General features: G+C 70.5%; 102 protein-coding genes, 1 tRNA gene, 1 other RNA gene and 1 pseudogene (2 of these 105 running past the window's edge). 57 read left to right on the top strand and 48 right to left on the bottom strand.

Annotated features, from left to right (window positions below; translation table 11 throughout):
• A protein-coding gene (locus ACQHII_RS33230) for a TerD family protein (protein ID WP_019067110.1) crosses the window boundary here: on the top strand, positions 1–236 show its final stretch. The gene continues 499 nt to the left of window position 1, outside the view; the window shows 236 of its 735 coding nt (coding positions 500–735); the start codon falls outside the window, past its left edge; the stop codon is at positions 234–236.
• 87 nt (positions 237–323) lie between these two features.
• On the opposite strand, the gene ACQHII_RS33235 is transcribed toward ACQHII_RS33230, so the two are convergent.
• A complete protein-coding gene (locus ACQHII_RS33235) occupies positions 324–1,127 on the bottom strand; it encodes a TerD family protein (RefSeq protein ID WP_427922729.1) in 804 nt (267 codons plus the stop codon).
• 175 nt (positions 1,128–1,302) lie between these two features.
• Between ACQHII_RS33235 and ACQHII_RS33240 the strand changes: the two genes are divergently transcribed.
• The 3 genes from ACQHII_RS33240 to ACQHII_RS33250 are packed head-to-tail and all read left to right on the top strand — an operon-like array spanning position 1,303 to position 5,848.
• Positions 1,303–2,469: an HpcH/HpaI aldolase/citrate lyase family protein gene (locus tag ACQHII_RS33240; protein WP_427922730.1), complete on the top strand. Its 1,167-nt coding sequence runs from the start codon at positions 1,303–1,305 to the stop codon at positions 2,467–2,469.
• 14 nt (positions 2,470–2,483) lie between these two features.
• The gene (locus ACQHII_RS33245) at positions 2,484–5,033 is read left to right on the top strand and encodes a phosphoribosyltransferase (RefSeq protein ID WP_427922731.1); all 2,550 of its coding nucleotides are present in this window, start codon (positions 2,484–2,486) and stop codon (positions 5,031–5,033) included.
• Complete coding sequence (locus ACQHII_RS33250; protein WP_427922732.1) at positions 5,033–5,848, top strand: HAD family hydrolase; 816 nt, start codon at positions 5,033–5,035, stop codon at positions 5,846–5,848. The genes ACQHII_RS33245 and ACQHII_RS33250 overlap by 1 nt, the downstream gene beginning before the upstream one ends.
• Positions 5,849–5,910: 62 nt before the next feature.
• On the opposite strand, the gene ACQHII_RS33255 is transcribed toward ACQHII_RS33250, so the two are convergent.
• Positions 5,911–6,123, bottom strand: a complete 213-nt coding sequence (locus ACQHII_RS33255) for an FmdB family zinc ribbon protein (RefSeq protein ID WP_078532374.1) — start codon at positions 6,121–6,123, stop codon at positions 5,911–5,913.
• Between the two features lie 298 nt (positions 6,124–6,421).
• On the opposite strand from ACQHII_RS33255, the gene ACQHII_RS33260 reads away from it, so the two are divergent.
• The 3 genes from ACQHII_RS33260 (at position 6,422) to ACQHII_RS33270 (ending at position 11,208) form a co-directional block, all read left to right on the top strand.
• A complete protein-coding gene (locus ACQHII_RS33260) occupies positions 6,422–8,608 on the top strand; it encodes a transglycosylase domain-containing protein (protein WP_427925467.1) in 2,187 nt (728 codons plus the stop codon).
• Positions 8,609–8,651: 43 nt separating this feature from the next.
• A complete protein-coding gene (locus tag ACQHII_RS33265) occupies positions 8,652–9,929 on the top strand; it encodes a hypothetical protein (protein ID WP_427922733.1) in 1,278 nt (425 codons plus the stop codon).
• A 109-nt stretch (positions 9,930–10,038) separates the two neighbouring features.
• Positions 10,039–11,208: an amidase domain-containing protein gene (locus tag ACQHII_RS33270; protein ID WP_427922734.1), complete on the top strand. Its 1,170-nt coding sequence runs from the start codon at positions 10,039–10,041 to the stop codon at positions 11,206–11,208.
• A gap of 29 nt (positions 11,209–11,237) precedes the next feature.
• On the opposite strand, the gene ACQHII_RS33275 is transcribed toward ACQHII_RS33270, so the two are convergent.
• Together ACQHII_RS33275 and ACQHII_RS33280 are read right to left on the bottom strand one after the other, a co-directional pair.
• The gene (locus ACQHII_RS33275; RefSeq protein ID WP_427922735.1) at positions 11,238–12,629 is read right to left on the bottom strand and encodes a hypothetical protein; all 1,392 of its coding nucleotides are present in this window, start codon (positions 12,627–12,629) and stop codon (positions 11,238–11,240) included.
• Positions 12,630–12,700: 71 nt separating this feature from the next.
• Positions 12,701–13,483: a DUF4097 family beta strand repeat-containing protein gene (locus tag ACQHII_RS33280; RefSeq protein WP_427922736.1), complete on the bottom strand. Its 783-nt coding sequence runs from the start codon at positions 13,481–13,483 to the stop codon at positions 12,701–12,703.
• A 176-nt stretch (positions 13,484–13,659) separates the two neighbouring features.
• Between ACQHII_RS33280 and ACQHII_RS33285 the strand changes: the two genes are divergently transcribed.
• Together ACQHII_RS33285 and ACQHII_RS33290 are read left to right on the top strand one after the other, a co-directional pair.
• Positions 13,660–13,734 (top strand) — tRNA-Val (locus tag ACQHII_RS33285).
• A 111-nt stretch (positions 13,735–13,845) separates the two neighbouring features.
• Positions 13,846–14,247, top strand: coding sequence for a hypothetical protein (locus ACQHII_RS33290; RefSeq protein ID WP_427922737.1), 402 nt, complete (start codon positions 13,846–13,848; stop codon positions 14,245–14,247).
• Between the two features lie 19 nt (positions 14,248–14,266).
• Here ACQHII_RS33290 and ACQHII_RS33295 read toward each other — a convergent pair whose 3' ends face one another.
• Together ACQHII_RS33295 and ACQHII_RS33300 are read right to left on the bottom strand one after the other, a co-directional pair.
• Entirely contained in the window at positions 14,267–14,662 is a 396-nt protein-coding gene (locus ACQHII_RS33295; protein WP_427922738.1) for a nuclear transport factor 2 family protein, read from the bottom strand.
• A 45-nt stretch (positions 14,663–14,707) separates the two neighbouring features.
• Complete coding sequence (locus tag ACQHII_RS33300) at positions 14,708–15,064, bottom strand: hypothetical protein (protein ID WP_427922739.1); 357 nt, start codon at positions 15,062–15,064, stop codon at positions 14,708–14,710.
• A 127-nt stretch (positions 15,065–15,191) separates the two neighbouring features.
• Here ACQHII_RS33300 and ACQHII_RS33305 point away from each other — a divergent pair, with 127 nt between their 5' ends.
• A complete protein-coding gene (locus ACQHII_RS33305) occupies positions 15,192–15,695 on the top strand; it encodes a GNAT family N-acetyltransferase (protein WP_427922740.1) in 504 nt (167 codons plus the stop codon).
• An 8-nt stretch (positions 15,696–15,703) separates the two neighbouring features.
• Here the strand turns inward: ACQHII_RS33305 and ACQHII_RS33310 are convergent, their stop codons facing one another.
• On the bottom strand, positions 15,704–16,609 hold the full coding sequence (locus ACQHII_RS33310) for a ketopantoate reductase family protein (RefSeq protein WP_427922741.1): 906 nt from the start codon (positions 16,607–16,609) through the stop codon (positions 15,704–15,706).
• A 65-nt stretch (positions 16,610–16,674) separates the two neighbouring features.
• On the opposite strand from ACQHII_RS33310, the gene ACQHII_RS33315 reads away from it, so the two are divergent.
• Complete coding sequence (locus ACQHII_RS33315; RefSeq protein WP_427922742.1) at positions 16,675–16,893, top strand: DUF2277 domain-containing protein; 219 nt, start codon at positions 16,675–16,677, stop codon at positions 16,891–16,893.
• A gap of 92 nt (positions 16,894–16,985) precedes the next feature.
• Here ACQHII_RS33315 and ACQHII_RS33320 read toward each other — a convergent pair whose 3' ends face one another.
• Positions 16,986–17,627 (bottom strand): DedA family protein, encoded by a 642-nt coding sequence (locus ACQHII_RS33320; RefSeq protein ID WP_427922743.1) that lies wholly within the window; start codon positions 17,625–17,627, stop codon positions 16,986–16,988.
• Between the two features lie 219 nt (positions 17,628–17,846).
• Here ACQHII_RS33320 and ACQHII_RS33325 point away from each other — a divergent pair, with 219 nt between their 5' ends.
• A complete protein-coding gene (locus tag ACQHII_RS33325) occupies positions 17,847–18,392 on the top strand; it encodes a superoxide dismutase family protein (protein WP_427922744.1) in 546 nt (181 codons plus the stop codon).
• On the opposite strand, the gene ACQHII_RS33330 is transcribed toward ACQHII_RS33325, so the two are convergent.
• From ACQHII_RS33330 to ACQHII_RS33340, 3 genes are all read right to left on the bottom strand, one after another.
• The gene (locus ACQHII_RS33330) at positions 18,364–20,289 is read right to left on the bottom strand and encodes an FAD/NAD(P)-binding protein (RefSeq protein ID WP_427922745.1); all 1,926 of its coding nucleotides are present in this window, start codon (positions 20,287–20,289) and stop codon (positions 18,364–18,366) included. The genes ACQHII_RS33325 and ACQHII_RS33330 overlap by 29 nt on opposite strands.
• A gap of 86 nt (positions 20,290–20,375) precedes the next feature.
• Positions 20,376–22,004 (bottom strand): alkaline phosphatase D family protein, encoded by a 1,629-nt coding sequence (locus ACQHII_RS33335; protein ID WP_427922746.1) that lies wholly within the window; start codon positions 22,002–22,004, stop codon positions 20,376–20,378.
• A gap of 83 nt (positions 22,005–22,087) precedes the next feature.
• A complete protein-coding gene (locus ACQHII_RS33340; RefSeq protein ID WP_427922747.1) occupies positions 22,088–22,732 on the bottom strand; it encodes an HNH endonuclease family protein in 645 nt (214 codons plus the stop codon).
• Between the two features lie 358 nt (positions 22,733–23,090).
• On the opposite strand from ACQHII_RS33340, the gene ACQHII_RS33345 reads away from it, so the two are divergent.
• Positions 23,091–23,672, top strand: a complete 582-nt coding sequence (locus ACQHII_RS33345) for a TMEM165/GDT1 family protein (RefSeq protein WP_427922748.1) — start codon at positions 23,091–23,093, stop codon at positions 23,670–23,672.
• 174 nt (positions 23,673–23,846) lie between these two features.
• Positions 23,847–24,503 (top strand): HAD-IA family hydrolase, encoded by a 657-nt coding sequence (locus ACQHII_RS33350; RefSeq protein ID WP_427922749.1) that lies wholly within the window; start codon positions 23,847–23,849, stop codon positions 24,501–24,503.
• Between the two features lie 17 nt (positions 24,504–24,520).
• Here the strand turns inward: ACQHII_RS33350 and ACQHII_RS33355 are convergent, their stop codons facing one another.
• Positions 24,521–25,480 (bottom strand): peptidoglycan-binding domain-containing protein, encoded by a 960-nt coding sequence (locus ACQHII_RS33355; RefSeq protein ID WP_427922750.1) that lies wholly within the window; start codon positions 25,478–25,480, stop codon positions 24,521–24,523.
• A 157-nt stretch (positions 25,481–25,637) separates the two neighbouring features.
• On the opposite strand from ACQHII_RS33355, the gene ACQHII_RS33360 reads away from it, so the two are divergent.
• Positions 25,638–27,719 (top strand): DHA2 family efflux MFS transporter permease subunit, encoded by a 2,082-nt coding sequence (locus ACQHII_RS33360; protein ID WP_427922751.1) that lies wholly within the window; start codon positions 25,638–25,640, stop codon positions 27,717–27,719.
• Between the two features lie 160 nt (positions 27,720–27,879).
• On the opposite strand, the gene ACQHII_RS33365 is transcribed toward ACQHII_RS33360, so the two are convergent.
• Positions 27,880–29,757 carry a subtype A tannase gene (locus ACQHII_RS33365; RefSeq protein ID WP_427922752.1) on the bottom strand — a complete coding sequence of 626 codons (1,878 nt, stop codon included), beginning with the start codon at positions 29,755–29,757 and terminating at the stop codon, positions 27,880–27,882.
• A gap of 174 nt (positions 29,758–29,931) precedes the next feature.
• Between ACQHII_RS33365 and ACQHII_RS33370 the strand changes: the two genes are divergently transcribed.
• The 4 genes from ACQHII_RS33370 (at position 29,932) to ACQHII_RS33385 (ending at position 32,357) form a co-directional block, all read left to right on the top strand.
• On the top strand, positions 29,932–30,651 hold the full coding sequence (locus tag ACQHII_RS33370; protein ID WP_427922753.1) for a helix-turn-helix transcriptional regulator: 720 nt from the start codon (positions 29,932–29,934) through the stop codon (positions 30,649–30,651).
• Between the two features lie 62 nt (positions 30,652–30,713).
• On the top strand, positions 30,714–31,103 hold the full coding sequence (locus ACQHII_RS33375) for a nuclear transport factor 2 family protein (protein WP_427922754.1): 390 nt from the start codon (positions 30,714–30,716) through the stop codon (positions 31,101–31,103).
• Between the two features lie 91 nt (positions 31,104–31,194).
• Positions 31,195–31,833 carry a hypothetical protein gene (locus tag ACQHII_RS33380; RefSeq protein ID WP_427922755.1) on the top strand — a complete coding sequence of 213 codons (639 nt, stop codon included), beginning with the start codon at positions 31,195–31,197 and terminating at the stop codon, positions 31,831–31,833.
• Between the two features lie 5 nt (positions 31,834–31,838).
• On the top strand, positions 31,839–32,357 hold the full coding sequence (locus ACQHII_RS33385; RefSeq protein WP_427922756.1) for a hypothetical protein: 519 nt from the start codon (positions 31,839–31,841) through the stop codon (positions 32,355–32,357).
• Here the strand turns inward: ACQHII_RS33385 and ACQHII_RS33390 are convergent.
• Complete coding sequence (locus ACQHII_RS33390) at positions 32,346–32,789, bottom strand: DUF1992 domain-containing protein (protein ID WP_427922757.1); 444 nt, start codon at positions 32,787–32,789, stop codon at positions 32,346–32,348. The two genes, ACQHII_RS33385 and ACQHII_RS33390, sit on opposite strands and share 12 nt — an antisense overlap.
• A gap of 82 nt (positions 32,790–32,871) precedes the next feature.
• Between ACQHII_RS33390 and ACQHII_RS33395 the strand changes: the two genes are divergently transcribed.
• Positions 32,872–33,264, top strand: coding sequence for a hypothetical protein (locus tag ACQHII_RS33395; RefSeq protein ID WP_427922758.1), 393 nt, complete (start codon positions 32,872–32,874; stop codon positions 33,262–33,264).
• 22 nt (positions 33,265–33,286) lie between these two features.
• On the opposite strand, the gene ACQHII_RS33400 is transcribed toward ACQHII_RS33395, so the two are convergent.
• Positions 33,287–33,958, bottom strand: a complete 672-nt coding sequence (locus ACQHII_RS33400; RefSeq protein WP_427922759.1) for an O-methyltransferase — start codon at positions 33,956–33,958, stop codon at positions 33,287–33,289.
• A gap of 277 nt (positions 33,959–34,235) precedes the next feature.
• Between ACQHII_RS33400 and ACQHII_RS33405 the strand changes: the two genes are divergently transcribed.
• Positions 34,236–36,284, top strand: coding sequence for a bifunctional glycosyltransferase 87/phosphatase PAP2 family protein (locus ACQHII_RS33405; RefSeq protein ID WP_427922760.1), 2,049 nt, complete (start codon positions 34,236–34,238; stop codon positions 36,282–36,284).
• Here the strand turns inward: ACQHII_RS33405 and ACQHII_RS33410 are convergent.
• Entirely contained in the window at positions 36,275–36,754 is a 480-nt protein-coding gene (locus tag ACQHII_RS33410; protein ID WP_427922761.1) for a hypothetical protein, read from the bottom strand. The genes ACQHII_RS33405 and ACQHII_RS33410 overlap by 10 nt on opposite strands.
• An 86-nt stretch (positions 36,755–36,840) precedes the next feature.
• Here ACQHII_RS33410 and ACQHII_RS33415 point away from each other — a divergent pair, with 86 nt between their 5' ends.
• Complete coding sequence (locus tag ACQHII_RS33415) at positions 36,841–37,671, top strand: hypothetical protein (protein ID WP_427922762.1); 831 nt, start codon at positions 36,841–36,843, stop codon at positions 37,669–37,671.
• Positions 37,672–37,681: 10 nt separating this feature from the next.
• Here ACQHII_RS33415 and ACQHII_RS33420 read toward each other — a convergent pair whose 3' ends face one another.
• Entirely contained in the window at positions 37,682–38,074 is a 393-nt protein-coding gene (locus ACQHII_RS33420) for an ATP-binding protein (RefSeq protein WP_427925468.1), read from the bottom strand.
• Between the two features lie 103 nt (positions 38,075–38,177).
• On the opposite strand from ACQHII_RS33420, the gene ACQHII_RS33425 reads away from it, so the two are divergent.
• Together ACQHII_RS33425 and ACQHII_RS33430 are read left to right on the top strand one after the other, a co-directional pair.
• Positions 38,178–39,032: a helix-turn-helix domain-containing protein gene (locus ACQHII_RS33425; protein WP_427922763.1), complete on the top strand. Its 855-nt coding sequence runs from the start codon at positions 38,178–38,180 to the stop codon at positions 39,030–39,032.
• The gene (locus tag ACQHII_RS33430) at positions 38,998–39,264 is read left to right on the top strand and encodes a DUF397 domain-containing protein (protein WP_427922764.1); all 267 of its coding nucleotides are present in this window, start codon (positions 38,998–39,000) and stop codon (positions 39,262–39,264) included. Before ACQHII_RS33425 ends, ACQHII_RS33430 begins: the two co-directional genes overlap by 35 nt.
• Here the strand turns inward: ACQHII_RS33430 and ACQHII_RS33435 are convergent.
• Positions 39,248–40,135, bottom strand: coding sequence for an SDR family oxidoreductase (locus tag ACQHII_RS33435; RefSeq protein ID WP_427922765.1), 888 nt, complete (start codon positions 40,133–40,135; stop codon positions 39,248–39,250). The two genes, ACQHII_RS33430 and ACQHII_RS33435, sit on opposite strands and share 17 nt — an antisense overlap.
• A gap of 139 nt (positions 40,136–40,274) precedes the next feature.
• Here ACQHII_RS33435 and ACQHII_RS33440 point away from each other — a divergent pair, with 139 nt between their 5' ends.
• Positions 40,275–41,174 carry a LysR family transcriptional regulator gene (locus tag ACQHII_RS33440; protein ID WP_427922766.1) on the top strand — a complete coding sequence of 300 codons (900 nt, stop codon included), beginning with the start codon at positions 40,275–40,277 and terminating at the stop codon, positions 41,172–41,174.
• Here ACQHII_RS33440 and ACQHII_RS33445 read toward each other — a convergent pair.
• Entirely contained in the window at positions 41,158–42,327 is a 1,170-nt protein-coding gene (locus ACQHII_RS33445) for a steroid 3-ketoacyl-CoA thiolase (RefSeq protein WP_200712966.1), read from the bottom strand. The genes ACQHII_RS33440 and ACQHII_RS33445 overlap by 17 nt on opposite strands.
• Before the next feature lie 229 nt (positions 42,328–42,556).
• Here ACQHII_RS33445 and ACQHII_RS33450 point away from each other — a divergent pair, with 229 nt between their 5' ends.
• Positions 42,557–43,792, top strand: a complete 1,236-nt coding sequence (locus ACQHII_RS33450; protein WP_427922767.1) for a cytochrome P450 — start codon at positions 42,557–42,559, stop codon at positions 43,790–43,792.
• An 84-nt stretch (positions 43,793–43,876) separates the two neighbouring features.
• Here the strand turns inward: ACQHII_RS33450 and ACQHII_RS33455 are convergent, their stop codons facing one another.
• Positions 43,877–44,308, bottom strand: a complete 432-nt coding sequence (locus ACQHII_RS33455) for a hypothetical protein (RefSeq protein WP_427922768.1) — start codon at positions 44,306–44,308, stop codon at positions 43,877–43,879.
• A gap of 111 nt (positions 44,309–44,419) precedes the next feature.
• Positions 44,420–45,436, bottom strand: a complete 1,017-nt coding sequence (locus tag ACQHII_RS33460; RefSeq protein WP_427922769.1) for a helix-turn-helix domain-containing protein — start codon at positions 45,434–45,436, stop codon at positions 44,420–44,422.
• 181 nt (positions 45,437–45,617) lie between these two features.
• On the opposite strand from ACQHII_RS33460, the gene ACQHII_RS33465 reads away from it, so the two are divergent.
• The gene (locus ACQHII_RS33465; protein WP_427922770.1) at positions 45,618–46,457 is read left to right on the top strand and encodes a helix-turn-helix domain-containing protein; all 840 of its coding nucleotides are present in this window, start codon (positions 45,618–45,620) and stop codon (positions 46,455–46,457) included.
• A 48-nt stretch (positions 46,458–46,505) separates the two neighbouring features.
• On the opposite strand, the gene ACQHII_RS33470 is transcribed toward ACQHII_RS33465, so the two are convergent.
• The 3 genes from ACQHII_RS33470 to ACQHII_RS33480 all read right to left on the bottom strand — a co-directional run bounded on the left by ACQHII_RS33470 (position 46,506) and on the right by ACQHII_RS33480 (position 48,349).
• Positions 46,506–47,090: a TerD family protein gene (locus ACQHII_RS33470; RefSeq protein ID WP_427922771.1), complete on the bottom strand. Its 585-nt coding sequence runs from the start codon at positions 47,088–47,090 to the stop codon at positions 46,506–46,508.
• A 67-nt stretch (positions 47,091–47,157) separates the two neighbouring features.
• Positions 47,158–47,862 (bottom strand): YoaK family protein, encoded by a 705-nt coding sequence (locus ACQHII_RS33475; protein WP_427922772.1) that lies wholly within the window; start codon positions 47,860–47,862, stop codon positions 47,158–47,160.
• A 70-nt stretch (positions 47,863–47,932) separates the two neighbouring features.
• Positions 47,933–48,349, bottom strand: a complete 417-nt coding sequence (locus ACQHII_RS33480; protein WP_019067160.1) for a transglycosylase SLT domain-containing protein — start codon at positions 48,347–48,349, stop codon at positions 47,933–47,935.
• A 362-nt stretch (positions 48,350–48,711) separates the two neighbouring features.
• Between ACQHII_RS33480 and ACQHII_RS33485 the strand changes: the two genes are divergently transcribed.
• Both ACQHII_RS33485 and ACQHII_RS33490 read left to right on the top strand, forming a co-directional pair.
• Positions 48,712–49,386 (top strand): phosphotransferase, encoded by a 675-nt coding sequence (locus tag ACQHII_RS33485; protein ID WP_427922773.1) that lies wholly within the window; start codon positions 48,712–48,714, stop codon positions 49,384–49,386.
• Between the two features lie 253 nt (positions 49,387–49,639).
• Positions 49,640–50,503, top strand: coding sequence for a glutamate ABC transporter substrate-binding protein (locus ACQHII_RS33490; protein ID WP_427922774.1), 864 nt, complete (start codon positions 49,640–49,642; stop codon positions 50,501–50,503).
• Here ACQHII_RS33490 and ACQHII_RS33495 read toward each other — a convergent pair.
• From ACQHII_RS33495 to ACQHII_RS33510, 4 genes are read right to left on the bottom strand one after another with little or no spacing between them, the layout of a single operon-like run.
• Positions 50,491–51,672, bottom strand: a complete 1,182-nt coding sequence (locus ACQHII_RS33495; RefSeq protein ID WP_427922775.1) for a hypothetical protein — start codon at positions 51,670–51,672, stop codon at positions 50,491–50,493. The two genes, ACQHII_RS33490 and ACQHII_RS33495, sit on opposite strands and share 13 nt — an antisense overlap.
• Before the next feature lie 35 nt (positions 51,673–51,707).
• The gene (locus tag ACQHII_RS33500) at positions 51,708–52,682 is read right to left on the bottom strand and encodes a CU044_5270 family protein (protein WP_427922776.1); all 975 of its coding nucleotides are present in this window, start codon (positions 52,680–52,682) and stop codon (positions 51,708–51,710) included.
• Entirely contained in the window at positions 52,679–53,341 is a 663-nt protein-coding gene (locus ACQHII_RS33505) for an RNA polymerase sigma factor (protein ID WP_427922777.1), read from the bottom strand. The genes ACQHII_RS33500 and ACQHII_RS33505 overlap by 4 nt, the downstream gene beginning before the upstream one ends.
• A 54-nt stretch (positions 53,342–53,395) precedes the next feature.
• The gene (locus ACQHII_RS33510) at positions 53,396–54,253 is read right to left on the bottom strand and encodes a helix-turn-helix domain-containing protein (RefSeq protein ID WP_427922778.1); all 858 of its coding nucleotides are present in this window, start codon (positions 54,251–54,253) and stop codon (positions 53,396–53,398) included.
• Between the two features lie 153 nt (positions 54,254–54,406).
• Here ACQHII_RS33510 and ACQHII_RS33515 point away from each other — a divergent pair, with 153 nt between their 5' ends.
• Positions 54,407–55,132 carry an alpha/beta hydrolase gene (locus tag ACQHII_RS33515; protein ID WP_427922779.1) on the top strand — a complete coding sequence of 242 codons (726 nt, stop codon included), beginning with the start codon at positions 54,407–54,409 and terminating at the stop codon, positions 55,130–55,132.
• 30 nt (positions 55,133–55,162) lie between these two features.
• Here ACQHII_RS33515 and ACQHII_RS33520 read toward each other — a convergent pair whose 3' ends face one another.
• Positions 55,163–56,203 (bottom strand): PP2C family protein-serine/threonine phosphatase, encoded by a 1,041-nt coding sequence (locus tag ACQHII_RS33520; protein WP_427925469.1) that lies wholly within the window; start codon positions 56,201–56,203, stop codon positions 55,163–55,165.
• 210 nt (positions 56,204–56,413) lie between these two features.
• Between ACQHII_RS33520 and ACQHII_RS33525 the strand changes: the two genes are divergently transcribed.
• Positions 56,414–59,008 (top strand): hypothetical protein, encoded by a 2,595-nt coding sequence (locus ACQHII_RS33525; RefSeq protein ID WP_427922780.1) that lies wholly within the window; start codon positions 56,414–56,416, stop codon positions 59,006–59,008.
• A gap of 8 nt (positions 59,009–59,016) precedes the next feature.
• On the opposite strand, the gene ACQHII_RS33530 is transcribed toward ACQHII_RS33525, so the two are convergent.
• Together ACQHII_RS33530 and ACQHII_RS33535 are read right to left on the bottom strand one after the other, a co-directional pair.
• Entirely contained in the window at positions 59,017–59,463 is a 447-nt protein-coding gene (locus ACQHII_RS33530; protein WP_427922781.1) for a nuclear transport factor 2 family protein, read from the bottom strand.
• Positions 59,464–59,505: 42 nt separating this feature from the next.
• Positions 59,506–60,540 (bottom strand): MBL fold metallo-hydrolase, encoded by a 1,035-nt coding sequence (locus ACQHII_RS33535; protein WP_427922782.1) that lies wholly within the window; start codon positions 60,538–60,540, stop codon positions 59,506–59,508.
• A 140-nt stretch (positions 60,541–60,680) separates the two neighbouring features.
• Between ACQHII_RS33535 and ACQHII_RS33540 the strand changes: the two genes are divergently transcribed.
• Together ACQHII_RS33540 and ACQHII_RS33545 are read left to right on the top strand one after the other, a co-directional pair.
• A complete protein-coding gene (locus tag ACQHII_RS33540) occupies positions 60,681–62,138 on the top strand; it encodes an aldehyde dehydrogenase (protein ID WP_427922783.1) in 1,458 nt (485 codons plus the stop codon).
• Between the two features lie 7 nt (positions 62,139–62,145).
• Positions 62,146–62,379 (top strand): ferredoxin, encoded by a 234-nt coding sequence (locus tag ACQHII_RS33545; RefSeq protein ID WP_403654284.1) that lies wholly within the window; start codon positions 62,146–62,148, stop codon positions 62,377–62,379.
• A gap of 24 nt (positions 62,380–62,403) precedes the next feature.
• Here ACQHII_RS33545 and ACQHII_RS33550 read toward each other — a convergent pair whose 3' ends face one another.
• Both ACQHII_RS33550 and ACQHII_RS33555 read right to left on the bottom strand, forming a co-directional pair.
• A complete protein-coding gene (locus ACQHII_RS33550) occupies positions 62,404–63,027 on the bottom strand; it encodes a maltokinase N-terminal cap-like domain-containing protein (protein ID WP_427922784.1) in 624 nt (207 codons plus the stop codon).
• A 7-nt stretch (positions 63,028–63,034) separates the two neighbouring features.
• Positions 63,035–63,661 carry a TetR family transcriptional regulator gene (locus ACQHII_RS33555; RefSeq protein WP_427922785.1) on the bottom strand — a complete coding sequence of 209 codons (627 nt, stop codon included), beginning with the start codon at positions 63,659–63,661 and terminating at the stop codon, positions 63,035–63,037.
• A gap of 222 nt (positions 63,662–63,883) precedes the next feature.
• Here ACQHII_RS33555 and ACQHII_RS33560 point away from each other — a divergent pair, with 222 nt between their 5' ends.
• Genes ACQHII_RS33560 through ACQHII_RS33570 form a run of 3 tightly spaced genes read left to right on the top strand, consistent with a single transcriptional unit; the run spans position 63,884 to position 67,145 of the window.
• Positions 63,884–65,353, top strand: coding sequence for a glycosyltransferase family 4 protein (locus ACQHII_RS33560; protein WP_427922786.1), 1,470 nt, complete (start codon positions 63,884–63,886; stop codon positions 65,351–65,353).
• Complete coding sequence (locus tag ACQHII_RS33565; protein WP_427922787.1) at positions 65,347–66,081, top strand: class I SAM-dependent methyltransferase; 735 nt, start codon at positions 65,347–65,349, stop codon at positions 66,079–66,081. Before ACQHII_RS33560 ends, ACQHII_RS33565 begins: the two co-directional genes overlap by 7 nt.
• Complete coding sequence (locus ACQHII_RS33570; protein WP_427922788.1) at positions 66,078–67,145, top strand: prenyltransferase; 1,068 nt, start codon at positions 66,078–66,080, stop codon at positions 67,143–67,145. Before ACQHII_RS33565 ends, ACQHII_RS33570 begins: the two co-directional genes overlap by 4 nt.
• A gap of 123 nt (positions 67,146–67,268) precedes the next feature.
• Here ACQHII_RS33570 and ACQHII_RS33575 read toward each other — a convergent pair whose 3' ends face one another.
• Entirely contained in the window at positions 67,269–67,559 is a 291-nt protein-coding gene (locus ACQHII_RS33575; protein ID WP_200716241.1) for a hypothetical protein, read from the bottom strand.
• A gap of 141 nt (positions 67,560–67,700) precedes the next feature.
• On the opposite strand from ACQHII_RS33575, the gene ACQHII_RS33580 reads away from it, so the two are divergent.
• Positions 67,701–68,270 carry a hypothetical protein gene (locus ACQHII_RS33580; protein ID WP_427922789.1) on the top strand — a complete coding sequence of 190 codons (570 nt, stop codon included), beginning with the start codon at positions 67,701–67,703 and terminating at the stop codon, positions 68,268–68,270.
• Between the two features lie 14 nt (positions 68,271–68,284).
• Here the strand turns inward: ACQHII_RS33580 and ACQHII_RS33585 are convergent, their stop codons facing one another.
• From ACQHII_RS33585 to ACQHII_RS33605, 5 genes are all read right to left on the bottom strand, one after another.
• On the bottom strand, positions 68,285–69,289 hold the full coding sequence (locus ACQHII_RS33585; RefSeq protein WP_427922790.1) for an LLM class F420-dependent oxidoreductase: 1,005 nt from the start codon (positions 69,287–69,289) through the stop codon (positions 68,285–68,287).
• A gap of 117 nt (positions 69,290–69,406) precedes the next feature.
• The gene (locus tag ACQHII_RS33590; protein WP_427922791.1) at positions 69,407–70,189 is read right to left on the bottom strand and encodes a hypothetical protein; all 783 of its coding nucleotides are present in this window, start codon (positions 70,187–70,189) and stop codon (positions 69,407–69,409) included.
• Between the two features lie 86 nt (positions 70,190–70,275).
• Positions 70,276–71,190, bottom strand: a complete 915-nt coding sequence (locus tag ACQHII_RS33595) for an N-acetylmuramoyl-L-alanine amidase (RefSeq protein WP_427922792.1) — start codon at positions 71,188–71,190, stop codon at positions 70,276–70,278.
• Between the two features lie 76 nt (positions 71,191–71,266).
• Positions 71,267–71,917, bottom strand: coding sequence for a class I SAM-dependent methyltransferase (locus ACQHII_RS33600; RefSeq protein WP_427922793.1), 651 nt, complete (start codon positions 71,915–71,917; stop codon positions 71,267–71,269).
• Between the two features lie 93 nt (positions 71,918–72,010).
• The gene (locus tag ACQHII_RS33605; protein WP_427922794.1) at positions 72,011–73,744 is read right to left on the bottom strand and encodes an MFS transporter; all 1,734 of its coding nucleotides are present in this window, start codon (positions 73,742–73,744) and stop codon (positions 72,011–72,013) included.
• Between the two features lie 194 nt (positions 73,745–73,938).
• On the opposite strand from ACQHII_RS33605, the gene ACQHII_RS33610 reads away from it, so the two are divergent.
• The 5 genes from ACQHII_RS33610 to ACQHII_RS33630 all read left to right on the top strand — a co-directional run bounded on the left by ACQHII_RS33610 (position 73,939) and on the right by ACQHII_RS33630 (position 79,164).
• Complete coding sequence (locus ACQHII_RS33610; protein ID WP_427922795.1) at positions 73,939–75,129, top strand: lipid-transfer protein; 1,191 nt, start codon at positions 73,939–73,941, stop codon at positions 75,127–75,129.
• Between the two features lie 64 nt (positions 75,130–75,193).
• Positions 75,194–76,744, top strand: coding sequence for an MFS transporter (locus tag ACQHII_RS33615; protein WP_427922796.1), 1,551 nt, complete (start codon positions 75,194–75,196; stop codon positions 76,742–76,744).
• 51 nt (positions 76,745–76,795) lie between these two features.
• Entirely contained in the window at positions 76,796–77,347 is a 552-nt protein-coding gene (locus ACQHII_RS33620) for a SigE family RNA polymerase sigma factor (protein WP_427922797.1), read from the top strand.
• The gene (locus ACQHII_RS33625) at positions 77,344–78,183 is read left to right on the top strand and encodes a hypothetical protein (RefSeq protein WP_427922798.1); all 840 of its coding nucleotides are present in this window, start codon (positions 77,344–77,346) and stop codon (positions 78,181–78,183) included. The genes ACQHII_RS33620 and ACQHII_RS33625 overlap by 4 nt, the downstream gene beginning before the upstream one ends.
• 225 nt (positions 78,184–78,408) lie before the next feature.
• Positions 78,409–79,164: a class I SAM-dependent methyltransferase gene (locus ACQHII_RS33630; protein WP_427922799.1), complete on the top strand. Its 756-nt coding sequence runs from the start codon at positions 78,409–78,411 to the stop codon at positions 79,162–79,164.
• A gap of 6 nt (positions 79,165–79,170) precedes the next feature.
• Here the strand turns inward: ACQHII_RS33630 and ACQHII_RS33635 are convergent, their stop codons facing one another.
• Positions 79,171–79,803 carry a response regulator gene (locus ACQHII_RS33635; RefSeq protein WP_427925470.1) on the bottom strand — a complete coding sequence of 211 codons (633 nt, stop codon included), beginning with the start codon at positions 79,801–79,803 and terminating at the stop codon, positions 79,171–79,173.
• A gap of 319 nt (positions 79,804–80,122) precedes the next feature.
• Between ACQHII_RS33635 and ACQHII_RS33640 the strand changes: the two genes are divergently transcribed.
• Entirely contained in the window at positions 80,123–81,685 is a 1,563-nt protein-coding gene (locus tag ACQHII_RS33640) for an alpha-L-arabinofuranosidase B (RefSeq protein ID WP_427922800.1), read from the top strand.
• Here the strand turns inward: ACQHII_RS33640 and ACQHII_RS33645 are convergent.
• From ACQHII_RS33645 to ACQHII_RS33655, 3 genes are all read right to left on the bottom strand, one after another.
• The gene (locus ACQHII_RS33645; RefSeq protein WP_427922801.1) at positions 81,663–82,949 is read right to left on the bottom strand and encodes a sensor histidine kinase; all 1,287 of its coding nucleotides are present in this window, start codon (positions 82,947–82,949) and stop codon (positions 81,663–81,665) included. The genes ACQHII_RS33640 and ACQHII_RS33645 overlap by 23 nt on opposite strands.
• Positions 82,950–82,966: 17 nt before the next feature.
• The gene (locus tag ACQHII_RS33650; protein ID WP_427922802.1) at positions 82,967–83,683 is read right to left on the bottom strand and encodes an ABC transporter permease; all 717 of its coding nucleotides are present in this window, start codon (positions 83,681–83,683) and stop codon (positions 82,967–82,969) included.
• A 61-nt stretch (positions 83,684–83,744) separates the two neighbouring features.
• The gene (locus ACQHII_RS33655; RefSeq protein WP_427922803.1) at positions 83,745–84,656 is read right to left on the bottom strand and encodes an ABC transporter ATP-binding protein; all 912 of its coding nucleotides are present in this window, start codon (positions 84,654–84,656) and stop codon (positions 83,745–83,747) included.
• 257 nt (positions 84,657–84,913) lie between these two features.
• On the opposite strand from ACQHII_RS33655, the gene ACQHII_RS33660 reads away from it, so the two are divergent.
• The 3 genes from ACQHII_RS33660 to ACQHII_RS33670 are packed head-to-tail and all read left to right on the top strand — an operon-like array spanning position 84,914 to position 87,868.
• On the top strand, positions 84,914–85,774 hold the full coding sequence (locus tag ACQHII_RS33660) for a MaoC/PaaZ C-terminal domain-containing protein (protein ID WP_427922804.1): 861 nt from the start codon (positions 84,914–84,916) through the stop codon (positions 85,772–85,774).
• A gap of 38 nt (positions 85,775–85,812) precedes the next feature.
• Entirely contained in the window at positions 85,813–86,889 is a 1,077-nt protein-coding gene (locus tag ACQHII_RS33665) for a Zn-dependent alcohol dehydrogenase (protein WP_427922805.1), read from the top strand.
• A 28-nt stretch (positions 86,890–86,917) separates the two neighbouring features.
• Positions 86,918–87,868 (top strand): 3-oxoacyl-ACP reductase, encoded by a 951-nt coding sequence (locus tag ACQHII_RS33670; RefSeq protein ID WP_427922806.1) that lies wholly within the window; start codon positions 86,918–86,920, stop codon positions 87,866–87,868.
• A 62-nt stretch (positions 87,869–87,930) separates the two neighbouring features.
• Here the strand turns inward: ACQHII_RS33670 and ACQHII_RS33675 are convergent, their stop codons facing one another.
• Positions 87,931–88,089: a hypothetical protein gene (locus ACQHII_RS33675; protein ID WP_427922807.1), complete on the bottom strand. Its 159-nt coding sequence runs from the start codon at positions 88,087–88,089 to the stop codon at positions 87,931–87,933.
• 125 nt (positions 88,090–88,214) lie between these two features.
• Positions 88,215–89,504, bottom strand: coding sequence for a hypothetical protein (locus ACQHII_RS33680; protein WP_427922808.1), 1,290 nt, complete (start codon positions 89,502–89,504; stop codon positions 88,215–88,217).
• Positions 89,505–89,701: 197 nt separating this feature from the next.
• Here ACQHII_RS33680 and ACQHII_RS33685 point away from each other — a divergent pair, with 197 nt between their 5' ends.
• The 3 genes from ACQHII_RS33685 to ACQHII_RS33695 are packed head-to-tail and all read left to right on the top strand — an operon-like array spanning position 89,702 to position 92,499.
• Positions 89,702–90,589 carry a Nif3-like dinuclear metal center hexameric protein gene (locus ACQHII_RS33685; protein WP_427922809.1) on the top strand — a complete coding sequence of 296 codons (888 nt, stop codon included), beginning with the start codon at positions 89,702–89,704 and terminating at the stop codon, positions 90,587–90,589.
• The gene (locus tag ACQHII_RS33690; RefSeq protein ID WP_427925471.1) at positions 90,586–91,329 is read left to right on the top strand and encodes a zinc ribbon domain-containing protein; all 744 of its coding nucleotides are present in this window, start codon (positions 90,586–90,588) and stop codon (positions 91,327–91,329) included. The genes ACQHII_RS33685 and ACQHII_RS33690 overlap by 4 nt, the downstream gene beginning before the upstream one ends.
• 12 nt (positions 91,330–91,341) lie before the next feature.
• Positions 91,342–92,499, top strand: coding sequence for a bifunctional RNase H/acid phosphatase (locus ACQHII_RS33695; protein WP_427922810.1), 1,158 nt, complete (start codon positions 91,342–91,344; stop codon positions 92,497–92,499).
• Here the strand turns inward: ACQHII_RS33695 and eda are convergent.
• Positions 92,474–93,121, bottom strand: a complete 648-nt coding sequence (gene eda / locus ACQHII_RS33700; RefSeq protein WP_427922811.1) for a bifunctional 4-hydroxy-2-oxoglutarate aldolase/2-dehydro-3-deoxy-phosphogluconate aldolase — start codon at positions 93,119–93,121, stop codon at positions 92,474–92,476. The genes ACQHII_RS33695 and eda overlap by 26 nt on opposite strands.
• A 72-nt stretch (positions 93,122–93,193) precedes the next feature.
• A complete protein-coding gene (gene yaaA, locus ACQHII_RS33705; RefSeq protein ID WP_427922812.1) occupies positions 93,194–93,976 on the bottom strand; it encodes a peroxide stress protein YaaA in 783 nt (260 codons plus the stop codon).
• A gap of 76 nt (positions 93,977–94,052) precedes the next feature.
• Between yaaA and ACQHII_RS33710 the strand changes: the two genes are divergently transcribed.
• Positions 94,053–95,483: an RNB domain-containing ribonuclease gene (locus tag ACQHII_RS33710; protein ID WP_427922813.1), complete on the top strand. Its 1,431-nt coding sequence runs from the start codon at positions 94,053–94,055 to the stop codon at positions 95,481–95,483.
• Positions 95,484–95,556: 73 nt separating this feature from the next.
• On the opposite strand, the gene ACQHII_RS33715 is transcribed toward ACQHII_RS33710, so the two are convergent.
• Positions 95,557–97,137, bottom strand: a complete 1,581-nt coding sequence (locus tag ACQHII_RS33715) for an FAD-dependent monooxygenase (RefSeq protein ID WP_427922814.1) — start codon at positions 97,135–97,137, stop codon at positions 95,557–95,559.
• Positions 97,138–97,184: 47 nt separating this feature from the next.
• On the opposite strand from ACQHII_RS33715, the gene ACQHII_RS33720 reads away from it, so the two are divergent.
• From ACQHII_RS33720 to ACQHII_RS33750, 7 genes and pseudogenes are all read left to right on the top strand, one after another.
• Positions 97,185–97,808: a TetR/AcrR family transcriptional regulator gene (locus ACQHII_RS33720; RefSeq protein WP_427922815.1), complete on the top strand. Its 624-nt coding sequence runs from the start codon at positions 97,185–97,187 to the stop codon at positions 97,806–97,808.
• A gap of 49 nt (positions 97,809–97,857) precedes the next feature.
• A complete protein-coding gene (locus tag ACQHII_RS33725; RefSeq protein WP_427922816.1) occupies positions 97,858–98,685 on the top strand; it encodes an AraC family transcriptional regulator in 828 nt (275 codons plus the stop codon).
• A 22-nt stretch (positions 98,686–98,707) separates the two neighbouring features.
• A pseudogene (locus ACQHII_RS33730) lies at positions 98,708–99,490 on the top strand (DMT family transporter); the annotation flags it as partial.
• Positions 99,491–99,629: 139 nt separating this feature from the next.
• Positions 99,630–100,039: RNase P RNA component class A (gene rnpB / locus ACQHII_RS33735), an RNA gene on the top strand.
• Positions 100,040–100,302: 263 nt separating this feature from the next.
• Positions 100,303–106,602, top strand: coding sequence for a protein kinase domain-containing protein (locus ACQHII_RS33740; RefSeq protein WP_427922817.1), 6,300 nt, complete (start codon positions 100,303–100,305; stop codon positions 106,600–106,602).
• 38 nt (positions 106,603–106,640) lie between these two features.
• Positions 106,641–109,604, top strand: coding sequence for a DEAD/DEAH box helicase (locus tag ACQHII_RS33745; RefSeq protein WP_427922818.1), 2,964 nt, complete (start codon positions 106,641–106,643; stop codon positions 109,602–109,604).
• Positions 109,604–113,067, top strand: the 5' portion of a protein-coding gene (locus ACQHII_RS33750) for an Eco57I restriction-modification methylase domain-containing protein (RefSeq protein ID WP_427922819.1). Its footprint extends 676 nt past the window's final position; the window shows 3,464 of its 4,140 coding nt (coding positions 1–3,464); it begins with the start codon at positions 109,604–109,606; its stop codon lies beyond the right edge, outside the window. Before ACQHII_RS33745 ends, ACQHII_RS33750 begins: the two co-directional genes overlap by 1 nt.

The following is a 113,067-nucleotide window of genomic DNA, read 5'->3' on the forward strand; positions in this document are numbered from 1 at the left end:
GCACCCACGCGATCGTCACCCTCTACCCCAGCAACGGCCCCCGCATCGAGATAGGCCTCGACGAACGCCACCCCCAGGCCCGCTCCTGCGCGGTGGTGATGATCGAGAACGTCAAGGGCGAGCTGGTCGTCCGCCGAGAGGTGAAGTTCGTCTACGGCTTCCAGGCGGAGCTGGACAGGTTGTACGGGTGGGGATTGCAGTGGGGGCGGGGTTACAAGACGAAGGTCGAGCGCTGAAGCGCCCCGAAGGGGCAGCTTCAGGGGCGCGGGGAACTGCGCGCCCAGCCCCCACCGACCCGCACCCAAAAAACTACGCACTCACCCTCAGATGAACTGCGGCCCCTGCGGCGGCAAGCGGAAGTCAGGATCCACCGCACTCGCCGCAGGCATCGGCTGCGGATACCCATAAGTCCCGGCACCCGCAGGAGCCGCCTGCGGATACCCGTACGCAGGCTGAGTCACCGGCTCCTGCGCCGGCGGATACCCGTACCCGGACTGCACCGGAACCGCCGGAGGCACCTGCGTCGGAACCGCCGGAGGCAGCGGCTGCGAAACCTCGGGAGAGCCCCCCGAGCCCCCCGCCTCCGACTCGTCCACCGTGATGCCGAAGTCCATGGCCAGCCCGCGCAGCCCGTTCGAGTACCCCTCGCCGAGCGCCCGGAACTTCCACCCCTCGCCCCGCCGGTACAGCTCCCCGCAGATCAGCGCGGTCTCCTCGCCGGTCTCCGGCTTGATGTCGAAATACAGCAGCGGATCGCCCTCGGCGACCGCCGCGTCGTACAGCATGATGCGCAGACCCTGTACGCGGTCGAAGGTCTCGTCCTCCGCCGATGCGACCACCAGAATCCGGCTGACTTCGGGCTCGACACCGGCCAGATCTGTCTGGATCGTGTCGGTGGGGCCTTCGGTGACACGCTTCTTGCCGAGCCGCCAGACCTTCCCGGAGGGGTGCCGGGGCTGGTTGTAGAAGACGAAGTCCTCGTCGGAACGCACCCGACCGGCGGGGCCGAGGAGCAGCGCCGAGACATCCACGTCCGGGCCCCCCTGTCCGGGCGTCCAGCGCAGCACGGCACGTACCGTGGTGGCCTCCAGCGGGACGTTCGACCCCTTCAGCATCGCGTGCGTCATGCGGTCATCCTGCCCTCTCGGTCCTGGTCACGACAACGTGGGGTGCGGACTCCGACACGGCCGAGTTACCTGAAGTTCATGCCCGGCGGGAACCCCTGACATGGGTTTGTACGTACTATTACCGGCCACCTATCGAAAACACTCACGGTTCACATCGTCACCACGGGGGAGCTTTATGCGTCATTTCGGGCACATTGCCCCTGAGGTGCGGCAGCGTCTCTTCTTCCAGGAGCCGTGCGAGTTCGACGCGGACTCCCCGGCCCGGCTGCTCGCCGCCGCCCTCGGCGCCACGCTCTACAGCCCGGCCACCCGCCCCCACCTGGCCGACGACATCGTCAAGCTGGCCGGGCGCGGCGTCGTGTCGATGGTGCTGTGCCTGGAGGACTCGATCGGTGACGAGGACGTCCCGGCCGCCGAGGAGAACCTGGTCCGGCAGTTCACCGAGCTGGCCGCCAGCCCAGGTGCAGAGCTTCCGCTCCTGTTCATCCGGGTCCGCGTGCCCGAACAGATCCCCGACCTCGTCCGCCGCATGGGCCCGGCCGTACGACTCCTCTCCGGCTTCGTGATGCCGAAGTTCACCGAGGAACGCGGCATGCCCTTCCTGGAGGCGCTGTCCGACGCCGAGACGGAGAGCGGCCGACGCCTCTTCGGCATGCCGGTCCTGGAGTCGCCCGAGCTGCTCTACCGCGAGTCGCGCGTCGAGACCCTGGAGGGCATCTCCCGCGCGGTCGACAAGTACCGCGACCGCGTCCTCGCCCTGCGCCTGGGCGTGACGGACTTCTGCTCCTCCTACGGCCTGCGCAGAGCCTCCGACATGACGGCCTACGACGTCCAGATCGTCGCCAACGTGATCGGCGACGTGGTGAACATGCTGGGCCGCGCCGACGGCACCGGCTTCACGGTGACCGGCCCGGTGTGGGAGTACTTCCGGGTCCAGGAGCGCATGTTCAAGCCGCAGCTGCGCCGCAGCCCCTTCCTGGAGGGCCAGGCGGAGGAGCTGCGCGAGGCGCTGATCGAGCACGCCATGGACGGGCTGCTGCGCGAGATCGCCCTCGACCAGGCCAACGGGCTGATGGGCAAGACCTGCATCCACCCCACGCACGTGCTGCCCGTGCACGCGCTGTCCGTGGTCAGCCACGAGGAGTTCTGCGACGCGCAGGACATCCTGCGCCCGGAGCGGGGCGGCGGAGGCGTGCTGCGCTCGGCGTACACGAACAAGATGAACGAGGTGAAGCCGCACCGCGCCTGGGCCGAGCGGACCATGCTGCGCGCCGAGATCTTCGGCGTCGCACGCGAGGACGTCGGCTTCGTGGAGCTGCTCGCCGCCGGAATCCCCGGCTGAATCGCAAGGGACGCATGAACAAGGCAGTGAACAGCGGGGTCTGGTCCGGCAGTTGGGTCGCGGAGCGGCTCGGCGTCGAACTCCTCGGCGACCCCGAACTGACCGACCTCCTGGGCCTGGCGCTGCGCCGCAACCCCAAACGGGCCCACCTCCTCGTCTCGAACGTGCTCGGCAAACACGTCCCCCAGTCCCCGTCGATCGTCTACGGCTACGGCGTCACCCTGGGCCACCGTGTGCGCGACCTGCTGGGCCCCGAGGAGTCCCGCCGTGCGGTGGTCCTCGGCTACGCGGAGACCGCGACGGGCCTGGGCCACGCGGTGGCCGACGGCATCGCCGTCGCCCCCTACCTCCACTCCACCCGCCGCCCGGTCCCCGGCGTGGCCACGGCGGGCGGCTTCGAGGAGTCCCACTCCCACGCGACGTCCCACCTCCTGCTGCCGGAGAACCCCGAACTCCTCTCCAGCGAGGGCCCGTTGGTCCTGGTCGACGACGAGTTCTCCACGGGCAACACGGTCCTCAACACGATCCGCGACCTCCACGGGCGCTATCCGCGGGACCGGTACGTGGTGGTGGCCCTGGTCGACATGCGCTCCCCGGCGGACGCGGGCCGCCTGGGCGACTTCGCGGCGGAGATGGGCGCGAGGGTGGACCTGGTGGCCGCGGCCTCGGGCACGGTTCGCCTGCCGGCGGGGGTGCTGGAGAAGGGGCAGGAGTTGGTGGCGCGGTACGAGGCAGGGGGTGCCGGGACAGGTGATTCGTCGAGTGCGGCGCCGTCGGGGCTGGCCGCGCAGTTCCCCGCGCCCCTAAAAGCCACAGGCCAGGGCGTTGAAAACGGCCCGATCCCCAACTCCCCAGGGGCGCGGGGAACTGCGCGACCAGCCCCCACCGGCCCGCAGCCGAAACGCGTCGATCTCCGCTGGCCCCATCACCTCCCCGACGGCGGAAGACACGGCTTCACCCCCGCCCACCGAATACGCCTGGAAGCAGCCCTCCCCGCAATGGCCGCCCGCCTTGCAGACGCCCTCCCCTCAAATGCGCACCGTGTGCATATCTTGGGCTTCGAAGAGCTGATGTACGCCCCCCTCAGACTCGCCCGTGAACTGGAGCAGATAGTCGACGCCGACGTCACCTACTCCACGACCACCCGTTCCCCCGTGCTCGCGGTGGACGACCCCGGCTACGCGATCCGCACCCGCCTCACCTTCCCCGCCCACGACGATCCCGCCGACGGCCCCGGCGACCGCTACGCCTACAACATCGCCGGCGCCGGCTTCGACGCGGTCGTCGCGGTCGTCGACTCCCGCGGGGACACTCCCGAACTGCACGGCCTGCTGGCCGAGTTGGCCGCACACACCCCGCACGTCGTCCTCGCGGTGGTCCCCTCGTACGTCCCCGAAAGGCCCCCCATGCTGCCCGAGCCCCTCCGCGGCCCCGCCTTCTCCTCGTACGCGCCGGAAGAGGTCGGCTGGCTGCTCCAGGATCTCTCGGACGTGACGCTGGAGGCGCCGACCGAGGAGCGGGAGGAAGCGATCCAGAGCGGCGGCGCGCACTACGCGGAGTCGCTGCCGGTGGAGTACCAGCCGAGCGAGCAGTACCAGGAGCTGTTCCACACCGCACTGGACGAGGCCGCAGGACGCCTGGCGCTGGCGGTCGGCGCGGTCACCGAACTCGTCCTCGCCGAGCGCTCACCGCACCCCGTCCTCGTGTCCCTCGCCCGCGCCGGCACCCCCGTAGGCGTCCTGATGCGCCGCTGGGCCCAGTACCGCCACGGTCTCGACCGGCCGCACTACGCCGTGTCGATCGTGCGCGGCCGGGGCATCGACGCCAACGCCCTGCGCTACCTCGCCGCCCATCACGACCCGGCCGACGTCGTGTTCGTCGACGGCTGGACCGGCAAGGGCGCCATCACCCGCGAACTCGCCGACGCGATCAGGGAGTTCGAGGAGTCCGACGGCATCACCGGCTTCGACCCGGAGATCGCGGTACTGGCCGACCCCGGCTCCTGCGTGAAGACATACGGCACCCGCGAGGACTTCCTCATCCCCTCCGCGTGCCTCAACTCGACCGTGTCGGGGCTGATTTCCCGTACGGTGCTGCGCTCGGACCTGGTCGGCCCGCACGACTTCCACGGCGCGAAGTTCTACCGCGAACTCGCCGGCGCGGACGTCTCGGTGGAGTTCCTGGACGCCGTCGCCGCCCGCTTCCCGGACGTCACGGACGCCGTGACGACCCTCGCCAAGGAACTGCTGGCCGCCGACCGCACGCCAACCTGGGAGGGCTGGGCGGCAGTCGAGCGGATCAGCGAGGAGTACGGCATCCACGACGTGAACCTCGTCAAGCCCGGCGTCGGCGAGACCACCCGGGTGCTGCTGCGCCGGGTGCCCTGGAAGATCCTCGCGCGGGCCGGTGCGGGCGCCGACCTCGACCACGTCAGACTGCTCGCCGAGCAGCGAGGCGTGCCCGTCGAGGAGGTGGCCGAACTGCCGTACACCTGCGTGGGGTTGATCCACCCCAAGTACACGCGCGGTGCGACCGGGGCCGACGGCAGGGCGGTGTCGGTCTGATGCCGGTGCTTGTCGCGAGCGACCTCGACCGTACGCTCATCTACTCCTCGGCCGCCCTCGCCCTGACCATGCCGGACGCGCGGGCGCCCCGGCTGCTCAGCGTCGAGGTGCACGAGAGCAAGCCGCTCTCCTTCATGACGGAAACAGCGGCCGGACTCCTCACCGAGCTCGGCGGACTCGGCGCCGGCACGGCCGTCTTCGTGCCCACCACCACCCGCACCCGCAAGCAGTACCAGCGCATCAGCCTGCCCGGCCCGGAGCCGAAGTACGCGATCTGCGCCAACGGCGGCCACCTCCTCGTCGACGGCGCGACCGACGAGGACTGGCACGCCGGGGTGCAGGCGAAGCTGGCCGCCGAGTGCGCTCCGCTGGAGGAGGTCCGCCAGTACCTGGCCGACTCCGCCGACCCGTCCTGGGTACGCAAGCACCGCGTGGCCGAGGACCTCTTCGCCTACCTCGTCGTGGAGCGCGAACTCCTCCCCGAGGAGTGGGTGAAGGAACTGGCGGTCTGGGCCGAGAACCGCGGCTGGACCGTCTCCCTCCAGGGCCGCAAGATCTACGCCGTCCCGAAGCCGCTGACGAAGAGCGCGGCGATGAGGGAGCTGGCCCACCGCACCGGAGCCACCCTGACCCTGGCCGCGGGAGACTCCCTCCTCGACGCCGACCTCTTGCTCGCCGCCGACAAGGCCTGGCGCCCGGGCCACGGAGAACTGGCAGACGAGGCGTGGACGGCTCCGAATGTCACGGCCCTACCGGAGCGAGGCGTCCTGGCAGGAGAACGGATCCTCCAGGAGTTCCTCAGGGCAACTCCTTAGGGGCGCGGGGAACTGCGCGACCAGCCCCCACGCACCCGCACCCGACAACGCACGGGACCTGCCTAGCCGCAGCAGCCCCCGCCACAACAACCGCCCCCTCCGCCTGCCGCAGGCGAGGGGGCGGACGACGTCCCGCCCACTGCCACGGCCGACAGCAGCTTCACCGTGTCGTCATGCCCAGAGGGGCACGATGCGGGCGCGGACGACTCCGCCATCGGCCGGCTGACTTCGAACGTCGATCCGCAGGTACGGCAGCGGTACTCATAGCGAGGCATGACATCAGGCTAACGCCGCCCTGACATGAAGACGGCACCTTGTTTTTTCATGAAGGTTTCGGCTGTGTCCTGTTCTGTCGTTTTCTTATATGGAGAACTTGCGAAGACCACTGGTAATTTGAGTTCGCCGCGTGACCTGTGAGGCCGGGGGGAACCGGGATTTGCAGCCGCGTCCACGGCAACCTTGTAGGACCCTCGTACGTCTGTGCGTCTGCCTGTGCGAGCAATATGGAGTGCGGAGGGAGCCGTCGTGACCCACGAGGGGGAGGGGGAGCAGCCTCAACGGCCGGACGAGACCATGCAGTTGAAGCTCCCCGCCGGGTTCCGGGCGGACGAGACCATGCAGCTGCGGGTGTCCGACCTCGTGATACCCGAGGCCCCCGAGATACCCGAGGGGGAGACGAAACCGGTTCGGCACCGGGGCCGCAAAGCCCCCCGCCCGTCCCTCCGCACCCGTCTCTCCCGCCTCGCCCAGGCCCTCGGCCCCCGCTTCGCTCCCCTCATCGCCCGCCTCGCCCCGGTCGTGATCTTCCTCACGCCGTACGTCCGCAGGATGCGCCCGCAGTACCCGCGCCCGGGCCGTACTGACTGGCGCCGCTGGATACCCTCCTGGCGGCAGTGGCTCGGCGGCGTGGCCGCCTCCATCGGGCTCAGCGGACTGTTCCTGGTCGTCGCCTACGCGGCCACCGACATCCCCTCGAACCTCAACACGTACGCGACCCAGCAGGACAACGTGTACTTCTGGTCCGACGGCACGCCCATGGCCCGGACCGGCTGGGTGCAGCGGCAGGCGATGCCGCTCAAGGACATTCCGACCGATGTCCGCTGGGCGGTGCTCGCCGCGGAGAACGAGAGCTTCTACAGCGACCCCGGTATTTCGATGAAGGGCATCGCCCGCGCCCTCTACCGAACGGTCGGCGAGGGGGACACCGAGGGCGGCTCGACGATCACCCAGCAGTACGTCAAAAACGTCTATCTGACCCAGAACCAGACGGTGAGCCGCAAATTCACCGAAGCGATGATCTCCCTCAAGCTCGACAACAAGATGAGCAAGGACAAGATCCTCGAGGGCTATCTCAACACCAGCTGGTTCGGCCGCGGCACCTACGGACTTCAGCGCGCGTCGCAGGCGTACTACGGCAAGGACGTCAGCCAGCTCAACGCCAGCGAGGGCGCCTTCCTCGCCTCCCTGCTGAAGGGCGCGGGCCTCTACGACCCGACGATCAGCAAGGCCAACCACGCCCGGGCGGTGGCCCGTTGGTCCTGGATCCTGGACCGCATGGTGAAGATCGGCAAGCTGTCGCCGGCCGAGCGCGCCAAGTACAAGACGTTCCCCGAGCCGCTCAAGGAGTCGCGGACCTACGACACCGGAAAGCAGAGCGACTACCTGGTCGAGCTGGCGACTCAGTACGCGAAGAAGACCGCGCACATCTCGGACAAGGACTTCGACCTCGGCGGCTACCAGATCTACACGACCTTCGACCGCAACCGTGAGACCGAGCTGACGGACGCCGTCACCAAGGCCCGCAAGGCCGCGCAGAAGGACGACCCGGCCAATGCGAAGGCCGCGCACTACGGCGCCTCCTCGGTGGCCTCCGACGGGCGCATCCTCGCCGTCTACGGCGGCCCCGACCACCGTACGCAGGGCTTCAACGAGTCCAACGCGACCACCGTCCCGGCGGGTTCGGCCTTCGAACCCTTCGTCTACGCCGCCGCGTTGGAGCACGGGGTCACCAAGACCCGGGGGAGACCGGCGACCCCGGTCACCCCCCAGACGCTGTACGACGGGAACGACGGCGTGCCGGTGACCACACCGGAGGGGCCGTACTGGGACCGCAGCGGCAAGAAGGTCGCCGCGCACAACGACGGCAAGAAGTCCTACGGGCAGATCAGTCTGCGCCAGGCCCTCGCCCAGTCAGTGAACACCCCGTTCATGCAGCTCGGCATGGACACCGGCCTGTCGACCGTGCGGGCGACCGCCGAGAAGGCGGGACTGCTCTCCTCCAGTTTCGGGGCGCAGGTGCCCGCGCTGTCCCTGGGCAACGCCACGCCCAGCGCACTGCGGATGGCGAGCGCGTACGGCACGTTCGACGCCGGGGGCGTCCACACCGAGCCGTACTCGGTCCGCCGTATCACCCGCAACGGCGCCGGCGTCGTACTGGAGCGGCCGAAGCCGAACCGGGCGATGAGCAGGACCACCGCCGACGAGGTGACGGACGCGCTCACGGACTCCTTCGGCCTCGCGCACCCCACCGCCGCCAAGGCCGCCGGAGCCGGGGTGGCGGGCAAGACCGGCACCACCCAGGACGACACCGCCGCCTGGTACATCGGCACCGCCAAGTCCGTGTCGACGGCCGTCGTCGTCTACCGCATCGACCTCGGCAAGAGCCTCGAACCCCTGCCGCTGAAAGGAATCTCCGGAACCCCAGTCACCGACGTCCCCTACGGCATCTGGTCGAGAGCCATGACCACCTCGCTCGGCTGACCACCGCAGCGCAACCGCCACCTCCTCGCAGAATGAGCCGCCCATGAAGTCCCCGAAGCAGGCGCCGTCAGGCCGTCGCCGCCGAGCCCGTGAACCTCGCCGCACCCCGAAGCCGGGATTCCTCACCCTGGCCGTGTTCCTCGTCGTCGCCTCACTGGTGACCGGGTATCTGGCGTTGAACCGGGACAGCACGGCGCCGACCGCGGCGGCCGGGAAGAACGCCTCGCCGAAGTCGACCAAGGAACCCGTCTGGGACGGCAAGACGCAGGTGCTGGGGGACGGCTCGACCTCGTACACGGGGCCGCAGAAGGACCAGTTGAAGGCCGTACCGCTCAAGCCCGGTGAGAAACCGCCCCAGTTCGTCGTCTTCTCCTGGGACGGGGCCCTTCAGGGGGACGACGAACTCTTCTCGCACTACCGGGAGATGGCCAAGGAGTACAACGCCCACATGACCTTCTTCCTCACGGGCATCTATCTGCTGCCCAAGAGCAAGAGGGACCTGTACCACCCGCCGATGCACCCGGTGGGTTCGGCCGCGATCGACTTCCCGACCGACCAGCACATCCGCGACACCCTGGAGCAACTCCGCCTGGCCTACGAGCAGGGCAACGAGATCGGCACCCACTTCAACGGCCACTTCTGCGAGGCCAAGGGCGGCGGTGAGTGGAGCGTCGCGCAGTGGAAGAGCGAGATCGACCAGTTCTTCTCCTTCGTCGAGAACTGGAAGACCAACACCGGCTACACCGACATCCCGGCCCTGCCCTTCGACTTCAAGAAGGAGGTCGTCGGCGGCCGCGCCCCCTGCCTGGAGGGCCAGCCCAACCTCCTGAAGGCGCTGAAGGGTTACGGCTGGAAGTACGACGCCAGCTCCCCGGGCGACTTCCAGATATGGCCCACCAAGAAGGACGGCCTCTGGGACTTCCCGCTCGAACTGCTCCCCTACGGGAACAACATCCAGGCCCTGTCGATGGACTTCAACTTCCTCTACAACCAGTCCAACGGCGCCACCCAGGGCGACCCCTCGAAGTTCGCCGAGTGGGAACAGAAGACCGTCGACTCGTACATGGCCGGCTTCAACCGGGTCTACTACGGCAGCCGGGCGCCCCTGTTCATCGGCAACCACTTCGAGAACTGGAACGGCAGCATCTACATGAAGGCCATCGACCAGATCATCCCGAAGATCTGCACCAAGAAGGGCGTCAAGTGCGTGTCCTTCAAGGAGCTTTCGGACTGGATGGACGTGCAGTCGCCACAGACTCTGCAGCAGCTGCGCAGTCTGGACCCGGCCCAGTCGCCGGACTGGTCCACGGTGGTCAAGTGACCTGTGGGGACCGGTGAACTCACCAACCGCAACCCCCTTCACAGGAGCCACACATGGCGTGCGAAGATGCCCTCGCCCGGTAGGCGTACCGGCGTAGAGGGGAACCCCATTGAAATCCAGAAAACTGAGCCGTAGCAGGAGCCGTACGGCCATAGTCTCGGCGGCGGCCGCCTCGGTCGTCGCCGGTGTGGCCCTCGTGCCCAACTGGAGCGCGGGCGCGGCCGTCGTGAACGACCCGACCGTGGACGCCTCGACCAAGGCGACCTTCCAGAAGCTGGCCGACGCGGTCTTCACCGACCGCACCCAGGCCCTTGTCCACGGGGCGACCACGAAGCGGAGCACCTCGCGCTTCTCCGGCGACGTCCGTCTCTCCAGCACCCAGACGCGTGACGAGAAGTCCGCGCTGAGCGCGTTGCGGGGCCGCCAGAGCAGCATCGCGAAGCTCGGCGAGACGTACAGCGCCGGCAGCACCAAGGTCACGCTCGACGCGACCCGGGTCACCGGCCGCACCGCCAAGGCCGACGTCACCGAGACGACCACGCTGACGTACGCGAAGGCCACGGCCGGGGCGCCGAAGACCACCGGCTTCCAGGCCCACCACGAGCTGACCTTCAAGGCCGACCAGCAGGGCACCTGGCAGCTGTCGAACATCCAGGACACCGACACCGGCGGTCTCGCCGTCAACACGGTGGCCAAGCCCGCGGTCAAGGCGTCGCCCGCCCCCGCCGACGACGGCAACACCACGCCGGACGCACCGCGCGCGGCCACCACCCGCAACCCGGTGGCGGTGCCGAAGACCAGCACGACGTACGACTACAAGGCGATGGCGGCCTACGCCGAGAAGTACTGGAACGTGTACAACACGGACTACCCGAACTTCAACGGCCACGCGGACGGCGGCGACTGCACCAACTTCGTCAGCCAGTCCCTGAAGGCAGGCGGCTGGAAGCACGTCCCGGGCTACGTCTACGACTACACGAAGTGGTTCGGCAACGCCGACATCCAGTCGGACTCCTTCGTCGGCGTCAACGAGTGGTCCTGGTTCGCCCAGAACTCCAAGCGGACCACCCCGCTCGCCAACGTCTACCAGGCCGAGGTCGGCGACGTCATCCAGGTCGACTTCGACCGGGACGGCGCCAAGGACCACACGATGATCGTGACGTACAAGGCCAACGGCATCCCGTACGTCACCTACCACTCGAACAACACCTACCGCAGGTCCCTGTCGAGCCTCATCGCGTCGTACCCGAACGCGTACTACTACGCGTACCGCACCTGAGCCGTCCAGGTCTCCACCCGCCGCCGGGCTCAGTGTCCGGCGGCGGTCCCGCGCTCCTCGCGGATCTGGCCGACCACGCGGGCGACCGTCTGCCGTACCGTCTCCGTCTCGGTCAGGAAGTGCCAGTAGTCCGGGTGGCGGCCCTCCAGCGTGGTGATCGCGCGGTCGAGGCGGGCCACGGCGTCGTCGAGGGGACGGGCGTGCCGCGGGTCGGGGGTGGAGCGTCCCGACATGGCCAGGCGCTGGGCGTCCCGGATCGCGAAGCGGGTGCGGTCGATCTCCTGCTGGGGGTCCTTCTGTACGGCGTTCAGCCGCCGCAGCCGGTCACCGGCCGCCGACACGGCCTCGTCGGTGGTGTTCAGCAGCGCCCGTACCGTCGACAGCAGTGACGTGGCGTCCGGCCAGCGCTGCGCGTCCCGCGCGGCCTGCGCCTCCTTCAGCTTCGCCTCGGCCTGCCGTACGTTCTCGCCGGCCTGGTCGGGCACGTGCTGGAGGTCCTGCCAGCAGGCGGCCGAGAACCGCCGCCGCAGTTCGCTCAGCACCGGGTCGACCTGCCCCGCGCGGGTGGTCAGCGCCTGCGCGCGGGTCCGCAGCGACACCAGCCGGTGGTCGATCTCAGCGGCCCGCTCGGGCAGCCCGCCGGCCTCGGCCGTGATGGCCTCCGCCTCCCGCGCGACCTGCGTGGCCCGCTCCAGCGTCTGCGGCACGCCGTGCTGCCCGGCACCCTGGTTCAGCTTCGTCAGCTCCGGCCCGAGCTTGGCGAGCCGCGCGGCGAGATCGTCGGCCCGCAGCCCCGACGTCCGTACGGCGTCCAGCGCGTTGCTCGCGGCCAGCAGCGCCTGCCGGGCCCGCTCCACGGCCGGCGCCAGCCGCGCGAGCTGCGTCTCCGCCTTGCCCAGCAGCGGCCCGAGCCCGCTCTCGAACCGGTCCAACTCCTGCTTGACCTGGGCGAGTCGGTCCTTCGCGGCGGTCAGCTCGGCACGGGCCCGGTTCGCGGCGGCGGCCTCCAGGTCGTCACGGTCGAGGTCGTGCGCGTCGACGGCGTTGATGTACCGGCCGCTCGCCTCGTCGATCCGCCGGCCCAGCGCCTCGAAGTCGGTCACCGCGCGGCGCGCGGCCGGCGAGTCGTCGACCGCGGTGATGGTGTCTATCGAGATCCGCAGATCCCGCTGGGCGGTGTCCAGCTCGTAGAACGCGGCGGCCGCCGCGTCCTTCGCCGCCTGCGCCTCGGCCCGCTGGCTCTCCGCCCGCCCGCCGAACCAGCGCCGGGTGCCACCGCCCGCGAACGCGGCGGCCAGCACCGGCGCGGCGAGCAGCGGCAGGCTCATCAGCGCGAGGGTGTCGAAGGCGGCACGGGCGGCGGTGGAACCGCGCCGGGACCGTGTGAGCGGCGAATACGGCTGTGCTGGAGTCGCCGTCACATCCCTCTCCCGTGTCTTGCGTCCTGACCGTTGTCATTCTCCCACCGGTAGAGGACGAACACACGGGCCGGTCAGTTCGCGTTCCGCACCGTGACTTTCCCGTCGCCCGTGCGGGCGTTCACCACATGGGAACTCGACGAGTCCCGGGGCACCGACACGTCCACTCCGCCGTCCCCCGTCCTGGTCGTCACCCGGTACTTGGCGGCCCCCTTGGGCAGCGCGACCGTCACCGACCCGTCGCCGCTGCGCGACTCCACCAGATCCGGTACGACCGCGAACTCCAGGTGCACCGACCCGTCACTGGTGGTCGTGCGCACCTCCCGCGACGACACCTCGGCGTGCACGGACCCGTCCCCGGTGTGCAGCGTCAGCGGCCCGGTGGAGTCGGTCACATGCACGGAGCCGTCGCCGGTCCGCACGCTCAGCGCGTCCCTGAAACCCCGCGCCCGCACACTCCCGTCCCCGTCCTCCACCTTCACGGTGACCCCGCGCGGCACCTCGATCCGGTGCTTGGCCGCGCAGTCGGCGATCACCCCGGAACACTTCAGCCGCAGCACCAGCCGGTCGTCCTTCATGGCCCAGGTCACCTTGGGATCCGAACCGATCGCCACGCTGCCCTGCCACCACCGGGTGACCTCGATCTTCCCCGCCGGGTTGGAGTCCGCGGCGACGACTTCCAGCGCCGAGTCGTCCGAGTCGATCGTGAGCGTACGGCCGGACAGCGCGAAGGTCCGCCGATCGGGATGCTTGTCGTCACCGGCGGAGGCACCGGCGCACGCGGTGACACCGACGAGGAGCAGGGCGAGGCCGCCGGTCGCGGCGAGGACACGGCGGGTGCTGCGGGTGCGGGTCACGGTGATTTCCCCCTGGGACGGTCGCGGAGTCCCGATGACTCCTACGGCTCCCCTCGACCGTAGAGAGCCGCGTTCCTCCGGGGCATCCGGCGCGCTCCCGGACCCGGGGTGGGGAAAACCCCCGATACGGGTTTGCGGGACAGGCCCCCTGGCCATGTAGGCTGTCGACTCGTCCTGGGCGCGTAGCTCAGGGGTAGAGCGTCGCCCTTACAAGGCGAATGTCGGCGGTTCGAAACCGTCCGCGCCCACCAGTCTCAGGACACGATCAAGGCCCAGGTCAGCCGGTGACAATCCGGTGATCCGGGCCTTGATCTTTTCTGCGGGCCCTCGCGCATTCCGGGGGCGGTGGGCAGGATGGGGGCATGACTCAGCCTGGCGCCACACCCTCGGGTTCCGTGTTGTCCCTGTGGTCGCACGACTCGGTGTTGTCGATCGGTTCGGTGGGCTCGGTGCTGTCCGTCGGGTCCGTCGGGTCGGCGCTGTCCGTCGGGTCGATCGGCAGTTCGCTGTCGGTCGGTTCGATCGGCTCGGCGCTGTCGCTGGTCTCGGCGGGCTCGTGGCTCAGCACGGGGTCCGTGCTGTCCGCGCAGTCGCGGTGGTCGGTGCTGTCGTGGCGTGCGAACCGCGGCTTCCGTGCGGTCGGGGACGGGGCGGGGACCGGCACCGGGGTCCGTTTCGGCGGGGTGCCGGTCGTGGGAGCGGTGGGAGTCGCCGGGGCCGTCGCCGTCCTCGCGCTGGCCCAACGGACGCTGCGCAAGCCGTAGTTCGGGTACGGCGGGGTGGTCAGGACCAGAACTCGTTCGCCTTGTCGATGTCCTCGACGCACTCGTCCAGGTCCGTGATCTTGTCGCCGAGGATGCGGAAGACGATGCCGCCGGTCTCGTCGATGCGCTTGCCGTCGCGCTCGGCCGTGAAGCGGTGGAGTGTGACCGCGTGGCCCCGGCCGTCGACGAGGACGTTGCGCAGTTCGACGCGCAGGGTGCCGTTCGTCTGCGCGAACAGCTGCCCGTACATGTCGATGGCCGCGTCCAGGCCCTTGAAGTCGCCGGACAGCGGGTGGGTGCCGGGAACGTGGTGCGTGACGTCCGAGGACATCAGTGAGCGCAGGGTGTCCATGTCGCCGCGGACGAAGGCGTCGTAGCCCTTGCGGACGAGGAGTGCGTGCGGGTGGTCGGCCATGATCGATCGCCGCCTCTCGGTTGGTTCGGCGATATGAGGCTCAACTCACCCATTGTCCGCCTTTTCGTCCGGCAGTGGCGCCTCGTGGGCGTGCTTCAGCCTCATCCGTGACTCGACACGCTCCGCCGCGGTGACCTCTGTCCAGAAGCGGTGGCCGCTGACGAAGACCGCGAGCTCGTGCTCGCGCTGCCGGAGCTTCTCCACCTCGGCCTGTTCGTCGGGTGTCCAGCCCGGGGAGGCGGGGCGCTCCACCTTGCGCCAGCCGCCCGTGTCGCTGAACCCGTCCAGCGGCTCGACCGACCAGGGCAGCCGCTTCAGCAGGGTCGCCAGCTCCGCCCGGACCTGATGCAGCTCCTCCTGACCGGCGAGGAGGTCACTCGGGAAGTCATAGGTCGTTGCCACGCGCTAATGCTACGCCTGTTCGAATTTGGGTCGCGAGTTCCTTCCGGGACTTCATACGAACGGGTGTCTGTGGCCATGGAGGCCGAGGGGCCCGGCGGTGTCAGTGGGGCCGCCTACTGTGGTCGGCATGGACGTGGAACGGGTGCGGCTCCGGCCGTGGGCGGACAGTGACTTCTGGTTGTTGGGGCGGCTCAACAGCCCTGAGATGACAGAGCACTTGGGGGGTCCCGAGACCGAGGCGCGGATCGAGGCCCGGCACCGGCGGTACGTCGGGCTGGAGCCGGGGCGCATGTACCGGGTCGAGTCGGCGGGGAGCGGGGAGACCGTCGGCTCGATCGGCTTCTGGGAGCGGGAGTGGCGGGGCGAGCCGGTCTGGGAGGCCGGGTGGGGGGTGCTGCCCGAGTTCCAGGGGCGCGGACTGGCCGCCCTCGCGGCCCGTGCCCTCGTCGAGGAGGCACGGGCCGCCGGCGGGCACCGGTATCTGCACGCCTTCCCCAGCGCCGACCATCCCGCGTCCAACTCGGTCTGCCGGAAAGCCGGGTTCACCCTGCTCGGCGAGGTGGAGTTCGAGTACCCCAAGGGGCACTGGCTCACCTCGAACGACTGGCGGCTCGACCTCGACGAGGCCTGAGCCGCAGGTCAGTTGGCGTGCGGCTTCTCCAACTCCCTTACCAGCCCCGCCGCCACCGGCACCGCGATTCCCTTGCGCTCCGCCGCCCGCAGCAACGCCCCGCCGATCGCGTCCAGTTCGAGCGGGCGGTGGGCCTCCGCGTCGCGCTGCATCGAGGACTTGGTGCCCGGTGGGAACGTGTCGTAGCGGGCCAGCGCCCCCGCCGGGTCGGACGGGCCGCCGTAGGAGCGGCTCACCGCCGCCGTCTCCTCCAGCAGGGCCGTCAACTCCTCGCGGTGGCGCGTGCGGACGTCACCGAGGGGGAGGCTGTAGCGGGTGGTGAGGAGGGCGAGGGGGGCCAGGAAGGTCATCTTGGCCCAGAGGGCCGCGGTCTCGTCGGGCAGTACACGGGTCGTGGGGCCGGCCGCGCGCAGTGCGGCTGCCAGTGCCTCCAGGCGTTCGTGGGGGACCGGGTCGCCCGTGACGTCGATCTCCGCGAACGGGCTGCCGTGCTCAATGACCCCCGGGGCGACGCGAGTTGACTCGACCCGGATGATCGCGGGGGCGACCTGGGCGGGCGGGTGGAGGGTGCGGAGACGGGCCGGGTGTTCGACGCCGTTCAGGAACGGGACGAGGAGGCCGTCGCCCAGCGCGGTCGCCGGGACGCGGGCCAGTGCCGGGGTGAGTGCCGTCGCCTTGACCGTGATCAGGCAGGCGTCGACCGGTTCGCGCAGTTCCGTGTCGGCCTCGACCGGTGCCGTGAAGTCCCCGAAGGGGGCGCTGCGGACGCGGATTCCGTCGCTGCGGAGGGTGGCGGCCGTCTCTTCTCCGGCCAGGCAGATCACCCGGTGGCCGGCCCGGGACAGCAGCGCCGCGAGCAGGCCGCCCACGCCGCCGGGGCCCAGTACGGCCACGGTGAGTTCGTTGTTCGCCATGTTGTCGGTCCTCTCGTCGGTCGGCCCCCTACGCGGTATCGCTTTCGGGGCGCGAGACTGGACGTATGTGCCGCAGTATCAAGACTCTTCGACCGCCCGCCCTGCCCGACGAGGCCACGGAGGAGGAGATCCGTGCCGCCGCGTTGCAGTACGTGCGCAAGGTCTCCGGGTTCCGGGCGCCCGCCGCGCACAATCGCGAGGTCTTTGACCGCGCGGTCTATCTCATTGCCGACGCGACGGCTGAGCTGCTTGCGGGGCTTGAGGTGAGAGGGGCTTCGCGGTGAGTGCGGTGCGGTGATCAAAGTGCGGGTCGGTGGGGGCTGGTCGCGCAGTTCCCCGCGCCCCTAAAGGCCTGCGCCTGCGGCGCCTGGCCCCTCTACGACGCAGCCGTCGCCTCCGTCGCCCCCGGCTGCCGTCGCATGACATACGCCGCCCCCGCCCCCGCCCCGAACAGCGCCGCCAGCGACACCCCCGTAGCCAGCCATGTCGCCCCGAGCCACTGCGCGCCGTAGTAGCCCAGCGCCACGCTGTACGCCGCCCAGGACAGGCCCGCCAGGGCCGACCAGGGGAGGAAGTCGCGGGCGCGGCGGTGGGCGGCGCCCGCGCCGAGGGAGACCACCGAGCGGCCGGCCGGAGCGAAGCGGGCCAGGATGACCAGGGCGCCGCCGCCGCGGGCCAGGGCGTGGCCGAGACGTTCCTGCGCACTGGTGAGCCGGCGGGAGCGGGAGATGGCGCGGTCGAGGCGTTCGCCGCCGAGCCAGGCCAGGCGGTACGCCACCAGGTCGCCCAGGACGGACGCGGCGGCGGCCGACGCGATCAGGGCCAGGATGCTGGGGACCTCGTGCGGAACGGGCACGGCGTCGGTCGCCGCGCCGGTGCCCGCTGCCGCCGCGGTGGCCGCCGCGATGACCAGGACCCCGCTCGGCAGGACCGGCAGGAACACATCAAGCAGTACGGACAGGGCGATCATGGCGTAGATCCATGGGCTGCCGGTCAGCGACCCCACACTCTCGAACAACGCATCTCCCCGTGAACTCCCCCGTGGGCCGCGGCAGCAGCGGCCAGTGACAGCCATACAGCGTACGCCTGGGTGGGGACAGGAGATTCACGGGGGGCGCGTGTGATCGGCACAGCTTGTTCACTCGGCTGCCCCGTCCCGAGGGGCGGGGCGGGCCCGCATCCCGTAGCAACGTAAAGGGGATCGAAGCGCAACTGAACGTGAGGAACGGTACACATCATGGTGGCAGGCATATGCGCGGGCGCGGTCGTCACGGCCCTACTGGCGAGCGGCGCGGCCGGCACGGGAGGCGCCGGCGCCCCTGACGGCTACTCGATGCGCACGGACGCGCGGTTCGCGCCGGTCGGCGCCCTCCTGCCGTCGGCGGCGGTCACGTACGACACGAAGCTCGTCCCCGCCGCCGCGTGGATCGAGGTCGGCCAGCGGACGACGGTGGGCGGTGCCACGACCGTACGGCTGCGGGTCGACGGGATGGTGCCGGGGCACGCGTACGCAGCCCATGTGCACCAGAAGCCGTGCGGCGCCGACCCCGCCGCCGCGGGCGGGCACTTCCAGCACAAGCCGTCCACCGACCCGGCCGACGTCACCGCCGAGAACGAGGTCTGGCTCGACTTCACGGCCGACGAGCACGGCGCCGCCGAGGCCACCGCCCGGCACGACTGGAACTTCCGGGAGGGCGAGGCGTCCTCCGTCGTGATCCACGACAAGCCGGGCAGCAAGGTCCGCGTCGCCTGCTTCACCGTGCCGTTCGGCTGGGCTCCCTGAGCCGGGGATACGACGACCAGGGGTGGGCGTCGGCCGACGGCGTCCCCCCTGGTGTCACGACCCGGAGCACCGCGCGCGCCACCGCGTCCGCGTCCGACAGCGTGACCGAGTCGACGCCGGGGCGGGCGCCCGCCGCGGTCACCCAGTGCACGCCCTCCGTGGGGACCCCGAACGCGAACCGCCGTGTGTGCGCCCGCCCCTGACGGTCTATCAGGTGGTACGGGCGCGCCGTCACATCCAGCCCGCCCGTCTCGTAGCCGTCCACGGTGTGCGGCCGGCACCCGCCCGTCCGCAGCAGCCGGCCGAGCAGCGGGTCGGCGGTGCGGCGCAGGTCGGGTTCGGGGAGGCGTGCTTCCACGAGCGTGGTCACCCGCACCGACGAGCCCGGTATGGCGGGCGAGTGCGCCACCCAGGCGCCGTCCGCCTCCCGCACCTCCAGCCGTGGCCCGAGGACCGTCACCACGCCGGCCGCCACCAGCGCGGCCAGTTCCTCGATACGGCGCCGGGGCGGGCCGATGGACAGGAACGCGTTGAGCGGGGTGTACCAGCGGTCCAGGTGGTCGCGGCGCGAGTCGCCCGCGAGGCCGCGGTGGTCGACGACCAGCCGGAGTTCGTTGCGCAGATCCCGCAGTACGTCCAGGGCGGCCTTGAGCGGGCCGTCCACATTGCCGAGTGCGGCCTGCCCGGCGTCCTCGCGCAGATACGCCAGCAGCCAGTCCCGCCAGGCCGACGGGTCGGCGAGAGCACGGTCCGGGTACGGGCGGGACAGCCGGTCCCAGCTCCACCGCTCGGCGGCCGGGATCCCGAACTCGTCGAGTATCAGGGCCTCTTGGGGGTCGCGGTGCGGGACGGAGAGGAAGCGCCCGGTGAACTCCGGGCGCCGGGAGTGTCGTAGCAGAGCGGTGTAGTAGACCGTCTCGACCTCCTTCGCCACCAACGGCCATATCTCCGCGAGGAATTCGGGTGGCTCGCCCGAGTCCGCGCGTTTGCGGAAGGCGGATATCACCTCTGGGGTGAGGACACGGGGCGTATGGCGGCCGTGCGGGCCCTTCGCGTTGTCGCCGCGGGCCTGGTACGGGATGCCACGACGTGAACCGGCGTACAGGCGGGGCTCGTTGCCCGAGGGCAGATAGCGGAGCGAGCCGTCCTGCGCGCGGACGAAACGGCCGCCCCGGCCCGTCGTCAACAGGGCCGTGTGGTCGAAGAAGTTGAGGCCGAGGCCGCGCAACAGCACTGGTTCGCCCGGCTGTACGGCGGACAGGTCGGCGTCGGCCGGGTTGGCGGGCGGGAGGTGGCGCAGGCCGTGGTGGCAGGCGTAGGCGGCGAGGCGTTGTCGGGCCGGGTCGCCGAGCGTCGGGAGGTGGCCCTGGGCCAGGACCACGGCCGAAAGGGCGGGCAGGGTACGGCCGTTGTCGAGGGTGAGGGACTGGTGGCCGTCGGGTGTGTCGTCGAGACGAACCGCGCTCGCCCGGTGTGTCGCGACCTCGACGGAGTCCGGCGCCTCGCGGACCGTGCGGGCGAACACCCACTCCAGATAGCGGCCGTAGTGGGCCCGGGTGGGGTAGTCGTCGGGGCCGAGTTCGGCGGGCGCCCACTCGTGCAGGCTCGGGCCGGGGCGGATCGGGCCCGAGCAGTCGACGCTGTCGTCGGTGAAGAGGGTGACCTGGGAGGCCACGGTGTTCATCAGCAGTTCGGGGGACTGCGTGGAGCGCCAGACGCGGCCCGGGCCCGGGGGCGCCGGGTCGACGACGTGGACGGTGAGCCGGGTGCCGGGCGGGAGGAGTTCGGGAGCCGACGCGCAGAGGCGTTCCAGGACGCTGGTGCCGCGCGGACCGGCGCCGACCACGGCGACGGAGACGGATGCCGGTTCGTCGTCGGACACGTTCACTGCAGACAAAGGGGGAACTCCCGGGCGTGTGGGGCGCAATGGAGCAGACCGCCCACCGGAAGCGGACGGTCCGCCTCATCATGCCTTCAGCGAGGTCACGGGGGTGTGAGCGGGGACTCCTCCACGGTCTTCAGGGTGCCGTCCGCCCGCGCCTGCTCCAGCCGCAGCCGGGCCGAACGGCCGCGCAGCGTAAGGGTCATGAGCTGGTTGCCGAACCAAGGCCCGCCCGTCTTGTGCCACTTGACGGAAGGCTCGGCGCAGCGGCCGTGCCGGGCGAAGCGGCGGCCCAGGCCGCGGGCGACGGCACTCCAGCCGAAGCGGAAGCCGACCCGTATGTAGGCCGGGATGGAGTTGTGGACGGGGGAGCAGGTCAGCTGGAGGACGCGCGAAGTCGGGCCGCCGGTACGCCACTTGGGCTCCGCCACGTACGCGTGGTGCACGTCCCCCGACAGCACGAGCACCGACGCCGGTGCCGCCTCGCCCGACCCCACCTCGGCGATCAGCCCGGCCAGCTCCTCGAAGGAGTTCGGGAACGCCGCCCAGTGCTCCAGGTCTGCGGCCCGCCGCAGCTTCTCCCCGAACCCGGCCCAGCGGGCGCCCCGTTCACCCCGGCACAGGGCCGCGTCCCAGGACTCGGCGTCGTGGACGAGGTGCGGCAGCAGCCAGGGCAGGGAGGTCCCGATGAGGAGATGGTCGTAGGAACCGGGGTCGGCGAGCGCCTCGGTGCGCAGCCAGTCGGCCTCGCCGGGGTCGAGCATCGCGCGGTGCTGCTCGTCGAGGACACGGGCGGCGCGGCTGTCCACCATGAGCAGGCGGACCCGGCCGAAGTCGCGCCGGTAGCTCCAGCGGGCGGAGGCCGGGTCGGCGTCGGCCTTGCAGGCGAAGGCGCGGAGTCCGTCGGTGCCGTCGGGGGTGCCGCGGACCGCCAAGTAGAGCGGATCGGCGGCGAGTTCGGCGGGGGAGAGGTTCCCCAGGTGCTGGTGCACCCAGTACGACATCAGCCCGCTCAGCAGCCGCTCGCGCCACCACGGGGTGCCGCGCATGTCGGCGAGCCAGGAGGCGGAGGTGTTCCAGTCGTCGATGACGTCGTGGTCGTCGAAGATCATGCAGGACGGCACGGTGGAGAGGAGCCAGCGGATCTCGGGATCGAGCCAGGACTCGTAGTAGAGGCGCGTGTACTCCTCGTAGTCCGCGACCTCGCTGCCCGGGGGCTCGCTCAGGTCGCGGCGGGCGGAGAGCCAGCGGCGGGTCGCGTCGGAGACCTCGTCGGCGTACACCTGGTCGCCCAACAGGAGGATTACGTCAGGTCGTTCGGCCTCCGGGTCGCGCGCGATGCGCGAGGCCAGCGTGTCCAGGGCGTCCGGGCCCACCGGGTCGTGGTCGTCGGCGGGCGGCGCGGCCCACCGGCAGGAGCCGAACGCGACGCGGACCGTGCCGTCGGCGTCCGGGGTGTGGATCGCGGACGGCGGGAACGGCGAGTCGGGCAGCGGCCACACCCGCGTGCCGTCCAGGAGGACGTCGTACGGCGTCGAGGTGCCGGGCGTGAGGCCCTCCACCGGCACCAACGCGTAGTGGTGGCCCGCGACTTGGAAGGTGCGGACGGTGCCGCCGGCCCCGTCCGCGCAGCGCACCTCGGCGGTACACGGACGGCTCGCCTCGACCCATACGGTCGCGGACGAGCCGTCGGCGTAGCGAAGCAGTGGTCCAAGGATCAGTTTCGCCACGGTGTGATCACTCTCCTCCGTCGCCCCGTACGGTACGGAACGACGGAGGTCAGCGACTAGGTTTCCGGGCTGTCGAAAGAGGATCAGCAGCCGCTGAGGACCGAGCTCAGCTTGGTCTTCTCCGCCGAGTCCACGGAGAGGTCGTAGTAGTACTTCACCTGTACCCAGGCGCGGACGTACGTGCACGCGTACGAGGTGAGCGGGGGCATCCACTCGGCCGGGTCCTGGTCGCTCTTGGACTGGTTGACGTTGTCCGTCACGGCCAGGAGCTGCGGACGGGTCACGTCGTTGGCGAAGGCCTGGCGCTGTGCGGTGGTCCAGTTGCGGGCGCCGGAGTCCCAGGCCTCGGCCAGCGGGACGAGGTGGTCGATGTCGACGTCGGAGGCGGCGGTCCAGGTGGCGCCGTCGTAGACCGAGTACCAGCTGCCGCTGGTCGCGGTGCAGGCGGAGTTGGTGACGACGTTCGTACCGTCGCGCTTGAGGATGTACTCACGGGTGTTGCAGGTGCCGCTGATCGTGATCCAGGTGGGGAACAGGTCACGCTCGTAGCCGGTCCGGACCTCGGTCGCGACGGTGAGCGAGGCGAGGTAGGTGCGGGCGGTGGCGGCGCTGACGGGGGTGGGGAGGGCGGCGGAGGCGGTCGGGCCGTTGAAGAGCGCGACGGAGGCTATGAATCCGGTAAGAGCCGCGAGTATGCTCAGCCGTCGACGCGCGTAGAACTTCGGCATACGAACTCCCTTGTGGTGGGGGGATGTTGGAGTGCGAGCGAAGGAATGATTGCGGTGCCGTGTTGCGGCCGGGTGTGCGTTCGGTAAGAAGTTAGTGACGCGGGCATGACAAGACAAGGTTTACGGTCGAACTTGTCGTCGCGTACAGTTGTCGGCGAAGAAGGGGAGTAGCTCTTCGCCGGACCGTCGACATACTGCTCAGCTCGTCTGAGCCGGCGCCCGGAGGACGACCACTTGGTGGATCGGCCAGCGAGACCTTCGGCAACGCAGTGCACCATCCGTGTGTGCTGCCGTGCCGAGGTGTCCGCAGACGGTTATCGCACTCTCGGTGGGGCAGCGCCCGACCGATTGAGGAACCTTGATCAGCATCAGCGTGACGGCGCTCGTCTTCGGCGTCGTCTTCCTGGCCGAACTCCCCGACAAGACCGCGCTCGCCGGACTCGTCCTCGGCACCCGCTACCGCGCCTCGTACGTCTTCGCCGGTGTCGCCGCCGCGTTCCTGCTGCATGTGGTGCTGGCGGTGGCGGCGGGGAGTGTGCTGACGCTGCTGCCGCAGCAGCTCGTGGCCGCCGTCACCGGTGTGCTCTTCCTGGGCGGGGCCGCGGTGCTCCTCTTCAAGAAGGGTGACGACGACGAGGAGGTCCGGGCGCCCAAGGACCAGTCCTTCTGGAAGGTCTCCGGCGCCGGGTTCATGCTCATCCTGGTCGCCGAGTTCGGTGACCTGACCCAGATCATGACGGCCAACCTCGCGGCCCGCTACGACGACCCGTTCTCCGTCGGTCTCGGCGCGGTGCTCGCGCTGTGGGCGGTCGCCGGGCTCGGCATCGTGGGCGGAAAGGCGCTGATGAAGCGGGTGCCGCTGGAGTTGATCACGCGGATCGCGGCGGTGCTGATGCTGGCGCTGGGGGCGTGGAGCCTGTGGGAGGCGGCGACCGCCTGAGCTGAACGGTGGGTGAACTGTTTCCGGGGATGGTGGCGCGATGCCGGTCCGGTTTTGTACCGTAGAGAAACAAAGTGGCTCCCGTCCGTTTTCCCTGACCGGCGGACGGGGCCGCCTTGTCCCTTCGGGGGCCACCCTCACCCCCGCATCCGTTCCGTTCCTTGGAGCCTGCCGATGACGGCCACCACCGTGCTCACCGCCCGCGCCCTCCTGCTGGACATGGACGGCACCCTCGTCGACTCGCACGCCGTCGTCGAGCGGATCTGGCGGCGCTGGTCCGAGCGGCACGGGCTGAACGCGGACGAGGTCATGAAGGTCGTGCACGGCCGCCAGGGCTACGCCTCCATGGCGCTGCTGCTGCCCAGCCGGCCCATGGAGCAGAACCACGCCGAGAACGCCCGCATGCTCGCCGAGGAGACCGCCGACGTCGAGGGCGTCGTCCCGATCCCGGGCGCGCCGGAGTTCCTGGCCTCGCTGCGGGGGCTGCCGCACGCGCTGGTGACCTCGGCGGACGTCGCGCTCTCCACGGCACGGATGGGCGCGGCCGGACTGGAACTGCCAGACGTCCGGATCACCGCGGAATCGGTCGGCGCCAGCAAGCCCGACCCCGAGGGCTTCCTCAAGGGCGCCGCCGAACTGGGCGTCGCGCCCGCGGACTGTGTCGTCTTCGAGGACTCCGGGGCGGGGATCGCGGCGGGGCGCGCCGCCGGGATGCGCGTGGTGGGGGTCGGGCCGCAGGCCGCGTACCACCGGCCGGACGTGCTGGTGCGGGATCTGCGCGCGGTGCGGGTGGAGGGCGTGGGCGGGGAGATTCGGTTGTCGGTGGGGTAAGGGCCCATGGGTGTGTGTTACGGCTCTTTCGTCTCCGACTCCAGCTTCGCCCGTGTCGCCGCCCCGTACACCCCGAGCGTGTCGGACTGGACGCCACGGGACCACTGGTAGTTCTTCAGGGCGCTCTCCGTCGCGTCGTCGAAGGTCCCGGTTGCGGTGCCCGTGTAGAGGTACACCTGGGCCAGCCGGAGCTGGAGTTCGGTGACCTCGGCGCCCTTGTCGCCGGGACGCAGGACCGGGGCGGGGCTGCTGCTGGCCCGGCGGTCGCTGCCGGTGCTCGTGGAGGCCGTGGCCGTCGGGGTCGGGCTGGGGTCCGTGGACGTCGACACCGCGGCGGACGGGCTCGACGAGGCCGTCGTGGAGGGGCTCGCACTGAGCGAGGGCGTGGGCGACGCCGAGGTCGGCCTCGCGGACAGGGAGTCGCTGGGCGTCGCTGTCGCCGACGCCGCGCTCTTCGACGCGGTCGGGACGCTGCCCCGTACGTCCTGGGGTGCCGCGTCGTCCCGCGACGGCGGCTCGTACGAGAACACGCCGCTCGCGAAACCGGCCGCTGCGACCACCGCCACGACGGCTCCGGCGGCGGCGAGGAGGACGGTACGGCGGCGACGGCGGGGCGGGTCGGCGTCGGCCTCGGCGTCGGCGAGCGGTTCGGGGATGTCCTCGCCGCCCTCGAACAGGCTCAGGTCGGTCATGTCCGGGGCCGTCGGTGGCACGGCGCGCAGTGGCATCGTCTGCTCGACCGCCGGCAGCTGCTGCGTCTCGCCCTCGGGTGGCGGGGCCTGTTCCCGAGAGCTTCCGTCCAGTTCCACATACGGTCTGATCCGCAGCGGGTCGAAGTCCTCCGCCGCTGCCGCCTCCGCCGTGCGCGCGTCACGCAGCGCGTCGGACGCCCGTTGGGTGCAGGTGCAGGACGGGGAGCCGTCGGTCGCCCGCGGCGCCCCGCATTGCGGGCATATGTGGCCTTTCGCCTCGTTCACGTGTTCGTCCCTCCCCATCGGACTCCCGAGGTTATTCGGCTCTCCTTCACGCCGTCTCCTCGGCGCGCCCGGAGTGACGGCTCCCACGGGACTCAACAGGCCGTAACGGGACACACCGATCACCATGGATGTGTAACGAGAGCCTCGGGAGGTCTTCATGGCCGGCGATGCGCACGGTATGACAGGGAATGTGCACGACGCGCAGCCATCGGAGAAACCCCCGCGGCGGGGCAGCGCCGCCCAGGAACACGTGTCGGGCAACGTCCTCGTCTCCATCGGGGCGCTGCTCCTCGGGCTGCTGCTCGCCGCCCTCGACCAGACCATCGTGTCGACGGCGCTGCCGACGATCGTCAGCGATCTCGGCGGGCTGGAGCACCTGTCGTGGGTGGTGACGGCCTATCTGCTGGCCTCGACCGCCGCAACTCCGCTGTGGGGCAAGCTGGGCGACCAGTACGGGCGCAAGCGGCTGTTCCAGATCGCGATCGTGATCTTTCTCGTCGGGTCCGCGCTGTGCGGCGCGGCGCAGAACATGCCCCAGTTGATCGGCTTCCGGGCGCTCCAGGGCCTGGGCGGCGGCGGGTTGATCGTGCTGTCGATGGCGATCGTCGGCGATGTCGTCTCACCGCGTGAACGCGGGCGCTACCAGGGGCTGTTCGGGGCCGTCTTCGGCGCGACGAGTGTTCTCGGGCCGCTGCTGGGCGGGTTGTTCACCGAGCATCTGAGCTGGCGCTGGGTCTTCTACATCAACCTTCCGGTGGGTGTCGTGGCGCTTGCCGTCATCGCGACCGCGCTGCACATCCCGCGCAGGTCCACCCGGCATGTCATCGACTACCTCGGTACGTTCCTCATCGCCGCCGTCGCGACCTGCCTGGTGCTGGTCGCCTCGCTGGGGGGTACGACCTGGGGCTGGGGGTCGCCGCAGATCGTTGGGCTGGCCGTGCTCGGGGTGGTGCTGGCGGTGGCGTTCGTCGCGGTGGAGCGGCGGGCCGCCGAGCCGGTGCTTCCGCTCAAGCTGTTCCGTGTCCGCACCTTCTCGCTGGCCGCCGTCATCAGCTTCATCGTCGGCTTCGCCATGTTCGGTGCGATGACCTATCTGCCGACGTTCCTCCAGGTCGTCCAGGGCATCTCGCCGACCATGTCCGGCGTGCACATGCTGCCGATGGTGTTCGGCATGCTGATCTCGTCGACCACGTCCGGGCAGATCGTCAGCCGCACCGGGCGGTGGAAGGTCTTTCCGATCGCGGGCACTGGTGTCACGGCGCTCGGTCTGCTTCTTCTCCATCAGCTCGACGAGAACAGTTCCACCGGCGAGATGAGCGCCTACTTCTTCGTCTTCGGGCTCGGACTCGGCCTGGTCATGCAGGTGTTGGTGCTGATCGTGCAGAACGCCGTGTCGTACGAGGACCTCGGCGTCGCCACCTCCGGGGCGACCTTCTTCCGGTCCATCGGCGCCTCGTTCGGTGTCGCCATCTTCGGCACGATCTTCGCGAGCCGGCTGGGGGACAAGCTGACGGACGCGCTCCGGGGTACGTCCTTGCCTGCGGGCGTCACGCCGGACGGGCTCGAGTCCGATCCGCGGGGCATCTCCCAACTACCGGTCGCGGTACGGCCGGAGGCCCTGCACGCGTATGCGTCATCCATCACGGACGTCTTCCTGTACGCCGCTCCCGTCGCCGCCGTCGGCTTCGTCCTGGCCTGGTTCCTCAAGGAGGACAAACTGCGCGGCTCCGTCACGGCACCCGACCTCACGGAGACCCTTGCCAGCAATCCGGTTCAGCGGTCTTCGTACGACGAGGTGTGCCGCGCGCTGTCCGTGCTGGGCACGAGGGAGGGGCGCCGCGAGATCTACCGGACGATCACCGCGAAGGCGGGCTACGACCTTCAGCCGGCGGCGAGTTGGCTGCTGCTGCGCATCAGGCGGGACGGGTGGGCGGAACCGGGGGTGCTGGCCGAGCGAAGTTCCGTGCCGCTGCCTGTCATCCTCGCGGCGGTCCGGCAGATCGAGGGGCGGCGGCTGGCGGTGCGGGAAGGGCTCGATCTTCAACTCACGGATCAGGGGCGGGAGATGGCCGAACGGCTGGCCCAGGCCCGTGAGGAGTCCCTCGCGGAGACGCTGGGGGACTGGTGGGGGCCGGACCGGCCCACCGATCTCGTTCAGTTGGTTAAGGAGCTGAACGGGGAGTTGTGCGGGTCTGATCGGGAGCAGCCGCACAACGGGGCGGTTGTCAGCGGTAGTTGAGGTTCTTGAGTGGGCCGGTGTTGGGTAGGCGCCCGCGTGAGTGGGCCGGTGTTTGGCAGGCGCCGTGCGCGCACCTCTTTTGGTTCGGTCGCCTTCGGGGCGCCTTGAGCCGGTGGCGTGAGGACAGTGGGAGTGGGTGGGCCCGCACCGTTCGAAGAGGTCAGCCGGGCACGACCTCCTTGACCCAGGCGATGAAGTTGGTGGTCGAGTTGCCGGTTCGTTCGGCGTCCGTGTGTCCCTGACCCCAGACGGTGGCGAAATCGACGCTGTCGATGCCGTAGTTCTGCAGCGCGAGGGCCAGGTTGATCTCGGTGGTGTTGGCGGTGTCGCCCTGCATGATGCCGGTGCGGATGCGCCAGTGGCGGGCGACCTTCGCGCTCTTGTAACCGGCGTAGGAGCCGGACAGGTAGTACAGCGGGTCGTACATGTTCACCCGGTAGGGGATCTTCTTGCCGACACTGTCGGTCTTGTCGAAGTCGCTCGTGTATCCGGAAGTGCCGTAGTCGGACTTCCAGTCCGTCAGCTTGGCGTAGCGGGACTGGTTCGCCGACATGACGGTCCGTGACAGCTCCGAGAAGTGCAGACCGGTGGCGCCGAGGCCGAGTACGGCGTTCTCCGTCGCGTCGCGGCCGGGGGCGTCGAACGCGCCGACACCCTTCGTCGCGGACTTCTGGCTCTTGACGAAGCCGGCCAGGCTCTTGACGGTCGCCTTCTTGGTCGAGGAGTCGTAGGTGACCCAGGTGCCGTCCGCGTTGAGGGCCTTGAAATAGGCCTCCGCCGTCTTGTACGTGGTCGCCTGCGCGGAGGACGAGTTGCCCGGCCCGCCGGAGGCGCCGGTCGGCATGGCCCCGCCGGACGGCGGCGTCCCACCGGACGGCATCGCCCCGCCAGTCGGCATCCCCGCGCCGCCGGCCCCGCCGCTCGCCCCGCCGGGAGGACCGCCGCCCATGGTGGACGGGGTGTAGGGGAAGGTGGTGTCCGACAGGAAGTTGTCCAGCGAGGTCTGGATCACCGACATCAGGTGGTCGTAGTAGCTGCCGGCGAGAAAGACACCGCTGCCGGACTTGGCAAGCGTGAGTTTCTGTCCCGAACTGTCCTTGAGTCGGAGCTTGTTGACGTAGGCGGCGAAGGCCTCGGCGAGGTCCTTGGAGTACGCCTCGGTCCAGGTGCCGCTCGCACGGGTGCCGGTGGTGGCGAACTGGCCCATGTTCCACTCGTAGGCGAGGTTGCCCTCGGAGAGTTCGGTGATCGGGACCCAGGCCATGACGCCGGCGATGGCGTCACTGATGGCCTTGCCGCCGGCGTCCTTCATCGCCGCGCCGATCGTTTCGAGGTACGGGGTGTAGAGCGTGCTGTCGCCGGACGACCCCGCCACCGAGCTCTGGGCGCCGCCGCCGCTGACGCCGAAGGCGAAGATGCTGTCCTTGTCGCCGGGGAGCAGGTCGTCGTTGTAGCGCAGGAAGCGCACGGCCGCCTTCAGGTCGGTGACACCCCACGGGGCGTTGCCGGTGTAGGCGGAGGTGTTGGAGGTCCGGCCGCGCAGGCCGGCCGCGACGTAGACGAGGCCGGCCTTGAGGTAGGCCGAGACGTCGTTGTAGCTGTAGGACGTGGGCGGACTCTGCGGCGCGTAGCCGGGCGTGTTGACCGGCATCACGACCGGGGCCGTCCGCGCGGTGTACGAGCCGACCTTCCCCGAGGCGTCGACCTTCGCGGTGTAGGTGCCGTCGCTGTTCTTGGTCGCCTTGAGGTACTTGCCCGGGACGTAGACGCCGAAGTACTCGTACTCCTTCGCCGCCGGCTTGGTGCAGTAGTAGACGCCGAGCCGGTAGTAGACGTCGTTGCCCTCGTCGTAGCTCCACTTCGCAGAGTCGAACGTCACCGAAGGCGTGCCGGTCCCCACCGAGGCCGCGGCTGACGAAGGCGCGCCCGGGCTGCTCGACGCCGAACTCTTGCCGCCGCCGCTGCCGCTGCATCCCGTCAGCCCCAGAGCTGCGACGGCTCCGCCGCTCTGGAGCACGTGTCGCCTGGAGACTTCCATGGCAATCCATCCTTAGGTGAGGTCTTGCGTGAACGTAAGCCGCGATGCTGAAGGCCTGCTGGGAGGAATCAGTCCGCCGCCTGTTTACAGGGCAAAGGGTTTCTATGCCGCGAGCCGACACGGGTGTTCGCCTACGGGTGATGTGGTCGGCGTGCTTTACGGAGACTGGTTGTTGTGAACCGCACCGACCGGCTGTACGCACTGGTGGAGGAGTTGCGGGCCGCCTCGCCCCGGCCGCGCAGCGCCCGTACGCTCGCCGCGCGCTTCGAGGTCAGCGCCCGGACCGTCGAGCGGGACCTTGCGGCGCTCCAGCAGTCGGGGGTGCCGGTGTACGCCGTGCCGGGGCGCAGCGGCGGGTACGTGCTGGACCGGCGGCGGACCCTGCCGCCGCTGACGATCACGCCGGCCGAGGCCACGGCGCTGGCGGTCGGGCTGAACGCGCTCGCGGGGACGCCGTTCGCCGCCGACGCGCGCAGCGCGCTGCACAAGGTGCTCGCGGTGATGCCGGAGCGGGAGCGGGCCGCCGCCGTCGAGATGGCGGGGCGCGTGCAGTTGCTCGTGCCGGCGGCCGGGACGGCGCGGTCCGCCGAGCCCGTCGTACCGGCCGTGCTGCGCGAGGCCCTGACGGCCGGGCGGGTGCTGCGGCTGGAGTACAGCGACAGGGAGGGGGTCCTCACCAGTCGTGAGGTGGAACCCGTCGCCTTTCTCGGGGGTGACGAGCACTGGTATCTGGCGGGGTGGTGCCGGCTGCGGGAGGCGCCTCGCGGGTTTCGGCTGGACCGGATCCGGGCCGTCGAAGCGCTCGACGAGCGGGTTCCGGCGCGGCATGTCGATCTGTCCGAACTGGACACGCTGGGCTCGGACTTGGTGCCCCTGGCCGAGTTCGGCGAGTGAGGTCCGAGTGTGACGGCAATCACCGACAGGGGGCTGTCGCCCACGGGGGCCAAGGTGGCCGCATGACCACAGACACAGACACCGTAGTTGCCCTGTTCGAACGCTGGACCGCCCTGTGGAACGGCGACTTCGGCGAACCGGAGAGCTTCCTCGCCCCCGACTTCCGCATCCGATTCGGCAGCCGTCCCGAGGGGGCGCCGGACACCGACGGGCTGCGCGGTCCCTCGGGCATCGTCGATCTCATCGCCCGGCATCGTGCCGGGAGTCCCGGACGCCGGTTCGCCGTCGAGGGCGTCCCCCTCGTCGACGCGCGGCAGGGGCGGGTCGCCTCCTGCTGGTACGTCACGCGTGCCGACGGCTCCCAGAAGAGCGGTATCGATCTCCTGGAGGTCGTGGACGGTCGTATCGCGACCGTGTGGTCCGTCACCGGAGTGCGGCGCTTCGCCGCGTGACGGCCGTCGTTTGAAGGGGGTCTTTGCGGCAACCCGGTACGGGAACCGACCGACTACGAGAGCCGGTCGGCCGAGAATCCGGAAGGCACTCATGTCCACAGGCGTGATCATCGTTTTGATCGTGATCTTGGTCGGCGTGGTCGCTGCCGCGGCGGCCCTGGCACCGCCTGCCCGAGGCGGGTTCGGCGGCTCGGGCCTGAAGCGGCGCTTCGGGCCCGAGTACGACCGGACCGTGGCCCGGCACGACGGCGACACGAAGGCGGCCGAGCGGGAGCTCGGCGAGCGCGTCCAGCAGCACGGTTCGCTGCGGGAGCAGCCGTTGGAGCCCGCGGCCCGTGAGCAGTACCAGGCCCGCTGGGCCGCTGCCCAGGAGCTCTTCGTCGACTCGCCCCGCCAGGCCGTGACCGACGCCGACCAGCTGCTCGGCGAGGTGGCCGGGGCCCGGGGCTTCCCCGCCGTCGAGGAGTACGACAAGCAGTTCGACGCGCTGTCGGTGCACCACGCGGACCACGTCCACGGCTACCGGCGCGTGCACCGCGTCGTCCACTCGCCCACGAACGGCGCGCCGGAGAGCCAGGCCGGCACCGAGGAGATGCGCGAGGCCATGCTCGAAGCCCGTGCCCTCTTCGACGACCTGATGAGTGCGGACGGCGGCGGTGGCAGCAGTCGTGGGCGTACCGGACGCCTCGCGTTCGGCTCATTCAACAGGCAAGCAGTGAAGGGAAGTTGAGCCGCATGACCGATGTGACACGACCCAACGGCGACACGAGCGACGAGAGCGGCGAGAGCAAGAGCGCGGACACGAGTACGGATGCGGGTGCCGGTCGGCGTGAGGCCACGGCCGTGACGCCGATCCCGCGCCAGTCCGACCGGCAGGTCGACCGCCAGGCCGACAAGGTGGCCCCCGTGCACGCCCCGGCACCCCCTCCCGCGCCCGTCGCCGCCGACAAGCGGCACGGCGGGCACGACCGGCCCGACACCGGGAACGGGAGCCTGCTGCCGCACGACGAGAGCGACAAGTTCAATCTGCGGCTCCAGCACGCGGTGACCGGGTTCGTCGACGAACCGCGCTCCGCAGTCGAGGAGGCCGCCCATGTCCTGGAGGAGGTCGCCGACCGCCTCGCGCAGGCCGTCACCAAGCGGCGTGAGAGCCTGCACGGCTCCTGGGAGTCCAGGGGTTCGGACGACACCGAGCAACTCCGGCTGGCCCTGCGGGACTACCGCGAGCTGACGGAGCGGCTGCTACACATCTGAAGCCGACCCACCGGGGCCACCGGCCCCGTCGACCGCCCGGCGCTCCCGCCACTCCCGTGCGACCTCTTCCACGTCGTACGGCTTCATCCCCAGCGGAGGGCCGGGCGGCGGCTTGAACATCATGTCGCGGATCTTCACGTTGACCTCGGTGACGATCTGCCGTGCGATCCGTTCCGAAGGGGCCGAGTACGCCGCGGCCAGGGCGTCCTCGGCCTCCTTGCGCAGTGCCAGTGTCGGCGGGAGCACGGAGATGCCCTCGCGGGCCATCTTCTGCTTGATCCACCACAGTTCGTCGTACGTCGTGTCGGAGCCGGAGGGCAACGGCTTGCCCGCGCCGGGGAGTTGGGCGAACTCGCCGGCTCGCTCGGCGTCCCGGATCTGCTTGTCGACCCAGGACTCGAAGGACACACCCGGTGGCTTTCGCTCGGTCATGACTCCATTGTGCCGGACGCGGTGCGGCCGGGGGATTTATCATGCGGCGGCTGTGTAAGGACACCTCAAGGGGGAAGCGCACGTGCTCGAACTCACCATGGCCTCGGTCTCCGGGACGGACGAGGGCGCCACGGCCGGCATGCTGATGGCCGAGTCGCCCGACGACCCGGGCGCGGTGCTGCGGGTGGGCCGCGACGAGTCGGTGTGCCGGCTGGTGACACCGGACGACTGGCTGTTCATCTCACGGGTCCATCTGGAGTTCCTGTGCGGACCCGAGGGCACCTGGCAGGTGAGCTGGCTGCGCGGCTCCCAGTCCGACCCGTCCTCCGAAGTGCGGCTGATCGTCGGGGAGTACGCCCAGACGGTCGGCTACGGAGGGAGCGTCCCGTTGCCCCGTGGTGGCAGTGGCGAGATCGTCATCAAGGACCGCACCGGGCCGCGCAGCATCAACGTCGGCTTCTATCACGAGAGTTGAGGCGTCCCCCGGCGAAGAGTTCTCAGTCGGTGACCCTGGCCAGGGCGAATCCGTCGTAGCCCTTCTCGCCCACCGTCTGGATCGCCGTGCCGGACAGGCGCGGGTGCGAGCCGATCAGTTCGATCGCCGCGCGTGTGCCGAGGACGTCGGGATCCGTGTTGGCCGGGTCGGCGACCCGGCCCTCGCGGACCACGTTGTCGACGATGATCAGGCTGCCGGGGCGGGTGAGCTTGAGGGCCCATTCCACGTAGTTCGGGTTGTTGGCCTTGTCGGCGTCGATGAAGACGAGGTCGAAGGGGGCCGCGTTCTCGTCGGCGAGCGCCGCCAGCGAGTCGAGGGCGGGGCCGACCCGGATCTCGACGATCTTGTCGAGGCCCGCGCGGGCGATGTTGCGGCCGGCGACCTCGGCGTGCTTCGGGCTGTACTCCAGGGTGACCAGGCGGCCGTCGGCGGGCAGCGCGCGGGCCAGCTGGATCGTGCTGTAGCCGCCGAGGGTGCCGATCTCCAGGACGCGGGTGGCGCCCTGGATGCGGGCGAGGAGGTGCAGCAGCTTGCCCGCGGCGGCCGACACCGCGATCGGCGGGAGGCCGGCGGCGTCGCTGTCGCGCAGGGTCGCCTCCAGGACCTCGTCGTGCGGGGAGAGGTGGCCGATCAGGTAGTCGTCGACGTCGTTCCACAGCTGCGACTCGCTCATGTGCCGGTGCCCTTCGTGAATCCTGTGATCATGAATCCGGTGAGAATGTTGCGAACCCGTTCGTGTGCAATCACTCACTCTACGGATACGCCGTTATTTGCCGTGCCCAGGCAACCTGGGGCCGACTATCGTCATCCGGACAAAAGGAGGGCGGCCGTCAGGTGAAGAGGGGGTTGCCTGCGTCCCTCCCGCAGGGGGTGCGAACCTCATAGGGTTCGCAGAGGGAACAGCCACGCGTGTGAAGCGTGGGACGAGCGGGGCGGGAGGCCTACGAGGCGTGGCGAACGTGGAGCACAGCGGGCGACCGGCGGGAGCGGCAGGAGCTTTCGGGTCGAGTGCCGCCGGGACGGCCAGAGCGCGGCTGCGTGCCGCGCGCCTGGTCCTGTGGCTGGTGGCAGCTGTCCTGGCCGTACGGCAGGTGGCCGTGGTCCTCAGCACCCCGCAGGGGGAGCGGCTGACCGACCTGGAGACCTGGGTCGGGCCGAACGGCGTGCTGCATGTGAAGGGCTCGCTGTACGACTCGACGCAGTTCACCGGCACCCCCTTCGCCGGGCTCGTCCTCAAGCCGCTCACCCGGTCCGCCGAGCAGGCCCTCGGCTGGGGCTGGACCTTCGGCACGCTGCTGCTCGTCGTGGCCCTCGGTCTCGTCGTCTCGCGGGCCCTGCCGCAGCCCGTCACCCGCCGGGCCTCGCTGCTCGCCGCGCCCGTCGCGATCAGCCTGCTCATGCTGTCGCTGCCGGTGCGCAACACGCTCTGGCTCGGCCAGACCAGCATCATCCCGGTCCTCCTCGTGCTGCTCGCCTGCTTCACGGTGCGCGGCGAGCGGGCCAGCGGCGTGCTGATCGGTCTCGCCGCCGCGCTCCAGCCGACGGTGCTGCTGTTCGCACCGCTCCTGTGGTTCACCGACCGGCGCCGGGCCGCCGTGACCTCCGCGCTGACGTTCGCCGCGAGCGTGGTGATCGCCTGGGCGGCGATGCCGCACGACTCGTACACCTACTGGGTCCACCACATGGCCGGGGTCGGCCTCGGCGGCAAGGCGGACGACCTCGGCAACCAGTCGCTGCACGGCGCGCTGCTGCGGCTCGACCTGACCGGGCCGCTGGAGATCGGTGTCTTCCTGACGCTCGGCGCGGTCGTCGCCTACCTGGGCCTGCGCCGGGCCGTGCGCTACGCCCGCGACGGGCAGCTGCTGCTCGCGGTCGCGGTCACCGGCTGCGCGGCGATCGCCGTGTCGCCGACGACCTGGCAGCACCAGTTGCTGTGGGTGCTGCTCGCGGTGGTCGGCCGGGTCGGCAAGCGGGCCTCGGACCGGTATGTGTGGCCGGTGGCGGTGGTCCTCGTCACCACGCTGCCCGCGAAGATGATGCTGCCGAACATGTCGGCCGTCTACCCGCTGCGTGACAACGTCGTCCTGCTCATGGCACTCGCCGCCGCGACCGTCGTGCCGTTCCTGCCGCGCACCTCGGAGTACTACCGGCGGCCGATCCCCACGGAGTACGCCGAGCCGGTCCCGACGCGCTGGAAGCACGTCCCGCTGATCCCGCAGCTGCGCCGCGTCCTGACCCGCCCGAACCTCCTCCTCGAACTCCTCCTCATCCGCGTCACCTACGCCGCCTACCAGCAGGTCCGCCTCGCGGCGACGGGCGGCACCAACGCGGGCGGCCGGGCCACGGCGGAACACCACGGCCACCAGATCCTGTCGATCGAGCAGTTCCTGCACATCGACATCGAGCACGCGGTCAACCACTGGGTCGTGAAGGTCGACTTCCTGCGGGAGTTCTTCAACTTCTACTACGAGTCCTTCCACTTCGTGGTCCCGCTGAGCGTGATGGCCGTCCTGTACTGGCGCCGCCCGGTCGACTACCGCTGGGCCCGCTCCTCCCTCGGCTTCGCCACCCTCCTGGCCCTGGTCGGCTTCTGGCTCTACCCGTTGGCCCCGCCGCGCCTCCTCCCCGGCCTCGGCATCATCGACACGGTCCACGGCGTCCAGGACTTCTCCAAGCCGGACTACGGCACCCTCACCGCCCTCACCAACCAGTACGCGGCGATGCCGTCCCTGCACTTCGGCTGGTCCCTGTGGTGCGGCGTCGTCATCGCGATCATCGCCCCGAAGTGGTGGATGAAGGCCCTGGGCCTCCTCCACCCCTTCTTCACCGTCTCCGCGATCGTCGCGACCGGCAACCACTGGGTCCTCGACGCGGCGGGCGGCGCGGCGGTCGTCGCGGCGGGCTTCGGACTGTCGTACCTCTTCCAGGGGCCGCGGGCGCGGTCGGCGACGAAACGGGCGGAGATCGGGGCCGAGTTGGAGCCGGCGGTCTACCGGTAGAGGAAGGTCTCGCCCTCACCGGTCCGTCTGATCCCCATGGCTTCGACGGACTTGTCGCGGTCCCCGCGTCCGTCGAAATCGCGCAGTGCCGCCACCCCCGACGGCGGGAGGCAGCGGGACACCTCGGTGATGAGACCGGAGAACGGGGTGCCGATCAGGGACGCGCCGTCGTGGAGCGCGGCGAGACCGTACAGATTGTCGCGCGGGTCGTCGAGATGCGCCTCGGCCAGGCCTACGGCGACGAGTCCGCGCCGCAGTGCTTCGGGCGCCCGCGTCCTGACCGCCACGGACGCCATGCGCTGGCCGTAGGCGCTCAGTACCCCTGCGGCCCGCCGGCCCAGGTCGAGCGGCTCCGGACGGCTCATGTACGCGATGACGAAGGCGTCCACCTCGCCGTCCAGTTCGTGCGGAAGCCCGACCCCCAGGTATCCGTTGAACCGCCTGTCCTGCAAGCGCGTCCAGCTGGTCACCCGACCGATTCTGCCGTCCCTGAATAAGATCGTGTTCTTGACCGGCGTGAACACGCCTGATTCCAGGGGGAGTTGTGGGGATTTCGGTGCGTGTGGCGCTCGCCGTCGTACTGCTCGGTGGGGGAGCGGTCGGGTGTGGGGACGGCTCCGTGAAGGAGGACTCGGCCGGGCCGGTGCCTGCGGCGGCCGTGGTCAAGGTGGCGGACAAGTCCGAGGACATCACCTCGCTCCACTACCGGGTCAGCGGGACCGTGCCCGAGAGGGGGCGGCTGACGGCCGAGGCGTCCATGGGGACCAAACCGGCGGTCATGACCATGGTGATGACCGTGGCCGGTGCGCGTAAGCCCGGCGAGTTGGACATCCGGTTCGTCGACAAGGCGATCTACGTCGGCGGGAGCGGGGTCGACGCGTCGAAGTTGGGCGGCAAGGGCTGGCTCAAGGCCGAGCCTGCCGTGTGGGGGCGTGGCGGGGCGGACAACCAGACCTATGGCGTGCTGCCCGGTTCGATGGAGGTGAGCCCGGTCGTGCAGTCCACGGTCATGGTGGGCTCCCAGGACGTGCGGAGGATCGGCGCCGAGACGGTCGACGGCACGAAGGCCACGCACTACCGGGGAACGGTCACCGAGCGCGGCCTGTTCGCCGCCCAGAGCGCCGCCAAGGGCAAGGCGGCCCGGCAGCGCCGGACCGACAGCCTCGACCAGTTCGTGGTCCTCCAGGTCGACGGCACCATGACCATGGACCTGTGGGTCGACGGCGACGACCACCCCAAGCAGTACCGGGTGCGGGGCAAGACCTATCCCACGCAGACCGACGCCGACGGCAGCACGATCGACCTCACCGTCACCTTCCTCGACATCGACCAGAAGGTGACCGTCAAGGCCCCGCCCGCCGCCGACACCGCCGAACTCGGGGGCTGACGGCCCGAGTTCACGAGCACTCGAACCACACCGTCTTCCCGCCCCTGGACGCAGGTGACACCCCCCACTTGTCGGTCACCGCGTCCAGGATGACGAGCCCGCGGCCGTTCTCCGACTCGGGGTCCAACTCCGGGTTCAGGGTGGGGAGTTCAGGACGACCGTCGGTCACCTCCACGCGGATTCCGGCGACCTGGCGTTGCAGCCGCAGTCCGCAGCGCCGGTCCGGGACATGCCGGACGACGTTGGCGAGCAGCTCCGTCACGGCCAGTTCCACGGCGTCCGACAGCTCCGGCATGCCCCACTCCAGCAGGAACGAGCGGACGATACGGCGGATGTGCCGGGCGGAGTGTTCACCCACGGTGAGGTGCATGACGTACTGCTGCCGGTCGGGAAAGGCCAGCATGGCGGGGGGAGTTGGTTCATTCACACTACGAGGCTGACGCCCCGCCGCTACCCTCGGCAACGGTAGGAATACAACCCGTTCACGGGTGGACAGGGGGCCTAACGTGCACATCAACACCCTCGATCCGGGGGCGTCACCGTTGGACTACTACGGCTTCGAGTTGCGACGCTACCGAGAAGCGGCCGGTCTCACCCAGCGGGAACTCGGCAAGATCGTCAACTACACCGGGTCGTTGATCGGCCAGATCGAGACGGCACGCAAACTTCCCACGCTGGAGTTCAGCCAGCGGGTAGATGCGGCGCTCGACACGGGTGGGCTGCTGACCCGGATGCTTGATCTGGTGCTGCGCAGCCAACTCCCGTCCTGGTTCCAGCAGGTGGGTGAATTGGAGGCTCGGGCCGTCGAGATCTGTTCCTTTGAGGCACACATGGTCCTCGGTCTCCTCCAGACCGAGGAGTATGCCCGTGCCGTGCTCGGCACGCTGGACCAGAGCAACCTCGACGACCGCACCGCCGTACGAATGGCTCGGCAGCGCATCCTGAAGAAGGAGAACCCGCCGGTCTTCTGGGCGATCCTGAGCGAAGCCGCGCTGTATCTGGAGATCGGCGGCCGACAGACCATGAGGAACCAACTGGCCCGCCTGTTGGCCCACGAGGACAATCCGCGAGTCAACATCCAGATCCTGCCGTTCTCGGCTGGGGCGCACGCGGGATTGACGGGCTCTTACGACCTCTATCGCTTCCCGAGCGACCCGACCATCGTCTACACAGAGAGCTACGGAAGCGGGCATCCGACTGCCAACCCTGACACCGTCAACGACTGTTCGCTCCGTTACGATCATCTCCAGGCCGCCGCTCTCTCCATCAGGGACTCGGCGGAGCTGATCCGGCGCGTGATGGAGGAACGTTATGGGGAAGAGCGCGATGCCGACGTGGCGGAAGTCCAGCTACAGCAGTGATCAGGGCGGCCAGTGTGTCGAGTGCGCGCCGCTCGGCCCGCTCGCCTGGCGCAAGTCCTCGTACAGCGGTGACCAGGGCGGCGATTGCGTAGAGATCGCCGAGCCCACCTGCCCCACAACCCCCACCACCCTCCTCATCCGTGACTCCAAGACCCCGGCGGGGCCGATCCTCACCCTCGACCCCGCCGCGTTCACCACCTTCGTCAACTGGACCGCTACGACGGCTGGTTGAAGTAGTAGTCGTGGTCCAGGTCGGCCAGCAGGCCGATCCGGGTCGGAGTCCAGCCGAACCGCTTCTGCGTGAGCGTGCTCGTTCCCGTGAGGTCGGACGCCACGAAGTGGCCCAGCCAGCCGAAGTGGGCCCCGGCCTCCTCGGCCGGCACGCTGGTCACCGGTAGGTCCAGCCGCTTGCCGATGACTTCGGCGATCTCCCGTACGGGGATGCCCTCGTCCCCGACCGCGTGCAGGACCGAGCCCGCCGGGGCGTTCTCCAACGCCAGCCGGTACAGCAGCGCAGCGTCCTCGCGGTGGACGGCGGCCCAGAGGTTCGTGCCGGCGCCGACGTACGCGGAGACGCCCTTGGCGCGGGCGATGTCGATGAGGGCGGGGGCGAAGGCGTGGTCGCCCTCGCCGTGCACCTGGGGCAGCCGTATCGCCGATGTGCGCACGCCCCGGTCCGCTGCGGCAAGGGTCGTCAACTCGGCCGCGAGGCGCGGCATTTCGGGGTGGGTGGCGAGGTCGGGTATCTCGTGCTCGGTACGGCCGTGGCTCATCACGGAGCTGATGACGAGAGGGCGGTCCGAACCGGCGAGGGTGTCGATCAGCGTCTCCACCGCGCTGAGGTCCGCCGCGACGCAGGGGCCGTAGTTCGAGAAGTCGTGGATGAAACCGGTGTGGATCACACCGTCGGCGGCGGACGCGCCCGCGCGGAGCGCGTCGAGGTCCTCCAGGGAACCCCGATGCACCTCCGCCCCGGTCGCCGCGAGCCGGTCCGCCGACGCGTCGGAGCGGGCCAGGCCCAGCACCCGATGCCCCGAGTCGAGCAGTTCGCGGACGACCGCGCCGCCCACGAATCCGGTCGCGCCGGTGACGAAAACACGCATGACGAAATCACCCCAGGTGGGTCGGGAAGTGGTGTGCTTCAAGCCTGCGCCCGCTCGACCCCGCCCGTCCAAGACCGACTCCGGAAGACGTGATTCAGTTCCGGTATCACCCCTGCTCCTGCGGACGTACAGTCGATGTATGACTGACCTGGACCTGCGTCTGGTGCGCTGTTTCACCGTCGTCGCCGAGGAACTGCACTTCGGCCGGGCGGCAGCCGCCCTGCATCTCGCGCAGCCTTCGCTCAGTCGCCATGTCCGGCGGCTGGAGGGCGAGTTGGGGGTGCGGCTCTTCGACCGGAGCACGCAGGGCACCCAACTCACCGAAGCGGGGGCGGCGTTCCTGCCCAGGGCGCAGGCGCTGCTGCGGTCGGCGGCGGAGGCGACCGCCGTGGCGCGGGCGGCCGGGACGCCGCGCCGGATCGTCATCGGGTACATGACCGGGCTCATCGTCACCCCGGCGGTGCGCGCCCTGCGCGCACGCTGCCCGGACGCCGATGTGCAGCATTCCTTCATCGGCTGGGGTGAGCTGCCGACCGCCCTGCTGGAGCACCGGGTCGACGTGGTGGTGGGCCGACTCCCGTTCCCCGACGAGGGGTTGAGCGTGACGGTCCTCTACGAGGAGCCCCGCGTGCTGCTGATCCCGGTCGGCCACCGGCTGGCCGGCAAGGAGTACGTCACTCTCGACGACGTCGCGGACGAGCCCGTACCCCGTCTCCCCGACCCGGAGCTCAACGCGTTCTGGCGCATCGACCCCCGCCCGGACGGACCGCGGGCGCCGGACGGTCCGCAGGTCGGGAGTCTGGAGGACAAGCTCGAAGTCATCGCGGCGGGCGAGGCGGTGTCGCTCGTTCCGGTGGGCGCCATCCAGAAGGGCCTGCGGTCCGATCTGACCACGGTCCCGCTGGAAGGCGTGGATCCCATCCCGGTCGTCCTGGTCATGCGCGCGGGCGAGGAGGACCGCCCCCTGCTCGCGGCCTTCCGCGCCTGCGCGGAGGATCAGCTCATCCCCGCCAACCGGTCGGCTACAGCCGCTGAATGATCGTGCCGGTCGCCAGCGCTCCGCCCGCGCACATCGTGATCAGCGCGAACTCCTTGTCGGCGCGCTCCAGTTCGTGCAGCGCGGAGGTGATGAGGCGGGCGCCGGTCGCGCCGACCGGGTGGCCGAGGGCGATCGCGCCGCCGTTCACGTTGACCTTCTCCAGATCCTGACCGAAGACCTGCGCCCAGCTCAACACCACTGACGCGAAAGCCTCGTTGATCTCGACGATGTCGATGTCCTTGAGGGTCATGCCCGCCTTGCCGAGCACGGCTCGCGTCGCGTCGATCGGTCCGTCGAGGTGGTAGTGCGGGTCGGCGCCGACCAGCGCCTGGGCGACGATCCGGGCGCGGGGGCGGAGTTTGAGCGCCCTGGCCATCCGCTTCGACGCCCACATGATCGCCGAGGCGCCGTCGCTGATCTGCGAGGAGTTGCCCGCGGTGTGAACGGCCGTCGGCATGACCGGCTTCAGCTTCGCCAGCGCCTCCATCGACGTGTCGCGCAGGCCCTCGTCCCGGTCGACGAGCCGCCACATGCCGAGCCCGGCCCGCTGCTCGTCCTCCGTGGTCGGCACCTGGACGGCGAACGTCTCCTTCTTGAAGCGCTCCTCGGACCAGGCGATCGCCGCCCGCTCCTGCGAGATCAGACCGAGCGAGTCGACGTTCTCGCGGGTCAGCTTCCGGTTGCGGGCGATGCGTTCGGCGGCCTCGAACTGGTTGGGCAGGTCGACGTTCCACTCGTCCGGGAACGGCTTCCCCGGCCCGTGCTTGGACCCCGAGCCCAGCGGCACCCGCGACATCGCCTCGACACCGCAGCTGATCCCGACGTCGATGACGCCCGCCGCGATCAGGTTGGCGGTCATGTGCGAGGCCTGCTGCGAGGAGCCGCACTGACAGTCGACGGTCGTCGCCGCCGTCTCGTACGGCAGGCCCATCGTCAGCCAGGCCGTGCGCGCGGGGTTCATGGACTGCTCGCCGGCGTGGGTCACCGTGCCGCCGACGATCTGTTCGACGCAGTCGGCGTGAATGCCGGTGCGGCCGAGGAGTTCACGGTAGGTCTCGCCCAGCAGGTAGGCGGGATGCAGGTTGGCGAGCGCGCCGCCGCGCTTGCCGATGGGGGTGCGTACGGCTTCCACGATGACGGGTTCCGCGGCCATGGGACACGTCCTCTCCTCGTCCACCGCGCGGCGCGGGCGTCCCGGCCACCCGCCACGCAGAACTAGTACGCGTTCTAGTTCTGTGTGCAGTCTGCTGACAGGCCGTCCACAACCGCAAGGGTCGTGCAGGGAATTCGGCTTGCCGCACCTCTTGCGACTTCTAGAACCCGTTATTACCTTCACGGCAGCCGGGTTCCTGATGGACCGTCAGATGACGGGAGTTGCGCCGATGCCCTGTCCAGCGTTGCCCGAAGGGTTCGACTTCACCGACCCCGATCTGCTCCACCACCGCGTGCCCCTACCGGAGTTCGCCGAACTGCGCGCGGCCGAACCGGTCCGCTGGATCCCGCAGCGCGCCAACATCGCGGGGTTCCAGGACGAGGGCTACTGGGCCGTCACCCGGCACGCCGACGTCCGGTACGTCTCCACCCACCCGGAGATCTACTCCTCGACCCTCAACACGGCGATCATCCGCTTCAACGAGCACATGGAGCGCGGTTCGATCGACGCCCAGCGGCTGATCCTGCTCAACATGGACCCGCCCGAGCACACCCGCGTCCGCCAGATCGTCCAGCGCGGCTTCACCCCCCGCGCGATCCGCGCCCTGGAGGAACGCCTGCGCGACCGGGCCGAGGCCATCGTGGCGAACGCCCGCGCCCACTCGGGCCCCTTCGACTTCGTCACCGAGGTCGCCTGCGAACTGCCCCTCCAGGCCATCGCCGAACTCATCGGCATCCCGCAGGACGACCGCGTCAAGATCTTCGAGTGGTCCAACAAGATGATCGCCTACGACGATCCCGAGTACGCGATCACGGAGCAGGTCGGCGCCGAGTCCGCCGCCGAACTCATCGCCTACGCCATGGGAATGGCCGCCGAGCGCAAGCAGTGCCCGGCCCACGACATCGTCAGCACCCTGGTCGCCGCCGAGGACGAGGGCAACCTGAACTCCGACGAGTTCGGCTTCTTCGTGCTCATGCTGTCGGTCGCCGGGAACGAGACGACCCGCAACGCCATCACCCACGGCATGCACGCGTTCCTCACCCACCCCGAGCAGTGGGAGCTGTACAAGCGCGAACGCCCGTCGACCGCCGCCGAGGAGATCGTCCGCTGGGCCACACCGGTCAACGCCTTCCAGCGGACGGCGACCCAGGACACCGAACTCGGCGGCAAACACATCAAGAAGGGCGACCGCGTCGGCATCTTCTACGCCTCGGCCAACCACGACCCCGAGGTCTTCGAGAACCCGGACGTCTTCGACGTGATGCGTGACCCGAACCCGCACCTCGGCTTCGGCGGCGGAGGCCCGCACTACTGCCTCGGCAAGTCCCTCGCGGTGCTCGAAATCGACCTGATCTTCAACGCGATCGCGGACGCGATGCCCGGCCTGACCCTGACGGGCGACCCGCGCAGGCTGCGCTCGGCCTGGATCAACGGCGTCAAGGAGCTTCAGGTGACCGCCGGTTGAGGCAACCACACAGCTCGGGCCGGCGGCATCCCGGCGCCGCCGGCCCGTCCCCCGCTCCTCGGCCCCCCAACCCCCCTCGGGCGCTCAGCAGTTGGGGATGCCGTTGGCCTGGTCGTTACCCTGTCCCGTGAGGCCGTAGGCGGAGATGTACTGGTTCTGCCAGGGCATGTTCGGGTACTTCCAGTCCAGGTCGGTCAGCAGCCACCAGTGGTTGTAGCCCTGGGAACCCGAGACCTCGTCGCCCCACACCCGGCAGTACACGTAGTTGCTGCCCGCGTAGATCCCGCCGGACGGGTTGATCGGCTGCGAGATCGGGTGCGGGGTGCGGTAGCCGTCCTCGTCCTCGAAGAGGTTGATCCAGTGCTGCGTGTAGGCCGCGCTCCGCACCGACGCCGGCGTGGCACCCGCCCCGGGCCAGCCGTCCGCGGTCGCCGTCGAGGCGGAGCCCGCCAGCAGCGTGGCGGCGAGGGCGGTGGCTCCCGCCGCCGCCGTGAGGACGTTTCTGAGTCGTCGCATGCGTTCCTCCTGAAACCGTGGGGCGCGTCCGGCGCCTCGTCCCGTGCCCTCAGCCTGCCGGGGACGGACCCGGGCGAGCGACGCGTTTCACGCACGCCCGAAAAGCCTTGCTCACGGCAGCGGAGACGGCCGGCCGCCGTGCAGCAGGGCCCGGCCCAAGGGGGTCAGCGTGTGCAGGACACGGGTGTCCATCCGGTGGCTGCGGACCAGGCCGGCGTCCGCCAGGGCGTGCGCGTGCTGACTGGCGGAGGCCGCGGAAACCCCCAGGAGCCGGGCGAGTTCACCGGTGGTGGCCGCCTTGTCGAGCGCGGTCAGGACCTGTGCGCGGGTCCGGCCGAGGAGCGCGGCGAGGGCCTGCGGACGACGCTCGTGCCGTACGGCCGCGGCCCACACGGACTCGTGCACCACCGGGCACACCAGCACCGGCCGCAGGTTCTCGTCGGCGAGCGTCACGGGCTTGCGCCAGCAGAAGTACGAGGGCACCAGGCGCAGGCCGCGACCGCCGAGCCGGAGGTCGCGGTCGACGGGATACTCGGCGTGCAGCACCGGCGGCCGCCAGTACATGCCGGGCCCCAGGGTGGCCAGGAGGCGGTGGACGCCGTCGTCCCGCAACACCCGTGCCCGCGCGGCCCGTTCGGCCTCCACCGTCGCGCCGACGTCGGTCCACTCGGGGGCCACCACCGCGTCGTGCACCGCGCGCAGGGCGTCGACGACCTCACCCAGCCGGTCGCGGTCGCCCGAGGCGAGGTCCCGCAGCCACGGCGGTGGCGCGTCGCGCGGATGACGCAGCCGGGCCAACAACCGTAGTTCCAGGCCCAGTCGGTGCGGCGGCGTCTCCCGTACCGCCTCCAGACCCGACCGCAGTCCGTCGGCCGCGGCGGCCGGGGTGAGGAAGTCGGGGAAGTAGCTGTCGGCGGGCGCGATCGCCCGCAACAGCCGTAAGGATCCGGACAATTGCCGGATCGACAGCACCGCGCGCGCCTGTCGCCACCACGCGCGGAAGACGGGCGGGACATGCCCGTACCCGGTCAGCTGCTGCATACCGAGGACCGTCTCCCACAGCGGATCCACGGCGGTGGCGACCTCGACGCGCGCGAGATCCTTGTCGGTGAAGTGAACGCGTAACATCCGCCCCCCGGTTGACCATGCGATCTGTGTGCGGGCTCCGACGACAGGACCACTATCGCGAGACCGGGTGGCCGGGAGTGCCCGGTGGGACGGAACTGGGACGCGCCCGCCCCCTGCGACCCGCGGCGAGCTGCGCCTACGCTGAACGCCGCGGACGAGGGGTGCAACCGTGATGGGACGCATGGGACGAGGTCGCGCCGAACCCGCGGAGCCGTGCGCGGCCGGTGCGCTCCTCGCGGCGCGGCTGCGGGAGCTGCGGGAGCGAACAGGCCTGAGCCTGAAGGAACTTCAGGGCGTGGTGCACGCCAGCGACTCGTCGTTGTCCCGCTATCTGTCCGGCCGTATCGTGCCGCCGTGGCAGGTGGTGCGGCGGCTCGCCGAGGAGGCGGGGGCGGATCCGGCGGGACTGCGCCCGCTCTGGGACCACGTACAGCGGGAGGACCACCGGAGCGGACGGTGCGTGCCGTTCCAGGAACACCCGTCGCCGCCCACCGGGGCGGCCCCGGAGGCCGTACCCGCCTGGTACCGGCGGCGACCCGTGGCGGCGGTCGGCGCGCTCGTCCTGACCACGAGTCTGGTCTCCTGCGGCCTCGGTGTGTGGATCGGCCGCGAACTGCCGTCCGGCTCCCGGGCACGGGCGGACCAGACCGCGTCGCAGGACGCGGTCTGCGACAACTGGGCCTGGCCGCCGACCGGAACACCGGCCCAGGTCGCGGTCGCGCCGGCCACGGTCCACGGCGCCGACCACACCCCCACCGTCCGCCTGGAGTACGGCACCGTCGACGGCCGCCGGATGGCCTGGGCCGCGATCGGCGGGGCCCACTACGGCGACCGGGTGTGGATGGACTGGAGCGACGACGACGGCGAGACCTGGACGCAGTGCGGCCCGTTCACCGCCACCACCGCGGCCCGCACCACGCCCGCCCACCCGCTCCACCCGGGCTGGCACTTCCGCGCCTGCGGCGACACCCCGCGCCCGGCCGCCCGGTACGCGCGCGACCAGTGCACGACATACGGCTAGGCCGGCGGCATCCCGATGCCGCCGGCCCGTCCTCGATCACCGCCGCGCCTACTTCCGTATGGCGAACTTCATGAGTTCCCGCTCGTCCCCCTGCTTGATCTTCCCGGTCTCGTTGATGACCTGGAGCTTCCAACCGGCGCCTTCCCGGATCGCCTTGGCGACCGCGCAGCCGTTGTCGGCGCTCAGCAGGTTGGGCCAGATCTCGGCGACCTGCTGGGTGCTGCCACCGCTCGCGTCGTACACCTTGAAGGCGATGTTGCGTGCCTTCTGGAAGGAACTGCCCTTCTTGTAGGCCGCGGCGACGAAGACGATCGACGTGATGGCGGCCGGGATCTTGGTGAGGTCGACGGTCACCGTCTCGTCGTCGCCGTCGCCCTTGCCGGTCTGGTTGTCACCGCTGTGCAGCAACGAGCCGTTGCCCAGCGGGTCCAGGGAGTCGAGCCCGGCGAGTCGCACCGGCTCGGCGCCCTGCATCGCGATGGCGATGAGATCGAGGTCGGTACCCTGCTTCTGGCGCAGCTTCCCGATGATGCCGCCGCTGCTGCCGACGGTGGGGTCCCAGGACGCCCCGATCTCCAGATGGGTCACTCCGTCCAGATCCGCCGGACCGTCTTCCTTCGTGAGCGTGATCATGTGTGATCGATCCTCTTGATCGTGGGACTCAGACGCACGAATTCTGCCTTCTTGGGCGGGCTTTGGGCTACTCCCGTCCAGAAGCGATCGCGGCGAACACCCCGGCGACCAGGGCCGCGAGCAGGAGTGGGTAGCGCAGATCGTGGTGCAGGATCAGCCACGCGCCGAGGAACGCGCCGACGGCCATCGCCACGGCGGCCGAGAGGCGGCGGAAGGTGCCGGGGCCCCGGCCGTCGCCCGCGACCGAGTCGGCGACCAGGCCGGTCAGGGTCATCGTCAGGACCGTGGTGGTGGAGAAGTCGGTGACCTTGAGCTTGCGGACCACGGCGTTGCGCAGGCCCATCGCGAAGGCGGTGAGGGCGATCAAGGGGTGCGTGGTGGCGCTGTCGCCCGGCGCCACGAACGCGATCACCGCGGCCACGCCCACGAGCAGCGCCTCCGCGCCCAGACTCACCCGGGCCCAGGTGCGGCGCGAGCCGGTGTCCATCCGCAGCGCGATCCGGCCCCCGGCGGCCGCGCCCAGCAGAAAGGCGCCGAGCGAGGTGAGGGTGCGCGACACGGAGAAGCCGGGTGCCCCGGCGGCGGCGAAGCCGAGGACCACCACATTGCCGGTCATGTTCGCGGTGAAGACATGCCCGAGGCCCAGATAGCTGACGGCGTCGATCAGCCCGCTCACCAGGGTCAGACCGAGCAGCACGGGCACCAGCCGGAGTCCGTGCGCCTCACGGTCGTAGGACTTGGGCTGTGGGTTCTGGTCCGTGTTCTGGTCCATGAACGCAATGTAGCGGCGGCCTCCCGGGATGCCGGGGGCCGCCGCTACGAGCGTGTGTGTGGACCGGTGATCAGTACCAGCCGTTGGACTGCCAGAAGCTCCAGGCCGCGGCGGGGGAGCCGTAGCGGGAGTTCATGTAGTCCAGACCCCACTTGATCTGCGTGGCGGGGTTGGTCTTCCAGTCCGAGCCGGCCGAGGCCATCTTCGAACCGGGCAGCGCCTGGACCAGGCCGTAGGCGCCGGAGGAGGAGTTCGTGGCGGTGACGTTCCAGCCGCTCTCGTGCTCGACGATCTTGCTGAACGCGTTGTACTGCGCCGCGCTCGGGATCATCTTGTGCGCGATCGCCTGGGCGGAGGAGGCGGAGGTCGTCGCGGCCTGAGCGGGAGCCGAGGTCAGCACCAGACCGGTGGTGGCGGCGGCCAGAGCGGCGGCGGTCAGGGCCTTCTTCGGGGAGGCGATGCGAGCGACGATGCGGGAGACGGACACGGAGAACCTGTTTCTTCGGGGACAGAGACGTCGTATGCCTGCCGGTGTCACGCGGGGCGCGGCCCCGGCAAGGCGTCGGCGCCGAGGCCCGTGAGGACTCGTCGGCGCCGTGCGACTGCTCCACAGAAGCACTCTCGATCCGTGTCCGCAAAGACCCCTTTTACTAGTTGTGGTCGCATGTGGGTGAATCGTCAACTGTGTGACGTGGCTCTCAAACCCCAGGTCAGGTGGCATGCGGACGCGTGCATGACACCCATTTGACCTACTAATCCATATCGTTGGTGATGTGGGTCATGTGGGGTGCTTCACCCCCTGTGTGACGGCCGGTGCGCGCTGCCTCACGCAGGGCTTAGATTCTGGCCATGCCAGCCATGGGGAAGCTGATCGGCTCCGGCCGTACCGCGGACGTGTACGAGATCGACGGGGCGTGGGTGCTCCGCCGCAACCGGGAGGACTGGGGGGACGCGGCGGCCGAGGGCGCGGTGATGGAGCATGTGCGCGCGTACGGCTATCCCGTGCCCCGGGTACGGGTACGGCCGGGGGACTCGCGCACCGATCTGGTGATGGAACGGCTGGCCGGGCCCACCATGCTGGAAGCCCTCACCGCGGGTTCGATCGACGAGCGGGAGGCGGGGACCGTACTCGCCGAGCTGCTACGGCAGCTGCACGCGATACCCGGCCGGCGCCCCGGCACCCGCGTCCTGCATCTCGACCTCCACCCGGAGAACGTGCTGCTCACCCCGGCCGGCCCCCGCGTCATCGACTGGGGCACCGCGGAGGACGGCGATCCCGGGCTCGACTGGGGGCTCTCCGCGATCATCCTCGCCCAGGTCGCCGTGGACGACCAGCCGATCGCCGGCCCGGCCCGCGCGGTGCTCGCCGCGCTCCTCGCCGATCCCGCCGACCTCACGGCGGCGGGGCTGGGTGAAGCCCGGCGGAGGCGTGCGGGCAACCCGACGATGAGTCCGCGCGAGGTGGAACTCCTCGGTGCGGCAGAGGAGTTGGTCCGGTCGCTCGTGTCTTCTCGGGAACCGTGAATCAACGTGGACGCGTCACCGCCGACGAGTGCGTGAGGGGCCGGGGCGCCGGACGGTGTCTTCGGATGGGTTCCGAGGGCTGCGGGGCAGTGTGAGGGAACTTCGGGCACGTGGGGCAGAGGGCGGGGCGTCGGGCGGCACGGTCCCGGTTCGGCGGCGGGTGCTTGCCGGGGTCGCGGCTTCGCTCGCCGTGATGGTGCTGGCGGTGTCCTGCGCCAACTCGGGCGTATCGCAAGGTCGTTCGGCCGCTACGGTGCGTGCGTCCACGTCCACCGTCGGCGCGAGCGCGTCCGCTGCGGCCGACGGGAGCTGTGATCCGCTGCGGTCGTTGAAACCGCTCGCCCACATGCCGACGCCGGGCGGCACGATGCCCAGCGGTTCGGCGATGGAGCGGATCGTCGCCCGGGGGCGGCTGATCGTGGGGGTGGACCAGAACACCTACCTCTTCGGCTACCGCAACTCCGACACCGGGCAGTTGGACGGGCTCGACATCGACCTGGTGCGGGAGATCTCCCGCGCGTTGTTCGGGCGGCCGGACCGGGTGCAGTTCAAGGCCGTGCCGTCCGCGCAGCGGATCGGGATACTGCAACGCGGTCAGGTCGACCTCGTCGCCCACTCCATGACGATCACCTGCGAGCGCATGGAGCAGGTGCTGTTCAGCAGCGACTACCTCGACTCCGGCCAGCGCGTCCTCGTCACCGACACCTCCCCGGTGAAGACCCTGGCCGACCTCGCCGGACAGAAGGTGTGCACCGCCCGGGGCACCACCTCGCTGACCGAGCTGCAACGCGCCCGCCCGGCGGTGCGGCCGGTGACCGTGTCCGACTGGACCGACTGCCTCCTGCTGCTCCAGCAGGGCGAGGTGGCCGCCGTCTCGACCACCGACAACGTCCTCGCCGGACTGAGCGCCCAGGACCCCGCCACCCGCATCACCGGACCGCGGTTCACCTACGAGCCGCACGGAATCGCCGTACCGAAGACGTCACCGGAACTCGTCCGCTTCGTCAACGGCGTCCTCGCGCACCTGCGCACCTCGGGCAGGCTCCGCGCCCTGCACGAACGGTGGTTGGGCCCCTACGGCGACTTCTACCCGCCCGCGCCGCGCTACCGGGACTGACGGCGCCGCAGTCCGGTGGGGAGGATGCGCCAGGCGGACCCGTCACGGGGACCGGTGACCGCCAGCAGCATTCCGGGGAGCAGGTCCAGCCGCTCGCCCCGGAGCCGTCCCGGCAGGCCGCCCTTGGTGTTGACCCAGTCCTGCCAGCCGAGTTCGGGGGTGAGGGTACGGACCGAGACCATGCCGCGCCACCTGTGCCAGGACCGGGTGACGACCCGCGCGGTGACGGGCGGCCCGGTGTGGCGGAGCACTTTCCCGCCCGTGCCGGTGAATTCCCCGTCGAAGGTCCGCACCGCGTCGAGCGCGGTGGTGCGCAGCTCCCAGTCTCCGTATCCACCGGTCTGGAGCAGCGTCGGCCCGGGGCCGAGCCCGAGGATCCCGCCCTCCTCGGTGTGGTGGTGATCGGCGGACAGGGTCACCTTGTAGCCGCGTGACTCGACGCGGACCTCCGCCCTGGAGTCGCTCCCCGCGTCCGCCGGTGACCACAGCGCGAGCGCGGCCGGCGCCCCCGTGTGGACGAGGACCTCCGCACCGGTTCCCCGCGCAGTCTTGCCGTCCAGCGGACGGGCCGCCGACAACGGCAGTACGCGCAGCCGCCATTCGCAGCCGGCGGCGTTGCCGACCTCGACCCGGCCGGCCGTCGACCAGACGGCCGGAACGTCGTGGCCGTACAGGAACCTGCCACGGTCGTTGTCGCCCACCGGCCAGAAGGCCTGGTCGCCGAAGTCCGTGTGCAGCCTGAGGAACACGCTCGTGGAGTGAAGGCCCTCGACCCTGGTGAATTCGAGGATCGCCCCTCCCGGCGGGTCCGGCTCGGCGAGTTCGACCGTCTGGTTCCCGATGCCGCGACGCGAGAAGACTCCGCCGTCCTCCGGCTCGTCCTGCTCCAGCGGGGCGACGGAGACCGACCACCGCTCGGCCGCCTCGATCCGCAACCGCTGCGGTCCCGACAGACCCACCCGGTACTCCCAGGTGCGCGGCTCCTCCGTACGGCTCTGCTCGGGCTCCAACTCCCGGACCAGATGGGTGTCTTCGGGACCCAGGAGCGTGAAGCTGCCCACGTGGGCACGGTGGACCACCGTGGCCCAGCCCTGCGGCCCCCGGTAGTCGAGTTCCGCGGGCCCCGTGCCCTCGGCGGCCTCGGAGAACGGGCGTACGTCGGCCGTCATCGCACCCCCGCTCCCCGACGTGTCGTACCCGCAGGCTAACCGGCCGGCACCTCACCCGCCCTGTCCGCGACGCCAACTCCCAGGAGAGCGGCCTTGGTTGTGCCGCGATAGACGAGGCTCGACGAGTCGAAGACCCAGGCGTAGCCCTTCGGGGCGTCCTTGAACGTGAGGCCGACGCCCTCCCGTCCCGCCGCGTCCTTGACGTGGTCCACGACGCTCACACCCGGGAGCTCGGCCATGGCCCGGTAGATCGCGGCACTGAGGTCGGGCAGGAGCGTGGCCTCGCCGACGATGGCGCCGAGGTTCTCCACGACGGTTTCCGTACGGCGGGCCGCCGGTACCTTCGCATCGCTGGAGAACTTCTTCAGCAGGGCGTCGGGATCGACGGGCAGGGCCTGGAGCTGACGGAATGTCAGGTATCCGGACCCGTCCATGCCCATCACCATCTTCCGGGCCGGATCGGCGACCGCGACACCCTTCCGCAGACCGTCCGTCCTCCCGTCCACCGAGTCCCACTGCTCCTGCCGTACGGCCCCGTTGTACGGCTGCGGCGTGAAGAACCCCTTGTGCTGGGAGAGTTCGGCGGCGCTGCTGAAGTGGACGCCCAACTCGGCCGCCGATCCCTGGGACTTGGTGTAGACGAACTGGTCGTCGCGGACCGTGACCGCGGTGCGGTCGGCGGCGGCCAGCGCGATCCGGTCCAACAGCTGTACGGCCTTCCGGTGGCCGTCGGCGGCGGCCGAACCGTCCTTGCCGTCCCGCGCGTTGTCGACCGCGACCACGCCCAGGCCCACGGCGGCGGCGAGGGCCAGCGGCACGGCGACGAGGACGAGGCGCCGGCGGGCTGGGCGCCTGGGCGCGGTGGTGGGCGACTGCTCGCGGATGGTGTCGTGTTCCTGGGCGATGTGCTGCATCAGGTGTTCCCTCAGTACGCGGTGGCGGTCCCGCGAGAGCACCGGACGGCCCGGGGCGGGCAGCAACTCGGCCAGTTCCTGGGGGTCGGTGGTCATCGCTTCTCCTGCGTGGACTTGGGTGTGGACCGAGCCGCCGTCAGGCGGCTGCCCGGTGACTGTCCGACGGGGGCCGGGCGTTGCGATTCCTGTGCCTTTCCCTGCTTCTGTACCTGGCCGAGTTCGAGGTCGGTGAGCCTGCGCAGGCGTTTCCTCGCGCGGGAGAGCCGGGACCGTACGGTGCCGACGGCCACGCCCAGGGCGGCGGCCGCCGTGGCCGCGTCCAGCCCCTCCCACACGCAGAGCGTGAACGCCTCCCGCTCGCCCCGGCGCAGCTTCCTCAACGCCCTTTGCGCGGCGGCCAGTTCCTCGGTGTCGGCCATGCGCCGGGTCACCTCGTCGGCGAAGTCCGGCACGGGATCGGGCGGCGGGATTCTGACGAGCGCGGCCTGATGTCTTCGCGCGGCCCGCGCGGTGTTGCGCGTGACGTTCGTCGCGATGCCGAGCAGCCACGGCCGCAGGCTGTCGTCGCCGGGCAGCACGCGCTCGCGCAGCCGCCATGCCTCCAGGAAGGTCAGCGACACGATGTCGTCGGCCGTGCCCCGGTCGCCGGTCATGCGGACGGCGTGCCGGTGGACCACCGAGGCGTGTTCGTCGAAGAGCTGCCCGAACGCGTCCGGGTCTCCGGCTCGCACGCGGGCCCGTAGTGAGATCTCCACACTGTTCCCTGTCCACCGGGCCGACCGCGCTGCGGTGAGCCGCGTCACACGGTCCTAGCCGGTCACCTGGGACCGGGAACGGCCGGTGTCCGGTGTCCGGGTCGCGGACGCGAGGAGGGCCAGTTTCCCGGCGGCGTCGGTGCCGGGGTCCGGGTGGTAGACGACCAGGGTCTGGCCCGGTACGCCGTCGATGCTCAGCCGCTCCCGGTTCAGCTCCAGGCCGCCGACCTGGGGGTGGGCGATGTGCTTGGGCGAGGCTTCGCAGGTCCGGACGTCGTGGCGGGCCCAGAGCCGGCTGAAGAGGGGGCTGGCGAGGGAGAGCTGACCGACCAGCTCGATGAACCGGGGGTCGTCCGTGTCGGGACCGACGGCCTCGCGGAACGCGGCGACCATCCCGCCGGACGAGCTCTCCCAGTACGGGTAGAGCGCCTGCTCGGCCGGGTCGAGGAACAGGGACAGCAGCCGGTTGGACCCGGCCGAGAAGCGCGGGGACAGCGCGGTCGCCAGGGAGTTGGCGGCGAGGACGTCGAAGTAGCGGCCCTCGACCAGCGCGGGCAGCGGGAGCGTGCCGAGGAGCTTGGCGATCCCCTCGGGCACGGTCTCCTTCACCGGGCGGGGCCCGCGGCGCCGGGGCTTCGCGGCGCCGAGGCGCAGCAGATGGGCCGTCGCGTCCTCGTCGAGCCGCAGCACCCGGGCGATGGACTCCAGGACCTGCACGGACGGATTGCGGTCGCGGCCCTGCTCCAGGCGCAGGTAGTAGTCGGCGCTGATCCCGGCGAGCAGCGCGACCTCCTCCCGGCGCAGACCGGGCACCCGCCGTACCCCGTAGGCGGGGACACCGGCCTGTTCGGGGGTGACGAGTTCACGGCGGGCGCGCACGTACTCGCCCAGCAGATTCGGTTCACCGGCCATCCCCGCACTGTAATTCGGCCGCCGCGCGCATGCCTGGCCCTGTCACCCCCAGGGGCGCGGGGGCCCTGGCTGGGGCGATGCGCGGGCGGCAGCGTCACCGGTGGCCGACAGAAGGCGCGCCGAACGGCGGCCCTACGACGAGGAGTTGTCACCATGTCCACATATCTACTGATCCACGGTGCCTGGCACAGCGGGGCGAGCTGGGAGCGGGTGGTCCCGCTGCTGACGGCGGCCGGACACCGGGTGTTCGCGCCCTCACTGACCGGCCACGGCGACAAGGCGCGGCTGCTCGGTCCCGAGGTGGGCCTCGACACACACGCCGACGACGTCGTCGGCCTCATCACGGAGGAGGACCTCACCGAGGTGATCCTCGTCGGGCACAGCTACGGCGGGCTGGTCGTCTCGTCGGCCGCCAACCAGGTCCCCGACCGGATCGGCCGGCTCGTCCACCTCGACGCGATGGTCCCGGAGGACGGCGAGAGCGCGCTCGACATCATGCCCGTGACGCAGACGTTGATCGACCTGGCGGTGAGTTCGGGTACCGGCTGGCGCATTCCGCCGCTGCCCGAACTGCCGCCGCCCGGGGGCCTGTTCGGGGTCACCGACCCGGCGGACGTCGCCTGGCTGCGGACCACGCTCTCGGACCAGTCGGCGCGCTGCCTCCAGCAGCCGGTACGGCTGGACAATCCGGCCGCGCGCTCGATCCCCCGCACCCACATCCACTGCGTGGGCAGCGAACCGGAGGGCTTCGAACGGCGACCGGTCCCCGCGATCCAGCCCAACGGCACCCCGGCCCAGGTGTGGGAACTGGAGACCGGCCACGACTGCATGGTCACCAAGCCGGCCGAACTGGCCGATCTGCTCCTCAAGTTGGGCTGATCCGGGCCGGCGCCAGAGGCATGAAAGGCCTCAGACCCGCACCGGCGCCGTCACTCCCGTCGGCTGGCACAGGACGAGGGCCAGGTCGTCGGCGGGCGGGCCGCCGGCGTGCGCGAGCAGCCGGTCGTAGAGCGCGTGCAGTGCCCCGTCCGGCGTCGGCTCGCTCAGCGCCGTCGCGCACTCGGTGAGCAGGGCGAACGGGGTGCCGTCGAGGGCGCGGGACTCGGTGAGACCGTCCGTGTAGAGCAGGAGGCGGTCGCCCGGCTGGAGGCGGACCCGGTACTGGCGCGGGTCCGGGCGCAGGCCCAACGGCAGTGCGGGGACCCGGGGTTCGAGGAGTTCGAGGCGATGTCCGGAGCGCAGCGGCGCCGGATGACCGCAGTTGACGAGCCGCACCTCGCCGGGACCGAACTCGGCGAGCACCGCCGTGACGAAGTCCTCGGGGCCGAGACCGGGCGCCAGCCGGGCGTCCAGCGCCTTCGCGAGGGTCGTCAAATCCGGTGCCGTGAAGGCGAGTTCACGGAACCCGATGAGCGTGTCGGCCGCCGTCCGCAGCGCGTCGAGCCCGTGCCCGCGCGCGTCCCCGACCAGCACCCGCAGGCCGTACGGCGTCACCGCGAGGTCGTACAGGTCGCCGCCGACCGAGGACTCGCGGTGCGCGCAGTGGTAGCGGGTGCTGACATGGGTGCCGGAGAGAGTGCGGGAGACCGGCCGCAGGATCGCCTCCTGGGTGATCCGGGCCACCTCCCGCGCCTCCGCGAGCCGCTCCCGCAGCCGGCCGCGCTGCCGCGCCGCGTACACGCTGCACACGCAGCCGAGGAGCAGCCCGCCCCAGCGGACGGCGAAACCGGCGTTCAGCTGCGCCCCCGAGCCGAGCCCCGCCGCCAGTGCGAGCAGCACCGTCCAGCAGCAGACCAGGAGCGTGCGGCGGGTGCCCAGGAAGGTGGCGGCCATCAGCGGTCCGATCGCCAGCAGCGGCAGGATCGGCTGCACCCGGCCGATCAGCAGACCCGGCGTGGCCGCCAGCAGACAGCCGACCGGTGCGAGGAGCAAGCGGCGTCCCCCGTCCATCGTGTTCACGGCACGACCATTGCGGAATTCCGCTCTCCGTACCCGAGCCAACGGAGAGTTGATCAGCTCTCGATCCCAACTCGTCCGATCAGGGCGGAAAGTGATCGAAACAAATGGCCTTTCCGATGGTGACGCGATTCTTTTGATCAACCGTGGGCCGGGTTCCGGGACCCACGGATGGAGCCGGTGACATACGGACACACTGGCCTCGTGCCGGACAGGACCGACCGCGCGAACTCGGGCGACGTCAACAACCATGGGAATCTGCCGCCCGAGACGCGCAGTTTCGTCGGGCGGGGCGCCGAACTCGCCCGGCTGCGGGCCGCGTTGGACCCGGACACGGGACCGGCCCGGCCGGTGACCGTCGTCGGGGTCGGCGGCGTCGGCAAGACCCGGCTCGCGCTGCGCGCGGCGGCCGGGGTCCGGGACGCCTACCCCGACGGCGTCTGGCTCACCGAACTCTCCCCGCTGCGCACCTCGGGACTCGTCGACCTCGCCGTCATGGAGACCCTCCGGCTCGCCGACCAGTCGACGCGCCCGGTGATCGACGTCATCGCCGAATGGGCCCACGGCAGACGGCTGTTGCTGATCCTCGACTCCTGCGAACACGTCCTCGCCGACTGCGCCAGGTTCACCGCCGCGCTGCGCTCCCGGCTGCCCGGCCTGCGCGTCCTGCTCACCAGCAGGGAACGGCTCGCCCTGCCCGGCGAGGAGGTCCTCCACCTCGAACCGCTCCCGGTGGACGGCCGCCCCGGTGTCGACGAGGACGCCGGTGCCGCCGTAACCCTGTTCGCCGAGCGCGCCGCGGCGGCCGGACGCCCCCTGCCGGACGACGACCCGGCCGCCCGCGCCACCGCCACCGCCGTCTGCCGCCGCCTCGACGGCATCCCCCTGGCCCTCGAACTCGCCGCCGCCCGCCTCACCGACCTCACCCTCGACCAACTCCACACCCGCCTCGGCGAACGCCTGCCCACACTCCCGCCCTTACCGGATCCGTCTGCGTGGCCGGGTGCATCGGACTCGTCCGCACGGCCAGGCGTGCCGGACTCGTCTGCGCGGCCGGGCGTGCCGGATCCGTCTGCGTGGCCGGGCGTGCCGGACTCGTCTGCGCGGGCGGGTGCATCGGATTCGTCTGCGTGGCCGGGTGCATCGGATCCGTCTGCACAAGCGGGCACATCGGATCTGCCTGTGCGGGCGGGCGAACCGGATCTGTCTGCGTGGCCGGGTGCATCGGATCCGTCTGCTCAAGCGGGCACATCGGATCTGCCTGCGCGGGCGGGTGAACCGGATCTGTCTGCGCGGCCTGGTACATCGGATCTGTCTGCGCGGGCGGGCGTACCGGACCCGTCCGCGCCGCCGGGCGCACCGGACCCGTCCGCGCCGCGTGGCACACCCGCCCCCTCCGCGCCGCGTGGCGCGCCCGCACCCTCCTCGCCCCTCGACCTGCTCGTCTCCGCCCCCGGCGAACGCCCGCCCCGCCATCAGACCCTGCGTACCGCCATCGGCTGGAGCCACGAGCTGTGCGCGCCGCTCGAACGCCTGCTGTGGGCGCGGCTGTCCGTCTTCAGCGGCGGCTTCAGCCTAGAGGCAGTCCGGCAGGTCTGCGCGGGCGGACCGCTGCCCCCGGAGCGGATCGCCGCTCTGCTCGACCGGCTGGTCGCGCAGTCCATCGTGCTGCCCGACCCCGTCATCTCGGCCCGCTTCCGGATGCTCGACACCGTCCGCGAGTACGGCGGCGACTGGCTGCACGCCCTCGGCGAGGAACGCGCCGTACGCCGGCGCCACCGCGACCACTACGCCCGCCTCGCCCGCGAGGGCTGCGCCGAGTGGAACACCGGACGGCAGGTCGCCTGGTGCGAGCGCGTGCTGACCGAACACGCCAACCTGCGCACGGCGGTCGACTGCGCGCTCGCCGAGCCGGACGGCGGTATGTGGTCCGCGGCCGTGGAGATGGCCGGCCATGTCGGCTTCCTGTGGCGGCACTGCGGCTACCTCCGCGAGGCCCAGCACTGCCTGGACCAGGCCCTCGCCGCCGAGTCGCCGCCCGGCCCCGGCCGCACCCTCGCCCTGTGGTCGCGCGGCGCGGTCGCCATCCTCCAGGGCGACCAGGAGGCGGCGGCCAACTGGGCGGTGCGCTGCGCCGACGCGGCCCGCGAACAGGGCTCCCCGGTCGCCCAGGTCGCCGTCGCCTACCTCAGGGGCGGCCACCTGGCACTCACCGGCCGCCAGGCCGAGGCCATCGCCGTCCTCGACGCGGCACCCCGACTCCCGGTCCAGGACGACGGGTTCGGCGCCGCCCAGCTCCAGGCCCGGCTCGCGCTGTCTCTCGCGCACATGCTGCGCGGCGAGTTCGAGCGCGGTCGCGAGGTCGCCGACGAGGTGCGCACGGCCAGCCGGAAACAGGGCGAGTACTGGTGCGGGGCCTTCGCCGACTACCTGATCGCCCAGGCGGACCTGGCACGCGGCGACATACGGGCCGCGGTGGACGGCGCCCGCACGTCCATCGCGGGCCACGCCCTGCTGCACAACACGGTCGGCGCCGCCATGTCCCTGGACCTGTTGGCCGCCGCCGTCGTCACCGCGGGCGACGCCCACCGAGCGGCCCGCCTCCTCGGCATCGGCACCCGCCTCTGGGAACTCACCGGCCGTGCCCAGATGGACTCCCCGGACCTGATCGCCACCCGCCGCACCTGCGAACTCCGCGTCCGTGAACGCCTCGGCGAGGCCGCCTACACGACCGGCTACCGGGCGGGCCTGGCGATGACGTACGACGAGGGAATCGCGTACGCGGCCGTCGGCCAGTGACGCGGAAGTCAGTGACGCGGGGTGGGGCCGCCGAACGGCAGGAACAGGGTGCGGGTGCTGATCAGCCAACTGCCTTCCACCTGGCGGAAAGTGTCCTCGTAGTGGCCGACCTGGACCGGGGGACCGGCGGGGACCATGCCGCCGTGGTGGCCGTCGACGCGGTACGTCGTGAAGTACGCCGTGGAGATCGCCGTGTCGGGGGAGGTGAGGGTGACCAGTACGTTCGACATCAGGCGGCGCGAGAGCCGGCCGGCGGGCCGGGCGCCGAAGTACTTCCGCAGCGCCTCCCGCCCCTCGACCGCTCTGTCCCCCTCCGGCCACTCCCAGCGGCCGTCCTCCGTGAACAGCCCGGCGACGGAGGACGGTTCACCGAGATCGAGCCGGCGGACGAAGTCCAGGATCACGCGCTCACAGGCACGTTCGGCGAGCAGTCGCTGCAAAGGGTCCAGGTCCATGGGGTCGTTGGTACCAGCCGCACCCCTCGCCCCACGACCGAATTACACCGCCACGTACGTCACCGGCTCGCTCCCCGTCATGACCTCCGCCTGGCCCAGTTTCACCAGTCGTCGTAGGTGCGCCTCCGCCTCGGACACCGCGATGTTCCTTGACGGGAAGGGGATTTGGGCCCAGGGACGGTTCCACTCCATCCGCTCGGCGACCTGCCAGGCGGTGAGCGGTTCGGAGAGCAGGGCGAGGAGGCCTGTGAGGCGGTCCTCGTGGTGTGCGAGCAACTCCCTTACGCGGCCGGGCGCGTCGGTGAAGGTGTGCTGGTGGGCCGGGAGTACTTCGGCGGGCGCGAGGCGGCCGATTCGCTCCAGGGAGTCGAGGTAGTCGCCGAGGGGGTCGGCGATCGTGGTGTCGTCCGGGTCCTCGTACAGACCGATGTGCGGGGTGATCTCGGGGAGCAGGTGGTCGCCGGAGAACAGGCGGCCGTGGCCCGGGAGTTGGGCCGGGTGGTCCTCCTCCAGGTGCAGGCAGACATGGCCCGGCGTGTGCCCCGGCGTCCAGATCGCACGCAGTCGCCGGCCCGCCAGGTCGAGGAGTTCGCCGGGGACGATCTCCCGGTCGGGGAGCGCGGGCGCGAGCCCCGGCACACTGCGCGGTCGGGCCGCCCGGAGCGGGGCGAGGTGCTCCTCGGGTGCACCGGCCGCCGCGAGCTTCGCGGTCATGTACGTCAGCCAGCGGCCCGGTTCGGTGGAGCGGGCCCGCCGGACGATCGCCGTGTCCGCCGCGTGCATCGCGAGCCACGCCCCGGACGCCTCCCGCACCCGCCCCGACAGGCCGTGGTGGTCGGGGTGGTGGTGGGTGATCAGCACGCCGTGCACCTCGCCCACCCCCGTGCCGCAGGCATCGAGACCCGCGACGAGGGTGTCCCACGAGGCCGGGTCGTCCCAGCCGGTGTCGACCAGGACCGGACCGCGGTCGGTGTCGACGACGTAGACGAGCGTGGTCCCAAGTGGGTTGTCGGGGATGGGGACTTCGATGGAACGAACACCGCCGCCGTGGTCGCGGACCTGACCCGTGGACGTCATGGACTCCCCAATCGCCGCCTTCCGGCCACTATACGTGGACTCCATCGACCGGAACTGGTATTCAGTCCTCGTATCTGATGGATCGTCAGACAGTGATTCAGGCAGCGATTCAGGCAGCGGTACCGGGGAGGCGTTCGGCCATGACAGAGCTCGTGGAACACCGACAGCTGTTCATCGGCGGGGAGTTGACCGATCCCCTGGGCAAGGACGTCATCGAGGTGATCTCCCCGCACACCGAGGAGGTCATCGGACGCGTCCCGCACGCGTCGAGGGAGGACGTGGACCGCGCCGTCGCCGTGGCCCGCCGGGCCTTCGACGAGGGGCCCTGGCCGCGCATGACGCTCGACGAACGGATCGCGGTCGTCACCCGTATCAAGGACGCGATCGCCGCCCGGTACGAGGAGATCGGCCGCGTCATCTCCTCCGAGAACGGGTCGCCGTACTCCTGGAGCATCCTCGGGCAGGCCCTCGGCGCGATGATGGTGTGGGACGCGGCGATCACCGTCGCGAAGAACTTCACCTACGAGGAGCAGCGGGACGGCGTCCTCGGCAAGATCCTCGTACGGCGTGAGCCGGTCGGAGTGGTCGCGGCCGTAGTGCCGTGGAACGTCCCGCAGTTCGTGGCCGCCGCCAAGCTCGCGCCCGCGCTGCTCACCGGCTGCACGGTGATCCTGAAGCCGTCGCCCGAAGCGCCCCTGGACGCCTACCTGCTGGGCGAGATCGCGAAGGAGGCCGGGCTGCCGGACGGCGTCCTGTCGATCCTGCCCGCCGACCGCGAGGTCAGCGAGTACCTCGTCGGACACCCCGGCATCGACAAGGTCTCCTTCACCGGCTCGGTCGCGGCCGGCAGGCGCGTGATGGAGGTCGCCGCCCGTCATCTCACCCGCGTGACACTGGAGTTGGGCGGCAAGTCGGCGGCGATCGTGCTGCCCGACGCGGACATCACCACGTCCGTCCCCGGCATCGTCTCGGCGGCCTGGATGAACAACGGTCAGGCGTGCGTCGCCCAGACCCGCATCCTCGTACCCCGCTCGCGCTACGACGAGTTCGCGGACGCCTTCGCGGCGGCGGCGAGCGCCCTCGTGGTCGGCGACCCGCTCGACCCGGCCACCCAGGTCGGCCCGCTGGTCGCCAAGCGCCAGCAGCAGCGCAACCTCGACTACATCCGCATCGGCCAGGAGGAGGGCGCCAAGATCCTTACCGGCGGCGGCCGTCCACCCGGCCTCGACCGCGGCTGGTACGTCGAGCCGACCCTCTTCGGAGACGTCGACAACTCCATGCGCATCGCCCGCGAGGAGATCTTCGGCCCGGTCATCTGCCTGCTCCCGTACGGCGACGAGACCGAGGCCGTGAAGATCGCGAACGACTCCGACTACGGGCTGAGCGGCAGTGTGTGGACGGGCGACGTGGCCCACGGCATCGACATCGCCCGCCAGGTCCGCACCGGCACCTACAACGTCAACACCTTCAGCCTCGACATGCTCGGCCCCTTCGGCGGCTACAAGAACAGCGGTCTGGGGCGGGAGTTCGGGCCCGAGGGCTTCTCCGAGTTCCTCGAACACAAGATGATCCACCTGCCGGCCGGCTGGGAGGGGTGAGCCGGCGATGGGTGACCGCTGGCAGGTCGAGGTCGACCGCTCCGTGTGCATCGGCTCGGCCCAGTGCGTCCACCAGGCCCCCGGCCGCTTCCGCCTCGACTCGGCCATGCAGTCCCACCCGGCCGAACCGGAGACCGACGCCAACGAACGGATCCTCGCGGCGGCCGAGGGCTGCCCGGTGGAGGCCATCATGATCACGCTGCTGGGCAGCGGGGAACCGGTGTTCCCACCGGAGGAGTAGCCGCTGTACGGGAGTTGGTGTGCCCTAGGAGACCAGGAGGTCGGCGAACAGCGCACGGACCCGGGTGCCGTCGGGCTGGGCCCAGACGCCGGTGACATGGCCGAGCGCGCCCTCGGGCGCCGTGGAACCCGGGTCGAGCACCCGGTGCAGCCGCAGGGTCGGGTCGTCCGGTACGGCGAACTCGGTTGCCGTGTCGGTGTCGTCGGGGGCACCGAGGGCGGGGAGGGGTGCCGTACCGGTCCAGGAGCGGGCGACCTCCCGGTCCGGGGTGTCGGAGACGCTCTGCGCCTGCGCCTCCGTCCGCCCCTCGACGAACGCGGCCAACTCGGCGGTCAGCACCGGGTCGTGGCAGCCGTCGTAGGCCCAGCGCGGCCCGAGCACGCCGTGCTCCATGGTGCCGATGAGCGCGTGCTCGGCGCCGGGGAGCGGGGCCGCCCGGTAGGTGAGGGGGACGAGGTAGGCCCCGGAGCCGTCGGTGACGACCATGAACTCGATGCCGACCTCGCCCTCGGGGTCGTCGAGCCGGAACCCGCCGGCCTTCACCAACTCCGGTTCCGCTGGGCCGTGATACCAGGGGCGGGTGGGCAGCCAGGTGGTGAGGAGTTCGAGCTTGGTGGGTGTGAGAGTGGTGCGGTGGATGATCGCCATGCGGGAATTATCGGTCCGCGTCCGGTTCCGTGAGGTCGATGAGGCGGCACACCGTCTCGATGTCGATCTTCACCTGGGCGATGGACGCGCGGCCCGAGAGCCAGGTGATCAGGGCCGAGTGCCAGGTGTGCTCGATCACGCGGACCGCGGAGAGCTGTTCGGGCGTCGGGTGCTCCAGGCCCATCGCGTCCAGGATGATCACCGTGGTCTGCCGGGAGACCTGGTCGACCTCGGGGGAGACGCTGCGGTCCGCGAAGGTCAGCGCGCGGACCATCGCGTCGGCGAGATGCGGCTCCCGCTGGAGCGCGCGGAAGGCCCGCATCAGCGTCTCCGCGACCCGCTCGGCCGCCGTCTCGCCGCCCGGCGGCTTCTTGCGCAGCGTGCCGTGCATGTGCTCCAGCTGGTCCTGCATCGTGGCGACCAGGAGATGCACCTTGGACGGGAAGTACCGGTACAGCGTGCCGAGCGCGACCTGCGAGGACTCCGCGACCTCCCGCATCTGCACGGCGTCGAAACCGCCCCGGCTGGCCAGCTGCGCGCTCGCGTGCAGGATGCGGCGCCGGCGCGCCTCCTGCCGCTCGGTGAGGGGCGGCGAGGTCCGCGCAGTGGCTTCGGGCTTGGCTTCCACTGGCATGGCTCCCGTTCCGTGACTGCTTCCGTGACTGTCGGTGAGGGCGGGTGATCGGACCGATCATGGCAGGGTCCCGGTCGTGGTGTGAATCACCTGATCCACTTCTCACAGCGCCCGTACCGGCCGGTAGATTCAGAACCTCCTGGACGATCAAGTCTGAAACTTGTTCTAGATTAGCGTCCCGGCGTAATCTCGCGGGACAGTGCAGGCAGAAGGGGGCTCAGAGTGACCGCTGAGGCCAGTCAGGCGGGTCCCCAGGAGGACTCGGCAGCCGACGGCGAGCGACCGCTCCGTATCGCACTCCTCACCTATAAAGGGAACCCGTTCTGCGGCGGCCAGGGCGTCTACGTCCGCCATCTCTCCCGCGAACTGGCCCGCCTCGGGCACCGCGTCGAGGTCATCGGCTCCCAGCCGTACCCGGTCCTCGACGAGGGCTACGACGGCATCTCCCTGACCGAGCTGCCCTCGCTCGACCTGTACCGCTCCCCGGACCCCTTCCGCACCCCGAAGCGCGACGAGTACCGGGACTGGATCGACGCGCTCGAAGTCGCGACGATGTGGACCGGCGGCTTCCCCGAGCCCCTCACCTTCTCGCTGCGCGCGCGCCGCCATCTCCGCGCCAGACGCGGCGAGTTCGACGTCGTGCACGACAACCAGACGCTGGGTTACGGGTTGTTGGGGGATGTCGGCGCACCGCTCGTCACGACGATTCACCACCCCATCACCGTGGACCGGCAGTTGGAGCTGGACGCGGCACAGGACTGGCGCCAGCGCATGTCCAAGCGCCGCTGGTACGCCTTCACGCGGATGCAGAAGCGGGTCGCCCGCCGCCTCCCCTCCGTGCTCACCGTCTCCGGCACCTCGCGCCAGGAGATCGTCGACCACCTCGGCGTCCGCGACGACCGTATCCACGTCGTCCACATCGGCGCCGACACCGACCAGTTCTCCCCGGACCCCACCGTCCCGCAGGTACCGGGCCGGATCGTCACCACGTCCAGCGCGGACGTCCCCCTCAAGGGCCTGGTCCACCTCGTCGAGGCCCTCGCCAAGGTCCGCACCGAACACCCCGACGCCCACCTGATCGTCGTGGGCAAACGCCCGACGGAGGGTCCGGTGGCCCAATCCGTCGAGCGCTACGGCCTCGAAGGCGCCGTCGAGTTCGTCAAGGGCATCTCCGACGCCGAACTCGTCGACCTGGTCCGCTCGGCGGAGGTCGCCTGCGTGCCCTCGCTGTACGAGGGCTTCTCGCTCCCGGCGGCCGAGGCGATGGCCACGGGGACTCCGCTCGTCGCGACGACGGGCGGGGCGATCCCGGAGGTCGCCGGACGTGACGGCGAGACGTGCCTGGCGGTACCGCCGGGGGATCCGGGCGCGCTGGCCACGGCGCTGAGCCGCCTGTTGGCCGACCCGGAGTTGAGAGCACGGCTCGGCCACGCAGGGCGTGAGCGGGTACTGGCCCGGTTCACCTGGTCGCGAGCCGCGGAAGGCACGGTCCTGCGCTACCGCGAGGCCATGGCCGCCTCCGCCGACGAGGCCATGCGCGGCTCCGCCGCCGAACTTCCCGGCCGCTCCGCGACCCCCCGGGGCGTCGAATCCGCGACCTCCACGACCTCGACCTCCACGACCTCGACCTCCACGACCTCGACCTCCACGACTGACACCGGCGTCTATCCCGAAAGCAGGGCCACGTGCTGACCGTCGACTTCTCCCGGTTCCCGCTCGCCCCTGGCGACCGTGTCCTGGACCTCGGGTGCGGTGCCGGGCGGCACGCGTTCGAGTGCTACCGGCGAGGGGCCCAGGTCGTCGCCCTCGACCAGAACGCCGAGGAGATCCGCGAGGTCGCCAAGTGGTTCGCGGCGATGAAGGAGGCCGGCGAGGCCCCGGCCGGCGCCACCGCCACCGCGATGGAGGGCGACGCGCTCCAACTCCCCTTCCCCGACGAGTCGTTCGACGTCGTGATCATCTCCGAGGTGATGGAGCACATCCCCGATGACAAGGGTGTGCTCGCCGAGATGGTCCGGGTCCTGAAGCCCGGCGGCCGGATCGCGATCACCGTCCCGCGCTACGGCCCCGAGAAGGTCTGCTGGGCGCTGTCGGACGCGTACCACGAGGTCGAGGGCGGCCACATCCGCATCTACAAGGCGGACGAACTCCTCACCAAGATCCGCGAGGCCGGCCTCAAGCCCTACGGCACCCACCACGCGCACGCGCTGCACTCGCCGTACTGGTGGCTGAAGTGCGCGTTCGGCGTGGACAACGACAAGGCGCTGCCGGTGCAGGCGTACCACAAGCTCCTGGTCTGGGACATCATGAAGAAACCCTTCGCCACCCGGGTCGCCGAGCAGGCGCTGAACCCGCTGATCGGCAAGAGCTTCGTGGCCTACGCGACCAAGCCGCACCTCCCCCTGGCGGAAGCCAAGTGACCGCTCCCCGGACAGAACACCTCGTCCTGCCCGGGGTCCTCACCGCGGAGGAGGCCGCCGCGACCGTCGCCGGCATCCTCGCCGTGCAGCGGGAGGACGGGGCGATCCCCTGGTTCCGGGGCCATCACCTCGACCCGTGGGACCACACCGAGGCCGCGATGGCGCTCGACGCGGCCGGCGAGCACGAGGCCGCCGAGCGGGCGTACACCTGGCTCGCCCGCCACCAGAACGAGGACGGCTCCTGGTACGCGGCCTACGCCGACGGCGACGCGCACGACGTCACCGACCGGGGCCGCGAGACCAACTTCGTCGCCTACGTGGCCGTGGGCGTGTGGCACCACTACCTCTCCACCGGCGACGACACGTTCCTCGACCGCCTGTGGCCCACGGTCTACGCGGCGGTCGAGTTCGTCCTCCGGCTCCAGCAGCCGGGCGGGCAGATCGGCTGGAAGCGGGACGCCGACGGCACGGACACGGCCGACGCGCTGCTGACCGGTTCCTCCTCGATCCACCAGGCGCTGCGCTGCGCGCTCGCCATCGCCGAGCAGCGCGAAGAGCCGCAGCCGGACTGGGAGTTGGCGGTCGGCGCGCTGCGGCACGCGATCCGCCGCCATCCGGAACGGTTCCTGGACAAGGACCGCTACTCGATGGACTGGTACTACCCGGTCCTGGGCGGCGCGTTGACCGGCGCGGAGGCCAAGTCCCGCGTGGAGGAGGGCTGGACCCGCTTCGTCGTGCCCGGGCTCGGGGTGCGGTGCGTCGTCCCCAACCCGTGGGTCACGGGCGGCGAGTCCGCGGAACTCGCCCTGGCCCTGTGGGTGTTGGGCGAGTCCGACCGCGCGCTGGAGATCCTCCAGTCGATACAGCACCTGCGCGATGCGGAGACCGGGCTGTACTGGACGGGGTACGTCTTCGAGGACGACGCGATCTGGCCGCGTGAACTGACGACTTGGACTGCGGGGTCGTTGCTGCTTGCGGTGGCGGCGCTTGGGGGGCATGACGCGACCTGCGCCGTCTTCGGTGCCGAGCTTCTGCCGAATGGGCTGGATCCGGACTGTTGTTGAGCGCGGGCCGGTGGGGGCTGGTCGCGCAGTTCCCCGCGCCCCTGAAAGACACGCCGGGCCGGAGTCTTTAGGGGCGCGGGGAACTGCGCGACCAGCCACAACGCACCCGCACCCGCCACCCCGTCAGGAACGATGTACCCGGTTGGCGATCGCATGGCCGATAAACAGGTACACGATCGCGGCCAGACCATAGCCGCACACGACCCGCGCCCACGCCTCGTCGAAGGTGAACAGGTCACGGGACCAGCCGGCCAGCCAGTCCGCCGTGCGGTGGACGAACTGCACGAGGTCGTTCGCGCGGTTGGCGTCCAGCAGGTACATCAGGATCCAGAGCCCCAGGATGAGGGCCATGATGTCGGCAATGATCACGATGACGTTGCCGGCGGAATTCGAACCACGTCGGTAGGGGGACATGCCCACCGGGTTGCCGCTCCGCCCGCGCTGAAACCAGGCGGCGAGAAACCCGAACGGCGTCCCCCGGGTGGCGCAACCGCCCGGGCCGGGTGAGGCTGCCGGGGTAAGGACACCCACTCGGGGAAAACCCCGGAGGATTCCGTGCCCGTACCGATACGGCGCCTCTTCGTGGCGCTCACCCTGTGCTGCGCGCTGCTCGCCGGTGCCACCGCCTGCGGCAGCGCCACCGAGGACGCCACGCAGAACACCGCGGCCGTCGTGGCGGCCGCCGCCACCCCGAGCCCGAGCACCACCGCCGAGCGCCAGAAGCTCGCCAAGACCCGCTTCGTCGCCAACGCGGGCCTCGCCGCCGGTGCGACCTACCAGTGGATCGTGAAGCCCTGGAAGGCCGGCAAGTTCAAGAAGGGTGCGAGCGGACGCAGGTTCGCCCTCGTCAAGGCTGGCCTCGCCGGCGCGTTCGCGTACAACCGGCTCAAGGCGGCCAAGAAGAACGCCCAGGGCGACCCCACGCTCTCCAAGGCACTCGCCCCGCTGACCGCAGGCATTGACTCCCTCAAGGACCTGCCGTCCAAGCTCCGCAAGGGCGACTCGACCGACGCCACGGCGAGTTCCTTCGACGACATCATCAACAAGGTCAAGGACGCCGGGAAGAGCGCGGGCGCCGAGGTGACCGACAAGGTGCCGTCGGCAGGGCAGCTCGCGGGCGGTTGAGTCTCCGTCGGCTCCTAGGAGTTGAGCTCCGCCAGCACCCGCAGCGTGTGCGGGTCGGGCGCAAGGGCCAGCAGGTCCGTGACCGGGCCCTTGCGCCACAACTCCAGCCGTTCCGCGATGCGTTCACGCGGGCCGACGAGCGAGATCTCGTCGGCGAACGCGTCCGGCACGGCGAGGACGGCCTCCTCCCGGCGCCCGCCGAGAAACAACTCCTGTATCCGGCGGGCCTCTTCCTCGTATCCCATGCGTGCCATCAGGTCCGCGTGGAAGTTGCGGGCCGCGTGCCCCATCCCGCCGATGTAGAAGCCGAGCATCATCTTCACGGGGAGCAGGCCTTCGGCGACGTCGTCGCAGACCTTCACCTGTGCCATCGGTGCGACGAGGAAGCTGTCACGGAAGCCGGTGGTCCCGTACACCTCCGGCCGACTCGGCGACCAGTACAACGGCAGCCACCCGTCCGCGATTTGGGCCGTCTGCGCCACGTTCTTCGGCCCCTCGGCACCCAGAAGGACGGGTAGGTCGGGGCGGAGGGGGTGGGTGATGGACCTGAGCGGTTTGCCGAGCCCGGTACCGTCCGCGCCCCGGTACGGATGCGAGTGGAACCGCCCGTCCACCTCGACCGGCGCCTCCCGCCGCAGCACCTGCCGTACGACCTCGACGTACTCCCGGGTCGCGGTCAGCGGCGACCTGGGGAACGGCCGCCCGTACCAGCCCTCCACCACCTGCGGCCCCGACAGCCCGAGCCCGAGCATCATGCGGCCGCCCGACAGATGGTCGAGGGTGAGCGCGTGCATCGCGGTGGTGGTCGGCGAGCGGGCCGCCATCTGTGCAACCGCCGTCCCCAGCTTGATCCTTGAGGTCTGTGCGGCGATCCAGGTCAGGGGAGTGAAGGCGTCGGAACCCCACGACTCGGCCGTCCACACCGAGTCGTAGCCGAGCCGCTCCGCCTCCTGGGCCAGCGGCACGTGGTCGGCGGAGGGCCCGCGCCCCCAGTACCCGAGTGCGAGACCGAGCCGCATGTCGCCTCCACAGTCAGCAATCTGACGGATCGTCAGCAAGTCGACGGGACGGCTGCGACTGTACGACAACGGCCCCCCGCCCGGAAGGGCGAGGGGCCGTGGGAGACGCTGCGGGGCTCAGCCGCGCTGGATCCCGGAGGTGTCCTGCAGTACGCCACGACGGCCGTCCTGCGTCTGCGCGATCAGCGCGGCACCGCGCTGATCGACGGCCAAGTACCAGGTACCCGGCGCGAGTTCGGCGATCGTCGACGGCGAACCGTCCTCCGCGAACAGCGGGCGGGCCACCGGTACGGCGAACCAGAACGGCGAGAACTCCCCGCCCGGAGGCGGCGTCGGCTGCGGCTGGGGCTGACCGAACGGCTGCGCCGTCTGCGCCTGCTGCGGCGGAGTGCCGTACGACGGCTGAGGCGCACCGGCGCCCGGGTAGCCGTAACCGCCGGGCGGCTGGGCGCCGTAGGGCTGCGGGGCGGCCGGCTTGGGGGCGGGGACGAGGGCGGCCTGGAGGGCCGGGACGAGGGGCGTCGCGACGGCGGCACCGGCCAGGGCGAGGGCCGCGATGAAGCCGAGGATGAGGCCGGAGGAGGCGCTGGCGCCGTCCGGGGTGTCCACGAGCGACCAGAAGAGGGTCCACGCGGAGAGAACGGTGAACGCGGCGCCGACCGTACCGAGGTCCAGGCCCACGATCTTGCGCGGCTGGGGCAGGGCGCGGTTGACGACGATGAGAGCGGCACCGATCACGCCGCCGACATAAGTGCCGAGGGCGTTACCGAGGTTGGTCCACGCGGTCACGTCCACGTTGTACCCGGAGACGGAATAGAGCTTGAGGAACGACGCGATGAAGAGCAATACCGCTGCTCCGATCACCACACCGTCGCCTCGTGTGAGGGAGCGGATATTCACTTCAGGTCCTTCGTAGGTCGTCTCGTCGTCGGTTGACCCTATCGTCCACCTTGCCAGGGTGTCCGCCCGGATCAGCCCGCTGATCGCTACCCGCGCAGGAAACTCACGATTCCCTCAGAGATCCCCTGCGCCGCCGCCTGTCTCCAGGCGCCGTTCGTCAGCAGTGCGGCATCCTTGCTATCGCGCATATTGCCGCACTCGATGAACACCTTGGGAACCGTTGACAGATTGAGACCGCCCAGGTCCTTACGTGTGACGAGACCGGTGCCGTCGCCGACGTAGTTGGAAGGCGGTTCGCCCGTCGTACGACGGTAGTCGCTCTCGATGTTGCGGCCGAGAACGGCGGAAGGGGCGACGATCGCGCGGGTGTCGGCGCCGCCCGCGTGCACGGAGGCCGGCAGGATCACATGGAAACCGCGGTCGCCGGCCGGGGCGCCGTCCGCGTGGATGGAGATCGCGGCGTCCGCGTGCGCGGCGTTGCCGATCTTCGCGCGCTCGTCGACACACGGTCCCCAGGCCGGGGAGGAGCCGTCGTGGGTCAGCTTCACCGTGGCGCCCTGCCGCTCCAGGATCTTCTGCAGCCGGTGGGACACGTCCATCGTGAACTGGGCTTCCGCGTAACCCGAGTTGGTGGACGTCCCCGTGGTGTCGCACTCCTTCCAGTTCGTGCCGATGTCCACCTTGCGGTTGATCTCGGCGGTGTGCTGGAAGTTGGTGACGTTGTGCCCCGGGTCGATGACGACGACCTTGCCCGTGAGAGGCCGGGAGTTCGGCGGCTTGTCGTCGTTCGAGGCGGTGCCCGAGGGGGTCGCGGCCGCACTGGCCGCCGGCGCCGACGAACCGGCCGCCGCCCCGCCCGAGTCACCCGGACCACCCACCGCCTCGTACACGAACCACCCGACCAGCGCCCCCGGCACCAGCGCGGCCAGGGCCACGGTCAGGGGCCCACGACGGAAACGACGGGGCTGCGGGGGATCGAAGTCCGGACCTACGTACGACACGTGAGCCACCCTAGCCGTCCAGCGGTGCGGTCCCGCCGAAGCGGCGACAAGCGCCGCCAGGAGTCGCGGCCGATCTTCAGATGCCGGTGCCCGTGCGACGTAGCACCCGCAGCGAGTCCGTCGCCGACACCTCCGTGAACGCGCCGGATTCCAGGGCCCGTTGGTACACGCGGTACGGGGCCTGCCCGGTGAGCTCGTCCTCGGGTTCCGGGAACACGTCGTGGATGACGAGCAGCCCGCCCTCCGCGACATGCGGCGCCCAGCCCTCGTAGTCGGCGTTCGCGTGCTCGTCGGTGTGGCCGCCGTCGATGAAGACGAGGGCGAGGGGAGAGCCCCAGACACGCGCCACCTGCGGCGACCGCCCCACGAGCGCGACCACGTGCTCCTCAAGCCCCGCCCGGTACAGGGTCCTGCGGAACGTGGGCAGTGTGTCCATCAGCCCGATCTCCGGGTCGACCGTCTCCGGGTCGTGGTACTCCCACCCCGGCTGCTGCTCCTCGCTGCCCCGGTGATGATCGACCGTGAGCACGACGACACCGGCCGCCCGGGCTGCATCGGCGAGGAGGATGGCGGAACGCCCGCAGTACGTCCCCACTTCCAGCAAGGGCAGCCCGAGGCTTCCTGCCTCCACGGCGGCGGAGTACAGGGCGAGCCCTTCATCGACCGGCATGAATCCCTTGGCGCTCTCGAATGCGGCGAGGATTTCAGGCTTGGGTGCCGGGAGCATGGGGGACCTCTCGATCGGGGGTGCGCGTTGGTTTTAGGGGCGCGGGGAACTGCGCGACCAGCCCCCACGCACCCGCACCCGACAACCTACCGACTACGCGCTGACACTCTCACCGGGCAACGAAAGATCCAGGTCAACCGCGACCTCGTCCCCCGCATGCGACGCAGACGAGGCCAACGGCCCATGTCCCACCGCCCGTGCAGCCAGCACATACGCCCCCTCCGACGGCACAGCGATCACATAACTCCCGTCCTCGGACGACAACGTGGCTCCGGCCTGCCGCCCCCGCCGGTCGATCAACGTGACCTTGGCCCGCGCGACCGGCGAACCGTCCGCACCGAGTACCCGCCCCCGGAACCCCCGGAGAATCTCCTCCGCGCGCTCCAGATTGGCCTCCTCCTCGCTGCTGAAGTTCAGCTGCGGAGCCCGGTTCGGCTTCGGGAGGAACAGGGCCATCAGCAGACCGACGGCGACCGCACCCGTAGCGATCATGAAGGACACCCGGAATCCATGCATCGTGGGGATCGCGACCCCGCCCGCATGGTTCGCGGTGTTGGCCAGCACCATCCCGATCACGGCGCTGGAGACGGACGTACCGATGGACCGCATCAGGGTGTTGAGCCCGTTCGCCGCGCCGGTCTCCGACGCCGGCACCGCACCCACGATCAGCGCGGGCAGCGAGGAGTACGCGAGGCCGATGCCCGCGCCCAGGACGACCGCGATGACCAGGCTCTGCCAGGCCGCGCTCATCAGGCCGAGGCCGGCACCGTAGCCGATGCCGATGATCAGCATGCCGAGGATCAGGGTGACCTTGGGGCCGTACTTCGCCGAGAGGCGGGCGTAGACGGGGGCCGTGAACATCATCGTCAGGCCCAGCGGCGCGACCAGCAGGCCGGCGGTGACCATCGACTGGCCGAGGCCGTAGCCGGTGGCCTTCGGCAGCTGGAGGAGCTGGGGCAGGACGAGGGAGACGACGTAGAAGGAGACGCCGACCATGATCGAGGCGAGGTTGGTGAAGAGGACCGCGGGGCGGGCCGTGGTGCGCAGGTCCACCAGCGGGGCCTTCAGGCGCAGCTCCATCACGCCCCACAGCACGAGGACGACGGCCGCCGCGGCGAACAGGCCGAGCGTGGTGCCGGAGGTCCAGCCCCAGTCGCTGCCCTTGGTGATGGGGAGGAGGAAGAGGACGAGGCCGGCGGAGAGGCCGATCGCGCCGAGCACGTCGAAGGTGCCCTCCGCACGCATCGGGGACTCCGGTACGACGAGGAGAGTGAGGACGATGGCGAGGACACCGAGGCCGGCCGCGCCGTAGAACAGGGCGTGCCAGTCGGCGTGCTGCGCGACCAGGGCCGCGAGCGGCAGCGCGAGTCCGCCGCCGACGCCGATCGAGGAACTCATCAGGGCCATGGCCGAGCCGAGCTTCTCGCGGGGCAGCATGTCGCGCATCAGGCCGATGCCCAGCGGTATCGCGCCCATCGCGAAGCCCTGGAGCGTACGGCCTGCGATCATCGTGAGGAGATCGCTGGTGAGGGCGCTGACGAGCGCGCCCACCACCATGATGGCCAGGCTGGTGATCAGCATCCGCCGCTTGCCGTAGAGGTCGCCGAGGCGGCCCATGATCGGTGTGGCGACGGCTCCGGAGAGGAGCGTCGAGGTCAGGACCCAGGTGGCGTTGCTGGGCTCGGTGCTCAGCAGCTGCGGCAGGTCCTTGATGACCGGGACGAGCAGGGTCTGCATCACCGCGACAACGATGCCCGCGAAGGCGAGCACCGGCACGATGGCGCCGGACGGCCTCCGTGCGGGCTGGTCGGTCGACGTGTGCGTCATGGAGTGAGGCCTCCAGGCCTGAGGAGTGGGGTACAACCGGTTGATCCGTGCGGGATAAGTGCACGGTAAACCTCGTATGCATGGGCAACTATTCCGATGCTTCGGCGTACTAACGAATCCTTGACCGTTCCATGAATATCTGACCCTCTGTCACCTCTGGCCATTTACTGAAACGTGTTCTAATCTCGCCCGCCATGAAGGCCTATGTCGCCGGCGTCGGGATGACGAGGTTCGAGAAGCCGGAGAGCCGGGAGTGGCAGTACTGGGACATGGTGCGGGAGGCCGGCAGCGCCGCCCTCGCGGACGCGGGGATCTCCTACGGCGACGTGGAACAGGTTCCGATCGGCTACTGCTTCCAGCCCTCGACCGCCGGCCAGCGCGCCGCCTATGAGCTGGGTCTCACCGGCATCCCCGTCTACAACGTCAACAACAACTGCGCCACGGGTTCGACCGCGCTGATGCTCGCCCGCCAGCTCGTCGAGGGCGGGGCGGCCGACTGCGTACTGGCGGTGGGCTTCGAGAAGATGAAGCGCGGCGCGCTCGGCGGCGGTACCGACGGAGGGGACTTCGCCACGTCCCCCGTCGCGCGCCACTACGGCATCATGGCCGCCCGCCACGGCTTCGAGATGACCCCGCCCACCGCGCAGATCTTCGGCGACGCGGCCCGCGAACACATGGAGAAGTACGGCACGACGGAGGCCCAGCTCGCCGCCGTGGCCGCCAAGAACCACCGGCACTCGGCCCACAATCCGTACGCCCAGTTCCAGGACGTCTACGGCGTCGACGACATCCTCGCGGCCCGGGTCGTCCACCACCCGCTGACGAAACTCCAGTGCTCACCGACCTCGGACGGCGCCGCGGCGGCCGTCGTCGTCTCCGAACGCTTCGCGCGGTCAAGGGAGTTGGCCGGTCCGCTCGTCGAGATCGTCGCCCAGGCGATGACCACCGACACCGAGGACTCCTTCGCCTCCGGCTCCTGCGTCGACGTCGTCGGACAGCCCATGTCCCGGGCCGCCGCCCGCCAGGTCTACGAACGGTCCGGACTCGGCATCGAGGACGTGGACGTCGTAGAGCTCCACGACTGCTTCTCGATCAACGAACTGCTGACCTACGAGGCCCTCGGCATGTGCGAACCGGGGGAGTCCGGGAAGCTCGTCGAGTCCGGCGGCACGACCTACGGCGGGCGGTGGGTGGTCAACCCGTCCGGCGGCCTGATCTCCAAGGGGCACCCGCTGGGCGCCACCGGGATCGCCCAAGTCACCGAGCTGGTGTGGCAGTTGAGGGGGACGGCGGGGGAGCGGCAGGTACCGGGTGCCGAGGTGGGGCTCGCGCACAACATCGGGCTGGGCGGGGCGGCGGTGGTGACCTTGCTGCGGGCGACGTAGGTCCTGCGGCGGTGGTACGGCTGCGGCGAAATGCCGATGCCGGGGACGTGGGCCGGTTGAGAGTATGACGACCATGTCCCGAGCCGATGACGCCTCCCGCAGATCCCGCATATCCCGCCTGTTCAGCAGGGGCGCGCCGCCGCCCGCCTGGCTGGTGGTGGCGCTCGCGTGTGCCGGACAGTTCCTCGTCGTGCTCGACGTGTCCGTCGTCAACGTGGCGCTGCCGTCGATGCGGACCGACCTGGGCATGAGCGCGTCCGGGCTCCAGTGGGTGGTCAACGCGTACGCCATCGCCTTCGCCGGGTTCATGCTGCTCGGCGGGCGCGCCGGCGACCTCTACGGCCGCAAGCGGATGTTCCTCGTCGGGCTCGCGCTCTTCACCCTGGCCTCGCTGGCCGGCGGACTCGCCCAGGACGGCTGGCAACTGCTCCTCGCCCGGGCCGCGCAGGGACTCGGCGCCGCCGTACTGGCACCCTCGACGCTGACGATCGTCACCTCGGCGGTGCCGGAGGGCGCGGCCCGCGCCCGGGCCATCGCCACCTGGACCGCGGTCGGCGCGGGCGGCGGGGCCGCCGGCGGACTCGTCGGCGGGGTGCTCGTGGACACGCTGTCGTGGCGCTGGGTGCTGCTGATCAACGTGCCCGTCGGCGCGGTCGTGCTGCTCGGCTCACTGCGCCGGCTCCCGGAGAGCCGGGCCGGGGACGGGCGACGCCTCGATCTGCCCGGTGCCGTCCTGGTCACGGCCGGCCTCGGGATGCTGGCCTACGGCATCTCGCAGACCGAGGCCGAGGGGTGGACGGCCGCCGCGACCCTGGTCCCGCTGGCCGCCGGACTCGCGCTGGTCGCGCTCTTCCTCGTCGTCGAGGCCCGTACGGCCGCTCCGCTGATGCCGCTCGGGCTGTTCCGGTCGCGGGCGGTGTCGTCGGCCAACACGGCGATGTTCCTGTGCGGCTCCGCGATGTTCTGCATGTGGTTCTTCATGACGCTGTACACGCAGAACGTCCTCGGGTACAGCCCGCTGGAGGCCGGGCTCGCACTGGTGCCGAGTTCCCTGGCCGTCCTCGTCGGCTCCAAGTCGGCGCCCCGCTTCATGCCGGTCCTCGGCGCGCGCAACGTCGCCGTGCTCGGGTCGCTGATCGCGGCGGTCGGCTTCGGCTGGCAGTCGCTGATGACCGCGCGGGGGGACTATCTGACGGAGATCATGTTCCCCGGAATCCTGATGATGCTCGGCGCGGGCCTGACCGCCACCCCGCTCGCCGCGCTCGCCACGTCCGGGGCCGCGCCGGGCGAGGCCGGTCTCGTCTCCGGGCTGGTCAACACCTCGCGCACGATGGGAGGTTCGCTGGGCCTCGCCGTGATGTCGACGATCGCGGCGGCGCGGACGGCGGAGAGCGGTGGGAGTAGGCCGGAGGCACTGACGGAGGGGTACGCGCTGGCGTTCCGTACCGGAGCGGGGGTGCTGCTCGGCGGGGTGGTGCTGATGGTGGTGTGGCTGCCGTGGCGCAGGACGGCGGTACCTGCGGGGGTACCCACGGGCACCGGGTCGAGCGCGGACAGGGATGCGACTTCCACGACTTCCACGACTTCCACGACTTCCACGAGTTTCGAGAAGTGAGGCAACGGTCCGGGCGGCTCATGGACTCCTTTACACATCTAGGAGGTGCCCATGGGGGATCGCAAGGAGGCTCGGGAGACTCGGGACGACGAGTTCCAGAGCTTCGTCATCGGCCGCTGGCCGCGGCTGATGCGGACGGCATTTCTTCTTACGGGGGAGCAGCACGCCGCGGAGGACCTGGTCCAGTCGACGTTGGAGCAGGTCTTCGTGGCCTGGCGCAAGGTCGGCTCGGCGGACGATCCGGAGGCGTACGTACGGCGCGTGATGATCAACGCGCACGCACGCAAACACCGCAGACGGCTCAAGGAGTTCCTCGCCCCGAAGGACGACTCGGGACTGGTGCGCGAGATCGCCGACACCGGTGACCGCATCGCCCAGGCCGAGGACCGCAACGCCCTGCTGAAGGCGCTGGCCCAACTGCCCGCGAGGCAGCGGGAGGCGGTGGTGCTGCGGTACTGGGAGGACCTCACCGAGACACAGACGGCACAGGCGATGGGCTGTTCCGTCGGCGCGGTGAAGAGCAACGCGGCCAAGGGGATCGCGAAACTCCGCGCCATACCAGGACTCGCCGAGACGGTGACACAGGGAGGGCGGAAGCGATGAGCGAGGACCGGGAGACGAACCACACGATGACGGACAGAGACATCGCCCTCCTGCTGGCCGACGCGGCGGACGAGGTCGAGATCGGCATAGCCCCCTACCAGGCGGTGATCCGCGGCGGCCGCAGGCGCCGGGCCCGCCGCTGGGCACTTGCCACGGCCGCGGCACTGGTGATCACGGGCACGTCGGGCACGCTGGCCCTGGCCGGGCTGCGTGATGGGAACGGCGTGGAGGTGACACCCGCGGTGACCCAGAAACCGACCCGGCCCTCGACACCGGAGGAGCGGCATGTGTACGAGCCGCAGCGGACGGCGTTGGCCATGGGCACCTACCGCGACAAGCCGTGGCGGGCAGCCATCGAGGTGTGGGGGGCACCGCGCGACAAGGCCGAGGCGGACAAGCAGCTGGCCGCCATGACCGAACTGGGCCTCGAACCCCCGGACGGCCACACGGCCGCCGCCCTGATCGGCAAGACCTCCTTCTTCGTGACCCGGGCCTACGGTGACGCCCGCCCGCAGCAGGTCATGTTCAACTCGGTCACCAAGCTGGAGCCCCTGGTGAGCACGGACATGGAAGCCGCCGCGACCCGCCTGGGAACAGGCGCGGAGACCTCCGACCGCCTGGTCGTCGGCGAGATCGCCAAGACCGCGCAACACGTGACCTGCCACTGGAAGGACGGCACCTCGACGGTGGCCGGCAAGATCAACGCGAACTACGACATCTACACCGAGGCTCCGGTGATCCGCTCGGTGGCCGGCTATCCGGGGGCCAACTGGTTCGTGTGCGTGGCTCCGGCGGGGACGAGCTATGAGTCGGCGGAGGTGACGGCGGCGGACTAGCGACGCCGAAAAGTGCGGCCGGCGCAGCCGGGGCTGCCGTACTGGCGGCCCTCGGGCGGGGTCTCGACACGTTTGCGCGCCGTCCCCGGAGTGCCGCCCTTCCGGCACCAACTCCAGCCCTGCACAAGGTTGTTGACGGACTCCGCGCAAGGGTGCCGGATCGGCGCCGACCTGGGCTTTCGGCCCGCCCGCTCCTACGATCGACGCTTCGGAGAGGGGGGCCGGATGGACCGGAACCGGCGCGGGCGGGACATCCGCACGATCGACGACGTACTCCGGCTTCTGGACGGGCTGTTCGCGCCGGATGCCGATCGTTGGAGTTCCCGGGGTGCCTCCTGGTGGGACGGCTTCTATGCCGACCGTGACAAACCGGTGCCGTTCTTCGTCGCGAAGCCGGACGAGAGTCTGGTCGGGCATCTGGACCGGGGGCTGATACCCGGGGGCGGCCGTGCCCTGGACCTGGGGTGCGGTCCGGGGCGCAACGCTCTTGAACTGGCCGCGCGGGGCTTCGAGGTGGACGGGGTGGATCTGTCGCCGGCCGCTGTCGCGTGGGCGGAGGAGAGAGCCCGTGACTCGGGGGTTCGAGTCCGGTTCCACTGCGGGGACGCGTTCGCCCTTGTCGCCACCGAACTCCCCGGTCCCTACGACCTCGTCTACGACTCCGGCTGCTTCCACCACCTGCCCCCGCACCGGCGCATCAGCTACCTCGCCCTGCTGGACCAGGTCCTCGCCCCCGGCGGCCACTTCGCGCTCACCTGCTTCGCGGCGGGAGGGATGGGCTCGGAGCTGCCCGACGCCGAGCTCTACGGCGGCTCGGGTCTGGAGGGCGGACTGGCCTATACGGACGACGAGTTGCGGTGGATCTTCGGGGAGTTGGAGGTGGTCGAGCTGCGGCGGATGCGTGACGAGGCGGTCGAATCCCCGTGTTTCGGGGAGGACTTCCTCTGGACGGCGTTGTTCCGCCGAGCCCCGAGGGCGTAGGGCGCGCTACAGCCACCCCTGCTGGCGAGCCTCCCGCATGGCCTCCATGCGGTTGCGGGTGGCTGTTTTGCCGATGGCCGAGGAGAGGTAGTTGCGGACGGTGGACTCGGAGAGGTGGAGTTTTGACGCGATGTCGGAGACCGTCGCGCCGTCGACCGAGGCGTTGAGGACGTCGCACTCGCGGGCGGTCAGCGGGTTCGGGCCGGCGCTCAGGGCGGCGGCGGCCAGGGCCGGGTCGATGACCGTCTCGCCGGTGAGGACGCGGCGGATCGCGGCGGCCAGGTCCTCGACCGGGCCGTCCTTCACCAGGAAGCCGGCCGCGCCCGCCTCCATCGCCCGGCGGAGATAGCCGGGGCGGCCGAAGGTGGTGAGGATCAACACCCGGCAGTCGGGGGCCTGTTCGCGGAGTTCGGCGGCGGCGTCCAGGCCGCTCATGCCGGGCAGCTCGATGTCCAGGAGGGCGACATCGGGGCGGTGGATCAGGGCGGCGTCCACGATCGCGTCGCCCCGCCCGACCTGGGCGACGACCTCCAGGTCCGCCTCCATGCCGAGCAGCAGGGCGAGGGCGCCGCGCATCATGCCCTGGTCCTCGGCGAGCAGCACTCTGACGGACTTGGCGGGCCGGTGGTCCCGGGGCATCTCATCCACGGGGCAAGCGTAAGGCCCGGGGCGGTTATCAAAAACTCTTCATTGTTCGCGTCCGCGAGTCTTGACGGTCTTCGGCTGCGGGCAAACAATCGCCTCGGCATTCCGCCGGCATCCTGGAATTCCCCGAACAGAGCCGTTTTCGGAAAACTTTCGACAGTTCGACATTTCGATCGCGAATGGGGTCGGCATTTCGATCGAACGACGTTCGGTATATCGACCCGTCTGCCTGTCTGTCCGTCTGCCCACCCGTTCCTCCTCCGGATGCCGGCCACCCGCACCGCCCTACCAGGAACAGAAAAAGAGGTGCACCGTGTTCTTGAGACTCCTCCGCACTCGGCCGCGCCGGCTGAGAAACGCCACCCTGGCCGCCCTGTCGGCGCTCGTGACCGTCCTCGCACTCGCCGTCGGCGTTCCGCAGGCGTCGGCCGCCTCCTCGCTCCCGTGCGACATCTACGCCACCGCCGGGACACCGTGCGTCGCCGCGCACAGCCTCGTCCGCGCGCTCTACTCGTCGTACAACGGCTCGCTGTACCAGGTGCAGCGCGCCTCCGACAGCGCCACCGCGAACATCGGGCTGCTGGCCGCCGGGGGATACGCCAACGCGGCGGCCCAGGACTCGTTCTGTTCCGGTACGACGTGCATCATCACCAAGATCTACGACCAGTCCGCGCGCCACAACGACCTCACGATCGAGGGCGCGGGCGGGGCAGGTGTGGCCGATGTCGGGGCGCCCGCGGACGCCCTCCCGGTGACCGTGGGCGGGCATCAGGTCTACGGCCTGGAGATCTCGGCCGGGATGGGCTATCGCGACAACTCCACCTCGGGCGTGGCGACGAACGGCGCCGCCGAGGGGATGTACATGGTGACCTCGGGCACGCACGTCAACGGCAGTTGCTGCTTCGACTACGGCAACGCCGAGACCAACAACCAGGACACCGGCAACGGGCACATGGACGCGATCAACTTCGGCACGGAGTGCTGGTTCGCGCCCTGCTACGGCAGTGGTCCCTGGGTGCAGGCCGACCTGGAGAACGGGCTGTTCCAGTCGGACTCCGGGTACAGCAAGAACACGGCGAACACCGGCACCGGAGCGATGCCTTTCGTCACCGCTTTGCTGAAAAACAACGGTCAGGACCATTTCGCGCTGAAATACGGAAACGCGCAGTCGGGCAGTCTCACGACCACCTATTCCGGGGGTGAGCCCACCACGAGCGGTTACTCGCCCATGCACCAGGAGGGCGCGATCGTCCTCGGCACCGGCGGTGACAACAGCAACGGCTCCATCGGCTCGTTCTTCGAGGGCGTCATGACGGCCGGCATCCCGACGGATGCCGCCGACGACTCCGTACAGGCCAACATCGTCTCCGTCGGCTACGGCGGCTCGACCGGCACCACCGGCACGCTCGCGGCCGGTTCGGAGATCTCGCTGCGGGCGACCACCTCGTGCTGCACGGCCGACTACGTCCGCCACCAGAACAACGCGGCGGTCATCTCGGCCATCACATCGAGCAGTTCGACGCTCGACAAGGGCGACGCCACCTGGATCGTCCGCAGGGGCCTGGCCGACAGCTCCTGCTACTCCTTCGAGTCGCGGAACTACCCCGGCGACTTCCTGCGGCACTACAACTACCAGCTCTACCGCCAACCCATGGTCGGGACAGCGCAGTTCAGACAGGACGCCACGTTCTGCGCCTCGACCGGCAAGAGCGGCACGGGCACCTCGTTCGCGTCGTACAACTACCCGACCAGATACCTCCGGCACTACAACTACAACGTCTACATAGCGAGCGACGGCGGCTCGAACGCCTTCGACAGCGCCACCTCGTGGACGGACGACGTGAGTTGGGTCGTCACGGCTCCCTGGGCGCCGTAGTCCCCGTCGTAGTCACCACGTGAGACGTCAAGTCCGCCTGCTCCACCGGGAGTTCGGCGGTCACCGTGAAACCGCCGCGCGGCGACGGGCCGGCCCGCAGGGAGCCGCCCGCCGCCGCGAGGCGTTCGGTGAGGCCCGTCAGGCCGGTTCCGCCGATGCCCTCGGCGGGTCCGGTCTCCGGCTCTGCGTCCCCCGAGCCGTCGTCGGCGACCGTCAGACGGACGCGGTCCAGGACGCCGTCGAGGGTGATCTCGCAGCGGAGCGCGTCGCTGTGCCGTACGACGTTGGTGACCGCCTCGCGGACCACCCAGCCGAGCAGGGCCTCGGTCCCCGGGGTCAGCGGCGGGCCCGACCGGCGGACCACCGGCTCGATGTCGGCGGAGGTCAGGGCGGAGCGGGCGCGGTCCAGCTCGGTGTCGAGGCTGCCCTCGCGGTAGCCGGTGACGGCCTCGCGGATCTCGGTGAGCGCCTGCCGGCCCACGGCCTCGATGTCGGTGATCTGGCCGAGCGCGGCCTCCATGTCACGGGGCGCGAGGCGCCGGGCCGCCTCCGACTTCACCACGATCACCGAGAGGGTGTGCCCGAGCAGGTCGTGCAGGTCGCGGGAGAACCGCAGCCGTTCCTTCTCGACCGCGCGGCGGGCCAACTCCTCGCGGGCGGCGCGCAGTTCGCGTACGGCTTCGGAGAGGGAGAGGATCGCGGCGGTGACCATCGTCGACAGGAAGGTGCCGTAGGCGACGTTGATCGCGTCCCAGCCCGCCCGGTAGACGGAGACCGCCGCCGCGAGCGCGGTCAGCGCAAGGCCGACCTGGCCGAGGCGCGGGCCGCGTACGACGGCTCCCGTGGCGAGGCCGAGCAGCGGGAAGAAGTACAGCCAGCTGCCGCCGTAGCCGAGGGCGAGGCCGCAGGTGATCAGGCCCATCAGGACCAGTGCGACCCGGGTCGAGACCGCCGCGCGCGTCTCCTTCACGAAGGCGCGGAACACGACATAGATGTAGAGGGAGTTGAAGGCGAGCAGGCCCAGACCGCCGATCCAGGGGTTGGAGGTCTTGCCCTGGAGGAGGTTGGAGAAGGAGCCCATGCCCATGAGCAGCCACGGCAGCAGCGTGAAGCCGGTCGGCGGTGGACCCGGGTTCTCGGGCCACTCTCCCTTCCGGCGCGCCTCCTTCTGCGCGACCTTGAACTCCGCCATGTCGGCGCGCCACTGGGTTCGCGCCGCCCGCCAGGCGCGTACCTGGCACCTGATCCCTCGCATCCAGGTCATCTCTCCCGCTCCCCCGGTCACACGGTCCGCCCGGTCCGGCGGTACGCCAGCACAGCGTACGAACCGAACGCGAGCAGCCAGGCCGTCAGCACCACGATCGCGCCGAGCGCGGGGGCGTGCCCGTCGGCGACGGAGGTGCCGAGCTGGGCGAAGCGGTTGGTGGGCGTGTATGTCGAGATCGCGCGCAGCCAGCCGGGGAACAGGCTGATCGGGAACCACAGGCCGCCGATCACCGCGAGCCCCAGGTTGCAGGCCATGTTGGCGACGCCGGTGGTCTGCGAGGTGAGGCCGTAGCCGTTGCCGAGGCCGAGCAGGGTGAAGGGTACCGAGCCCAGCCACAGCAGCAGCGCGATCGTCGCCCACTGCCACGCGTCGAGTCGTACGCCGTTGACCAGACCGCCCGCCGCGAGCACCGCGACGATCGCCGGCAGCACGGTCACCGAGCCGGTCAGTGCCCGCCCCAGCACGACCTGGCGCGGGGTCATCGGCGTCACCCGCAACTGCCGCAGCCAGCCGATCGCCCGGTCCTCGGCGACCCCGCCCCCGGTGTTGAGCGCGGAGCCGACAGCGCCGTAGGCGGCCATGCCGACCATCGCCGTGGCCTTGTAGCCGCTGTCGTCGCCCCCGAGGTTCGTGAACAGCAGGTACATCATCACGGGCATCGCGATCCCGCCGATCACGAACCCGATGTCACGCAGGGTCCGGCGGACTTCGAGGCGCAGGTAGTCGATCATCGGACGGTCTCCGTGTCCTTCAGGGTTGCCGGGGTGGCTTCGAGGTGTGGGCAGTCGCGCATCACACCGACTCCAACTCACGTGCCGTCAGCGCCAGGAACGCGTCGTCCAGCGACGCCGGCGCGACCTCGAGGCCGTGGATCGCGTCCAGGTCCGCCAGGGCGCGTACGGTCGCGTCGGAGTCGTCGGTGCGCAACAGGGCGCGGTCGCCGCGGACTTCGAGGGTGCGTACGCCGGGCAGCTGGGCCAGGCCCTTCGTGGGGCGGCCCGCCAGGTCGATGGAGACGAGGCTGCCGCCGGCCGCCCGCTTGAGCTGTTCGCCGGTGCCGTCGGCGACGATCCGGCCGCGGTCGATGACCACGATCCGGTCGGCGTGCGCGTCGGCCTCCTCCAGGTAGTGCGTGGAGAACAGGACCGTGTGGCCGCGCCGCGCGAAGCCCCGCATCGACTGCCAGAACGCGTGCCGCGCCTCCACGTCCAGCGCGGCGGTCGGCTCGTCCAGCACGATCAGTGAGGGGTTGCCCGCCAGCGCCACGGCGAACCGCACCCGCTGCGTCTGCCCGCCCGACAGCCGGTCCACCCGCCGCCCGGCCAGCTCGCCGATCCCGGCCAGCGCCAGGGCCCGCGCGACGGGCATCGGTGCCGGATAGCGCCGGGCGACGAACGCGACCAGCTCACCGACGGTGACCCGGGGCACCGCCCGCGCCTCCTGGAGCATCGCCCCGACCAGGCCGCCGCGTACGGCCGACTCCGGTGCCGCGCCGAAGAGTTCGACCGTGCCGGCGTCGGGCGTGTTCAGCCCGAGCAGCAGCGAGATCGCCGTCGACTTGCCCGCGCCGTTGCGCCCCAGCAGCGCGACCGTCTCCCCGCGCCCGATCTCCAGGTCCACCCCGTCCACGGCACGCACCGCGCCGAAGGTCTTGACCGCCCCCGCGAAGGACACCGCGCGCTCTGTCCCACCTGTCTGTGTCATGGGTACGACGCTACGAAGCCGCACCCCTCGCGCGGCAGATGCGCTTGTACGGACTCGGGCAGGACAAATGTCACCGGTCCCCAGCCGCGGCACCCGGACCTGACACAGTGTCAGGAGCCTTCACAACTGCGGGACGCTCGGCTATACAAGGGTCGCCGGACTGGAACGCGTTCTAGGTCGGCCCGTGACGACCTCGGTGCGGCCGACGGTGCGGACGGCCGCACCGAGGTCTTCGACCACCGGCGATCAGGAGCCCCATGCCCATCGACGCAGCCCTGGCCCTCGCGGCCGAACCCCGGACCGGCGAGATCTCCTGGAACACCAAGGACGTGCAGCTCTACCACCTCGGCCTCGGCGCGGGCACCCCGGCGACCGACCCCGACGAGCTGCGCTACACCCTGGAGTCCCGGCTGCACGTCCTGCCGAGCTTCGCCACCGTCGCGGGCAACGGATCGCCCGGCGTGATCAGCGGCCTGTCCATGCCCGGCATCGAGGTCGACCTCGCCCGCGTCCTGCACGGCGGCCAGTCCCTGCGCCTGCACCGGCCCATCCCGGCCCAGGGCACCGCGACCAGTACCGGCAACATCGCCGCCGTCTACGACAAGGGCAAGGCGGCCGTCCTCGTCATGCGCACCGAAGTCGCCGACGCCGACGGCCCGTTGTGGACCAACGACGCCCAGATCTTCGTACGGGGTGAGGGCGGCTGGGGCGGCGACCGCGGGCCCTCCACTCGCCTCGAACCGCCGACAGGCGCTCCGGACAAGGTGGTCGAGCGGCACATCCGCGAGGACCAGGCCCTCCTCTACCGCCTCTCCGGAGACTGGAACCCGCTGCACGCCGACCCCGAGTTCGCCAAGGTCGCCGGGTTCGACCGGCCCATCCTGCACGGCCTGTGCACCTACGGCATGACGCTCAAGGCCGTCGTCGACACCCTGCTCGACGGCGATGTGACCCGGGTGCGCGGCTACGACACCCGGTTCGCCGGAGTCGTCTTCCCAGGCGAGACGCTGCGCATCCGCATGTGGCGCCTCGGCGACACCGAGGTGCGGGTCGCGGTGAGCGCCGTCGAGCGGGACGACGCACCCGTCCTCGCCGATACGACCGTCGAACACTCCTGAACCAGGCCCGAGTTGAGCAGAGTCGAGGGGAGCGCCCCATGCGCGCAGCCGTACTGCACGAGATAGGCCAGGACAAACTGGAAGTCCTCGACGACGTCGAGGCGACGGGCTTCGGGCCCGGCCGGGTCAGGATCCGGGTGCGCGCCACGGGGCTGTGCCACTCGGACCTGTCCGCGATGGCCGGCGTACTGCCGCAGCCGGCACCGTTCGTGCCCGGCCACGAGGGCGCCGGCGAGATCCTCGAAGTCGGCGAGGGCGTCGGCCACTTGAAGCCCGGCGACCGGGTCGTCGTCTGCTGGCTGCCGGCCTGCGGTGTGTGCGCCGCCTGCAAGCGCGGCCAGACCCAGCTGTGTCTGGCCGGCTTCATGAACGCGGGCACCCCCAACTTCAAGCGCCCCGGCGGCGATGTGTTCGGCTTCGCGGGCACCGGCACCTTCGCCGAGGAGGTCGTCGTCGACGCGGGCTGCGCCGTCCCGATCCCCGACGACGTGCCGTTCGACATCGCCGCCCTCATCGGCTGCGGCGTCACCACCGGACTCGGCGCCGCCCTCAACACCGCCGACGTGGAGGCCGGTTCGTCGGTCGCCGTGATCGGCTGCGGGGGCGTCGGCATCTCCGCGATCCAGGGCGCCCGGCTCAAGGGCGCCGCCGAGATCGTCGCCGTCGACCCGGTCGCCTCGCGCCGCGAGTCCGCGCTCAAGTTCGGTGCCACCAGGGCCGTTTCACCGGACGAGCTGCCCGCCGCCAAGCAGGAGGTCACCGCCGGCGAGGGCTTCGACTACGTCTTCGAGGTCGTCGGCCGCTCCGCCACCGCCCGCACCGCCTACGAGAACACCCGGCGCGGCGGCACCCTGGTCATCGTCGGCGCGGGCGCCCTCGACGACTTCCTCCAACTCAACATGTTCGAGCTGTTCTTCGACGAGAAGCGCATCCTGCCCTCGATGTACGGCGGGGGAGACGTGCTGCGTTCCTACGAGCGCACGATCGCGCTGTGGCGGGCGGGCCGCGTCGACCTGGAGGGCCTGATCACCCACCGGGTGCCGCTCGCCGACATCAACGAGGCCCTGGACCAGATGCGTTCGGGGACGGCCCTGCGCACGTGCATCGAGATCTGAGGGCCCCTCTTCCACTGAAAGGACCTTGATGTCACTGCCACTTGAGGGCCTGGTCGCGATCGTCACAGGGGCCGGCCGCGGGCTCGGCCGGGCCGAGGCGCTCGAACTCGCCCGGCTCGGTGCGGCCGTGGTCGTCAACGACTACGGCCAGCCCGGCCGGGACGGCTCCGGCGAGGCCTCCGCGGGCCCCGCCGAACAGGTCGCCGCCGAGATCCGTGATGCGGGCGGCCGGGCCGTCGCCCACACCGGTGACGTGGCCGACACCCAACAGGCGAGCCAGCTGGTCGAGTTGGCGATCGAGGAACTCGGCGGGCTCGACATCCTCGTCAACAACGCGGGCATCCTCCGTGACCGCATGGTCTTCTCCATGACGGAGGGCGAGTGGGACTCGGTGATCCGGGTCCACCTCAAGGGCCACTTCAACACGACCCACTTCGCGTCCGCGCACTGGCGCCGCCGCTCCAAGGAGACGGGCGCTCCGGTGTACGGCCGGATCGTGAACACCTCGTCCGAGGCGTTCCTCGCCGGCTCCGCCGGACAGCCCAACTACGCGGCGGCGAAAGGCGGAATCGTCGGCCTTACCACCTCCACCGCGCTCGCCCTCGCCAAGTACGGCGTCACCGCGAACGCCATCTGCCCGCGCGCCCGCACCCGGATGACCGAGGACGTCTTCGCCGGTTTCCAGGAACCCGAGGACGGCCTCGACCCGCTCGCCCCCGAGCATGTCGCCCCGCTCGTCGGCTACTTGGCCTCACCCGCCGCCGCCCGGATCAACGGACAGCTGCTCGTGGTCCACGGGGGCATGGTCGCGATCGTCGAACGCCCGCATGTGCAGGCCAAGTTCGACAGCAAGCAGGACACCTTCACCTACGACGAGCTGGACGCCGTACTCACTCCGCACTACGCGAGGCGACCGGCCGAGGAGACGTTCGCGGCGGCCGAGGTGCTCGGGCTCAAGCGGGAGACGGGCACCGCATGAGAAACGGCCCCGCCCGTCCGAGGACGGGCGGGGCCGTGCGGTGCAAGGTGCCTGACGTACCGTCAGGCGTTCGCGTACTCGGACTGCTCGGACGGCTTGCGGTGACGGCCGTGGGCGGCAGCGTCGCCGTCCTGCGCCGAGACCGGGCCCCGGTGCCTGCCGTGGCCGGAGGTGTCCTGCGTGTCGGCGGACATCGTCTGTGCGGTGCTCGTGTCGTTCATCGGAAACTTCACCCCGTAGTAACAAGATCCTTCATACAGCTCGGCGATCTTATCCAGCCGTTCCGGGGCCGACGCGAGGCGGACCGCCGTCCGGAACGACTTCGTTACCGAGCCGCACCACTTTGTTACCCGACCGCCACCCGGCCTTTGAGCGGCGCCTCCCGCAACGGCACCGGACGCGGTGCGACCGGCACCGGAGGATCCGGTTCGGACGGCTGTGACGGCTCCGGCGCGGCCTCCCCAGGCGCGCCCACCGTCCCGTCCCGAACCGGATCCCCCGGGCGTGTTTCCCCCGTACCCCCGGTTTCCCCCGTTACCCCAGGGGTCCCCCCGACCCCCGGGCCCCCGATGCCCCCGTTGTCCCCCGCCCCCCTGGGCACCGCGAACCGCACCACACCGCACGGCACTTCCCGTGTGGCGTAAGGCAGTTGCAGCACCCCGTCCTCGCTCCACAGCCCGGCACCCGCCAACCACCCCTCGGGCGCCGGGAGTTGGAGCAGCTGCCGGTCCGTGGGCCGCCATACGCCGAGCCAGCTGCCGGCCGGCCCGTCGATGCGCAGCGCCACCCCGCAGTTCTCCGGCATCAGCACCTGCCCCGGCTGGATCGCGAACGGCGTCACCGTGCAGTCCGGCACCCGCAGGCACTCCGGGAACCGCACCGGCAGCGTGGAGCCGATCACCCCCCAGCCCAGCCGCTCCTCCCGCCCGGGCGACGGCGCGTCCGAGCGGATGAGCAGCAGCCCGCTGTCGGGATCGGCCGCCAGCAGCCGGTCGTCGCTGTCCGCGGCGATCTGGAGGAGGGGCGACACCTCACCGTCCCGCTCCAGATCCACCACGATCGCCTTGGTCCGCCCGCCGACCTCCCGGTCCAGCGCCAGCATCCGCCCGGCCCGGTCCAGCCAGACCCCGCCCGAACAGCGCCCCGGGACCATCGCGAGATGCTCGGGCCCGAAGGCACCCCCCGCCACCAGCCACACGGCCGTCGACCGCCGGCCCACGGCGAGGGCGTACGCCTTCTCGCCGCCCGGCGCGGGCGGCAGCAGCCGCAGCCGGGTGTCCGGGTCCGGGCACTCGATCGCGCCGAGCGGCAGCTCACCGGTGCCCGGGCCGGTCGGGTAGAGCAGCGAGAACGTGTGCCGCCCGTCGACCAGCCGCCGGATGAGCACCCGCCCGTCGCCCATCGGCTGCACCTCGCTGCCGGGCTCCTCCGGCTGGTTGCCGGGCAGCGGCACGGCGTACGGCTCGGGGCCGTCCAGGGTCCACCGCTCCGGGAACAGACAGTCGCCGGCCGGCGCGAGGCGGGCCGCGTACGCCCCGTCAGCGGTGATCACACACTCGGTGCCATCGATCTGCGTCTCCCCGCACTCGTCCCCGTCCTCGTCCGCCGCCGTGGGCTCGATCGCACAGGCCGTCATGGTTCGGTCACCTCCGGCGACGAAACTAGTTTTCGTACGTACGGACGTGGGACCGATGAGCAGCCTCATCACACATAAGGGTGGCCAAGTAACGATTCGCCTGAGGAAACCGGGGCCGGTGTGCTGAACGGGACCGTAGGCCGTCTACGGCCGCTTCAGCGGTTCAGCCCCACAGTGCGGCCAGGTAGCCTTTGCCCGTGCCCCGTCAGCCCGTATCCCGCCAGTCCGCACCCCGCCTGTCCGAAGTCGTCGCCGCGCTGGAGAACCTGTGGCCCGCCGAACGGGCCGAGTCCTGGGACGCGGTCGGCACGGTCGTGGGCGACTCGGACCAGGACGTCACGCGCGTGCTGTTCGCCGTGGACCCGGTCCAGGAGATCGTCGACGAGGCGGTGAAGCTGGGCGCCGACCTCCTGGTCACCCACCACCCCCTCTACCTGCGCGGTACGACCACGGTCGCGGCCTCCACCTTCAAGGGCCGCGTGGTGCACACCCTGATCAAGCACGACATCGCGCTGCACGTCGCCCACACCAACGCCGACCGCGCCGACCCGGGAGTCTCCGACGCCCTCGCGGGCGCGCTCGACCTGCGTGTCGTACGACCCCTCGTGCCGGACCCCACCGACCCGGACGGCCGCCGGGGCCTCGGCCGGGTCTGCGAGCTGGACCACCCGCTCACCGTGCGCGAACTCGCGGCCCGCGCCGCCGAGCGCCTCCCCGCCACCGCGCAGGGCATCCGCGTCGCCGGCGACCCCGACGCCCTGGTCCGCACGGTCGCCGTCAGCGGCGGCTCCGGCGACAGCCTCTTCGACGACGTACGCGCGGCGGGCGTCGACGCGTTCCTGACCGCCGACCTTCGCCACCACCCGGTGTCCGAGGCCCGCGCCCACAGTCCTCTCGCGCTGCTCGACGCGGCGCACTGGGCCACCGAGTGGCCCTGGTGCGAGCTGGCCGCCGCCCAGCTCGACGAGATCTCCGACCGCGAGGGATGGGGCCTTCGGGTCCACGTCTCCAAGACGGTCACCGACCCCTGGACCGCCCACGCGGCGTCCGCCGCCACACCTGACCCACTGGGAGCCCCCAACTGAACGCCGCGCCCGCCGACCAGATCCGACTTCTCGACGTCCAGGCCCTCGACGTACGCCTCCAGCAGCTCGCGCACAAGCGCAACTCGCTGCCCGAGCACGCCGAGATCGATGCGCTGACCAAGGACCTCACCCAGCTGCGCGACCTGCTCGTGGCCGTGCAGACCGAGGAGAGCGACTGCGCCCGCGAGCAGACCAAGGCCGAGCAGGACGTCGACCAGGTCCGCCAGCGCGCCACCCGCGACCAGCAGCGCCTCGACTCCGGTGCCGTCACCTCGCCCAAGGACCTGGAGAACCTCCAGCGCGAGATCGTCTCCCTCGCCAAGCGTCAGGGCGACCTGGAGGACATCGTCCTGGAGGTCATGGAGCGCCGTGAGTCCGCGCAGGAGCGCACCGCCGAACTGACCGAGCGCGTCGGCTCCGTCCAGGGCAGGATCGACGACGCGACCGCCCGCCGCGAGGCCGCCTACGAGACCCTCGACGCGGACGAGGCCAAGGCCGAGAAGGAGCGCGAGGTCGTCTCGGCCACCATCCCCGCGGACCTCCTCAAGCTCTACGACAAGCTCCGCCAGCAGCAGGGCGGCATCGGCGCGGCCAAGCTCTACCAGCGCACCTGCCAGGGCTGCCGCCAGGAACTCGCCATCACCGACATCAACGAGATCCGCGCGGCGGCCCCCGACACGGTGGTCCGCTGTGAGAACTGCCGCCGCATCCTGGTGCGCACGTCCGAGTCCGGTCTGTAAGGGGTTCACGGCGTGCGGGAGTTCATCGTCGAGGCGGACGGCGGTTCCCGGGGCAACCCGGGGCCGGCGGGCTACGGCAGCGTGGTCATCGACGCGACGACGGGGGAGACCCTGGTGGAGGCGGCCGAGTACATCGGCGTCGCCACGAACAACGTCGCCGAGTACCGAGGCCTGATCGCGGGCCTCCGCGCCGCCCACACCCTGGACCCCGCCGCCCAGATCCACGTCCGCATGGACTCCAAGCTCGTCGTGGAACAGATGTCGGGCCGTTGGAAGATCAAACACCCCGACATGAAGCCCTTGGCGGCGGAGGCGGGTTCGGTGTTTCCGGTGGACCGGGTGACGTACGAGTGGATTCCCCGGGAGAAGAACAAACACGCGGACAGACTGGCGAATGAGGCGATGGATGGGGCGCAGCCCATCCAGGGGCGCGGGGAACTGCGCGACCAGCCCCCACCGGCCCGCGCTATGACAACCGCGAACGCTGACGTCCGCGCCGCCCGCAACGTGGCCGCCCCCAGCCCGGGTTGGGCCCCCGCAGACATGGGCGCCCCCGCCACCTTCGTGCTCCTCCGCCACGGCGAAACCCCCCTAACCCCCCAGAAGCGCTTCTCGGGAAGCGGCGGCACCAACCCCTCCCTCTCACCCGTGGGCCAGGACCAAGCCGCCCGCGCGGCAACCGCGTTGGCGGCTCGCGGCACGATCCAGCACATCCTCGCGTCCCCCCTCACCCGCACCCGCGAGACCGCCGCGGCCGTAGCCGACCGTCTCGGCCTGGACGTGACGATCGAAGAGGGCCTGCGCGAAACGGACTTCGGCGCCTGGGAGGGCCTGACCTTCGGCGAGGTCAGGGAGCGCTACCCGGACGACCTGACGACATGGCTGGGCGACCCGACGGCCCAACCCACCGGCGGCGGCGAGAGTTTCGCGGCCACGGCGACCCGTATCGCCGCCACCCGTGACAAGCTGATCGCGGCCTACGCGGGCCGCACGGTCCTGCTCGTCACGCACGTCACGCCGATCAAGACGTTCGTCCAACTCGCCCTGGGCGCACCGCCGGAGGCCCTGTTCCGTATGGAACTCTCGGCGGCCTCGCTCTCCGCGGTGGCGTACTACGCGGACGGCAACGCGAGCGTACGGCTGTTCAACGACACGTCCCACCTGCGCTGAGCGCCGCCGCCTCGCGGGCCAGCGCCTCGATCCGCCCCCAGTCCCGCGCGGCCACCGCGTCCGCCGGGATCATCCAACTCCCGCCCACACAGCCGACGTTGGGCAGCGCCAGGTAGTCCGGCGCCGAGTCGATCCCTATCCCGCCGGTCGGACAGAACCGCGCCTGCGGCAACGGCCCGGCCAGCGACCTGAGATAGGCCGTGCCGCCCGCCGCCGCGGCCGGGAAGAACTTCATCTCCCGCACCCCGCGCTCCAGCAGCGCCACGACCTCCGACGTCGTGGACACCCCCGGCAGGAACGGCACCCCGGACCCCTGCATCGACTCCAGCAGCAGGTCCGTCCACCCGGGGCTCACCAGAAAACCGGCCCCCGCCGCCACCGCCTCCTTCACCTGCCCCGGAGTCAGTACGGTCCCGACCCCGACGACCGCCCCCGACACCTCGTCCGCGATGGCCCGCAGCGCGTCCAGCGCGGCCGGTGTCCGCAAGGTCACCTCGATCGCCGGCAGCCCCCCGGCGACCAGCGCCCGTGCGAGCGGTACGGCGTCGGCCGCGTCCTCGATGACGACGACGGGCAGGACGGGAGCGAGATCGAGCAGCGAGGAGGAAGCCATGGAAGCCATGGCCTCATCCTGCCGAGCGGAAGCATTGTGCGCAAAGGTCATTGCACACAATGCAACGCACCTTGGGAGTGCTCAGTGAATCTCGTCCACCAGCACATCCAGCGACCAGGCCCGCCCCGCCTGCCCGGGCGCCTCCGCCTCCACCTCGTACCCCAGCCCCCGCAACGCGTCCACCAGTTCGGCGGGCGTTCCGGGCGCGGCCGAGGCGCTCAGCAGACTCCGTACGATCCGCCCCTTCGTCGCCTTGTTGAAGTGGCTGACGACCTTCCGGGTCGGCGCGTGCAGCACCCGTACGGTCGCCGTCCGCCCGGCGACCTCGCCCTTCGGCTTCCAGGCCGCCGCGTACGCCGAGGACCGCAGATCCAGCACCAGCCCGCTCCCCGCGGCCTCCGGCAGCACGGCCGCCATCGGCGCCCGCCAGTGCGCGCCGAGCGCCCCGAGCCCTGGCAGCCGCACCCCCATCGAGCAGCGGTACGACGGGATCCGGTCCGTCACCCGCACCGCGCCCCACAGCCCGGAGAACACCAGCAGCGAGCGCGCGGCGCGCTTCTTCGCGGCCGTGTCCAGCGAGGCCAGGTCGAGGGCGTCGTAGAGGACACCCGTGTAGATCTCCCCGGCGGGGCGCGCGCCGGCGGTCCGCAGGTCGACGTTCTTCGTGATCTCGCCGCGCAGTCCCTCGCTCAGCCCGAGGACCTCGCGTGCCTTGTCCTCGTCGGCCGCGCACAGGTCGACGAGTTCGTCGAGTACGGCCGCGCGGGCGTCGGCGAGTCCCGGCAGCGACAGCGATTCCGGCTTGAGCGGGGCACCGCGGCCGGAGGAGGCCTTGCCTTCGGAGGGCGGCAGCAGGACGAGCACGGTGGGTTTCTCCTTACGGTGGGTGCTGCGCCAGCGTAAAGGGTGCGGCCGGGCGGATTGTGCCTACGCTCGTGTCATGCCCCGCCGCCGCATCCGGGTGACCGGCACCCCAGAAGCCCCGCTCCGCGCCGCCCTCACCGCGCTCCGCACCGAACTCGGCGTACCCGAGAGCTTCCCGCCGGAGGTACTGGCGGAGGCGGAACGGGCCGCCGCGGCGCCGCTGCCGCAGGTCCCGGACGTCACGGACCTCCCCTTCTTCACCGTCGACCCGCCCACGTCCATGGACCTCGACCAGGCGATGCACCTGTCCCGGCGGGGGACCGGCTTCCGGGTCCGGTACGCCATCGCCGACGTCGCCGCGTTCGTCGCCCCCGGCGGCGCGCTCGACGCGGAGGCCCACCGCCGCGTGACCACCCTCTACTTCCCCGACGAGAAGACCCCGCTGCACCCGCCCCTGCTCAGCGAGGGCGCCGCGAGTCTGCTGCCGGACACGACCCGGCCGGCGGTGCTGTGGACGATCGACCTGGACGCGGACGGCCGTACGGTCGCCGTCGACGTCCACCGGGCGCTGGTCCGCAGCCGGGCCAAGCTCGACTACGAGACCGTGCAGCGGCGGATCGACACGGGCACCGCCGAGGAACCGGTCGCGCTGCTCAAGGACATCGGCGAGGCGCGCGAACGCCTGGAGGTCGAGCGCGGCGGCATCTCCCTCAACGTGCCCGAGCAGGAGATCGTCGAGCGCGACCACACCTACGAACTCGCCTACCGCGCCCCACTCCCCGCCGACGGCTGGAACGCCCAGATCTCCCTGCTCACCGGCATGGCCGCCGCCGACCTGATGCTCAAGCACGGCACGGGCGTCCTGCGCACCCTGCCCGCCGCCCCGGACGGCGCCGTCGGCCGCCTCCACCGCACCGCACACGCCTTGCACATCGACTGGCCGCACCACGTGTCGTACGCGCAGCTGATCCGCTCCCTCGACCCGCACCTCTCGCACCACGCGGCCTTCCTCCAGGAGTGCACGGCCCTGCTGCGCGGCGCGGGCTACACGGTCTTCCGCGACGGCGACCTCCCGCCCATCACGACCCACGCGGCGGTGGCCGCTCCCTACACCCACTGCACGGCTCCGCTACGCCGCCTCGTCGACCGCTACGCCGCCGAGATCTGCCTCTCGCCCGCGTCCCCGCCCGCCTGGGTCCTGGCCGGTCTCGACGCGCTCCCCAAGCAGATGGCCGACGGCACCCGTCTCGCGGGCACGGTCGAGCGCGAGTGCGTCGACATCGTCGAGGCCGCACTGCTGAAGGACCGCGTCGGCGACCTCTTCGACGGCTATGTCGTCGACGTGGACGAACACCAACCCGCCGTGGGGAAGGTGCAGTTGGACTCTCCGGCCGTCGTCGCCCGCCTCGAAGGCGGTACGACTCCGCTGCCGCTGGGGGAGCGGCTGCGGGTCCGGCTCACACAGGCGGACCCGGGGACGTCGAAGGTACGGTTCGCGCCTGCCTGACCGCCGCTACGAGGGTGTCGGCGAGTTCTCCGATCCGCATGGGACCAGTGGAAACGCTGACGTTACGGCAGGGTCAAGCACCGGCCGGCGCGCCGAACCACAGCCGCAGCGCGTCGGTCGGATCGTTCTCGGCGCCGTCCGTGTCCGCCGCCCAGGCGGTGAACCCGTCGGGCCGCACCAGCAGCCCGGCGAGTTCCGGACGCCCGGGGCAGGAGGCGGTGAGCACGTCCACCACATCCTCGTAGCCGTCCGCGCGGGCCCGGAGTTTCGGGTCGTCGGCGAGGTCGAGGAGGAGGGCGCGGCCGTGGTGGAGGTGGTCGGCGAGGCGGGTGCCGTCGGCGAGTTCGAGGTCGGGGGCGCTGCGGCCGGTCAGCGGGTGGTCGCCGGGAAGGTCGTAGTGCTGCCAGACGCCGGAGATCCGCTTGACGAGATACGTCGTCCCGTCGACCGTCCCCGCGAGGTCGGTGACCACCGAGCGCAGGGCGCGGGAGTGCGGCTCGGGGCGCATCACGGCGATCTGGGCGCGCGTCCAGTCGAGCACCCAGGCGCCGATCGGATGCCGTTCCGCGGTGTAGGTGTCGAGCAGTTCGACCGGTGCCCGGCCGCGGACGACGAGGGCGAGCTTCCAGCCGAGGTTCATCGCGTCCCCGACACCGAGGTTGAGCCCCTGCCCGCCGAACGGCGAGTGGACGTGCGCCGCGTCGCCCGCGAGCAGCACCCGGCCCGCCCGATAAGTGTCCGCCTGACGGCAGTTGTCGGTGAACCGGGTCGAGGAGTGGACCTTCTGCACGGTGACGTCGACACCGGTCACCCGGCGCACGCTCGCCTGCAACTCCTCGGCCGTGACGGGGGATTGGCGGTCCTCGGGCGGTCCGTCGAACTCGACGGTGAGGATCCGTCCGGGCAACGGGCCGAAGGCGTACGTCCCCACGTCGGTGGTGTTCCAGCCGCCGCGCAGCGGTTCGGTGCCGGTCATGTCGGCGATGGCCTGGTAGCCGGTGATCTCCGGTGCGGTGCCCGGGAATTGGATCCCGCCGAGCTTGCGCACAAGGCTGCGGCCACCGTCGCAGCCGACCAGCCAGCCGGCCCGGACGGTGTACGGCGCGGAGCCGTCCGTCGGCGCGAGGCGGACCGTCACGCCCTCCTCGTCGGCGTCGAAGCCGGTCAGCTCGACCTGCCTGCGCACCTCGACGCCGAGTGCGTCGGCGTGCCGGCCGAGCAGCCGCTCCAGCGGGGCCTGCGGGACGAGTCCGACGCGGTCGACCGGGCCGAGGCCGGTGAAGGCCGGGTCCGACTCGTCGAGCAGATCGGCCCGCAGCATGATCCCGGAGAAGTGCCCGGCGAACTTCGGCGGCGGCACGGGGCTGCTGTCGCCGCCGCCCTGCGTCCGCCTGAACTCCTTGAAGCGGCTCATCGCCTCCTCGTGTATCGCGGTCAGCTCGGGCAGCAGTCCGCGCCGGTAAAGGGCCACGGTGGTCGTGGAGTTGAGGCCGCCGGCCTTGATCGTCTCGTCGACCTCGGCCAGCCGCTCCACGACCAGCACGCGGGCCCCGCCGAGGGTCAGCTCGGCGGCGAGCAGCAGGCCCACGGGGCCGGCTCCGGAGACGACGACGTCGTAGTTCGTGTCGGTGTTCTGAGTGTTCTCGGTGTCCATGGCTATGAGTGTAGTCACTAAAAAATTATGTTCGCTACACTGTTCTCATGAGCGAGGGTGAGCTCTCCCTGAGAGAGCGCAAGAAGCGGGCGACCCGGCAGCGGATCTCGAACGTGGCCACGGGCCTGTTCAAGGAGCGGGGCTTCGACGGGGTGTCGGTGGCGGAGGTGGCACGCGCAGCCGATGTCTCCACGATGACCGTCTTCAACTACTTCCCGCGCAAGGAGGACCTGTTCCTCGACCGCATCCCGGAGGCGGTCGAGGTGCTCAGCGGGGCCGTACGCCACCGCGCCCCGGACGAGACCCCGCTCGCCGCGCTGCGCCGCCTCACGCTCGAACTCCGCGACCAGCACCACCCGTTGGCCGGCCCCAACGACAACTTCCCGGCCTTCTGGCAGGTCGTGATCGACTCCCCGGCCCTGCGCGCCCGGGCCCGCGAGGGCCTGGAGGAGATCGAGACCGCCCTGTCCGACGCCCTCGCCGAGACCGCCCCGGACACCCCCGACCCCGCCCTGGCCGCGGCCCTGATCGTCGCCGCGTACCGCTCGGTCTACGTCACCACCGCGCGCCGACTGCTCGCCGGCGAACGCGGGGAGGCGACGGCCGAGGACCACCAGGACCGGATGAACGCGGCCTTCGACATCCTGGAGCGGGCGCTCACCCCGGCATGACACGGAACCCCGGAGCGTTGCACCCTGTGGAGGAAAGGGGGTGCGTCCGGTGAACGCACGCGAACAGGCCCTGTGGACGAGGGCGAGACTGGGCCACTGCGGCCCGCCGCTCGACCTCCTGACCGCCCGCTTCGACCGGCACGTGTACGCCCCGCACGCCCACGAGGAGTTCACGATCGGCGTCTGTGTCGACGGCTCCGAACTCATCGACTACCGCGGCGGCCACATCCGTACGACCCCCGGCTCCATCGTCGTACTCGCCCCCGGCGAAATGCACACCGGCGGCCCCGGCAGCCCCACCGCCGGCTACGCCTACCGCGCCCTCTACGCCGACCCGGCACTCCTGACCGACGGCACCCTCGGCGGCGTCCCGCACTTCCGCGAACCGCTCCTCGACGACGCCGAACTCGCCCGCGCGTTCCGCCTCGCGCACACCGAACTCAGCGTCTGCCCCGACCCGTTGGAGGCCGAGTCCCGCCTCCCGTGGCTGCTCACGGCGCTGGCCCGCCGCCACTCGACATCCCGCCCGGCACCGGACCTGCTGGTGGGCGCGGCCTGGGTGGCGCACGCGGTGCGGGACCGCTTGGCGGACGACCTGCTGACCCCGCCGTCGCTCTCCGCCCTGGCCGCGGACTTCGACCTGTCCCGCTACCAACTCCTCCGGGCCTTCCGTACGACGATGGGCATACCGCCGTACGCCTGGCTCGCCCAGTACCGGGTCACCCGGGCGCGCGGCCTGCTGGACGCGGGTGGGCGCCCCGCCGAGGTCGCGGCCCAGGTGGGCTTCGCGGACCAGGCGCATCTGACCCGCTGGTTCCGGCGGGTGCTCGGGGTGACCCCGGCGGCGTACCGCAACAGCGTTCAAGACGCCCGATGAGGGGACGGCGCATCCTCGCCGTATGACTGCACGCGGCTGGTTCCTGTTCTCCCTGATGGGAGTGGTGTGGGGCATCCCCTACCTGATGATCAAGGTGGCGGTGGACGCCCCGCTCTCCCCGTTCATGGTCGTCTTCACACGCTGCGCCCTGGGCGCCGTACTCCTGCTCCCCTTCGCCCTGCGACAGGGCGGCCTGACGCGTGTGGTCCGGTCGCACTGGCGCCCCATGCTGGCCTTCGCGTGCATCGAGATCATCGTCCCGTGGTTCACCCTGACGGACGCGGAACGGCACCTGTCGAGTTCTACGGCGGGCCTGCTGATCGCGGGCGTACCGATCGTGGGCGTGCTGATGGCGCGCTTCTTCGGCGACGCGGAGCGGCTGGGCGCGCGCCGGGTGGCGGGCCTGGCGCTCGGCCTGTCCGGGGTCACTGTCCTCACGGTCCCGCACCTGACGGGCGGCGACGCGCGCTCCCTGGCGGAGGTGCTGCTGACGGTGCTGGGCTACGCGACGGCGCCCCTGATAGCGGCGCGCTACCTGAAGGACGTCCCGACGCTCCAACTGACGGCGCCGTGCCTGGCGTTGGCGGCGCTGGTGTACGCCCCGGCGGCGGCGCTGACGTGGCCGTCCACCGTGCCCTCGGCTCAGGTGTTGACTTCCCTCGCCGGCCTGGGCGTGATCTGCACGGCGGTGGCGTTCGTGGCCTTCCTGGAACTCATCAAGGAGGTCGGCCCGACCCGTTCGACAGTGATCACGTACGTCAACCCGGCGGTCGCGGTGGCGGCGGGGGCGCTGTTCCTGGGGGAGGACCTGACGGTGGGCATCGGGGTGGCGTTCACGTTGATTCTGGCGGGGTCGGTGCTGGCTACGGCGGGGCCGGGTGGGGGCGGATCGGACGTCGGTCGGCGGGGCCGCGCCCGCCCGGTAGCATGGTCGACACGGCAGACGAGCCGGGCGGACGGCCGCGTGGAGTGCCCCTAGCGGGAACTCCCCGAGGAACGTCCGGGCTCCACAGGGCAGGGTGATGGCTAACGGCCACCCGGGGTGACCCGCGGGACAGTGCCACAGAAAACAGACCGCCGGGGATTTCGGTCTTCGGTAAGGGTGAAACGGTGGTGTAAGAGACCACCAGTGCCCAGGGTGACCTGGGCAGCTAGGTAAACCCCACCCGGAGCAAGGTCAAAAGGAGCCACTGTAAAAGGTGGCTCTGCGCGGACGTCCGAGGGCTGCCCGCCCGAGTCCGCGGGTAGACCGCACGAGGCCGGTGGCAACACCGGTCCTAGATGGATGGCCGTCGCCGGGAGGATCGTGAGGTCTTCCCGGAAACAGAACCCGGCGTACGGCCCGGCTCGTCTGCCTTTATGGCCCTGCCCGGAGAAAGTCCCTGAGGAGAGCCATTTCGAGTTTGGGGTCAAGTCCCCTGCTTGTGCCTGTGGTTTCCGGCATTTTCCTGTCTCACGTGTGTATGTACGTTTTGCGCCCGGTGTTCCGTGCGAAGCGGGGCGCTCGATCGTGACCACCTGGGTTTCCAGGGCGGTAAACAACGGATCATCGGTCACCATAGAGAGGAGGGTCGTGCGTTCGGCACCAGGCGTGTCGATGGGGGAGAAGGAGAGCTTGTGCTGCGCGAGGACGTTGCGGGTCGGTTCCGCCTCGGGGGAGTGATCGGCAGAGGCAACATGGGTGAGGTCCACAGCGCCGAGGATCTTCAGGTGCCCCAAGGCGCCGCGGACCGAAAGGTCGCGGTCAAGACCATCCTGCGCCGCCGGTCCGGCGACAGTATTGACACTCGTACGGACACCAAGGCGGCCGATCGTTTCGACCGCGAGGTGCGGATCATGCGCAAGCTCGCCAGTCACCCCAACTTGCCCCGCATCATCGACGGCGGAGTCGACGAGAACAACGGCGGACTGCCGTATCTGGCCATGGAACTGCTCGACGGCCACCCCCTTTCCGACCTCATCGCGGAACAGCCCCAACTACCCGTCGACTGGGTGGCTGCCATCGGAATCCAGATCGCGGCAGGACTCGCAGCCGCCCACAAGGTCGGCGTCATCCACCGGGATCTGAAACCGGGCAATGTGATGCTGACCCGGGGCGGAGCGGTCAAGGTTCTCGACTTCGGCATGGGGCGGCTCATCGACGATCCGGGCACGGGCAACCTCACCAGCAGCGGCGTCACCGTCGGAACGGCGCGCTACATGGCGCCCGAGCAGTTCGAGGCCAGCCGGGTCACGCCGGCCGCTGATCTGTACGCGCTGGGCTGCGGCCTGTACGAGATGCTGACCGGACACCCGCCCTTCGTCGAGCAGAGCGCCTTCGAACTCGCCACCAAGCACGTCAACGACGATCCGCCGCCGCTGCGCCTGATCCGCAAGGACATTCCCGAGAGCCTCGCCCGGCTCGTCGAACGGCTGCTGGCCAAGAGCCCGGCGGATCGGCCTGCCGACGCCATCGCGGTCCGTGACGCCCTGCGGCCGTTCGCGGTCCAGGACTCCCGGGAGACCCGTATCCCCGGCTGGGACGAGTTCGATCCCGTACGTCATCTGGCGGCAGTGCAGGCCGAGCGGCATACGGCGGGTGCCGGGCAGGAAGAGCCCGAGGAGAGCGCTGGTCCCTCCGGCTCCGGCATGGACGTCTTCGGCGTGCACCGCAAACTGATCGAGGAATACCGGGAGTTCACCGAGGGCAGCACGGTCATCCGTGACGAGCGGATCCACGCGTTCGTCCAGGACGACCTCAACGCGAAGTCCCAGTGGCCTCACCCCTGGCTCTCGCTGAACCCGTTCTTCGCGTCCGCGGGCACCGTGACGGAGCTGGCCGCCAAGGGTGTGCTCCACGCCGAATGCGCGAAGATCTTCCAGGCGGGCAAGACCCCGCACGGCACCAGCTGCGACGGCCGACCACTCACCTTCCACCGGCACCAGCGTCAGGCGATCGACGCCGCGGCCTCCCGCGAGTCGTACGTCCTGACCACGGGAACCGGCTCAGGCAAGTCCCTCTCGTACATCGTCCCGATCGTCAACCGGGTGCTGAAGGCGCGCGAGGAGGAAGGCCCGAAGGCCCGCAAGAGAGTCAGGGCGATCATCGTCTACCCGATGAACGCCCTCGCCAACAGCCAGCTCAAGGAACTGGAGAAGTTCCTCCGCGACGGATACGGGGACGGGCGGGAGCCGGTCACCTTCGCCCGCTACACCGGTCAGGAGGACGATGCCCGGCGCAAGGAGATCCGCGACCAGCGCCCCGACATCCTCCTCACCAACTACGTGATGCTGGAGTTGATGCTCACCCGGCCCGACGACCGCAGCTCCCTCATCAAGATGGCGGAGGGGCTGGAGTTCCTGGTCTTCGACGAGCTGCACACCTACCGGGGCCGCCAGGGAGCGGATGTCGCCCTGCTCATCCGCCGGGTCAGGGAGGCCTGCCGGGCGGAGAACCTCCAGTGCATCGGAACCTCGGCCACCATGTCCACGGAGGGCACGACCGAGGACCAGAAGGACGTCGTCGCCGACGTCGCCTCCAAGCTGTTCGGTACGACGGTGCGCCGCGAACAAGTCATCGGCGAGACGTTGGTGCGCGCCACCGGCGAACCGCCCCGGACCGTGCCCGTCGAGCGACTGGCGGCGGCCACCGCCCCGCGTGCCTACGACGCACTGGTGAAGGACCCGCTCGCCCGCTGGATCGAGGCGTACTTCGGTCTGGTCGAGGAGGAGGCCGACGGCAAGGGCACGGGTCACCTCGTGCGGCAGAAGCCGGCCCGGATCGAGACGGCGGCGGCCCGGCTCGCCTCGGAAAGCGGACTGTCGGAGGAACAGTGCGCCCAGGCGATCCGCACCACCCTGGAGGCCGGTTCCCAGGCCGAACACCCCGTCACAGGGCGTCCGTTGTTCGCCTTCCGCCTCCATCAGTTCCTCTCCAAGGGCGACACCGTCTACGTCACTCTGGAGGGCAAGTCCGACCGCCATCTCACCCGCGACTACCAGCGCGAGCAGCCCGGCTCCGGGGGCAAGGTCCTCATGCCGCTGGCCTTCTGCCGTGAATGCGGCCAGGAATACCTGACGGTGTGGCGCTCGGAGAAGAACGGCGACTACTTCTACGAGCCGCGCCGCGACACCTCCGCCACTGGCGGCCGGGCGGGTGACGGCTACCTGTACATCGACCCCGAGAACCCCTGGCCGTCCTCTCCCGAACAGGCCATCGCCGAGGGGCGGTTGCCGGAGTCCTGGCTGGAGACCGACGACAAGGGCCAGGAGGTCGTCAAGAAGACCTACCGCGACCGGCTGCCGCGAGCCGTCACCGTCGACCCCTACGGCACCGAGGGACAGGGCGAGTTGAAGGCGGCCTACATTCCCTCGCCGTTCCTCTTCTGCCCGCACTGCAGAGTCAGTTACGAGCAGACGCGCGGCCGGGACTTCGCGAAGCTGGCCACGCTCGACCAGGAGGGCCGTTCCTCGGCGACCTCGCTGATCTCCGCGTCCATCGTGCGATCCCTGAAGGCGGTGCCCGAGGGGGCCCTCGACAAGGAGGCACGCAAGCTCCTCACGTTCGTGGACAACCGCCAGGACGCCTCCCTCCAGGCCGGTCACTTCAATGACTTCGCGCAGGTCACCCAGTTGCGCGGCGCTCTGTACCAGGCCGCCTTGCAGGCCGGCGAAGAGGGCATCACCCACGAGGAACTCGCCTCCCGGGTCGCGGGCGCGCTCGGCCTCGACTCCGTCGACTACACCGGCAACGACGACCTCCCGCCCAACATGCTGCGCAACGCGGCCAAGACGCTGCGCGATGTCATCGCCTTCCGCCTCTACCTGGATCTGGAGCGCGGCTGGCGCATCACCATGCCGAACCTGGAGCAGACCGGCCTCCTGGAGATCCGCTACGCCGACCTCGACTGGGTGGCGGGCCGCGACGAGCGCTGGGACCGCACCCATGCCGCGCTGAAGAGCGCCGACGCGGGCCTGCGCGCCGAGATCATGAAGGCGCTCCTCGACGAGATGCGCCGCGCCCTCGCCGTCGACGTCCAGTACTTCCGCGACGACTTCGACACGCTCCAGCGCGCCAGTGAGGAGCGACTCGTCGATCCCTGGGTGCTCGGCAAGAGCGACGCCCCCAAGGTCGGCACCGCCTACCCGCAGCCCTCGCGCCCCGGCATGGACCGCTCCGGTCTCTTCCTGTCCGCGCGCGGCAAGTTCGGCAAGTACCTGCGTCGCGTGGACCGTGCCAGGTTCGGAGACCTCGACACCACCGACATCCAGTCGATCATTGAGGAGCTCCTGAAGGTCCTCGAAAAGGCCGGACTGGTCACCAAGGTCGAGACCACACCGCAGTACGCCGCCGCCCGCTACCGCCGTCCCGCAGGACCCTCCGTCACCAGCTACCGGGTCTCCGCGGCCTCCCTGGTCTGGCACGCAGGTACGGGCGAGACCGGCGCCCACGACCCGCTGACCCGCACCTACGCGAGCGGCGACGGCCCCCGCGTCAACGAGTTCTTCCGCAACCTGTACCAGAACGCCGCCTCCGAACTCGCCGGACTCCTCGCCCGCGAACACACCGCGCAGGTCGACCCGGCCGAGCGCGCGCAACGCGAAGTCGACTTCGGCGAGGCCAAGTTGAAGCTTCTCTACTGCTCGCCCACCATGGAGCTGGGCGTCGACATCCGCTCGCTCAACGCGGTGCTGATGCGCAACGTGCCTCCCACACCCGCCAACTACGCCCAGCGCAGCGGCCGGGCGGGCCGAAGCGGCCAGCCCGCACTCGTCACCACGTACTGTGCGACAGGCAACAGCCACGACCAGTACTACTTCCGCCGCTCGGAGCGGATGGTCGCGGGTGCCGTCGTCCCGCCGCGCCTGGACCTCGCCAACGAGGATCTCGTACGTTCCCACATCCAGGCCATCTGGCTGGCCGAGGCCGGACTGAAGCTGGGCCGCGCCGTCCCTGAGGTCGTCGACATCGGCTACGTGGAGGGGACGGGTCGCCCTGATCCCGCACTCGCGCTGCATGAGCACATCGCCGCCGCCCTCCACGACACCCGCGCCCAGGCCCGCACCATCGCCGCCGCGCGTCAGGTTCTGGGTGAGCTGCTGCCCGAGTTCGCGAAGACCACCTGGTGGGACGAGACCTGGATCGACGACAAGGTCCGTGCGGCCGGCGAGCGCTTCAACCGGGCCTTCGACCGCTGGCGCGATCTGTTCAGGGCAGCCCTCGGCGACCAGTACGTGCAGAACAAGCGGGTCCTCGACCACTCCCTCTCGGAGCGCGACCGCAGAATCGCGGTCAGTCGCCGCAAGGAAGCCGAAACACAGCTCAACCTCCTCAAGAACGAGACCCCGGACAGCAAGTCGGTCCTCTCCGACTTCAACCCCTACCGCTATCTCGCCTCCGAGGGCTTCCTGCCCGGTTACTCCTTCCCCCGTTTGCCGCTCGCCGCGTACATCCCCATTACGGGACGCCGCTTCGGCGACGGTGACTATCTCCAGCGTCCGCGCTTCCTCGCCATCCGCGAGTTCGGCCCCGGCGCGCTCATCTACCACGAGGGCGCCCGCTACCAGGTCACCCGCATCCAGCTGCCCCCGGACGCGGACGCCACCGGTGACGTCACCACCAGCGAGGCACGTCGCTGCGGAAGCTGCGGCTACCACCACGACATGGACGAGCGTGCCGACCGCTGTCAGATGTGCAAGCAGCCGCTGTCCCCGCCGACCTACGGCCTCCTCGCGCTGCACACGGTCTACACGCAGCGCCGCGAGCGCATCTCCTCCGACGAGGAGGAGCGGCGCAGGGCGGGATTCCGCTTGGTCACCTCCTACCGCTTCCAGGACCACGGCACCCGCCCCGGCCGCCAGGACGCGCTCCTCGGCGACGCGACCGGTCGGCTCGCCACCCTCTCCTACGGCGACTCGGCGACCGTCCGTATCACCAACCTGGGCCGTCTGCGTGCCAAGCCGGACGAGCCGGACGGCTTCTGGCTCGACCCGGGCGACGGCCGTTGGATGAACGAACGCGACGCCTCGGACGCCTCGGGAGACTCCGGCGAGATGCCGGTGATCGACGCCGACGGCAACGAGAAGCGCCGCAAGAAGCGCGTCATCCCCTACGTCGAGGACCGCCGCAACATCCTCGTCACCACCCTCGACGAACCGCTCGACGAGCCCGTTGCGCTCACCCTGATGTACGCCCTGGAGCGAGGCATCGAGGCGGCGTACGAGCTGGAGGACTCGGAGCTCACTAGCGAACTGCTGCCCCCGGACGACGGACCACGCGACCGACTCCTGTTCACCGAGGCCGCGGAGGGCGGCGCCGGCGTCCTGCGCCGTCTCCAGTCCGAGCGCAAGGCTCTGGCCAAGGCGGCCGGTCGCGCCCTGGAGATCTGCCACTTCGACGAGCACGGCAACGACCTCGCACTCCCCGGAACGGCCCGCCCCTGTGCCCGAGGCTGCTACGACTGCCTGCTCACCTACGGCAACCAGCTCAACCACGGAGCCATCGACCGCCACTCCGTACGCGACCTGCTGCTGCGCCTCGCCACCGCCGAAGCCGAGACCACCGGCCGCGGTGAGAGCCGCACGGAGCAACTGGAGCGCCTGGCTGAGCAGTCCGAGTCCACACTTGAGCGCGACTTCGTCCGCTGGCTCAAGGAGAACGGCCTGCGCCTGCCTGACGAGGCACAGACCTTCGTCTCCGAAGCGCTCGCCCGCCCCGACTACGTCTACCGGCTGCCCGGCGTGAACGTCGCCGTCTTCGTCGACGGCCCCGTCCACGACCACGAAGCGATCGCCGACCGCGACGAGGACGCCGAAGAGCGCCTGTACGACCAGCGCTGGGATGTCGTCCGCTTCCGCTACGACGACGACTGGGCCGAGGTCGCGGCAGAACACGCCCGCTACTTCGGCACCGGAACCGGCTCCGGGACCGGACACTGACCCGTGGAACCGCACGCGACAACCCGAGGAAACCCCCGATGACGACGTCCACCTACTCCACCGGTTCCCTGGTCACCGCCCGTGGCCGCGACTGGGTCGTGCTGCCCCAGAGCGCCGACGACATGCTGGTCCTGCGCCCGCTGGGCGGGGCCGACGACGACATCGCCGCCGTGTTCCCCGCGTTCGAGGACGTCAGGCACGCGGAGTTCGAGGCGCCCGTGCCGTCGGACCTGGGGGACGCCCAGGCAGCGGGACTGCTGCGCTCGGCGCTGCGCATCGGGTTCCGCGCGGGTGCGGGCCCGTTCCGGTCGCTGGCGGGAATCGCCGTCGAGCCGCGCGCGTACCAGCTCGTACCGCTGCTCATGGCGCTGCGGCAGAAGACCGTACGCCTGCTGATCTCCGACGACGTGGGTATCGGCAAGACCGTCGAAGCGGGCCTGATCGCAAGCGAGTTGCTCGCCCAGGGCGAGGCGAGCGGGCTCGCAGTGCTGTGCTCGCCGGCCCTCGCCGAGCAGTGGCAGGAGGAGCTGCGCGGCAAGTTCGGCATCGACGCGGAACTCGTCCTGGCCTCGACGGTCTCCCGCCTGGAGCGTGGCCTCGACCTCGGCCAGTCGCTCTTCGACAAGTACCCGAACGTGATCGTTTCGACGGACTTCATCAAGTCCACCCGCCACCGCGACGACTTCGTACGCCACTGCCCGGACCTGGTGATCGTCGACGAGGCACACACCTGCGTGGCCGCCGACGAGAACACCTCCACGCTCAACCAGCTGCGCTACGAACTGCTGAAGCGGGTCGCGGCCGACGTCGGCCGGCATCTGCTCCTGGTGACGGCCACTCCGCACAGCGGCAAGGAGTCGGCGTTCCGCAACCTGCTCGGCCTGGTCAAGCCGGAACTGGCAGAGGCGAGTTTCGACTCGCGAGCCGGTCGTGAGCTGCTCGCCCAGCACTTCGTGCAGCGCAAGCGCGCGGACGTACGCGAGTACCTGACGAAGGAGGACGGCCTCGGCGACGACCGCCTCGCGGAGAAGACGGCGTTCCCCTCCGACCGCTTCTTCAAGGACGAGACGTACAAGCTCTCGCCCGAATACCGAGCCCTCCTCGACGACGCCATCGCGTACGCCGGGGAGCGCGTGGAGGCGGCCGGTGCGCAGGGCAAGCGCGAGGCCCGGATCGCCTGGTGGTCGGCGATCGCGCTGTTGCGCTCGCTGGTCTCCTCACCGCGAGCGGCGGCGCAGACGCTGCGTACGCGATCGGCCGCGGCAACCGCCACGACCGCCGCAGAGGCGGACAAGCTGAGCGCGCACGTCACCCAGGACTCCACGGAGAACGACACGATGGAGGGCCAGGACGTCGCGCCGGGCGCGGAGACCGGTCTGATGTCCGAGCCGGGCGCGCTTCTCGCCGAACTCGCCGACCGCGCGGAGGCGTTGGAGGGACCGGCGGGAGATCTGAAGCTCAAGGCCCTCGTCAGACACCTCAAGGCGCTGGTCGCCGACGGCTACAACCCCATCGTCTTCTGCCGGTACATCCCGACGGCCGAGTACGTGGCCGCCCACCTGGAGGGAAAGCTCGGCAAAAAGACCGTCGTCAAGTCGGTCACCGGCACCCTCTCCCCACAGCAACGCATCGGCCGCATCGAGGAGTTGGCGACCGAGGCGGGCGACGACCCGGCGGCCCGCCGGGTCCTGATCGCCACTGACTGCCTCTCCGAGGGCGTCAACCTTCAGCACTACTTCGACGCCGTCGTCCACTACGACCTCGCTTGGAACCCGACCCGGCACGACCAGCGTGAAGGCCGCGTCGACCGGTACGGCCAGAAGCGCGACGAAGTCCGCGTCATCACCCTCTACGGCAACGACAACGGCATCGATGGCAAGGTCCTCGAAGTCCTCATCAAGAAGCACCGCCAGATCCGCAAGGACCTCGGAATCTCCGTCTCGGTCCCCGACGAGATGTCCTCCGGCGTCACGGACGCCATCGTCGAATGGCTCCTCATGCGCGGCCAACGACCCGAGCAGGAAGGCCTGTTCGGACTCGACGCCCTGGAGACGCTCGACACGAGAGCCGCCCAGCTGGAAGCCGACTGGAACTCCGCGGCCGAGCGCGAGACGACCTCCCGCTCCAAGTTCGCCCAGCGCGCCATCCACCCCGAGGAGGTCGCCCGCGAGGTGGCGGCCATCCGGGACACCCTCGGCGACGCGGGCGAGATCCACTCTTTCGTACGCCACTCACTGCACGCCCTCGGCGCGGTCCAGCGCGAAGTCAACGACGGCACGGGCGACTTCACCTCCGACGTGAGCGGCACTCCGGCCGGCCTGCGCGACGCGCTCGCCTCCGTCGTGGGCGGCGACGCGGTGGAGCGGGGCAGGCCGGTCCCCTTCCGTACGACATCGGCGGTGGCCCGAGGCGAGTCCGCCCTGGTCCGCACCGACCCGGTCGTCGGCGCACTCGCGGGACACGTCCTCAACACCGCCCTGGATGCGGAGGCGGACGGCCCTCGCCCGGCCCGCCGCTGCGGTGTCGTCACGACGACGGCCGTGACCGTCCGCACCACTCTCCTCCTGGTCCGCTACCGCTTCCACCTCACACTGCCGTCCCGGTCGGGAGAGAAGCAGCTCGTCGCCGAGGACGCCCGACTGGTCGCCTTCGAGGGCGCGCCGAAGAACGCGCTCTGGCTCCCGCAGCAGACCGCCCTCGACGTGGCGAGGGCCGAGGCCGCGGAGAACACCGACCCGCACTTCGGCGAGCGCACCATGACTCGCATCCTTGCCCAACTAGGCTCCACAAAGGCGCACTTGGAGGAGTACGGCGAGAAGCTGGCCGCCGAACTCCTCGACGCCCACCGCCGCGTACGTACCGCCTCCGGCGAGATCATCCGGGGTCTGCGGGTGAGCGTGCAGAAGCCCGCCGACATCCTCGGTGCCTATGTCTACCTTCCGTACGGGCCTGACGGGACAACCGCGCCCGCTATGACGATGACGACCGGAGAGAGCGCCTGATGTCCGTCACCACCCGCAACCAGGTGTTCTCCGCCGTCCACACCATCGGCGGCCTCATCCCCGCCGACATGCTGGTCCGTATTTCCGAGGGCAAGGACGTGGTGGGCTCGAAGCCCGCCGACTACCGGATCATCGGCGCCCGTTCGGTACGCGATGAAGCCGAACGCCACTGGGACTATCTGAAGTCCGTCTGGCTGGAGCTGCGCACCAAGCTCCCCGTGGCCCCCGAGGCGGAGACCCCACCCGACCCGACGGGTCTCGCCACCGCCCAGTGGCTCGAACCGCTCTTCAACGAGCTGGGCTTCGGGCGCCTGGGGACTGTCGGCCCGCTCGGCATCCCCGCCGACGACGGCACGAAGACCTTCGAGGTGACCCACAGCTGGCAGCATGTGCCGGTTCACATGGCCCCCTGGAACGCCGTCCTTGACAAGCGTTCCGGCGGAGCGGGCACGGTCCCGCCGCACTCCCTGGTCCAGGAGTGCCTCAACCGGACGGAGGATCACCTGTGGGCGGTCCTCACGAACGGCCGCCAGCTGCGTTTGCTGCGTGACTCCAGTGCCCTGGCCACGGCCTCGTACGTCGAGTTCGACCTCGAAGCGATCTTCGACGGGGAACTCTTCAGCGAGTTCGTCCTCCTGTACCGGCTGCTGCACGTCTCGCGGTTCCAGGTGGAGGACGGCGCGGCGGCGTCGGGCTGCTGGCTGGAGAAGTGGCGTACGGAGGCGATCGCGTCGGGGACGCGGGCTCTGGACCATCACCGTGACGGTGTCCAGAAGGCCATTACGACGCTGGGTACGGGGTTCTTGAAGCATCCCGACAATGCTGAGCTGCGTCGTGACCTGGATGTCGACGACTTCCACGCGGCGCTGTTGCGGATGGCGTACCGACTGATCTTCCTGTTCGTGGCCGAGGACCGGGACGCCCTTCACCCGGAGGAGGCGAGTGAGCAGGCGCGATTGCGATACGCGAAGTACTTCTCGACGGCGCGATTGCGGGAGCAGGCGAACCGTCGCCGGGGTACAGCGCACACGGACCTTCACGCTGCGTTGAACATCACCCTCGGTGCGCTCGGTGATGTGGATGGGAGACCGGAGCTGGGTCTGCCGGGACTTGGCGGGCTATTCGACGACACGGACGCGGATGCGCCGCTGCGTGGGCAGTCACTGTCGAACGCGTATCTGCTGGAGGCGGTACGGCACCTCTCCCGTATCCGTGACGAGGGCTCGTCGCGGTGGCGGCCGGTCGACTATCGCAACATGGGTTCCGAGGAACTCGGTTCGATCTATGAGTCGTTGCTCGAACTCGTCCCCAAGCACAGCGCGACGGACCGCACCTTCGAACTCGTCAACCGCCTTGGCAACGACCGCAAGAAGACCGGCTCGTACTACACGCCGACCTCGCTGATCGAGACGTTGCTCGACTCGACACTCGACCCGGTCATTGTGGAGGCCGTGAAGCGGGGTGAGCAGAAGGCGACGGCGTCGGGTGAGGTGGACGCGTCGGATGCCGTCGTGGCTGAGCTGCTGGGGTTGACGGTTTGTGATCCGGCTTGCGGTTCCGGGCACTTCCTTGTCGCTGCGGCCCGGCGGATCGCCAAGCAGGTGGCGGCGGTTCGCGAGCGGAACCCGGAGCCGACGCCGGTCGCGGTACGGCATGCGTTGCATGAGGTCATCGCGCGGTGTGTGTTCGGGGTCGACCTCAACCCGATGGCGGTGGAGCTGGCCAAGGTGTCTCTGTGGTTGGAAGCTCTGGAGCCTGGTAAGGCGCTCAGCTTCCTTGACGCGCATATCAAGCTGGGGAACGGGTTGATTGGGGCCACGCCGAAGCTGTTGCGGGGCGGCATCCCCAACGAGGCGTTCAAGGCGGTGGAGGGCGACGACCCGGCGTTCGCACGGCAGTTGGGCAAGCTGAATGACAAGCAGCGCGGGCAGCAGCTGAGCATGTTCGATACGGAGGCCGGGATGAGGGTCTCCAACGCGGTGTTCGCGAGCGGACTGCGGAGGATCATCTCGGCGCCGGCCGGACCACTGCGCGAGGTGCGCAAGCAGGCGGAGGCGTATGGGGAGTGGGCGCAGTCCGCGGATTATTTGCAGGCGCTGCATGTCGCGGACGTGTGGTGCGCGGCGTTCGTGTGGGAGAAGACGAAGGATGCGCCGCCCGCGATCACGGATGAGGTGTTCCGAGGGTTGCAGGATCCGGAGGGGACAGCTGCGTCCAAGGCCACGCATGATGAGGTGGTGCGGCTGAGTCGTGAATACCGGTTCTTTCATTGGCACTTGGAGTTTCCGGAGGTTTTTGCGGTTCCGGAGGGGGATGGCGAGGCTGGGGTTGATGTGGGCCCGGCTGCGGGGTGGGCAGGGGGATTCTCGTGTGTGGTCGGGAATCCGCCGTGGGACAAGGTTGACTTCGAGGACAAGAAGTACTTCAGCGTGGTCGAGCCGTCCATCGCAGAGATCTCGGGGACCGTGCGCCGTACGCGGATTGAGGAGTGGGAGCAGGAGAACCCGGACGCGGGGGAGCAGTATCGCGAGGCGCGGCGGAGAGTCAAGTCGTCCTTCCTGTTTGCGGGGAGTTCGGGGGCATTTCCAATGTGCGGGAAAGGTTTGACGGTTAAAGGAGTCAATTCGCTTCAAACGGACCAGCTTTTCGCCGAGCGGCTAGCGTCTATCGTGGCGCCGATTGGGCGAGTCGGATGCATTATTCCGACAGGTATTGCAACGAATGCGGGAGCGCAGTACCTGTTCAGTGAATTCACGAAGCGTGGTGCCATTGCGTCGCTGTACGACTTCGATAACCGCAAGCCGCTCTTCGTTGGCGTGGATTCTCGTTACAAGTTCTGCCTGCTCTCGATGGTTGGACCCGCCCTGCGCGAGCCTGCCGCCCGCTTCGCATTCTTCCTCTCGGACCCTGCCGAACTCGACAACGCGGACAGTGTGTTCGCGCTTAGCCCCGCCGAGATCAGTCTCATCAATCCCAACACCGGAACGCTTCCGATCTTCCGGTCGCGGCGTGATGCGGACCTCACGTCGGCAATCTACGGCCGTGTCCCAGTCTTGTGGGATGAGAACCAACGGAACGGCAATCACTGGCGAATCACGTTCAAGAACCTATTCAACACCACAGATGACTCTGATCTATTTCGCAAGCGTGAGGAGCTGTTGGCTGAAGGGTGGGCTTTTGACGGTAATACATTCACGCGGCAAGGGCAACGAATGCTGCCTCTCTACGAGGCGAAGATGGTCGACCTGTATAATCATCGCGCGGCCGACGTGGTTAAGAGCGAAACGGCAGTAAGTCGACAGAATCAACCGAGGCGCCTCACTGAGGAAGAACTGCTAGATGCGGAGCGACTTGCGATCCCTCTCAACTGGATTGCAGAGGATGGGAAGATCGCCACGCGCCGGAAGGGCAAGGATACCGGTATCTCCGGGGTTGCTCTGCGCTTGGCTGAGGCCCAGTGGGA

The organism is Streptomyces sp. cg40 (assembly GCF_050320165.1).
Classification (GTDB): Bacteria; Actinomycetota; Actinomycetes; order Streptomycetales; family Streptomycetaceae; genus Streptomyces; species Streptomyces hokutonensis.

Bases quoted from the DNA above. Each gene is read 5' to 3' on its own strand.
- ACQHII_RS33235 (WP_427922729.1), bottom strand. From the start codon at position 1,127: ATGACGCACGCGATGCTGAAGGGGTCGAACGTCCCGCTGGAGGCCACC.
- ACQHII_RS33240 (WP_427922730.1), top strand. From the start codon at position 1,303: ATGCGTCATTTCGGGCACATTGCCCCTGAGGTGCGGCAGCGTCTCTTC.
- ACQHII_RS33245 (WP_427922731.1), top strand. From the start codon at position 2,484: ATGAACAAGGCAGTGAACAGCGGGGTCTGGTCCGGCAGTTGGGTCGCG.
- ACQHII_RS33250 (WP_427922732.1), top strand. From the start codon at position 5,033: ATGCCGGTGCTTGTCGCGAGCGACCTCGACCGTACGCTCATCTACTCC.
- ACQHII_RS33255 (WP_078532374.1), bottom strand. From the start codon at position 6,123: ATGCCTCGCTATGAGTACCGCTGCCGTACCTGCGGATCGACGTTCGAA.
- ACQHII_RS33260 (WP_427925467.1), top strand. From the start codon at position 6,422: ATGCAGTTGAAGCTCCCCGCCGGGTTCCGGGCGGACGAGACCATGCAG.
- ACQHII_RS33265 (WP_427922733.1), top strand. From the start codon at position 8,652: ATGAAGTCCCCGAAGCAGGCGCCGTCAGGCCGTCGCCGCCGAGCCCGT.
- ACQHII_RS33290 (WP_427922737.1), top strand. From the start codon at position 13,846: ATGACTCAGCCTGGCGCCACACCCTCGGGTTCCGTGTTGTCCCTGTGG.
- ACQHII_RS33295 (WP_427922738.1), bottom strand. From the start codon at position 14,662: ATGGCCGACCACCCGCACGCACTCCTCGTCCGCAAGGGCTACGACGCC.
- ACQHII_RS33305 (WP_427922740.1), top strand. From the start codon at position 15,192: ATGGACGTGGAACGGGTGCGGCTCCGGCCGTGGGCGGACAGTGACTTC.
- ACQHII_RS33310 (WP_427922741.1), bottom strand. From the start codon at position 16,609: ATGGCGAACAACGAACTCACCGTGGCCGTACTGGGCCCCGGCGGCGTG.
- ACQHII_RS33315 (WP_427922742.1), top strand. From the start codon at position 16,675: ATGTGCCGCAGTATCAAGACTCTTCGACCGCCCGCCCTGCCCGACGAG.
- ACQHII_RS33325 (WP_427922744.1), top strand. From the start codon at position 17,847: ATGGTGGCAGGCATATGCGCGGGCGCGGTCGTCACGGCCCTACTGGCG.
- ACQHII_RS33340 (WP_427922747.1), bottom strand. From the start codon at position 22,732: ATGCCGAAGTTCTACGCGCGTCGACGGCTGAGCATACTCGCGGCTCTT.
- ACQHII_RS33350 (WP_427922749.1), top strand. From the start codon at position 23,847: ATGACGGCCACCACCGTGCTCACCGCCCGCGCCCTCCTGCTGGACATG.
- ACQHII_RS33360 (WP_427922751.1), top strand. From the start codon at position 25,638: ATGGCCGGCGATGCGCACGGTATGACAGGGAATGTGCACGACGCGCAG.
- ACQHII_RS33365 (WP_427922752.1), bottom strand. From the start codon at position 29,757: ATGGAAGTCTCCAGGCGACACGTGCTCCAGAGCGGCGGAGCCGTCGCA.
- ACQHII_RS33375 (WP_427922754.1), top strand. From the start codon at position 30,714: ATGACCACAGACACAGACACCGTAGTTGCCCTGTTCGAACGCTGGACC.
- ACQHII_RS33380 (WP_427922755.1), top strand. From the start codon at position 31,195: ATGTCCACAGGCGTGATCATCGTTTTGATCGTGATCTTGGTCGGCGTG.
- ACQHII_RS33385 (WP_427922756.1), top strand. From the start codon at position 31,839: ATGACCGATGTGACACGACCCAACGGCGACACGAGCGACGAGAGCGGC.
- ACQHII_RS33390 (WP_427922757.1), bottom strand. From the start codon at position 32,789: ATGACCGAGCGAAAGCCACCGGGTGTGTCCTTCGAGTCCTGGGTCGAC.
- ACQHII_RS33400 (WP_427922759.1), bottom strand. From the start codon at position 33,958: ATGAGCGAGTCGCAGCTGTGGAACGACGTCGACGACTACCTGATCGGC.
- ACQHII_RS33420 (WP_427925468.1), bottom strand. From the start codon at position 38,074: ATGCTGGCCTTTCCCGACCGGCAGCAGTACGTCATGCACCTCACCGTG.
- ACQHII_RS33430 (WP_427922764.1), top strand. From the start codon at position 38,998: ATGCCGACGTGGCGGAAGTCCAGCTACAGCAGTGATCAGGGCGGCCAG.
- ACQHII_RS33435 (WP_427922765.1), bottom strand. From the start codon at position 40,135: ATGCGTGTTTTCGTCACCGGCGCGACCGGATTCGTGGGCGGCGCGGTC.
- ACQHII_RS33440 (WP_427922766.1), top strand. From the start codon at position 40,275: ATGACTGACCTGGACCTGCGTCTGGTGCGCTGTTTCACCGTCGTCGCC.
- ACQHII_RS33445 (WP_200712966.1), bottom strand. From the start codon at position 42,327: ATGGCCGCGGAACCCGTCATCGTGGAAGCCGTACGCACCCCCATCGGC.
- ACQHII_RS33450 (WP_427922767.1), top strand. From the start codon at position 42,557: ATGCCCTGTCCAGCGTTGCCCGAAGGGTTCGACTTCACCGACCCCGAT.
- ACQHII_RS33455 (WP_427922768.1), bottom strand. From the start codon at position 44,308: ATGCGACGACTCAGAAACGTCCTCACGGCGGCGGCGGGAGCCACCGCC.
- ACQHII_RS33460 (WP_427922769.1), bottom strand. From the start codon at position 45,436: ATGTTACGCGTTCACTTCACCGACAAGGATCTCGCGCGCGTCGAGGTC.
- ACQHII_RS33465 (WP_427922770.1), top strand. From the start codon at position 45,618: ATGGGACGAGGTCGCGCCGAACCCGCGGAGCCGTGCGCGGCCGGTGCG.
- ACQHII_RS33470 (WP_427922771.1), bottom strand. From the start codon at position 47,090: ATGATCACGCTCACGAAGGAAGACGGTCCGGCGGATCTGGACGGAGTG.
- ACQHII_RS33475 (WP_427922772.1), bottom strand. From the start codon at position 47,862: ATGGACCAGAACACGGACCAGAACCCACAGCCCAAGTCCTACGACCGT.
- ACQHII_RS33485 (WP_427922773.1), top strand. From the start codon at position 48,712: ATGCCAGCCATGGGGAAGCTGATCGGCTCCGGCCGTACCGCGGACGTG.
- ACQHII_RS33495 (WP_427922775.1), bottom strand. From the start codon at position 51,672: ATGACGGCCGACGTACGCCCGTTCTCCGAGGCCGCCGAGGGCACGGGG.
- ACQHII_RS33500 (WP_427922776.1), bottom strand. From the start codon at position 52,682: ATGACCACCGACCCCCAGGAACTGGCCGAGTTGCTGCCCGCCCCGGGC.
- ACQHII_RS33510 (WP_427922778.1), bottom strand. From the start codon at position 54,253: ATGGCCGGTGAACCGAATCTGCTGGGCGAGTACGTGCGCGCCCGCCGT.
- ACQHII_RS33515 (WP_427922779.1), top strand. From the start codon at position 54,407: ATGTCCACATATCTACTGATCCACGGTGCCTGGCACAGCGGGGCGAGC.
- ACQHII_RS33520 (WP_427925469.1), bottom strand. From the start codon at position 56,203: ATGGACGGGGGACGCCGCTTGCTCCTCGCACCGGTCGGCTGTCTGCTG.
- ACQHII_RS33530 (WP_427922781.1), bottom strand. From the start codon at position 59,463: ATGGACCTGGACCCTTTGCAGCGACTGCTCGCCGAACGTGCCTGTGAG.
- ACQHII_RS33535 (WP_427922782.1), bottom strand. From the start codon at position 60,540: ATGACGTCCACGGGTCAGGTCCGCGACCACGGCGGCGGTGTTCGTTCC.
- ACQHII_RS33540 (WP_427922783.1), top strand. From the start codon at position 60,681: ATGACAGAGCTCGTGGAACACCGACAGCTGTTCATCGGCGGGGAGTTG.
- ACQHII_RS33545 (WP_403654284.1), top strand. From the start codon at position 62,146: ATGGGTGACCGCTGGCAGGTCGAGGTCGACCGCTCCGTGTGCATCGGC.
- ACQHII_RS33550 (WP_427922784.1), bottom strand. From the start codon at position 63,027: ATGGCGATCATCCACCGCACCACTCTCACACCCACCAAGCTCGAACTC.
- ACQHII_RS33555 (WP_427922785.1), bottom strand. From the start codon at position 63,661: ATGCCAGTGGAAGCCAAGCCCGAAGCCACTGCGCGGACCTCGCCGCCC.
- ACQHII_RS33575 (WP_200716241.1), bottom strand. From the start codon at position 67,559: ATGTCCCCCTACCGACGTGGTTCGAATTCCGCCGGCAACGTCATCGTG.
- ACQHII_RS33585 (WP_427922790.1), bottom strand. From the start codon at position 69,289: ATGCGGCTCGGTCTCGCACTCGGGTACTGGGGGCGCGGGCCCTCCGCC.
- ACQHII_RS33600 (WP_427922793.1), bottom strand. From the start codon at position 71,917: ATGCTCCCGGCACCCAAGCCTGAAATCCTCGCCGCATTCGAGAGCGCC.
- ACQHII_RS33605 (WP_427922794.1), bottom strand. From the start codon at position 73,744: ATGACGCACACGTCGACCGACCAGCCCGCACGGAGGCCGTCCGGCGCC.
- ACQHII_RS33610 (WP_427922795.1), top strand. From the start codon at position 73,939: ATGAAGGCCTATGTCGCCGGCGTCGGGATGACGAGGTTCGAGAAGCCG.
- ACQHII_RS33615 (WP_427922796.1), top strand. From the start codon at position 75,194: ATGACGACCATGTCCCGAGCCGATGACGCCTCCCGCAGATCCCGCATA.
- ACQHII_RS33620 (WP_427922797.1), top strand. From the start codon at position 76,796: ATGGGGGATCGCAAGGAGGCTCGGGAGACTCGGGACGACGAGTTCCAG.
- ACQHII_RS33625 (WP_427922798.1), top strand. From the start codon at position 77,344: ATGAGCGAGGACCGGGAGACGAACCACACGATGACGGACAGAGACATC.
- ACQHII_RS33630 (WP_427922799.1), top strand. From the start codon at position 78,409: ATGGACCGGAACCGGCGCGGGCGGGACATCCGCACGATCGACGACGTA.
- ACQHII_RS33635 (WP_427925470.1), bottom strand. From the start codon at position 79,803: ATGCCCCGGGACCACCGGCCCGCCAAGTCCGTCAGAGTGCTGCTCGCC.
- ACQHII_RS33645 (WP_427922801.1), bottom strand. From the start codon at position 82,949: ATGACCTGGATGCGAGGGATCAGGTGCCAGGTACGCGCCTGGCGGGCG.
- ACQHII_RS33650 (WP_427922802.1), bottom strand. From the start codon at position 83,683: ATGATCGACTACCTGCGCCTCGAAGTCCGCCGGACCCTGCGTGACATC.
- ACQHII_RS33655 (WP_427922803.1), bottom strand. From the start codon at position 84,656: ATGACACAGACAGGTGGGACAGAGCGCGCGGTGTCCTTCGCGGGGGCG.
- ACQHII_RS33660 (WP_427922804.1), top strand. From the start codon at position 84,914: ATGCCCATCGACGCAGCCCTGGCCCTCGCGGCCGAACCCCGGACCGGC.
- ACQHII_RS33665 (WP_427922805.1), top strand. From the start codon at position 85,813: ATGCGCGCAGCCGTACTGCACGAGATAGGCCAGGACAAACTGGAAGTC.
- ACQHII_RS33670 (WP_427922806.1), top strand. From the start codon at position 86,918: ATGTCACTGCCACTTGAGGGCCTGGTCGCGATCGTCACAGGGGCCGGC.
- ACQHII_RS33675 (WP_427922807.1), bottom strand. From the start codon at position 88,089: ATGAACGACACGAGCACCGCACAGACGATGTCCGCCGACACGCAGGAC.
- ACQHII_RS33680 (WP_427922808.1), bottom strand. From the start codon at position 89,504: ATGACGGCCTGTGCGATCGAGCCCACGGCGGCGGACGAGGACGGGGAC.
- eda (WP_427922811.1), bottom strand. From the start codon at position 93,121: ATGGCTTCCATGGCTTCCTCCTCGCTGCTCGATCTCGCTCCCGTCCTG.
- ACQHII_RS33710 (WP_427922813.1), top strand. From the start codon at position 94,053: ATGCCCCGCCGCCGCATCCGGGTGACCGGCACCCCAGAAGCCCCGCTC.
- ACQHII_RS33715 (WP_427922814.1), bottom strand. From the start codon at position 97,137: ATGGACACCGAGAACACTCAGAACACCGACACGAACTACGACGTCGTC.
- ACQHII_RS33720 (WP_427922815.1), top strand. From the start codon at position 97,185: ATGAGCGAGGGTGAGCTCTCCCTGAGAGAGCGCAAGAAGCGGGCGACC.
- ACQHII_RS33745 (WP_427922818.1), top strand. From the start codon at position 106,641: ATGACGACGTCCACCTACTCCACCGGTTCCCTGGTCACCGCCCGTGGC.